This window comes from Leptospira adleri (genome assembly GCF_002811985.1).
GTDB classification, from domain to species: domain Bacteria; phylum Spirochaetota; class Leptospiria; order Leptospirales; family Leptospiraceae; genus Leptospira; species Leptospira adleri.
Window position 1 is genome coordinate 1 of record NZ_NPDU01000007.1, and the last position, 100,588, is coordinate 100,588.

Annotated in this window: 88 protein-coding genes, 1 tRNA gene and 2 pseudogenes; 53 read left to right on the top strand and 38 right to left on the bottom strand. The window is 43.6% G+C overall.

What is annotated here, in order from left to right:
- From CH376_RS03835 to CH376_RS03855, 4 genes are all read left to right on the top strand, one after another.
- Positions 1–479: TetR/AcrR family transcriptional regulator (locus CH376_RS03835; RefSeq protein ID WP_100787927.1), on the top strand; the 479-nt coding region annotated here is incomplete at its 5' end.
- An 85-nt stretch (positions 480–564) separates the two neighbouring features.
- Positions 565–1,533, top strand: a complete 969-nt coding sequence (locus CH376_RS03840) for an NAD-dependent epimerase/dehydratase family protein (RefSeq protein WP_100786824.1) — start codon at positions 565–567, stop codon at positions 1,531–1,533.
- Between the two features lie 331 nt (positions 1,534–1,864).
- Positions 1,865–2,389, top strand: coding sequence for an RNA polymerase sigma factor (locus tag CH376_RS03850; protein ID WP_420843522.1), 525 nt, complete (start codon positions 1,865–1,867; stop codon positions 2,387–2,389).
- A gap of 27 nt (positions 2,390–2,416) precedes the next feature.
- On the top strand, positions 2,417–2,707 hold the full coding sequence (locus CH376_RS03855) for a hypothetical protein (RefSeq protein ID WP_100786850.1): 291 nt from the start codon (positions 2,417–2,419) through the stop codon (positions 2,705–2,707).
- A 129-nt stretch (positions 2,708–2,836) separates the two neighbouring features.
- Here the strand turns inward: CH376_RS03855 and CH376_RS03860 are convergent, their stop codons facing one another.
- A complete protein-coding gene (locus CH376_RS03860) occupies positions 2,837–3,817 on the bottom strand; it encodes an aldo/keto reductase (RefSeq protein ID WP_100786821.1) in 981 nt (326 codons plus the stop codon).
- A 236-nt stretch (positions 3,818–4,053) separates the two neighbouring features.
- Between CH376_RS03860 and CH376_RS03865 the strand changes: the two genes are divergently transcribed.
- From CH376_RS03865 to CH376_RS03890, 6 genes are all read left to right on the top strand, one after another.
- A complete protein-coding gene (locus tag CH376_RS03865; RefSeq protein ID WP_338063569.1) occupies positions 4,054–4,704 on the top strand; it encodes a hypothetical protein in 651 nt (216 codons plus the stop codon).
- A 15-nt stretch (positions 4,705–4,719) separates the two neighbouring features.
- Positions 4,720–5,265: a YceI family protein gene (locus tag CH376_RS03870; protein ID WP_100786819.1), complete on the top strand. Its 546-nt coding sequence runs from the start codon at positions 4,720–4,722 to the stop codon at positions 5,263–5,265.
- A 247-nt stretch (positions 5,266–5,512) separates the two neighbouring features.
- Positions 5,513–6,100 (top strand): hypothetical protein, encoded by a 588-nt coding sequence (locus CH376_RS03875; protein ID WP_100786818.1) that lies wholly within the window; start codon positions 5,513–5,515, stop codon positions 6,098–6,100.
- A gap of 80 nt (positions 6,101–6,180) precedes the next feature.
- Positions 6,181–9,963, top strand: a complete 3,783-nt coding sequence (locus tag CH376_RS03880; RefSeq protein ID WP_100786817.1) for a DUF2339 domain-containing protein — start codon at positions 6,181–6,183, stop codon at positions 9,961–9,963.
- Entirely contained in the window at positions 9,964–10,866 is a 903-nt protein-coding gene (locus tag CH376_RS03885; RefSeq protein WP_100786816.1) for a M48 family metallopeptidase, read from the top strand. It abuts the gene before it with no gap.
- Positions 10,867–11,024: 158 nt separating this feature from the next.
- Positions 11,025–12,257 carry an MFS transporter gene (locus CH376_RS03890; RefSeq protein WP_100786815.1) on the top strand — a complete coding sequence of 411 codons (1,233 nt, stop codon included), beginning with the start codon at positions 11,025–11,027 and terminating at the stop codon, positions 12,255–12,257.
- Between the two features lie 20 nt (positions 12,258–12,277).
- On the opposite strand, the gene gpmI is transcribed toward CH376_RS03890, so the two are convergent.
- Positions 12,278–13,918 (bottom strand): 2,3-bisphosphoglycerate-independent phosphoglycerate mutase, encoded by a 1,641-nt coding sequence (gene gpmI, locus CH376_RS03895; RefSeq protein ID WP_100786814.1) that lies wholly within the window; start codon positions 13,916–13,918, stop codon positions 12,278–12,280.
- Positions 13,919–14,089: 171 nt separating this feature from the next.
- Here gpmI and CH376_RS03900 point away from each other — a divergent pair, with 171 nt between their 5' ends.
- From CH376_RS03900 to CH376_RS03910, 3 genes are all read left to right on the top strand, one after another.
- The gene (locus CH376_RS03900) at positions 14,090–16,111 is read left to right on the top strand and encodes a hypothetical protein (protein ID WP_100786813.1); all 2,022 of its coding nucleotides are present in this window, start codon (positions 14,090–14,092) and stop codon (positions 16,109–16,111) included.
- A 231-nt stretch (positions 16,112–16,342) separates the two neighbouring features.
- Positions 16,343–16,603, top strand: coding sequence for a hypothetical protein (locus tag CH376_RS03905; protein ID WP_125231958.1), 261 nt, complete (start codon positions 16,343–16,345; stop codon positions 16,601–16,603).
- 295 nt (positions 16,604–16,898) lie between these two features.
- Positions 16,899–17,891 carry a DUF1554 domain-containing protein gene (locus tag CH376_RS03910; protein ID WP_100786811.1) on the top strand — a complete coding sequence of 331 codons (993 nt, stop codon included), beginning with the start codon at positions 16,899–16,901 and terminating at the stop codon, positions 17,889–17,891.
- A gap of 8 nt (positions 17,892–17,899) precedes the next feature.
- Here the strand turns inward: CH376_RS03910 and CH376_RS03915 are convergent, their stop codons facing one another.
- Positions 17,900–18,736, bottom strand: a complete 837-nt coding sequence (locus tag CH376_RS03915; protein ID WP_100786810.1) for an LA_0442/LA_0875 N-terminal domain-containing protein — start codon at positions 18,734–18,736, stop codon at positions 17,900–17,902.
- 109 nt (positions 18,737–18,845) lie between these two features.
- Between CH376_RS03915 and CH376_RS03920 the strand changes: the two genes are divergently transcribed.
- Together CH376_RS03920 and CH376_RS03925 are read left to right on the top strand one after the other, a co-directional pair.
- Positions 18,846–19,394, top strand: coding sequence for an RNA polymerase sigma factor (locus CH376_RS03920; protein WP_100786809.1), 549 nt, complete (start codon positions 18,846–18,848; stop codon positions 19,392–19,394).
- A 163-nt stretch (positions 19,395–19,557) separates the two neighbouring features.
- Positions 19,558–20,613: a FecR family protein gene (locus CH376_RS03925; RefSeq protein WP_100786849.1), complete on the top strand. Its 1,056-nt coding sequence runs from the start codon at positions 19,558–19,560 to the stop codon at positions 20,611–20,613.
- 159 nt (positions 20,614–20,772) lie between these two features.
- Here CH376_RS03925 and CH376_RS03930 read toward each other — a convergent pair whose 3' ends face one another.
- Positions 20,773–21,219, bottom strand: coding sequence for a DoxX family protein (locus tag CH376_RS03930; RefSeq protein ID WP_100786848.1), 447 nt, complete (start codon positions 21,217–21,219; stop codon positions 20,773–20,775).
- 527 nt (positions 21,220–21,746) lie between these two features.
- Between CH376_RS03930 and CH376_RS03935 the strand changes: the two genes are divergently transcribed.
- From CH376_RS03935 to CH376_RS03945, 3 genes are all read left to right on the top strand, one after another.
- A complete protein-coding gene (locus CH376_RS03935; protein ID WP_100786847.1) occupies positions 21,747–21,917 on the top strand; it encodes a hypothetical protein in 171 nt (56 codons plus the stop codon).
- An 82-nt stretch (positions 21,918–21,999) separates the two neighbouring features.
- Positions 22,000–23,937 (top strand): ABC-F family ATP-binding cassette domain-containing protein, encoded by a 1,938-nt coding sequence (locus tag CH376_RS03940; protein WP_100786808.1) that lies wholly within the window; start codon positions 22,000–22,002, stop codon positions 23,935–23,937.
- Positions 23,938–24,031: 94 nt separating this feature from the next.
- Positions 24,032–24,367 carry a rhodanese-like domain-containing protein gene (locus CH376_RS03945; RefSeq protein ID WP_100786807.1) on the top strand — a complete coding sequence of 112 codons (336 nt, stop codon included), beginning with the start codon at positions 24,032–24,034 and terminating at the stop codon, positions 24,365–24,367.
- Positions 24,368–24,907: 540 nt separating this feature from the next.
- On the opposite strand, the gene CH376_RS03955 is transcribed toward CH376_RS03945, so the two are convergent.
- Both CH376_RS03955 and CH376_RS03960 read right to left on the bottom strand, forming a co-directional pair.
- Positions 24,908–25,522: a TetR/AcrR family transcriptional regulator gene (locus CH376_RS03955; protein ID WP_100786846.1), complete on the bottom strand. Its 615-nt coding sequence runs from the start codon at positions 25,520–25,522 to the stop codon at positions 24,908–24,910.
- Between the two features lie 17 nt (positions 25,523–25,539).
- Positions 25,540–26,325: an acyl-CoA desaturase gene (locus tag CH376_RS03960; RefSeq protein WP_100786806.1), complete on the bottom strand. Its 786-nt coding sequence runs from the start codon at positions 26,323–26,325 to the stop codon at positions 25,540–25,542.
- Between the two features lie 423 nt (positions 26,326–26,748).
- Between CH376_RS03960 and CH376_RS03970 the strand changes: the two genes are divergently transcribed.
- From CH376_RS03970 to CH376_RS04015, 8 genes are all read left to right on the top strand, one after another.
- Positions 26,749–27,525, top strand: a complete 777-nt coding sequence (locus tag CH376_RS03970; RefSeq protein WP_125231961.1) for an acetoacetate decarboxylase family protein — start codon at positions 26,749–26,751, stop codon at positions 27,523–27,525.
- 154 nt (positions 27,526–27,679) lie between these two features.
- Entirely contained in the window at positions 27,680–28,861 is a 1,182-nt protein-coding gene (locus tag CH376_RS03975; RefSeq protein WP_100786844.1) for an acetyl-CoA C-acetyltransferase, read from the top strand.
- Between the two features lie 212 nt (positions 28,862–29,073).
- On the top strand, positions 29,074–29,793 hold the full coding sequence (locus CH376_RS03985) for a TMEM175 family protein (protein ID WP_100786804.1): 720 nt from the start codon (positions 29,074–29,076) through the stop codon (positions 29,791–29,793).
- A 489-nt stretch (positions 29,794–30,282) separates the two neighbouring features.
- Complete coding sequence (locus CH376_RS03995; RefSeq protein ID WP_100786802.1) at positions 30,283–31,446, top strand: acyl-CoA dehydrogenase family protein; 1,164 nt, start codon at positions 30,283–30,285, stop codon at positions 31,444–31,446.
- 86 nt (positions 31,447–31,532) lie between these two features.
- Positions 31,533–32,954 (top strand): anthranilate synthase component I, encoded by a 1,422-nt coding sequence (gene trpE, locus CH376_RS04000; RefSeq protein WP_100786801.1) that lies wholly within the window; start codon positions 31,533–31,535, stop codon positions 32,952–32,954.
- Complete coding sequence (locus CH376_RS04005; RefSeq protein WP_100786800.1) at positions 32,954–33,532, top strand: anthranilate synthase component II; 579 nt, start codon at positions 32,954–32,956, stop codon at positions 33,530–33,532. The genes trpE and CH376_RS04005 overlap by 1 nt, the downstream gene beginning before the upstream one ends.
- Positions 33,529–35,427, top strand: a complete 1,899-nt coding sequence (locus CH376_RS04010) for an ABC transporter ATP-binding protein (RefSeq protein ID WP_100786799.1) — start codon at positions 33,529–33,531, stop codon at positions 35,425–35,427. Before CH376_RS04005 ends, CH376_RS04010 begins: the two co-directional genes overlap by 4 nt.
- Positions 35,424–35,837: a response regulator gene (locus tag CH376_RS04015; RefSeq protein WP_100786798.1), complete on the top strand. Its 414-nt coding sequence runs from the start codon at positions 35,424–35,426 to the stop codon at positions 35,835–35,837. The genes CH376_RS04010 and CH376_RS04015 overlap by 4 nt, the downstream gene beginning before the upstream one ends.
- Here the strand turns inward: CH376_RS04015 and CH376_RS04020 are convergent.
- A complete protein-coding gene (locus CH376_RS04020; protein WP_100786797.1) occupies positions 35,826–37,238 on the bottom strand; it encodes a HEAT repeat domain-containing protein in 1,413 nt (470 codons plus the stop codon). The genes CH376_RS04015 and CH376_RS04020 overlap by 12 nt on opposite strands.
- 83 nt (positions 37,239–37,321) lie before the next feature.
- Here CH376_RS04020 and hflX point away from each other — a divergent pair.
- Positions 37,322–39,163, top strand: a pseudogene (gene hflX / locus CH376_RS04025) (GTPase HflX).
- Here the strand turns inward: hflX and CH376_RS04030 are convergent.
- From CH376_RS04030 to CH376_RS04040, 3 genes are read right to left on the bottom strand one after another with little or no spacing between them, the layout of a single operon-like run.
- Positions 39,124–39,495, bottom strand: coding sequence for an STAS domain-containing protein (locus CH376_RS04030; protein ID WP_069608659.1), 372 nt, complete (start codon positions 39,493–39,495; stop codon positions 39,124–39,126). The pseudogene hflX and the gene CH376_RS04030 sit on opposite strands and share 40 nt — an antisense overlap.
- Positions 39,496–39,508: 13 nt before the next feature.
- Entirely contained in the window at positions 39,509–39,832 is a 324-nt protein-coding gene (locus tag CH376_RS04035) for a hypothetical protein (RefSeq protein WP_100786795.1), read from the bottom strand.
- 11 nt (positions 39,833–39,843) lie between these two features.
- Complete coding sequence (locus CH376_RS04040) at positions 39,844–41,133, bottom strand: homoserine dehydrogenase (RefSeq protein WP_100786794.1); 1,290 nt, start codon at positions 41,131–41,133, stop codon at positions 39,844–39,846.
- Between the two features lie 152 nt (positions 41,134–41,285).
- Between CH376_RS04040 and CH376_RS04045 the strand changes: the two genes are divergently transcribed.
- Together CH376_RS04045 and CH376_RS04050 are read left to right on the top strand one after the other, a co-directional pair.
- The gene (locus CH376_RS04045) at positions 41,286–41,912 is read left to right on the top strand and encodes an LIC_10572 family protein (RefSeq protein ID WP_100786793.1); all 627 of its coding nucleotides are present in this window, start codon (positions 41,286–41,288) and stop codon (positions 41,910–41,912) included.
- Positions 41,913–42,056: 144 nt separating this feature from the next.
- Entirely contained in the window at positions 42,057–43,319 is a 1,263-nt protein-coding gene (locus CH376_RS04050; protein WP_100786792.1) for an amidohydrolase family protein, read from the top strand.
- A gap of 241 nt (positions 43,320–43,560) precedes the next feature.
- On the opposite strand, the gene CH376_RS04055 is transcribed toward CH376_RS04050, so the two are convergent.
- The 3 genes from CH376_RS04055 to cutA are packed head-to-tail and all read right to left on the bottom strand — an operon-like array spanning position 43,561 to position 45,482.
- A complete protein-coding gene (locus tag CH376_RS04055; protein ID WP_100786791.1) occupies positions 43,561–44,301 on the bottom strand; it encodes a GNAT family N-acetyltransferase in 741 nt (246 codons plus the stop codon).
- Positions 44,302–44,303: 2 nt separating this feature from the next.
- A complete protein-coding gene (locus CH376_RS04060; protein ID WP_100786843.1) occupies positions 44,304–45,137 on the bottom strand; it encodes a patatin-like phospholipase family protein in 834 nt (277 codons plus the stop codon).
- Between the two features lie 24 nt (positions 45,138–45,161).
- Complete coding sequence (cutA, locus tag CH376_RS04065; RefSeq protein ID WP_100786790.1) at positions 45,162–45,482, bottom strand: divalent-cation tolerance protein CutA; 321 nt, start codon at positions 45,480–45,482, stop codon at positions 45,162–45,164.
- Positions 45,483–45,600: 118 nt separating this feature from the next.
- On the opposite strand from cutA, the gene CH376_RS04070 reads away from it, so the two are divergent.
- Complete coding sequence (locus tag CH376_RS04070; protein WP_420843520.1) at positions 45,601–46,965, top strand: OmpA family protein; 1,365 nt, start codon at positions 45,601–45,603, stop codon at positions 46,963–46,965.
- A gap of 224 nt (positions 46,966–47,189) precedes the next feature.
- Entirely contained in the window at positions 47,190–49,799 is a 2,610-nt protein-coding gene (locus CH376_RS04075; RefSeq protein ID WP_243394780.1) for a SpoIIE family protein phosphatase, read from the top strand.
- Here CH376_RS04075 and CH376_RS04080 read toward each other — a convergent pair.
- The 4 genes from CH376_RS04080 to CH376_RS04095 form a co-directional block, all read right to left on the bottom strand.
- Positions 49,796–50,671 (bottom strand): ribose-phosphate pyrophosphokinase, encoded by an 876-nt coding sequence (locus CH376_RS04080; protein ID WP_100786789.1) that lies wholly within the window; start codon positions 50,669–50,671, stop codon positions 49,796–49,798. The genes CH376_RS04075 and CH376_RS04080 overlap by 4 nt on opposite strands.
- Positions 50,672–50,679: 8 nt before the next feature.
- Positions 50,680–52,182, bottom strand: a complete 1,503-nt coding sequence (locus CH376_RS04085; protein ID WP_100786788.1) for a thymidine phosphorylase family protein — start codon at positions 52,180–52,182, stop codon at positions 50,680–50,682.
- Between the two features lies 1 nt (position 52,183).
- Complete coding sequence (locus CH376_RS04090) at positions 52,184–53,554, bottom strand: MBL fold metallo-hydrolase RNA specificity domain-containing protein (protein WP_100786787.1); 1,371 nt, start codon at positions 53,552–53,554, stop codon at positions 52,184–52,186.
- A 66-nt stretch (positions 53,555–53,620) separates the two neighbouring features.
- A complete protein-coding gene (locus tag CH376_RS04095; RefSeq protein WP_100786786.1) occupies positions 53,621–55,366 on the bottom strand; it encodes an N-acyl-D-amino-acid deacylase family protein in 1,746 nt (581 codons plus the stop codon).
- 405 nt (positions 55,367–55,771) lie between these two features.
- Between CH376_RS04095 and CH376_RS04100 the strand changes: the two genes are divergently transcribed.
- Entirely contained in the window at positions 55,772–56,695 is a 924-nt protein-coding gene (locus CH376_RS04100; protein ID WP_100786785.1) for an esterase/lipase family protein, read from the top strand.
- 144 nt (positions 56,696–56,839) lie between these two features.
- Entirely contained in the window at positions 56,840–57,895 is a 1,056-nt protein-coding gene (locus CH376_RS04105; protein ID WP_100786784.1) for a 2-dehydropantoate 2-reductase, read from the top strand.
- Here CH376_RS04105 and CH376_RS04110 read toward each other — a convergent pair.
- The 3 genes from CH376_RS04110 to rssA form a co-directional block, all read right to left on the bottom strand.
- Positions 57,892–58,506 carry a DUF2062 domain-containing protein gene (locus tag CH376_RS04110; RefSeq protein WP_100786840.1) on the bottom strand — a complete coding sequence of 205 codons (615 nt, stop codon included), beginning with the start codon at positions 58,504–58,506 and terminating at the stop codon, positions 57,892–57,894. The genes CH376_RS04105 and CH376_RS04110 overlap by 4 nt on opposite strands.
- A gap of 8 nt (positions 58,507–58,514) precedes the next feature.
- Positions 58,515–59,306, bottom strand: coding sequence for a tetratricopeptide repeat protein (locus tag CH376_RS04115; protein WP_100786839.1), 792 nt, complete (start codon positions 59,304–59,306; stop codon positions 58,515–58,517).
- Between the two features lie 441 nt (positions 59,307–59,747).
- Positions 59,748–60,635 carry a patatin-like phospholipase RssA gene (rssA, locus tag CH376_RS04125; protein WP_100786783.1) on the bottom strand — a complete coding sequence of 296 codons (888 nt, stop codon included), beginning with the start codon at positions 60,633–60,635 and terminating at the stop codon, positions 59,748–59,750.
- Positions 60,636–60,792: 157 nt separating this feature from the next.
- Between rssA and CH376_RS04130 the strand changes: the two genes are divergently transcribed.
- Positions 60,793–62,892 carry a SpoIIE family protein phosphatase gene (locus CH376_RS04130; RefSeq protein ID WP_100786782.1) on the top strand — a complete coding sequence of 700 codons (2,100 nt, stop codon included), beginning with the start codon at positions 60,793–60,795 and terminating at the stop codon, positions 62,890–62,892.
- Here CH376_RS04130 and CH376_RS04135 read toward each other — a convergent pair.
- From CH376_RS04135 to CH376_RS04145, 3 genes are all read right to left on the bottom strand, one after another.
- On the bottom strand, positions 62,889–63,305 hold the full coding sequence (locus CH376_RS04135) for a MaoC family dehydratase (protein ID WP_100786781.1): 417 nt from the start codon (positions 63,303–63,305) through the stop codon (positions 62,889–62,891). The two genes, CH376_RS04130 and CH376_RS04135, sit on opposite strands and share 4 nt — an antisense overlap.
- 1 nt (position 63,306) lies before the next feature.
- A complete protein-coding gene (locus CH376_RS04140) occupies positions 63,307–63,759 on the bottom strand; it encodes an FAS1-like dehydratase domain-containing protein (protein ID WP_100786780.1) in 453 nt (150 codons plus the stop codon).
- A 116-nt stretch (positions 63,760–63,875) separates the two neighbouring features.
- Positions 63,876–64,751 (bottom strand): alpha/beta hydrolase, encoded by an 876-nt coding sequence (locus tag CH376_RS04145; RefSeq protein WP_243394784.1) that lies wholly within the window; start codon positions 64,749–64,751, stop codon positions 63,876–63,878.
- Between the two features lie 126 nt (positions 64,752–64,877).
- On the opposite strand from CH376_RS04145, the gene CH376_RS04150 reads away from it, so the two are divergent.
- The 4 genes from CH376_RS04150 (at position 64,878) to CH376_RS04165 (ending at position 69,078) form a co-directional block, all read left to right on the top strand.
- Entirely contained in the window at positions 64,878–67,217 is a 2,340-nt protein-coding gene (locus CH376_RS04150) for a sulfatase (protein WP_100786778.1), read from the top strand.
- A gap of 420 nt (positions 67,218–67,637) precedes the next feature.
- The gene (locus CH376_RS04155; protein ID WP_100786777.1) at positions 67,638–68,114 is read left to right on the top strand and encodes a MarR family winged helix-turn-helix transcriptional regulator; all 477 of its coding nucleotides are present in this window, start codon (positions 67,638–67,640) and stop codon (positions 68,112–68,114) included.
- A 56-nt stretch (positions 68,115–68,170) separates the two neighbouring features.
- Positions 68,171–68,677 carry an LIC10604 family protein gene (locus CH376_RS04160; RefSeq protein WP_100786776.1) on the top strand — a complete coding sequence of 169 codons (507 nt, stop codon included), beginning with the start codon at positions 68,171–68,173 and terminating at the stop codon, positions 68,675–68,677.
- Between the two features lie 2 nt (positions 68,678–68,679).
- Positions 68,680–69,078 carry a DUF3052 family protein gene (locus CH376_RS04165; protein WP_100786775.1) on the top strand — a complete coding sequence of 133 codons (399 nt, stop codon included), beginning with the start codon at positions 68,680–68,682 and terminating at the stop codon, positions 69,076–69,078.
- 370 nt (positions 69,079–69,448) lie between these two features.
- On the opposite strand, the gene CH376_RS04170 is transcribed toward CH376_RS04165, so the two are convergent.
- From CH376_RS04170 to CH376_RS24785, 3 genes and pseudogenes are all read right to left on the bottom strand, one after another.
- Complete coding sequence (locus CH376_RS04170) at positions 69,449–70,249, bottom strand: enoyl-CoA hydratase/isomerase family protein (RefSeq protein WP_100786774.1); 801 nt, start codon at positions 70,247–70,249, stop codon at positions 69,449–69,451.
- Positions 70,250–70,376: 127 nt separating this feature from the next.
- Positions 70,377–71,540 carry a sensor histidine kinase gene (locus CH376_RS24780; protein WP_338063568.1) on the bottom strand — a complete coding sequence of 388 codons (1,164 nt, stop codon included), beginning with the start codon at positions 71,538–71,540 and terminating at the stop codon, positions 70,377–70,379.
- Between the two features lie 42 nt (positions 71,541–71,582).
- Positions 71,583–72,815 (bottom strand): annotated as a pseudogene (locus CH376_RS24785) (PAS domain-containing protein); the annotation flags it as partial.
- A 534-nt stretch (positions 72,816–73,349) separates the two neighbouring features.
- Here CH376_RS24785 and CH376_RS04180 point away from each other — a divergent pair.
- Entirely contained in the window at positions 73,350–74,243 is an 894-nt protein-coding gene (locus tag CH376_RS04180) for an LA_0442/LA_0875 N-terminal domain-containing protein (protein ID WP_100786772.1), read from the top strand.
- Positions 74,244–74,271: 28 nt separating this feature from the next.
- Here the strand turns inward: CH376_RS04180 and CH376_RS04185 are convergent, their stop codons facing one another.
- The 4 genes from CH376_RS04185 to CH376_RS04210 form a co-directional block, all read right to left on the bottom strand.
- A complete protein-coding gene (locus CH376_RS04185; RefSeq protein WP_100786771.1) occupies positions 74,272–77,589 on the bottom strand; it encodes an efflux RND transporter permease subunit in 3,318 nt (1,105 codons plus the stop codon).
- A gap of 252 nt (positions 77,590–77,841) precedes the next feature.
- Entirely contained in the window at positions 77,842–78,945 is a 1,104-nt protein-coding gene (locus tag CH376_RS04190; RefSeq protein WP_165781792.1) for a DegT/DnrJ/EryC1/StrS family aminotransferase, read from the bottom strand.
- A gap of 652 nt (positions 78,946–79,597) precedes the next feature.
- The gene (locus CH376_RS24725; RefSeq protein WP_276328263.1) at positions 79,598–79,729 is read right to left on the bottom strand and encodes a hypothetical protein; all 132 of its coding nucleotides are present in this window, start codon (positions 79,727–79,729) and stop codon (positions 79,598–79,600) included.
- 409 nt (positions 79,730–80,138) lie between these two features.
- The gene (locus CH376_RS04210; RefSeq protein ID WP_100786766.1) at positions 80,139–80,354 is read right to left on the bottom strand and encodes a hypothetical protein; all 216 of its coding nucleotides are present in this window, start codon (positions 80,352–80,354) and stop codon (positions 80,139–80,141) included.
- A 108-nt stretch (positions 80,355–80,462) separates the two neighbouring features.
- On the opposite strand from CH376_RS04210, the gene CH376_RS04215 reads away from it, so the two are divergent.
- The gene (locus CH376_RS04215) at positions 80,463–81,512 is read left to right on the top strand and encodes a helix-turn-helix transcriptional regulator (RefSeq protein ID WP_100786765.1); all 1,050 of its coding nucleotides are present in this window, start codon (positions 80,463–80,465) and stop codon (positions 81,510–81,512) included.
- A 24-nt stretch (positions 81,513–81,536) separates the two neighbouring features.
- Here CH376_RS04215 and CH376_RS04220 read toward each other — a convergent pair whose 3' ends face one another.
- The 4 genes from CH376_RS04220 to CH376_RS04240 form a co-directional block, all read right to left on the bottom strand.
- Complete coding sequence (locus CH376_RS04220) at positions 81,537–82,718, bottom strand: thiolase family protein (protein ID WP_100786764.1); 1,182 nt, start codon at positions 82,716–82,718, stop codon at positions 81,537–81,539.
- 67 nt (positions 82,719–82,785) lie between these two features.
- Positions 82,786–83,289: a MarR family winged helix-turn-helix transcriptional regulator gene (locus CH376_RS04225; RefSeq protein WP_420843521.1), complete on the bottom strand. Its 504-nt coding sequence runs from the start codon at positions 83,287–83,289 to the stop codon at positions 82,786–82,788.
- A gap of 110 nt (positions 83,290–83,399) precedes the next feature.
- Positions 83,400–83,849: an acyl-CoA thioesterase gene (locus CH376_RS04230; protein WP_100786763.1), complete on the bottom strand. Its 450-nt coding sequence runs from the start codon at positions 83,847–83,849 to the stop codon at positions 83,400–83,402.
- A gap of 302 nt (positions 83,850–84,151) precedes the next feature.
- Entirely contained in the window at positions 84,152–84,574 is a 423-nt protein-coding gene (locus tag CH376_RS04240; RefSeq protein ID WP_100786837.1) for a VOC family protein, read from the bottom strand.
- Positions 84,575–85,568: 994 nt separating this feature from the next.
- Between CH376_RS04240 and CH376_RS04245 the strand changes: the two genes are divergently transcribed.
- Positions 85,569–85,904, top strand: a complete 336-nt coding sequence (locus tag CH376_RS04245; protein ID WP_100786836.1) for an LIC10421/LIC12816 family protein — start codon at positions 85,569–85,571, stop codon at positions 85,902–85,904.
- A 171-nt stretch (positions 85,905–86,075) separates the two neighbouring features.
- Here the strand turns inward: CH376_RS04245 and CH376_RS04250 are convergent, their stop codons facing one another.
- Both CH376_RS04250 and CH376_RS04255 read right to left on the bottom strand, forming a co-directional pair.
- Positions 86,076–86,354, bottom strand: coding sequence for a hypothetical protein (locus tag CH376_RS04250; RefSeq protein WP_100786761.1), 279 nt, complete (start codon positions 86,352–86,354; stop codon positions 86,076–86,078).
- A 43-nt stretch (positions 86,355–86,397) separates the two neighbouring features.
- Positions 86,398–87,831, bottom strand: a complete 1,434-nt coding sequence (locus CH376_RS04255) for a hypothetical protein (RefSeq protein WP_100786760.1) — start codon at positions 87,829–87,831, stop codon at positions 86,398–86,400.
- A gap of 208 nt (positions 87,832–88,039) precedes the next feature.
- Here CH376_RS04255 and CH376_RS04260 point away from each other — a divergent pair, with 208 nt between their 5' ends.
- The 11 genes from CH376_RS04260 to CH376_RS04315 all read left to right on the top strand — a co-directional run bounded on the left by CH376_RS04260 (position 88,040) and on the right by CH376_RS04315 (position 98,524).
- Positions 88,040–88,585, top strand: coding sequence for a DUF1564 domain-containing protein (locus CH376_RS04260; RefSeq protein WP_100786759.1), 546 nt, complete (start codon positions 88,040–88,042; stop codon positions 88,583–88,585).
- Positions 88,586–88,889: 304 nt separating this feature from the next.
- Positions 88,890–89,834 (top strand): helix-turn-helix transcriptional regulator, encoded by a 945-nt coding sequence (locus tag CH376_RS04270; RefSeq protein WP_100786757.1) that lies wholly within the window; start codon positions 88,890–88,892, stop codon positions 89,832–89,834.
- 11 nt (positions 89,835–89,845) lie between these two features.
- The gene (locus tag CH376_RS04275; RefSeq protein ID WP_100786756.1) at positions 89,846–90,739 is read left to right on the top strand and encodes a 4-(cytidine 5'-diphospho)-2-C-methyl-D-erythritol kinase; all 894 of its coding nucleotides are present in this window, start codon (positions 89,846–89,848) and stop codon (positions 90,737–90,739) included.
- A 4-nt stretch (positions 90,740–90,743) separates the two neighbouring features.
- Positions 90,744–90,819 (top strand) — tRNA-Gln (locus CH376_RS04280).
- 26 nt (positions 90,820–90,845) lie between these two features.
- The gene (locus tag CH376_RS04285) at positions 90,846–91,604 is read left to right on the top strand and encodes a sugar phosphate nucleotidyltransferase (RefSeq protein ID WP_100786755.1); all 759 of its coding nucleotides are present in this window, start codon (positions 90,846–90,848) and stop codon (positions 91,602–91,604) included.
- Complete coding sequence (locus CH376_RS04290; protein WP_100786754.1) at positions 91,601–92,539, top strand: ribose-phosphate diphosphokinase; 939 nt, start codon at positions 91,601–91,603, stop codon at positions 92,537–92,539. Before CH376_RS04285 ends, CH376_RS04290 begins: the two co-directional genes overlap by 4 nt.
- 15 nt (positions 92,540–92,554) lie before the next feature.
- A complete protein-coding gene (locus CH376_RS04295) occupies positions 92,555–93,190 on the top strand; it encodes a 50S ribosomal protein L25/general stress protein Ctc (protein ID WP_100786753.1) in 636 nt (211 codons plus the stop codon).
- 46 nt (positions 93,191–93,236) lie between these two features.
- Positions 93,237–93,800, top strand: coding sequence for an aminoacyl-tRNA hydrolase (gene pth / locus CH376_RS04300; RefSeq protein ID WP_100786752.1), 564 nt, complete (start codon positions 93,237–93,239; stop codon positions 93,798–93,800).
- 232 nt (positions 93,801–94,032) lie between these two features.
- Positions 94,033–96,000, top strand: a complete 1,968-nt coding sequence (gene ftsH / locus CH376_RS04305) for an ATP-dependent zinc metalloprotease FtsH (RefSeq protein WP_100786751.1) — start codon at positions 94,033–94,035, stop codon at positions 95,998–96,000.
- Positions 95,997–96,467, top strand: a complete 471-nt coding sequence (locus tag CH376_RS04310; protein ID WP_100786750.1) for an EVE domain-containing protein — start codon at positions 95,997–95,999, stop codon at positions 96,465–96,467. Before ftsH ends, CH376_RS04310 begins: the two co-directional genes overlap by 4 nt.
- Positions 96,464–98,524 carry a 7TM diverse intracellular signaling domain-containing protein gene (locus CH376_RS04315; protein WP_243394779.1) on the top strand — a complete coding sequence of 687 codons (2,061 nt, stop codon included), beginning with the start codon at positions 96,464–96,466 and terminating at the stop codon, positions 98,522–98,524. Before CH376_RS04310 ends, CH376_RS04315 begins: the two co-directional genes overlap by 4 nt.
- 73 nt (positions 98,525–98,597) lie before the next feature.
- Here the strand turns inward: CH376_RS04315 and CH376_RS04320 are convergent, their stop codons facing one another.
- On the bottom strand, positions 98,598–98,987 hold the full coding sequence (locus CH376_RS04320) for a hypothetical protein (protein ID WP_100786749.1): 390 nt from the start codon (positions 98,985–98,987) through the stop codon (positions 98,598–98,600).
- A 384-nt stretch (positions 98,988–99,371) separates the two neighbouring features.
- Here CH376_RS04320 and CH376_RS04330 point away from each other — a divergent pair, with 384 nt between their 5' ends.
- Positions 99,372–99,812, top strand: a complete 441-nt coding sequence (locus tag CH376_RS04330; RefSeq protein WP_100786747.1) for a GNAT family N-acetyltransferase — start codon at positions 99,372–99,374, stop codon at positions 99,810–99,812.
- A gap of 231 nt (positions 99,813–100,043) precedes the next feature.
- Here CH376_RS04330 and CH376_RS04335 read toward each other — a convergent pair.
- The coding region (locus CH376_RS04335) for a spermine/spermidine synthase domain-containing protein (RefSeq protein ID WP_476737516.1) at positions 100,044–100,588 on the bottom strand (545 nt) is incomplete at its 5' end.

The window sequence follows — 100,588 nt, forward strand, 5'->3', positions numbered from 1 at the left end:
TAAGCGATACTCCGAGCGGTTCCTTGTATCATCATTTTCCCAATGGAAAGGAAGAATTGACCGCCGCCGCGATTTCAAGCGCGGGCGAACGGCTGGAAAAACAAATCGCGGCGGCGGTCACTCATCACACCGATCTTTTCGGAGTTCTTCAAGAATTTACCGATCATCTCGGGCAGGAATTGGAAGAATCCGGATTTCAAAAAGGATGCCCAATTGCGACGGTCGTCCTCGAGGTCGCCGCTGAAAACGACCGAATTCAAAAGGTATGTTCCGAGACATATTTCCGGTGGCAGAATCTTCTCCAAGCGCTTCTCCTCAAGTCCGGAATGCAAGAATCTCGAGTGGAATCCATTGCGATCCTGGTATTAGCTACCGTAGAAGGCGCTTTGGTGCTTTGCAGAGCCCACCGAAGCATCGAGCCCTTAAAGACTGTTAGAAAGCAACTGGAAGGCGTTTTAAATACATTGATTCCTATTTGATAAATTTCCTTGACCGATTCTATCATTCCAATTGATTTAGTAGAACGATCTATCTAGTCATTTCCAAAGGAGAAAAGGAGAAAAAATGAATCTATTTATCACCGGCGCTTCCGGTTTTGTAGGTGGGGCAGCCACTCGCATTCTATCTAAAAATCATTCCGTAAAGGCGATGTCTCGTTCTGAAAAAACGGACGTCGTGATCCGAAAAGCCGGCGGAGAACCGGTCCGCTCGGAGTTGAACTCAGTCAATCCGGATTCGTTAAGGGGTATTGATGTCGTAGTCCATAGCGCAGCTTATGTGGAACAATGGGGACCTTTTGAGGATTTTTGGAAAATCAATGTGGAAGGAACGGCCCAGCTTTTGGACGCCGCGCGTAAAGCCGGAGTGAAAAGATTTATCTTTATCGGAACGGAAGCCGCTCTTTTTTATGGTCAAGCGATGGTCGATATCGATGAATCTTATCCGTACCCGAAGAAAAATTCTCCCTTTCCTTATTCTCGCACCAAGGCTGAAGCGGAAAAACTGGTTCTGAAAGCGAATTCCTCCGAAATGCAAACTCTTTCCCTCCGTCCTCGTCTGATCTGGGGTCCGGGAGATAAGACGGTTCTTCCCGTTCTTTTGAAGATGATCGCTGACGGAAGTTTTTCTTGGATCGATCAGGGAAACGCTCTCACCAATACGACTCATATCTACAATTTGGTCCATGCGATCGAACTTTCTCTTTCAAAAGGCCAAGGCGGAAAGGCGTATTTTGTCACCGACGATGAAACATTCAAATTTCGTAATTTTCTTAGTTCCCTCCTTTTGACTCAGAAGGTGACGGCGCCGAACCGTTCGATCCCTGGTTGGCTGGCTCGTTTTCTCGCAAGAATCATAGAAGGAGTTTGGAAATTTTTTAGAATTCAAAACGAACCTCCTATTACGCGGTTTAGCGCGAGCATTATGTCGAGAGATTGTACGATCAAAATCGACAACGCAAAAAAAGACCTCGATTACAAACCGATTCTTACCGTTCGTCAAGGTTTGGCGGAAATGCCTCTTCTCGAAGTTTGAATTTTTACTCTGCCGGAAAAAAGTTCTTTTCCAAATCTTTTTTCGACAAAGGGTTTTTCTGAATTATTTCTTGCCGAGGACTTGAAGTCCTCCTTTGGATATCATAGGGGACTTTTTTGAATTCGGAGTTCCGTCCAAAAAACTCGCAGAGAAAAATTCCTGAAAGGATCGCGAACTCCGATCTCATTTGAGCGCACCTCGATTCCTAAAGAGCCGATTCGATTACTCTTGAGAATTTCTCAAAAAACGATTTCGGCTCTAAAAAAAAATCCAGGGATTTCCCGTTTCAAACGACTTCGATTTCGAGGAATCAAGAAAAACTTTGGCTTCATTGGAACAATTCTACCGCAGGGAAAGAAGAAAGATTCTCGCTTGGATCCGGTATCGCGTTGCGGATCCGGAAGAGGCCGAGGATTTGCTTCAAGAATCTTTCGTGTCCGCTCTCGGTGAAATGAACGCCGCCGGCGAGATCGAAAACATGATCGCTTACACTTACGCGGTCTTGCGAAACAAGGTCAAGGATTGGTATCGAAAACGAAAATCCGGACAATATCGTATATCTGCGTTAGGTGAAGAATTCTCCTTGGATTCTTTTCTTCCGGACACGGCCCCCAATCCTGAAAAAGAATTTTATCGGACTCTTCTTCTGGAAGAACTTTCGATCGCGATCGACGAGCTTCCCGCGGATCAGAAATTCGCATTCGTTAAAAATTCTTTCGAGGGGAAAACGTTTCAAGAACTCTCTTTAGAAACCGGAATTCCGGAAGGAACTCTTTCGGCTCGAAAGACGTATGCAAAAGAATTCTTAAATCGAAGACTCAAAGATTTAAAATCCTTATTCCTCGAAAACTTTTAAAGGATGGAATTTAACATGGAATCGGAAATGAAACATCATCGATGCAGAAGGGGATTCTTTTTAGGAAGACTTCTTTTTATACCGATCATCGTTTTCGGAATCGGAGCTCTTGTTTGGCAACTCTGGAATTGGTTGATGCCGGCTATTTTCGGTCTGACCACGATCGACTACTGGCAGGCTTGCGGACTTCTCGTGTTGTCTCACCTTCTGATCAAACCCGGATTCGGATGGCATAGGGGAGGTCACGGAAGAGGAAGACGCTGGAAACAAAGAGTTCGTCGCCGTATGGAAGAAAGAGGATCGAAAGAAGGAAGATAAGATGCTTAAGTTGCAATACTTGGATCATATCGGTATCTCTTCGGAAAACCCGGAAAAGAGCGTCGCTTTTTACAGGACGCTTTTCGGAACTTTCCGACGACTTACAAGGATCTCTATGAAACGAAAAAGTCAGCTAACCGTATTCTTTTTCCATTCCGGATAACGTGCTCCTTTTGCGATTCCTTTCGGAGCGATCGAGTCGATTTCTTTTAGATCGTTTTCGGTCAGATTTATCTTCAAGGCTCCGAAGTTTTCCTCCAGATAAGGAATTCTTTTTGTTCCGGGAATCGGAACAATATTCTCCCCTTGCGCCAAAACCCAGGCCAAAGCCAACTGAGAAGGTTTGCATTCTTTTTGTTTTGCGAGACTTTCGATTTTTTGAACGAGCTCCAGATTTTTCGCAAAGTTCTCGCCTTGAAAACGAGGAGACATTCTGCGGTAATCGTTCGGATCGAAGTCCTCGAACTTTTTGATTTGTCCGGTTAAAAACCCTCTTCCCAAAGGACTGTAAGCCACAAAACCGACTCCGAGTTTTTTACACGCTTCCAGAATATCGTCTTCCGGTTCTCTGCTCCAAAGGGAATATTCGTTTTGAACTGCGGAGATCGGATGAACTGCATTCGCTCTTTTTAATATATCCGAATTGATTTCGGAAAGGCCGACGTATCGAATCTTACCTTGTTCCACCAAGCGGCTCATTGCGCCTACGGTTTCTTCGATCGGAGTGTTCGGATCGAGACGGTGCATATAATAGAGATCGATCGTTTCGATCTTCAGTCTTTTCAAACTCGCTTCGCAGGAAGACTGCACATACTTCGGAGTTCCGTTGTATCCGCGCACGGAAGGATCGGCCGGATCTCTTACGATTCCGAACTTCGTCGCAACCGTAATCTCCGAACGAATACCGTTGAGAGCGAGACTCAGTAATTCTTCGTTGATATAAGGGCCGTACATATCTGCCGTATCCCAAAAAGTAATTCCTAGTTCATACGCTCTTCTCAGAGTTTTTAAAGATTCGGAATCGTCTCTTGCTCCGTAGAATTCGCTCATGCCCATACAACCTAAGCCGAGCCTGGATGTTTTCAAACCTTGTGTTCCTAATAACGTCATCTTTGTTAGACATTCCTTGCGTAAATTTTCATGTTGAGAAATCTAAATTGTAACTTTTATATTTTTAAGGTAAGAATAGAATCTTGTTGTAAAACTGAATTCGGTTCTTATACTGATTTGAAATTCCAAAACCGTCAAGGAATAGTTTCATGAATCGAAAATGGATTTGTATGTTTCTCTTATTGTCGCTGTTAGGCGTATCCGCATTGAACGCGCAGGTTGCCGCTCCGCAGGAAATGAAAACTTCCAAAACGGAAACACCCACAAAACAAGATCTTATAAAAAGAAGAAATATGCTGGAATGGCATCAGATTTCGGGCTTTATTACTTTAGGTCTGTGGTTGGCGACAAACCTGGAAGGAGAAAAGGCAAAGGATAGTCTCTATCGAAAATCGGACGAGTTCGCGCAGGTTTTGCTTCTCACGCATCCGGAATACGCGGCGAACGATCCTCTTTACGCGGTGGCTGCGTTTCAAGGTTTGAATCAAAACAGCATCGCCGCCGATTATTTTTTACTCAAGGATCCCGCCAACAATCTTCCGCTTTACTTGGCTCTCAAATCTCAGGAAGAATGGGAAGCGAAGAATTCGGGTTCCTTTCATAAACAATTAGCGTATGCAACATTTGGAATGTACACTCTCACCGCCGGCCTTGCCTACTTCGCTCCCAAAAGAATCGTAGATTCCGAGGACTCGGACGTGAACATCTATAGTCCGATCTTCGCGCACAAGGCATTGATTCCGATTCACTTGGCCGCAATGTTGCTCCTGCCGTCCTTAGGTCAAAGAATAGAAAAACACGGACCGGAAGCCGCGAGAGATATGCAACAGGTAGGATGGGCCGGCTTCGGAGCTCTTTCTTTGTCATTGCTCGTGATCACATTTTAAGGAAATTCAATCAAAATGAAACATCTCACTCGTATCGCCTTTGCGACTCTGATCTTGTTTTCGCTTCCGAGTTTTGCATCCGATGTCTTAAAAAAGGAAATCACTTTTTTTGCGATTCATCCCATGAAAGAAGTGCACGGAGTTTGTAAGGAAGTTCAAATCGATTCTCCGAAAATTTTAGCCGCGGGAAGCGGATACAAACTCGGTTCGCCTTTTCAAATCAAAGTTCCCGTGTTAAAACTTCATACCGGCGATGAAAGTCGGGATTCGCATATTTTGGAAATTCTGGGTTATCCGGATACTCCCGAAATTCTTGTGCTTATCGAATCCGTTACTCAATCGGGAGAATCTTATTCGATCAAAGGGAAGCTAACGATCCACGGAGTTACTCAATCTTTCGATTCTCCCGCAAAAGTGGAACCGAAAGACGCGGGACAAATCCGAGTTTCGGGAAAGCTCGATATCAAGTTTTCCGATTTTAAATTGGAAAGACCTTCTTTACTTTTCGTAAAGGCCAAGGAAGAGATCGAAATCGGATACGATTTTTTGATCAAGATTTAACGATACGAAACGCCGTTTTGATTTCGGGAAAAACGGCGGAGTCCGCTTCTGTTCGGCTTCTAAAAATTCCGAAGAAAAGAATTAGGAATTATTTCTTGACACCCGGATCTTTTAGGAGCCAATTCAGTTCGCCTCTTTTATTTTCAAAACGGAGTTAATCAATCATGTCCTCACTGATCGTTACGCTCGTATTATTTTATTTTCTCGGAATGTATTTGATCAACTACGTGGTTACGAAAAAAGAAATATGATTTTAGGCCACTACGCTTCCGCGCTTATCCCTTATAGCAGATTAAAAAAATATCCTTTCTGGATTCTTCTGCTTTGTGCGAATATACCCGAGTTTCTTTGGTTGTTTTTGGCGTTTGTAGGAATCGAACCCGCGATTCCATCTTCATTGCTGGACGCGACGTTTCAAAACCTGCAAGTGCAGATGACGTATAGCCACAATTTAATTCCGGCTTTTTTTCAGGGAGGAATCGTTTCCGCAGTCGTCTATGCGATCTATAAGAACGGAACATTCTCTTTTTGGTGCGGATTTTTAACCGTCTTTCACGTGTTATGCGATTTGATCGTGGGATTCGAACACCAGCTTTTGTCTCCGGACTCGATGGTAGTTTCCTTAAATTCGTATTTGAATTTTCCACACATCGCCATTTTGATCGAATTTGTTTTCAGTCTGATTTGTATCTTCTGGTATGTCCGAACCGAAAAGAAAAGCGGATCTCCCGTTTCTGGAAAAAAACTGATTTGGCTGATCTTGATCTTCGGTGTGGGAATCCTGATGTGGCTGCCCAACGCTACGATTCCGTTGAGAGCTTTGTTGCCGTTCTGATTCGTTGATAAATTATTTTTTATTTTAGTTTGGTTTGACTAAAAAGGATCAACCGGGAGGATTCCTCCCGGAGCATTCGTTTGGAACCATTCTTCCTATTCGTATTATTATTATTCGGACTTTATACGTTCTTTCAATCGAAAGGTTTAAAAAGACAGGTTGAAGAATTAGAATCCAGAATCCGCATTTTAGAATTAACTCTTAAAAAAGAAAAACAACCCGAAACAAAGGCGGCTTTTTCGGAAGAACAAACTCCGAAAACAAAAGCCGTCGTCGAGCCCAAGAGGATTCCGCCCGCGGAAGTTCCTCCGGAAAAAATCGAAATCAAGACCGAAGCGAAAGTTCCTACGCCCGCTAAGACGGTTCCTGCCGAGACAAAGTCCACGTCTTCGATTTCAAAACCGGAACCGATTGCGCCAACGACCCCGCGGGAGCCGGGCTTTCTCGTTCAGTTCTGGAAAAAAATAGAAAAGCCGCTTTCGGAAAATTGGACCGGAATTTTGGGAGCGGTGATTCTAGTCGCGGGAATCAGCTTTTTAGGAATCTACGCGTTATTCATCCTTTCCGCGTTCTTTCGTTGTCTTCTTGTTCTCGGTTTTGCAGCGCTCCTTTTCGGTTTATCATTTTGGCTCGGGAAAAAATCGGAGTTTGCAACGATCTCGCTCGCTCTCAGAAGCAGTGCGGCTGCGGTTTTTCTATTCGTTTCCTTAGGAAGCGGATACATAGAAACTTTGAAATGGCTGGAGAATTCTTATTTCGCTTTGTCCGTTTTGACTTTAGGAATTCTCGTCAATCTTTTTACGGGATATCGATCTAAGAATGAAACATTCGCTTCTTTGCATACGATTCTCGGGTTGGTTTCGGTTTCGATTCCTCAGGCATCCGGATTTACGTTAGGCGTTACAGCTTTGATTTGTCTGCCCGGCGTTATCTGGAACTATTCCGGACGAAGACAATTACATCTGCTCGTAGTGAGCACCGGATTTTTCGCGGCTCATTTGTTTTGGAATCATCAAATCTATTCCGCCTCAAAGCCCGTAGGACTGGAAGTAGTCTTCCCGATTTTTTGTATTCTTCCCGTTTTCTGCGGCGCGTTACTCGTTCATTACAGGGAAACTCTCTACGGAAAAAAGGAATTCGAATTGTTTCCTTTGGTCAGTCATCTTCTCAACTGGTCTTATTTGGGAATCAGCTTGATTCGCTATTCTCAGAACTCGAAATACAGTACGATCCTATTGTTTTTGGCCGCAGGCTTAGTTTGGTTTCTTTCCGCCAATGCGAAACGAAAATCGATCTCTTGGCTGTTCTTAACCGATCGGTTGGTTTCTCAGTCCTTGATCGTTCTCGCAATATTTTCGTTTCATCTCTGGAACATGGGAAATCTTTCCATCGTCGCGATCTTGGCCCTGGAAATTCTTATCTTTTCTTGGATTTGTTTTAAGGAAGACAATCGATTTTTGGAGAGAGTATCTCTTTCGCTTACGACTCTCGTTTTTGGAATTTTGATTTTCTTTTCCTACAAAGAATTTTTCCAATCACCGGATCCCGGACTGATCGTTCAGGAAGCTCATGCGACTCGGATCGGCTACGGTTTATTGATCCTCGCTCTGATCGGCTTTATAGGAATTTTGGAAAAAAAGTTTCCGATCGTTCGTGAAGAATTGTCTCTGACTTCCTTATTGACGACCGCCATGGCGTTGTTAGCCGGGGGCGGATTATTTTCCCTTTATCTTTTTTTCTACAAGGAAACATACGGAATTTGGATTCCTTCGATTTTGTTAAGCGTCATTCTCGTTTTAAGAGAAAGACTTTCTTCCGGAAGACTTTTGTTCACGATTTGGATTCTTATCCCTCTCGTCACGTTGACTCTTTGGAAAACGATCGTTTCCTCGACGGATGAAAACGCGGAGAAAATTCTGATCGTATCTCTTCCATGGCTTCTTCCGTTTCTCGTCTATCTAAAGAATTGCAGAATAGGAGAGGGAAAAACTTCCGTTTTTTGGCCTGGGCTTTTCGGCTTTACGGGACATCTCGTATTTACTTTTTATTTTTATCTCGATCAGAAAAGTTCGCTTCTATTCGGACCGTTTGCGATTCTTCTTTCACTTCTTTATCTCGAGTTTGGAAAATGGTCTCATAAGAATGAAAAAGAAAAACCCGTCGAACAGCAGAGACTATTCCATTCCTTTTATATTCTCGCGTTCGTATTAGCAGGATTATTTTTATTCCGACATTTTGCCGTGGAGTTTCAAACGTCTTCGATTCTTTTCGGAATTCCGGCCCGTTTTTGGATCGAGATTCTGGCTGCTTCCCTATTTCTCTATTGGGTTTTGTTTCCGGAAGAAGAATTTTCGACACTGTCGTGGCTCGGATCAGCGCAACCGCTTTTCTGGGAACTATTGATTGCGATGGTTATGATCGGAATTTATACGGAAACACCGGGACGAATTCTTTCTTTTGCGATGGCGCTCGCCACTTTGATTTTATTCTTTCTGTCGAGGATCAAATCGCTTAAGACCGAAAGATTCGCGCTGTATGTTTATTTTTTCTTTATATGGACCAACGTGGAAATCTTTCTCGGAGGAGAATCCACCGTCTTCGCCACTCGAAACGAATTCCCATGGCAGCAGCGCGGATTTCAGATCGTTTCCGTCTTTGTTCAGCTCGGCACGATCTTTTTTATTTTTCCGAAATTGAGTCTGGAAGGATTGGAATCCCGCTTTATAGGATGGACTCGGATTTGGATAACGCCGCTCCGCTTCTTTCAAAAATTCTATAATTTATTGCCGGGTTATTTGGGAATTTTCGGAGTTGTGTTCAGCGTTTATATCTACGCAAAAGATATTCTTTCGCCGATTTCCAACCTCGTCGTAGGGCCGGCCTGGGCGCTTTTATCGGTTTCCTTTTTGGAATTGGGTCGGTTCTTCACGAGAAAAACCGATTCGTTATCCGTCGGAATTCTCTCGGACTTTCTCAAACGAGCCTCTTGGTTCGGTTTGATAGCGTTCACGGGTCATTATATTTATGTGGATTTACAATCTTCGTATCTGTTTATCGGTTTTCTTTCCGCCGCGCACTGGGTGGGTTTGCTCGGATTTATCGTCTGGATCTATTGGGCGACTTCGAATATTAAGGAAACGGAATCCGTTTCTTTTTGGAAAATCGTAGTTCCACTGTTAGCCGAAGGCTGCCTCTTCTTCGTTGGATTGATTTCTTATTCGACGATAAACGAATCTTGGGTGAGCGTGGCGTTTGCGATCGCGGCTCTTTTTGTTTTAGAGATAGGAATAAGAAAATCGGAATCACTTTCGCGATTTCGCTGGTACGGAATTCTGTTTCATCTAGTAGCGTGTTTTTATCTTACCTTCATCGTTTCCACCGAGGACAATCCGGTGGCGCAATGGTTTCAGGCGAAGTGGATCCCAGGGTTGTTGACGATTCTTCTTTTGTTCCTGTTCGTTTACAGAGCCTATCGAGGTTATGGAAAGGAAGAAATTTCGTTTCCGCAGGGACTCGGTTTTTTAAAGGGAATTTCGGAAAAGACGGGATCTTATTTAAACGGAATCGTATATTATCCTTTCTTTATAGGAATTTTTCTTTTCTTGTATTGGTCTTTTTCGAGCGCCGTTCTCACTCTTCTTTGGTCGACGCTCGCCTTTCTGATCTTTCTCTTAGGATTGTTTTTAAAAGAATCCTGGTTTCGATATCTCTCCCTCGGCCTGCTTTTGTTTTGTGTAGGAAGATTGGTGTTCCACGATTTGTCCTCCGCGGGCACGATCCTCAAGGCGGTTGTCTTTTTGGGAGTTGGAAGTATATTGCTTTTAATGAATACGATTTATAATAAATACCGGGATCGGTTTTGAATGAAACGATTGATTTTTTTTATAGGAATTTTGGTTTTCGGCGGAGTTCTTATGGTTTTGTTGTATAGGGAACAGATCCGAACGGAAAGAACTTCCACGTTAGCTCCTTTTTATCAGATTCTCGGGAAACCGATTCGAACCATGAATCGGGCCTTGACCAAGGTGTTGTCGATTGATTCTTTAGATGAAAAAGAATACGGAGATGCGATTCGAGAGCGCTTTTCCGAACTCAGGAACGAAGGTGATAAAGATTACGATTATCTAAATCAGTTGATAACGTCTCTTACGACGTACAAACAAAAGCCTTTTGATTATACGGTTTATATCATGGAAGAAGAATCTCCGAACGCATTCGCTCTTCCAGGCGGAGTTATTTTTGTTACGAGAGGACTGCTGACGACTCTCAAGTCGGAGCACGAACTGATTTCCGTCCTTTCGCATGAAATCGGACATATTGAAAAATCACATTGTATGGACGGCATTCGATTCGAGTTATTGTCGAAAAAAATCGGAACCGATACGTTAGGCAAACTTGCTGACTTCGCGTTTCAAGTGATGACGAGACACGCTTATAATAAAACGCAAGAGGACGAAGCGGACGAGTACGCTTATGATTTGATTCTCAACACCACTTACGACCCGAACGGAGTCGGCCTCGCATTTTTGAGATTGGAAAAATACGATCCGGAAACCGGATCCAAAAAAGCGAAATTGTTCAGCGAATACTTTCAATCTCATCCGCACATGGATTTGAGAAGGGAAAAATTTTCCGAAAAGGCGAACCTCTGGTGGGAGAATCATCCGGAAGAACGCCGTTACAAGGGAGTTCGGAATTTAAAATCCAGAATTACGTTTGAAAAAAAAGATTACGAAGAAGAATGGGTTGAAGGCAGAAAATCCTGATAACGGTTCTCGGTTTTTCATTCGTTCTCCTTTTTGATTCTTAATCTTTTTATTGTATTGAACTCGGCGCCGCTTTGATCGGTTGCGTTCGAGCGTCGATCCTTATGCGAATCAAAATCCGTAAAAACGAAAAGCCGAAACGGCTTAGGAAAAAATAAATGACCGAAAAGCAATCTTCATCTTTGAATCCCGGACTCTCTCCCAAAAAGAGTCTCATCCATTTTTATATCAATACCGCGATCACTCTTCTTGCAGGGAATATGTTTAACTATACGCTGATCATATATTCGCTTGATTTGACCCGGTCTCAAACTTTCGCAGGTTCCATTTTTTTTGCGAACGTATCTCCTACGATTTTGTTTAGTTTTTTTGTAGGCGCGATTTTGGATCGATATTCTCGATTGAAAATACTATATCTTTTTCAGACGAATTTTATTATTTCAGGAATCGTATTGGGAATTCTCATCCTATCCGGAAAAATGAATTATGAGTTAAGATATGTTTTGATTCTTCTTTCGGCTTATAACGGTTTGGCGCTTACGTTTATTATTCCCGGCAGACTGACTTTGCTCGGGAATTTGGTCGATGCAAAAGACACCGCAAAGGCGACGATGATGCTAAATATTCTTATCATTATCGGCTTTGGATTGGCGCCCATGTTTGTGGGATTGATCAAACAAAAATACGAATGGTTTCTGCTGTTCTTTTTTATTTCGGGGTTATATTTTATTGGATATCTCTTTCTCCTTTTCGTAAAGATAAAAGAGACGATTCACGTTGAAAAAGAAACGATCTGGTTCGGATTAAAACGGGGATTCGTTTTCTTACGATCCGAATCTTTGTCGATCGAGCTTTTGATTCTTACCGTATTCGCAATTTTTATGGTAGGACCGATGCAGGTGGTATTGCCGCAATTTGCGAAAAACATACTATTGTTAAGCGAACGAGGCAGGGGATTATACATGGGAATGCTCGGTCTAGGATTACTGATCGGAGGAATCGGCGCTAGGCTCTTACACGATCGTTTTCATCGGGGACATACGATGTTGGTCGCTACCTTTCTTTCCGGACTTACCGTCTTTGCGGTCGCAAACTTTCCGGTTACGATCGTTTCCTCTTTTCTTTTACTTTTTGTCGGAGTTCTCGGGGGATTGTTGAGCGCTCTTATTCCGTCGACTCTGCAGATCATAACGCCGGATAACGTTAGAGGAAGAGTTATGAGTTTTTACAGTCTTGTTTTTCAGGCGACGCCGGCGATATCCGGACTGATTACGGGGAAACTCGCCGACATCTATGATCAACCCTGGTCCATCGGATTTTCGGGAGGATTTATCGTAGTCTGCTCGATATTCTGTGCGTTTTCATTCGCGAAACTTCGCGCCTTTCGTTAGGCAAAAAGCGCAACTTCGCATTAATTTTCGATCAAGGAAGAATGGTATCCTTCCGGAGTTTCGTATCCCATGATATCAAGGATCGTAGCAGCTACGTTAGCCAAACCGGGATCTTTGATTTTCGAATTCAAGTTGAGTTTGTTTTCGGGGTCTAAGACCGAAAAAGGAACCGAATTTAAGGTATGACTCGTTTTAGGAACCGGATGACCGCTTGCGTCCCTTTCCACGTGTCCTTTTTTATCGAGCTGATACATTTCGTCCGCGTTTCCGTGATCGGCCGTGATCATCAAAACGATATTCTGTTTTTCGCATGTTTTCCAAAGCCTTTCCACACAACCGTCCAAAAATTCCATCGCCTTTACGGTGGCAGGATAGTTTCCGGTATGTCCTACCATGTCTCCGTTGGCGTAATTGACCCTGTAAAAATCCTGCTTATTTTCTGTGAGGGCTTTTTCCAAAGCCTCGGTGATCAAAAGCGCTTTCATTTCCGGACTCTGGTCAAAAGGAATCACGTCGGATTGGATTTCCTTATATTCTTCGGACTTCTGATCGAAATAACCGCTTTTGTTTCCGTTCCAGAAATAAGTCACGTGTCCGTATTTCTGTGTTTCGGATAACGCGTATTGTGCGACTCCGGAGTTGGCCATATATTCTCCGAGGGTTCGATCGATCGCCGGAGGAGCGACTAAAAATTTTTCCGGAAGTTTTAAGTCTCCGTCGTATTGCATAATTCCCGCGTAGACGATATCAGGCAGATGACCCCGGTTAAACTTAGTGAATTCTTTTTGAGTGAACGCGAGCGAGATTTCGATAGCCCTGTCTCCTCTGAAATTGGTGAATACGACCGAGTCCCCGTTCGAAATTTGTCCGACCGGATTTCCGTTTTCCGCGATCACAAAAGAAGGAAGATATTGATCGATCACTTTCGGATCTTCCGTACGAAAAGTTTCGATCGCCTCTTTTGCGGAGGAGAACTTTCTGCCGTCACCTTTCACGTGAACCGCCCAGCCTCTTTCTACCATCGACCAATCCGCTTCGTAACGATCCATGGTAATCGTCATACGACCTCCGCCGGACGCGATTTTGACGTCGGTTCCGTTTTTTCTAAAAGAGTTCAACCATTCCTCAAAAGGATTCAAATAATCTAATGCGGATTTTTCGGGAACGTCTCTTCCATCCAAAAGGATATGAAGACGAATTTTGGAAACCTTTTCCGCGACCGCTTGTTTAATCAAAGCCTTTGTATGATCGATGTGCGAATGTACGTTTCCGTCGGAAAAAAGACCTAATAAGTGTAAGGTGGAATTATTTTTGTTCACGTTCCCTATGACTTCTTTCCAAGCATGACCTTGAAAGATGGAACCGGTTGCGATCGAGTTGGAAACGAGCTTTGCACCTTGATCGAAAATTCTTCCGGAGCCGAGAACGTTGTGTCCTACCTCGGAATTTCCCATGTCTTCGTCGGACGGCATCCCCACGGCCTTTCCGTGCGCTTGAATGTGAATCGTGGGGAATTGATTCCAGACACGATTTAGAAAAGGAAGATGAGCGCCTGCGATCGCGTTTCCGAATTCGGCGCCTCGTGGGGAATAACCGACCCCGTCTAAAATAACGAGTAGCGCCTTTCTAGACCGAAAGGTATATTTCTTGGTGAGCTTCATGTTAGATTCATGGAACCAGCCGCCTATCAATGAAGTCAAGAGAATCAAATACGAAAAAAACTTGGAAATTTGCTTCCCTTTCCCCGATCGAAAGAAAAAATGAAGTTGAACAATCGAAAAGCCTTCCGAAAATTCTCAAACTCATTTCAATAGTCTAACACTGGAGAGGCGATGTCGAAACCGGTTTTAAATCAAGCGTTGGCTGGCCCAAACTCGACGCAGTTAACTTTTTTAAAAGTTAAAAAAATCAACGAAGTGGTCAGTTATTATCTCAATGACCGATTGACTCATTCCGTCTACAAAGCTGTTGTTTCTCAGACTAGTTATAAGAACGCAAGAACTCAAAACCTCTTTCAAGTAGATTCAAAAGTTCCGGAAGCCTCCGAGCTCACCTCCGCGGAGGTAGTATTTCATATCAAAAGATTATTGGAAGACGGAGTGGCGCTTCAGTTTGCGTATTTTTGCATCGATCCCGCGACTTCCGAATTAAGATTAAAACCTTGTTACGTTGCTTATCCCGATGCTGAGCTCGGGGATCTAACTCGTCTTTATCTTTCTCTCATCGATCTTTCCATCAACTCGATTCTGACGTATTTGGAAACAAAGCCTCCGTTGAGTAAGGAGATTCTTTGGGAAGATTTGGAAGCCGATTCGAAAGGCGAGAATGTTCAAAAACTAAAACTCTTTTTTAATCCGGAGATTTATTTCAAACCGCCGTATTTAAACATTCCTCTCAATCCGGAATATGCAAAGGATATGATTTCCGAAATCACCGATGGATTGATCAAAAAGGGAAGAATCCGTGAAATTCCCGATTACGGATATTTGATCGTAAAGGTCAAAGAACTTCAAAGTTTATTCGAGCTTGTGGACGAATATCATCAGAAGAAGATTTTTCCGAAATACAAATGGGCGATCGCCGACGAGTTTACTACGATCGCACACGAAGAAAGAGTTCATAAAAACGATCCGTCTTTAGCTCCTACTTCTTCTTTTGGAAAGAGAAGGGCGGAAGTGATCGAAAGGGCTTTGAGATCCGATTCCGAAAAACAAAAACAAAACTTTATGGGCGTGGCTTTGATCCAAGGTTTGAACGAAGAAATCGAATCTTCTTTGAATCATTCTTATCACGATCAGATTCGAACTCGTTTTCACGAGATGAGCGATCATCTTTCCAAACACGGAGGAAGATGGGATAAGCTCGTTCTATTCATCACCGACGAAGAATTTCGATCCTTCCCCGGTGAACTCAAAAGGCTACTGACGGAGGACATTCACATCGCTTATTCTTCTTGGGAAACGAAGGGAATTACGATGCATTCCTTTTTAAGAAGAGAACCGGAGACGGTCAAAGCGATTATCAAAAGTCTGGCGCTCGTTCCTTCGGTCGAGGCTTGGAAGATTCTTAGCATTCGAAATCTTATCGAACAGAACGAAGATTCGATCCGGATCATATTCAAAGACGAAGAATTCGTCAAGAGTTACGGAAAGGTTCTTCGAAAAGGATACGTTGAATACTTTCCCTGGTATTTTCCGATTTTAGATCTCTTCGGAATCGCAAAGTTGTTTCAGGATTTGTTTTTTCAAACTGCGAAAGATAAGATTCGTTCCGAGCAATCTTTACTCCGTACAAAAAATCGGGAAACGGCGATGAAGGCGGAACAGGCGAAGATTCAGGAAAAATTAAAAGAGGAAGAAAGAATCAGATTATTGGAACAGAGATCGAAACTTTCGGAGGCGCTCAATCGATTCTACTTTGAAAAACACGTTCCTCCCGTTTTAAAAGACGTCTTGTATGAAATTCAAGGATATACGCCTGAAATGATCCAGCAAATCGTCGATCGGGAGAAATTCGTTCTGATTCCGGATCCGGCCGGAGACAAAACGGATTCTATTCTTATCTATCCCGCGGACGAATCCTTCCGTTCACGCGCGAGAGAAATACATAAGATTCTTGCCGAAAGAAAAAAACTTTTAGAACATAAAGTGAGAAGCAAGGAAGAAGAATTGCTTCATGAAAAAATTTCGAAAGTCGTTAAATATGTGGATTCCTGGTTTGCGTCCAAACCGGATCAGCCGAGTTCCTCCACGAAAAGTTTAAAAGTGGCGGCTTCGGACGAAACCGACGATCCGTATGAAACCTTTCGTAAAGAAATAACAAAAGCGAAAGGGAAAGAAAAAATCTCCGCGTAAAAAATTATTTTTATAAGATTGGTTTATTCTTTATAAAACGGATTCCAGAATTCTAATGTTTTGAAGTCTTTGTAAAAAATTTTTTTCTAATCCGGATTCTCTCCGTTTCAAAGGTCTGTATATAAATTTCTTCCGAAGTCGAGATGGTGAATTATGCGTAGTTCGCTCGGATTTTGTTTTATTGGAATTTTCTTATTTTTGTTTTCTTGTAACAACGCGGAAAGGATAGAGATGGATATGTTCAAGGGTGGAATCGGAATGTTTGCGAATATTCTTCCTGTGATATTTCCCGTTTCCGAAAATCCATTCGACCTTACGGTTTTACCTCAAAGTCTGAACGCAGGTCAATCGACTTCGATCACTCTTACTTTAAAAACCCGTAAAGAAAACAACGAGACGTATCAATTTGCTTGGGCCGATAAGGCTGGAAGCCAGACGGTCTCGCCTACGAGTTTACTTACTCCGACGGGAATTCGACCAACCTCATCGTAAATCCGATCGGAGCTTCTTACAATTGTTCCTCCTATGCGGATGGAAGCGGCGGTTACGGATATTACGGTTTAAGAGCTACTACGACTTCCGTTTCCGGTTATTACTTTTCTTGTGCCAGCCAGGCTCGTTTGATCTGTGAGAGAAAATAACGAAAAAAATCTTTTTCGGCCTTTGCAATGGAGAAGAAAAAGAATCTTCTATCGATTTCTCGATTTATAAATCTTTTCAATTTGATCTTTTTATGATAAAGTGATCCGAATCTTTCTCTAACAAAGAGAAGACGGGAGATTTATAAATGAGGTCTTGGCTTTCCATTCTATTCTTGCACGTTCTTTTATTCGATTGTAATCAAGCGGAAAGAATCAGCTTTGACGCAAGTAAGGGAAGCGGATTGGCGATCAACATTCTGCCCGCCATTTTGAACACGAACGCAACTCCGTTTAATTCTACTTTGATTCCGACTTCTTTGAATGAGGGAGTTCCTACTTCCGTTTCTTTCACTTTGACAAATCCTTCCAATGATTCGACGAGTTATCAATTCGTTTGGGAGGATACGACCGGAGCCGGTCCGACTGCGACCCCTTCTTCCTTTACATTTTCAGGTTCGAATTCGGCGGTTTCGATCGCTTTGCTTCCGATCGATAATAACTGTTTAGAGGATAACATGGTTTTGAAGGTGATTCGCGGGAACGATAACCAAGTCTTTCGATTTACATTTTCTGTGATCGAAGCGGACAAATGCACGTTTGTGACTAGCGCTGCTTATACGGGCGATTTTAACGGATTTCAGAATGCGGACGCACACTGCGCGGCCGAAAAACCCGCAAGTCTTCCTGGAACCGGAACCGACTACAAGGCCATGATCTCCGGAAGTACGACCGTTTCCTCTGTCGTTTATCAAAGACAAGCGACTCTCGTTTCCAACTGTAACATGTCGACCACGCCGGGATGCACGAGCACTACGAATTGGGTTTTGAAGTCGAAGACGAGATACTATCGAGCGGACACGACAACTTTGATTTTTACAACGCACGCGAGCGCGCCGGCGTTTAACTTTATTTCTCAGTCCTTGACCAATTCGATCGGAGGAACGACGGGCAAAATTTGGACCGGACTTTCTTCGGATTGGACTTCTTCGGGAACCTCTTGTTTGGCGACGTTCGGTTCTTGGACTTATTTTTCGGGGAATTCGTCTTACGGCGATTTGGCGTCCACTACCGGGACTGCGATTTCGGGTGGAAGTTTACCTTGTTCCACCCCTTCCGCATTTTTCTGCATAAGGCAATGAGTAGAATTTTAGAATTTAACCGTATATGCGGCTGTAGGCGTGATTTCGGTCACTCCCGTGACCGGACTTTTTACGAAAGAAGCGCTAAACTTCCATCCTTCCGGATTCGGATCGGAGAACAAAGCCTGCATCTTTTCAAAGTCTTTTGCGAATAAGTATGTATGAATCAATTGCAACCCATAGACCGCTCCTAAGAGCCATTGAGCTTGATTGTATTGGTTGGTCGCTTGATTATAGGTGCTGAAGTAAGGATTGGTGGCCGTGGCGGTAACCAATACTCTTGTTATGAGCGCAGTGGTTCGAACGGCTTCATCCGAGGTGACAGGATTTAGAGTCGGATCTAAAAATGCCGCAGCAGTAATCGCAACAGAATTCGATTTATAATTTGCTTCTTCCGCTGCGGCGTGTTGTCTGCAATTATTTGCGTAGATAGCCGCGCCGGCGAACAATGCAAAGCTGATCACGGCCCATTTTTTTTGTCCGGTTCTCCATAGTCCCCATCCTGGAAGTATCGCCGACCTTGCAGTAATCGTCCATTTATTGTCTTTCCATGTGGACGGAGTTTGAATTTCTTCCGTTTTAGTCTCCGGAGATTTCGTCGTTGTAACTTTTTTTATATCTTCTTTCTTAGGATCTTTCAGATTGATTTCAGAAATTTCAGCCTTAGAAATCGTTTGTATTTTTCCGTTTACTTCTATTTGAACTTCAGTTCGAGTTTGATTTACTATTTTCCCCTGAATCGTTTTTCCATTCTTGAGTATGACTGTACTTGCTGAAATTGGTAAAGAAATTGTAAATATGATAAATACAGCAAAGATTAGTATCTTTTTGAATGTTCGAGACATATAGTTATAATTCCGGTTCTTATCCATCAATTTTTAGTCATCATCTTTTCTACAAGAAATTATCTTTTTGCTTGAAAAAACAAGTAGTTATCGGGGATCTTATATAACTGTGGCACATACATCCGAGTTAGAAAAACTCTACAACCACAACAAAGATGATTTATTTCATTATATAAAAAAATCGTTTTACGACGAAAATTCTGCGCAAGATATTTTGCACGATTCGTTCCTAAACTTTTTCCGATACTATGAAAATAAAGACATTCCCGATCCAACGTCCTGCCGGATGATCTTATTCCGTATCGCAAGGAACTTGATCATCAATCACGCAAAGTCTTACTATCAAAGAAATGTATCCTTAGTAGGCGAAGATACGGGCAACAATTTCGCTTCAAAATCTCCAAGTCCGGAATTTTCAGTAATGGAGAAAATCGATCAATCGGATGTCAAAAATACGATGGATTCTCTCCTCGAAGCCATTTCTCCGGAATACAAAGAGGCATTGCTTCTCAGATATCAGCAAGATTTAAAATTGGATGAGATCTCGAAAATCCTCGGAATGAGTATTTCCGGAGTTTCTAGGCTTATTGAAAGAGCGGAAAAAGCCCTCGCCCAAGAAGGGAAAAAAAGGGGTTTTCAAGCTGGAAACTATATATAGTATATAGAAATCCTACCGTCTTATAGTTTGAAATAATTAGAATTCTTTTCAGCGGTGTAAAAAAAATTCGGAAATGAAAAAAATAGCTCAAATAGCCCGTCTTAGTTTGTTTAACAAACAGGAAGCGGGACAGAATTGAATCGTAGACCTGGGCAGAATGAATATGGAAAATAAGACTAATACTCCCGAATTTGAAGGATACGCGCGACTCCTTAGAGAAAAGGACTCCGTATCATCTCAACTCCCAGCTTTTGATCCCAATTGGATTGGAAAGAGTCCTCGCTTTATCGTGGAGGACAAAATAATGAGTGTTTCGACTGAAACGAAAATTCTTCAATTTCCAAAAACAGCCTGGCTCGCCGCTGCAGCAGTATTATTATTAACTGTCGGAGGCGCTTGGTTTAGCTTGCGAACTCCAAAAATTGAAACCGAAGTAATCGTACAAGGAACTCCTTTGAAAGCCGCTGTGGTTTTCGTAAAAGGAGATGCATCCGTAATCAGAGATGTGGAAATCAAATTACACCAAGGCGATCTATTAAACGAATCCGATATTATTCTTACAAAAACCGGTGGGGCTGTGGATATCGGTTTAACCGATTCCAGCGTGATCCGCGTAAAAGAAAAGAGCAAGTTGATTCTTAAAGAATTGAGAGACAACAACGGATCACAGATTCGTATGAATTTGGCGTCCGGTAGATTGTTAAACGTAGTCGAGAAAGAGAAAAAAGGAAGTAACTATTACGTAGAAACTCCGTCCGCCGTTGCCGCGGTGAGAGGAACTTCTTTCGAAGTGAACGCTTCCGAAAATGAATCTATGGTTTTTGTTGCGGAAGGTTCTGTAGAAGTGACTTCTCTGAACGCTTCTAAAAAAGTTTACATCTTGGATGCGAGTAAACTCGTGACCGTAAATAAGGACGGAGAGGTGGAATCGATTGATCTTTCCAAATTGAATTCTACTCGTCCCGAATACAAAGACATGAAGAAGAATCTCGGAACCCTCGATAGAGAACTTCTTTCCGACGTTCAAAATCTGAAAACCGCTAAGACGGAAGAAGAATTGAGCAAAATGTATGATCTGAGTATCGAACATATCATTATGAAAGACGGAAGAGAGTTGAGAGGAGTTGTGGTTTCTCAAAAAAGAGGAAAGCTGGTCGTCCAGACTTTGAAAGGTTCTTACATCTTGGATGAAGAAGCGGTAGATAAGATTAAATACTAATCGAATTCTTAAAAGAGATTCTTTCTAAGAACCGGTCGAAGGGTTTCCTTCTTCCGGTTTTTTATTTTGGGCAGGCTAAAATTGAAAAGTGAAAGAGTATGATCGGAGATTGTTTTTGCGGAAGTTATTTTAGAATATTGAGATATTCTAAAATTCTTATTAAAATTCGAGATGGTCGGAGAGCCAAGAGTCGATAGACCATGAACCTCCTCCGAAAATAACCAAGGCGATTCCCATACAAACCGCAAGGATATGGTATTCGAAACCTTCTCCTCCTTGATTTCCGAACCAGTTCATAAAGAATCCGATTTCTCGATGAGTCCAACCCGCCACGGCCAAAGTGCAGGTAATTCCAAAGGCAGCCAGGCGAGTAAAAAGCCCGAGGACCAAGGCGATCGAGCCGAAAAATTCCGAGACGATCGCCAAGATAGCGATGAACGCAGGGAACTCGGCGGTGTTCACAAAAAAATCCATCGACGCTTCGAAGCCGACCCCGCCAAACCATCCGAGGAGTTTTTGCGCTCCGTGCGGGAAGATGCAAATCGCGAGTCCCATCCGGAGAAACAAAGGCGAGAAAGATTCTCGAGTTGAAAGAAATGGAAGCATCGTATTGGTCTCCGAATTCCGTCCTTTTTGAATCTTGGAACATAGAAAAGAAATCAAAAATTGAAGATCAAGACTAGTAGTCCGGAGTTCCGACCTGGGTTTGATTTTGGTCGATGGAAAATCCGCGTTTAGGATGGGATTTCCTACATTTTTTCTTAAAGGAAAACCAGATTCTTTTCAAAAGATCAGATTTTACAAAATGAAATCTTTTATGTCGATCTTTGGCTTTTCTCTTCCGGTCCGATTCTTTTTTGATTGGAATGCTGAGTAGAATTGCGAAAAACTATGTCTCCTATATTCATAAAGACTTTTCTGAATGTAGGAGTTCCTACATTCCTTTGGAACGGTGGATTTCTCTTCCTCCGGTTCCAAGTTTTAGAATCAAGTTTGGCTTCATTCAAAGAATATCGCTTCCGGAGTTCCGACATCCGGCTCTTTCAGTGAAATCCTTGAATTCTAATCTAAAATCGGTTGTCGAAACAGCCTATTGCGAAAAATCTGGCATAAGATTATTTGGCGGGAAACCTATGTCTGAAGAAACACAAGAAAAGAAAAACAAAAAGATCAATAAGATGACTGTAGCCGAGATCAACTCTGCAATCCAAACTTCCAAAGAGAAGATGAACGGAAATTCCAGCAAATACATCCTGCACTTGAATGCAAGACTGGAAGAACTCGCAGCAAAAGGTAAGAAATAATTTTATTCCTTTTTCCGGTCCGTCGAGGTTCGACGGATTCCGGCTCTGCTCTTTTTTTCTACCTTTCTAAATCTCTCGATCCTTGCTCCAATTCATCGACATAAAACACCAATACGCTTCCTCGGTTCTTTTCGAGGGATTCTCTTGGCATATCAAGCCGGGAGCGCGCGTATGTCTTGTCGGTCCGAACGGTTCCGGTAAATCCACGCTCTTTCGAATCGCAGAAGGGAAATTCGTTCCCGACGATGGGACCGTTTCCAAATCTAAGAATACAGAAATTTCGGTATTCCAGCAGCTTCCCGATTTCGATCCGGAAGCATCCGTGATCGATACTGCATTAGGAAAACATAAACACTATCGGGAATATTCCGAACGTCTCAAAGAGATCAATCATAAGTTCGAGATCATTTCTCATGATTCTCCCGAGTTTGCTTCTCTCTTGGACGAGCAGAGTTCTCTGGAGGAATACGCATTTACATACGGAGTTCACGAGTTGGAATCGAAAGCGCGCAAGGTTTTGGGCGGACTCGGTTTCTCGAACGAACAGATGGCGATGAAGGTGAAAGAATTTTCTCCAGGATATCAACACCGTCTGGGCCTTTCGATTACTCTTCTCAATCCGGGCAACTTACTCCTGTTAGACGAACCTACCAACCACTTGGACAACGAATCGAAAGAATGGCTCGCGGATTATCTCAATTCGACCGGACAATCTTTTGTCTTGGTGACTCACGATCCTGAATTCTTAAATTCCACTTGCGATACGATTGCGGAACTTTCTCCTTCCGGAGTCATCGAGTTCAGGGGAACATTAGAAGAATATTTCGAACACAAGAACGAGCTTCAGGAAAAACTTCAAACTCAGTTTGAAAAAGAGGAAGCCTATCTCAAAAAAAGAATGGAATGGATCGATCGTTTCCGAGCACAGGCTACAAAAGCGAGACAGGTTCAATCCGCGCTTAAAAAACTCGAAAAACGGGATCGTGTCGAAGCCCCTCAGGAATCTTTTTGGAATTCCAAATCCGACTACAAATTCAATTTTATTTCCTCCGGAAGAATCACCGCAAGAATCGAAGACGGAGCGTTTTCGTATTCCGGAAAACCTCCTTATATTTTCAGCGGAGCCAATCTTGAAATATCCGCGGGGGATAAGATTGCGGTCGTCGGACCGAACGGAGCGGGAAAGTCAACGTTCTTGCGATGTCTATTAGAAATTCATAAATTAACTTCCGGTAAAATCTATTACGGACCGAAAACGAAGATCGGATATTTCTCTCAAAATCATCACGAAGAATTGGATTCTTCCAAAAATCTTCTTCAAACCGTAATGGGAACTTATCCTGATCTTTCCGAACAACAAGCCCGCAGTTTACTCGGATACTTTTCTTTTTCGGAAGACAGCGTTTATAAACAAACAGGTCTTCTTTCCGGAGGAGAACAGAGTCGACTTCGTCTGGCGCTTCTCGTGCGACATCCCGCGAACTCGATCTTCTTGGACGAGCCGACCAATCACTTGGATTTGGTGGTCCGGGACAATCTCAGAAGAGCGCTTATGGCTTACGAGGGATCGCTTCTGATAATCTCTCACGATCCCGAATTCTTAAAGGATCTCTGCAATCGAACCATCTCCGTGGATAAGGGTCAGGTTCGCGATTTCAATTGCACTTTCTCGGATTATCTGAAATACAATCTGAAGGAAACCGCCGCCTCCAATTCTCAGAACGGAAATTCTTCCCTCAAAAAAGAAGAGCCTTCCCAAACTCGTTCTAAGAAGAATGCGGATAAGAATCGTGTCAAAAAAATTCAAAAAGATCTGGAACAGATCGAAGCAAAAATAGAACTTTTAGAAAAATCCAAAAAAAATTTGGAAGAAGTTTTGGCGGATCCCGGCTTTTTTAAGAATCGAAGTTATCAGTTGGAATTGGATAACTTGAACGAAACAAAAAATGAGATCTCACGCTTGACCCAAGACTGGGAATCTCTTCAATTAGAGTTGGAAGAACTTTCCGGATCGGTCTAATGAAAAACTTACAATTCATTTAGTAAGAAAGGATTTTGGAAAATCATTCATTATCGATTCTATTCTATTTTTATACGTTAAGGAACCATTTCAAATGACACCGAAAGAATTAAAATCAAGATTGGATCTCAGAAAAGAAGGGAAAGATTCTTTTTATCTTCTCGACGTAAGAAATCCGAACGAGGTGGAAATCAGCACGATTGAAGGAACCGATCTTTTGATTCCGGTGGGAGAACTTGCCGGCCGTCTTTCCGAAATCAAACCTTGGAAAGAATCGGATAAAGAAGTGATCGTATATTGTCGTTCCGGCGGACGCTCCGCGATGGCCTGCGGAATTCTAAAACAATCCGGGTTTGCAAAGGTGCATAACGTGGAAGGCGGAATTCTTCTTTATTCGGACGAGGTCGATTCCTCCCTCGCGAAATATTAAAGACCGGTTTTATTTTGAACGAGCCGTTGGAACTGCGATTCGGCTCTTTTTCGTATTCTGGAACTACTCGAAAAAAGTTTAGGGAAATGTTTTTTCAACTTTTAAAAAGGATTCGGATCCTTTTTTCCCGAAGATTCGGAATGGACGTTTCGGATAAAGTCAGGCGCAGATCTTTTTTCGCGGCGTTCTTTTTCTTTAATCCATGCTTTCGTTTTGAATATTTTCATTCGCTCCAAAAACATTTTGATCCGTAACTTTAGATTGAGAACTGATGAAGTCCGTCGGAGATTCGAAGTTTTCTAAAAAAATTCACTTTCATTGCAACGCGGAAGCGATTGACGCGGAGTCAATAAATTGGACTCCGGATGGATTTCTTTTCGAAGTGGAATTTACAATTTATTGACTGGAGCGGAAAGCGCGGTCCTGCATTTCCGCACCAGTCCTTTAAAAGCGAAACGTCTCCAGGATACGCCCAAACGATTTTTCCGATACGACGTTATTTGTATTTGAAACGGAACCGCTTGCGGAAAAGAATTTCGATCATTCTCCGAGAAGAATTTTTCGGAAGTAGAGAAAACCTTCCGCCAAAGGATCGTCTTTTCCGCCGCGTCTTCTCTTGAGCATATTCGTAAGATCTAATACCATCAGGCCGTACATCCAAGCCCACATCATTCTTGCAAGAGCCGGATATTCTTCCTTGGAAAGTTTAAATTCGTGACTGACACAACCGTTTCGAATCGTTTCCAAGAATACTCGATAACTGGTCGGCAAACTCGGAAACGCTTTCCTGTGCATGTGCCCGTGAACCGTGTTGAACATCACTTTGTGAAGTTCCTTGTTGTTTAAAGAAAAATCCCAATAGGCCCTCGCGATTCCGGCGAGTTTTTCGAACGAATTCTTTCCGTTTCTTTGAGCGTTTCTTAGAAGCTGAGTCAGCTCGGTCTCGCCTTTGGCGATCAGAACTTGGATGATTTCTTCCTGGCTTTTAAAATGTGAATAAGGGCTCGCAACGCTGCAGTCCAATTTTTCGGCGATCTTTCTCATCGAAAGACCGTCGATTCCTTCCTCCAAAAGAATTTCCATCGCCACTTGGACGATGTTTTCTCGGTTGAGGCTGTTTCTAGATCTTCTCTTGTGTCGAACTGCAGTTGTCATTTTGGTTCTTAACTCTATCAAGCCGCTTTGGAAACCGGAACCCTTCCCTGAGTCGTCCAAACGTCCCGTTTAATATTTATGATCCCAACTTTATGCAACCCCTTCATGATCTGAAAGCAAAAATCGACTTCCCACCATTTATATGCGAAGTTTGGAGAGGTTGGATGCCCGTGGTGGTTGTTCTGATACAATTCCCCCATCGTAAGAATGTCGATCGGAAGCATATTCTTAGACTCGTCTTGGGTTTTAAAATGATTCTTATATCCGTATTTATGTCCTCCCCAGTTTACGATCGCGCCGTGAATCGGACCCATGAGCCAATGGATCGGAAGAAGAAGATACCAACCCCATTGTCCTTCCGGAACAAAGGCCATATAGTAGAATGCGTAGAGAGAACCGAATCCGATCCGAAACCACCAGTTCTGACCGAGCATATCGATCGATTTCCAACGGGGAATAGAATCCCGAGTGAATTCCGGTTTAGGAGAGACTCGATCATAAGCAAAATCGTCGTAGATATGTTTTGTTTTGATCATCATCTCGAACGGATTTTTAGAATGATGAGGAGAATGCGGATCTTCTTCCGTATCGCTGTAAGAATGGTGCATTCGATGCAGAACGGCGTATCCGTATGGATTTAGATAAGAAGGACCTTGGAGAATCATGGTCAATAGATGAAAAACCTTTTCCCAAAAAGAATTCATCGTAAACATCGCGTGGGCCGCGTATCGATGCAGGAAGAAGGTTTGGACAAAAACCGAGCCGAACCAATGTGCAAAAAATAAAATTAAAATGGGGACCATGATGGGCCTCCTTGTTTTTTCTCTTCAATGAACGGTGTTCATTATTGTCAAAATAAGCGAACATTGTTAATTATGTAAAGAGAAAAATGAAAAGAATTCCTACTTTCCAAAAATGGGTTTTTTTGAGGAGTTGGATGAAAAAGATTAAATGGGTAAAATTCACCTGATTTCGGGGGCTTTTTCTATTTTTTAGGTGGCGGCGTCGTGGTAGCAAAGAAAGCAACTCAAAAGAAATCAGTAGGAACTCCTTCCTCTAAATCCGGAAAAAAAGGTGTTTCTGCTTCAAAGTCAGGAAAGACTTCTTCTCGTTCTAAACTCAATGATACGGTCCCTGAACTCAGCGGCTCGCTCTCTACGGATCGCTCGCCCGGTCGCGTAGGAAAACTCAATGAAACGCTCCCTGAACTCAGCGGCTCGCTCTCTATGGATCGCTCGCCCGGTCGCGTTTCAGGTCGGAACTCCGGATCTGTTTCTAAATCCAGGGGAACTTCCGGGTCGAATGGAAAGAAGAATTCTCCAATAGGGACCCGGAACACCGATTCTACGGTTTTTCCAAAGGGAAAACACTTTCCTGCGCCTTGGAATCTGAAAGGGGAAGGTTTCCTTTTTCCTCTTTGGGCAAAGAAAGACTACAACCGCGAAATGGGATTTTTCTCAGGAGAAGATTCCAAACAATATACGGGCGGATTGGGTTCCTTGATGCTTGTAAACTATGAAACGAGCGATGTAGGACCTTATTACGAACTTCTTTATATTCCGGGTAATTTCACTTACAAGGATGAATCTTATAAAAGGATCACGAGAATTTTTGTTTCGAGTCAAAAGTCGGTGGAAGAGGGAATTCTTAACTGGGCGATCCCCAAAGAAAAAGCTGATTTTACTTGGATCAGAGAAGAGAATCTCACGAAAATTTCCGCGTTCCGAAACGGAAAGGAATTTTTTCGTGTGACGATCGCAACCAAAGGATTCTCCTTTCCGGTTTCCACGAAAATTCTTCCTTATACACTTTTACAAAAAGCGACGGAAGGTTATCTGAGCACTCAGTTTGTCGGGAAAGGCAAAGGAAGAATCGCTACGATCCGTGAAATCTGGAGCGACGAGGCCGTTTTCCCCGACGCGCTCAAAGGTGGGATCTTTAAAACCGGAATTCATTCCGATCCTTTCGAATTGATCTTTCCGGTTGCGGATGTGATCGACTAAAAAACGATTGTGAGAATTGAGGAATGCGGCGGTTCGATTCCGTTACGGCGACCGAAGATTCCGGTTTGGAAGCGGATTTACGGCGGTATCGGTTTTATTAAAACAAAATTTAAAACATTCAATCTTTAGAATATTAGAGTTATTAGGAGTAATCATGGAAGAAGCAGTCATCCTGGACGGAATCAGAACCCCGTTCGGTAATTTTGGAGGAACTCTCAAGGACCTCAGTGCGGTGGATTTGGGCGTTTTGGCTTCGAAGGCAATTCTTGAAAAAACGGGAGTTTCTCCGGACGCGATCGGAGAATCCATTTTCGGAAACGTAATTCCGACCGGCAAAGAAGCGATTTATCTCGCGCGTCATATCGGTTTGAAAACGGGGCTCCCTTTAGGAGTTCCGGCTTTGACTTTGAATCGTCTCTGCGGTTCCGGTATGGAAGCGATTATCCAAGCAGCTAAGAAGATTTATCTCGGCGAAGCGGACGCGGTTCTTGCTGGCGGTGTGGAATCGATGAGCAACGCTCCATACGTTGTGCGAAACGCTCGTTGGGGAGTTCGTTACGGTTCCGCCGAATTCGAAGATACTCTCGAACAAGGTCTTACCGATCAGTACGTCGGTTTGATCATGGGGCAAACCGCGGAGAATCTTGCGGACCAATATAAGATTTCCAGACAAGAACAGGACGAGTGGGCTGCTATCTCTCAAACTCGCGCCGAGAAAGCGACCGCGGAAGGAAGATTGAAGGACGAAATTCTTCCGGTAACGGTTGGAGGTAAAAAACCGATCACATTAGAAAAAGATGAATTCATCAAAGGTGCGGCGGGCGCCGAGAAACTCGGAAGTTTAAAGGCGGTTTTCCGCGAAGGCGGAACCGTTACCGCCGGGAACGCCTCCGGCTTAAACGACGGCGGCGCGGCTACGATCGTAACTTCCGCTTCTTATGCGCAAAAGATCGGCAAAAAACCGCTCGCGATCATCCGAGGATACGGCCACGCCGGTTGCGATCCTGCGAAGATGGGAATCGGTCCCGCACTCGCGATTCCTGCCGCTCTGAAAAGAGCCGGTCTCAAACTTTCCGATATGAGTCTTGTAGAAGTGAACGAAGCCTTTGCCGCACAGTATCTCGCGGTTCAAAAAGAACTCGGCCTCGATCCTTCCATTACGAACGTAAACGGAGGAGCCGTTGCAATCGGACATCCGCTCGGAGCATCGGGTGCAAGAGTTACGATCACACTTGCTTACGAACTCAGAAGAAGAAAGGCGAAATACGGAGTCGCTTCTCTTTGTATCGGAGGCGGTCAGGGAATTGCTCTCGTTCTGGAAAATCCGGAAGCGTAATCAAACGCAAAACGTAACGTCAACGGAGAATTCTTTTTTCCTTTGTAAGTGAAAAAGCCCGGTGTCCCCGGGCTTTTTCTTTTTATCGATTCTTCGCCGATTAGAGGAAGATATATTAGAATACTTTGATTTTTGAAATCGGATTTTTTAAAAAGAAGTAGTCCCAAAGCAATTCCTTGGGTTCTTTGGGCGAAAGATGTGTAGGTGAGTTTATGGCAAAAGCAAAGAAGAGTATCGTAAAGAAAAAGGCGCAAGTGATCGAAGATTCTTCCCCTAAAGCAGAGGAAGGCACGATCTATGACGCGGAAAGAATGGTCGTTTATAGCGACGCGGTTTTTGCGATTGCTTTGACGTTGATGGCCTTGGAAATTAAAATTCCTCATCTTCATGATCTCGGATCCGGAAGTCTGCTTCAGGCGTTGCTCGCAAAATGGCCGGATTATCTGAGTTTTGTGATCAGCTTTTTGATCATCTCCGTAGTTTGGACCAATCACCATACGATCTTTAAATACGTTAAAAAGACGGATCACACTTTGATCATGCTTAACAGTCTTTTGATGCTCAATATTTCCTTCATTCCTTTTTGTTCCGCTCTTTTGGGGGAATACTCGGCGCAAGGCGGGGAGAACGCGACCCTTGCTTCTTTTATCTACGGGGCTTGGATCACTCTCGGGGGAATTCCCTTCAATTTAGTTTGGAGATACGGAGTCGGAAATCCAAGCCTTCGAGATCCAAATGCGGATCTCGAAGAGATCAAAGCCATCAGCGGTCATTACATCAAAGGTCCGATTTTTTATTCGATCGTAACCGCTTTAACTTTTATTAACGTTTGGTTGAGTTTGGCAGGTTTTCTATTCTTGATTCTTTTCTTTTTTATTCCCGCGACTTGGGTTCTTAAACTCAAGGGAAAGAAGATCGTTTCCAAAGATTGAGGAAGTCCTCCGGTGCTTTCCGGGGATTCTGTGATAGTTTAGTTTAGCCTCGTTGAAGGAGTTCCTACATTCTTAGATTTTTAAGGACTTCTGCGGGTTGAATGCCAGACTGAAATCAACTTTGTGGTAGTTCCTACTTTTTTGATCCAATGAAGTTAAGTCTCATTGAATCCGGTAAGAGTTCCTACATTTACCGTCAAAGACTTCTCGGTGAAAACCGGGTCGCGTAGGAGTTCCTACATTCTTTTTCCAAAAGGGAAACCGAAGTTGGAACCGAAGGAAGTCCTTGGTTCCGGCCTCCGGTAGGTTTTCCTCCTTCGTACCTTCTTGACGGTAAAGGATTCTCTTCGAATCCTGCATTACAGAGCTCCTAATTCCAGGTTCCAATACCGATTTCGAGGCCGTACCGGTTTTCCGGCTATCGGCGATTCAGGCGGGATGCCAGGAACCATCGGACGAGTTCAAATTCGACCAAGGTGTGCTATTAAAATGGAATTTGCCCTTTCCAGCGAACAGAAAGAATTACGCGATCTCGCGAGAAAATTCGCGAAAGAAGAAATGCGTCCTCGCGCGGAGCATCACGATCATACGGGAGAATATCCCATGGAAGTTCTCAAAAAAGCCTGGGAAATCGGCTTGATGAACATCCACATTGAACCGCAGTTCAACGGTTCCGGAATGGCGGAATTAGACGACGTTATCATTGGAGAAGAATTATTCTGGGGATGTTCCGCAATGGCCACCGCCATTCTCGCGAACAACCTCGCACTCGCCCCCGTTCTCCTCGGTGCGAGCGACAAAATCAAAAAAGAATTCGTTCAGCCTATGACGGAAGAATTCAAACTCGCAGCCTACGCGGTGACGGAACCCGGCGCGGGCTCGGACGTCGCGGCGATTCGCACTTCCGCAAAAAAGGTCGGAGACGAATACATCATCAACGGTTCTAAGATGTGGATCACAAATGCTGGTTACGCGGACTGGTTTTTTGTTCTTACCAAAACGGATCCGTCTGCGGGACACAAAGGAATCACCGGCTTTATCGTAGATGCAAAAACTCCCGGAATCATCATGGGAAAGAAAGAAATCAACATGGGTCAGAAATGTTCCGATACCCGTGGAATCACTTTCGAAGACGTAAAGGTTCCCGCTTGGCAGATGGTCGGCCGCGAAGGCGAAGGTTTTAAAATCGCGATGGGAGCGTTCGATCACACTCGCCCCGGAGTTGCGATCGGAGCCGTCGGTGTCGCACGCGCTGCTATGGAACACGCGATTCAATACGCAAACACCCGAAACACTTTCGGACGTCCTATCATGGACAACCAAGGAATTTCCTTTATGATCGCCGAAATGGCTCGTGATATCGAAGCGGGCCGTCTTCTTTGTTACCAAGCGGCTTGGATGATCGACAACAAATTTAGAAATACGTATCAGGCTTCGATCGCGAAGATGTTTTGCGCGGATATGTGTATGAGAGTTTGTACCGACGCGGTTCAGGTTCTCGGAGGGTACGGTTTTAATACGGAATATCCCGTCGAAAAACTTATGCGCGACGCAAAGATCTTTCAAATCTACGAAGGAACTTCTCAAATCCAAAGAATGATCGTTTCCCGTTTTCTCGCGGATGGAAAGGGAATCGAGGGACCGAACTTCTGAAAGAATTCTCTCTAACATTCGAGGAGTTTTCCAAACTCGCGGAACGGGGAAATCTGATCCCGGTCTTCAAACAGATCTTTCTGGATATGGAGACCCCGGTTTCCTTGTTTGCAAAATGGGGTTGTGAATCTTCCAAAAATTCCTTCCTCCTCGAATCGGTGGAGGGTGGAGAAAAGCTCGGGAGAAATTCCTTTTTAGGAAAATCTCCTTCCCGCCTTTTACAAGGGAAGAATGGACTCTTTTACGTTTCCATCGGCAACGAACCGGAAACCGAAATCATCACATACGATCCTCTGGTTCTTCTGGAGAATTTACTCGGAGACGACGTCTACGTCCAGGACTATCGTCTTCCTCCTTTTGCGGGCGGCGCCGTCGGATTCTTATCCTTTGCCGCGGTTCGTTATTACGAATCGATTCCGGATACGAAACCGGACGACGAGAACGCTCCCGATTGTTATTTTGCGATCTACGACGAACTTCTCGTAGTCGATCATATCGATCACGTTTTAAGAATCGTGGTCAATGCAAGAATCGGAGAACATCCCAATCTCAAAGAGTGTTACGAAGCCGTTCTGAAAAAAATCGACTCGATCGAGTACGAAATCAGAAACGGAATCGTTCCCGACGAAATCAAAAATCCGAAAACCGTCTCGGGAGCTCTTCAATTAAAACCGAATATTCCGGATGAAGAATATAAGAAAAATGTGGAACGCGCCAAGGAATACATCAAGGCCGGTGATATCTTTCAAGTCGTCCCTTCTAGAAAAGTCCAGTTCAAACCGGAAGTTTCCCCGTTTCAAATCTATCGCGGCCTAAGAACCGTAAACCCAAGTCCTTATATGTATTATCTCCGACTCGGAGAAATTACCATCGTGGGAAGTTCTCCCGAAATTATGGTTCGTTATGCAGGGAATCAGACCTTCCTCCGCCCAATCGCGGGAACTCGTCCAAGAGGCAAAAACGCGAGCGAAGATAAATTCTTGGAAGACAACCTTCTTTCCGATCCGAAAGAAATCGCGGAGCATATCATGCTCGTCGATTTAGGACGAAACGATCTGGGCCGCGTTTGTAAACCCGGCAGCGTTCGCGTCAGCGATTTTAAAGTGATAGAAAAGTATTCCCACGTTATGCACATTGTAAGTCAGTGTTCCGGCGAACTCGACGAGGAAAAAACCGTCTACGATCTGATCCGGGCGACGCTTCCGGCTGGAACCGTTTCCGGAGCTCCTAAGATCCGCGCTATGGAAATCATCGACGAACTGGAAACCACAAGACGCGCGATCTATTCGGGTGCGTTGGGTTATATTTCCTTTTCGGGTGAAAGCGATCTCGCGATCATCATTCGTACGATCGTGTTTTACGGGGACACCGCATTCTTACAAGCCGGCGGCGGTGTGGTTTACGATTCGGTCGCAGAATTGGAATTGGAAGAGACCAAAAATAAAATGGCCGCTCTTTTAAAAGCGGTCGAGTTTGCAAGAAACGGACTCAAAGGAGAATGGAAATAATGCTTCTCCTCATCGATAATTACGATTCTTTCACATACAATCTCTATCAGTATTTTTGTCAGATCGGAAACAACGTGGAAGTGTTTCGAAACGATAGAATTTCGTTAAACGAAATCAACGAACTCGCACCGAAGGGAATCATTCTTTCTCCCGGTCCCGGCCGTCCCGAAGATTCGAAAGTTTGTCTGGATGTCATCCGTGAACTCGGAGGAAAGGTTCCCATCTTCGGAGTTTGTCTCGGACATCAGGCGATCGGTCTTGTTCACGGAGGAAAGATCGTCTCCGCTCCTTCGATCATGCACGGAAAGGTTTCACTCATAGAACACGACGGAAGGGATATCTATAAGGGAATTCCTTCGCCGTTTGTCGCCACTCGTTATCATTCTCTCGTGATTCAACCGGAAAGTATGCCGGCCGAATTGGAAGTGGCTTCGAAAACTCCGGATGGAGTGATCATGGGAGTCCGCCACAAAACAAAAAAACATCTTTACGGAGTTCAATTTCATCCGGAATCCATTATGACCAGCGCGGGATTGGATCTGGTCAGAAATTTTTCCTCAATCGTTCAGGAGTTATGAAGCTTTTTTTCAGGCTTTTGTCTTACTCCGTACGCTACAAGTACAGATTCTCCTTGGGGATCGTATTTGCGCTTTTGACGGCGATCTTGAACGCGGTTTCTCTCACGGCATTCATTCCTCTTTTTGATTCCCTGGGCAACGACAAACAAACCAGATTCCAATTGCAGCTAACGTTGCCGGAACAAAGAATCCTTCTCAAAGAAAAGGTTTTCGGCGACGAATCTCTGGACGGACTTGAAAGAACCAAACTTCTTTTGATTGACATAAAGGAATGGATCAACGGAAGAACCAAAGGTCTCGAACCTAAGGAAGTCGTATGGGCGATTTGTATCATCGTGATGCCGCTTTATCTTCTAAAATTGATCACGTATCTTCTATCCGTGTTCTGCATCGCGACCGCCGGTTACAAAGCCGTGCGGGACATTCGTCAGGAATTGTTTGAAAAAAATCAACTCCTTCCTCTTACATACTTCTTCAAAGAAAAAACCGGAATGATGATGAGTAGAATCATCAACGACGTTGAAGTTGTCGCCGCGGTGATTTCGAGCAACTTCAGGGACGCTACGATCAACTTCTTTTACGTGATCACTCACTTGATGGTCTTATTGTATTTGAATACGGAGCTGCTCATAGTCGCTTGCCTCACCGTGCCCGTTATCATTCTTCCGGTGACCTTGTTTACAAGAAAGATCACGAAGTCCACTGTGCGTTCCCAGGAAAAGATGGCGGATCTCAACGCGAATATCCAAGAGATGATTTCCGGAATCAAGGTGATCCGCGTTTTTAACACGGAGAAGTTCGAGCAGGGAAAATTCGGAAAGATCAACCACAACGTCTATCGCCGAAATTTCAAAGGTCAGTTTTATCTTCAGATTGCGCCTTCTCTCGTGGAGTTGACTTCTTCGATCGTTGTTCTCGGTTTTTTTGCGGCGGGAGCGAGCCTCATCTACAACGGTCGGTTTACTCAGGGAGAATTTATGGCGTTTCTCCTAACGTTACTTTTTCTTCTAAGACCTTTGACCCAACTTTCCCAGATGGTCGGAAAGATCACGCAAGCGATCGCTTCCGGAAAGAGAATTTTCGAAATCATCGATCTGGAAACGGAAGATCACAGCGAAGAAAGTAAAATTTCCGCGCCGCCTCTTGAAAAAGGCATCGAATTCAAAAATCTATTCTTCTCTTATCCCGGAACGAACACTGCGGTTCTAAAGGATATCAATCTCAAGGTCAAAAAAGGAGAAACGATCGCGTTGATCGGAGCGAGCGGCTGCGGGAAATCGACCCTCATGGACTTACTTCCGAGATTTTTCGATCCAACTTCGGGGTCGATCGAATTTGACGGAACGAATATCTGCGATATCAGCCTTGGGGATCTTCGAAAAAAAATCGGGATCGTAACACAGGATATCTTTTTGTTTCACGGTTCCGTCGCGGACAATATCGCCTACGGAAAACCAGGAGCGACCCGCAAGGACGTAATCCGGGCCGCAAGGCTTGCGCACGCGCACGACTTTATCAAAAAGATGGACAACGGATACGATAGTATTCTCGGGGTTCGGGGCTTGAATCTTTCCGGCGGTCAAAGACAAAGACTCGTGATCGCGCGCGCGCTTTTGCGCGATCCGGAGATTATGATCTTGGACGAGGCGACTTCCGCGTTGGACGTGGAATCCGAACGTCTTGTAAGCGACGCGCTTCGACGTTTGTATGCGAATCGTACCACCTTCGTGATCGCTCATCGACTTTCCACGATCAAAGACATTCCGAGAATCATCGTAATGGACAACGGAAAGATCGTGGAAGAGGGAGATCACAATTCCCTATATGAGCAAAATGGAATCTATCGAAAACTTTCCGACAATCAATTTGCCGGCAATAACGGAGTATTACCATGAAAAGGATCGTTTTGATCGTAGACGATAACGACCGCTATGCGAACAACTTAAAAGTTTGGTTTGAGAAAAACGGATTTGAAACGGTGCGCGCGGTCGATGCGGCCCAAGGCTGGGAGATCTATTCCCGAGATAAGAATCGATTTCATACGATCGTGACCGACATCACGATGGAAACTCAGACTTCCGGTCTTTGGATGATTCGCAGGATTCACAAGGACGGATATCGCGGAAATAAAATCATCGCGACTACGGGTTTCGATTTTCCGGGAGTTATGTTTCTTTCCGGTTCCATTCTTCCGAGTTTTGCGGGAATCGGGTGGATGATCCCCAAAGTTCCTCTGAAGGAAGGAAAAGTGGTTTTCCTTCCAACGTCCTTAAAAAAGAAAATTCCTTACGAATCAGTTCTCTAAAGGAGGACCGTTTTCCGGCGACTGATCCGTGTTAGACGGATTCACCGGGTCGGTTTCTTCCATATCCGAAGCGGGAGTGAACGAAGCGGGTTTTCTTTTGTATCTCTTCCCTTTTTTCTCTTTTGGAGGAGCGAGAATGGTTCTGATTTTTAGATACGGACCGAACACCCAGGACTGAACCGTTTCGTAGTAACTTTCCGGATTTTTCGATTCCAAAAGAAGAAGGTAATAATGATCTTCCACGAACTTATCGCCGGTTTTTTGAATAAATCTTCGATCGCTTTTTTTCAGGATTTTTCCGACTTCGCCTAACGTAAGAGAACGAAGTTTGCGAGAAGTCGGATACGGATTTTCCTGAGCGTAACCGCCTTCCACTTGAACCGTTCCGAATTGATAGAACGCCTTACGAAGATAGAGTTGGGCCAAAATTCTTTGATTCAATTCTTCCGAAGTGGAACTTTCCAAAATTCGAATAAAGGAAAACGTTCCATAGAGGCTTGTGTTTTGTCCGATCGCCTCCACTATATTTTTTACCAATTCGGGTTTTGTTTCCAATGTTTGTTCCAAAATTCTCAAAGAAGCTCTGGTCTTATGAATTCCCAAGGCTTCGATCGCGGTTTTTTGCAACTCCGGATCTTCCGAGTCCAAATACGTTTTGAATAATTTCAGATCGTCGTTTACTTGAAAAGCGGCAAGACCCAAAAGAGAAGCCTTCACGATTTCGGTTCTTGTGGAACGGATTCCTTGGCGGATGAGTGCGTCTCTCGCGGAGGGATCCTTGGTTTTTCCCATTCCCCTCCAGGAAGAGAATTGGATATCCGGATCGTTGGATTTGATCCCTCTAAAAAAATAATCCAGAGAAGAAGGGGAGCCGATATCGGCTAACGCCTTGTAGGCGGCCTGTCGAACCGCTTCACCGTCCCTTTCGATTACGTGGTGCAAGGTTTTTACGCCGCCTCGTCCCATTCTTCCTAACGCTAAAACCGCAGCCGCCCGTACTCTCGGGATCGGGTGCGTGAGAGCCATACGATCCAAAGTCTTATAACGTTTTTCGGTTTCCGCGCGAAATATGATAAGAATCCCTTTTTTCAAAGAAAGGTCGTAGTCGATTTCCTGTCTTTCCTTCGGAGTCAGGTCCTTCCTTTTTCTCCGTTCGTAAGAAGAAACACCGTCGGATTCTTCCGTAAGATTTCTCGGATCGTCTACGTTGATTCCGTTGGGATTATTTCCTTCGGAAGCATCGCCGGGCTGAGTCGCCGAATCGTCGGGCGCGTCGACCGTTTGAGGAAGTTTAAATTCTTCCCGAATACGACCTCCGGATTCCGCGTTCGCTACGGAACTCAAAACGCCGAACACTAAAAGACTGAAAAAATACTTTTGAAGTTTAGAATATAAGGACATCGGGTACCTTTGAATGGTAAAATTTTTGCTAAGATGCTATTTATAAGTTCGTCCGATTTTTCAGCTTTTTTCTATTTTTTTCCATGACAAGCATGATTTCCGAGGACCGGAATGCTTGACGGAAGACGAGGAACCTGTTAAGTTTTAGCTATTGGGAGAATTTCTTTATTAGCAAGCTCAGCGGTAACCTCAACGGCCTCAAATCCAACCAAATCCAAAGACTGAAAAAAATTTCCGAGAAAAGAATCCGGGAAGACGTAATCGTTAGTCAAGAAATTTCACGCACTCTCTGCGAATTATCCTTAGAAATCGGCAAACAAATCGGAATTCTCATCGATCGCTCCGGTTACGTTACACACGTGTTAGTCGGATCCGATACATCCATCGAAATTCCTTTCTTGGATCGGCTTCGGACGTCCGAAGCGAGGTTGCGCGGTCTTCGTTTGGTTCACACACATTTGAAGGGAGAATCGCTCAACCAAGAGGATTTGACCGACTTGGCGCTTTTGCGTTTGGATTATATTACTGCGGTAACGATGGATTCTTCCGGAAATCCGAACGGATATTTCTCCGCCCATTTTAATCCGGAATCGGAGGACGAACTCTGGACCGTTCTTCCGAAACAATATCCCGGACAACTCAAGGAAGGAATTCACGAAGAAATTTTAGAAATAGAATCCCAACTTTCCCGTTTTAGAAAAAATCTCAAAGACGCACAAAAGGAAAACCGCGCCTTTTTGGTCGGCGTTTATCCCGAAAGAAATATAGGAAGACATCCTTCTCTTTCAATGGAAGAATTGAAGGAACTCTGTCGAACCGCGGAAGTGCACGTGGTCGATACCTTTGTTCAGAAAAAAAATCGTCTGGATCCTTCCACGGTTTTAGGAAAAGGAAAGCTGGAAGAGATCATTCTAAAGGCGATTCAGAAACACGTGGAACTTCTCGTCTTCGATCTCGAACTCACTCCTTCTCAGGCGAAAAAAATTTCCGATATCGCCGATATCAAGGTGATCGATCGAACCCAACTCATTCTTGATATCTTCGCGAGAAACGCGAAGAGCAGAGACGGTAAATTACAAGTAGAACTCGCTCAGTTGAAATATCTGAAGGGAAGACTTACGGAACTAGACGACAACATGTCGAGGCTGACCGGTGGAATCGGAGGAAGAGGACCGGGGGAAACCAAACTTGAAATCGGAAAACGAAGAGTCGAAGAAAGAATCACAAGACTCGAAGTCGAACTCAAATCCCTCAAAAAAAGAAGGGAGATCAATCGACGTCAGAGAAAGAAAAACGAACTTCCGGTGGTCGGTATCGTAGGTTATACGAACGCCGGAAAATCCACGTTGCTCAACGCGCTTACCAACAGCGAGGTTCTTTCCGAGAACAAGTTGTTCGCGACTCTCGATCCGACTACGAGAAGAATCCGGTTTCCGGAAGAAAGAGAAATCATCATTTCGGATACGGTGGGATTTATCCACGATCTTCCGCCCGAGTTATCCAACGCCTTCAAAGCGACTCTGGAAGAATTGGGCGATTCCGATCTTCTCGTGCACGTAGTCGACATCTCCAATCCGGATTACAAACTCCAGATGGAAGCGGTTGAAAAGATTTTGGAAGAATTAGAACTTTCTCATATACCGATGATTCAGGTTTTTAACAAGATCGATCAGTTGGAAAAGTTTAAAACTCTCGCGTTGAAGGAAGGTTACGGCAGCGAATTCAAAAAAACGGCTAAGAATTCCCTGAATCATGGACCCGGCTTGGAAGCGATCGCGGACTTAAAGGAAGATTTAGGAATCGATTCTCACGCGGACACGGTTCTAGTATCCGCGTATCAGGGTTGGGGTTTAAAAACCCTTTTGGATCTTTTGGAAGAAAGAATCTACGAAAAGGCTTTTTTGGCTTCTTCTACGGAGTTGTAAATTTCTACTTTTTTCGGAAGTTCCATCAATCGGATTACGTTTTCGAGGAAATGATTGAGTCCACCGATTACGATCTTTCCGGAATGTTGGTCCACCGTTTTGATTAAAGTAAGAATCGTCGCGACTCCCACGCTGTTGATGTATTCCAGACCGGAAAGGTCTAGAATGATATTATAGACTTCCTCTTCGAAGATAAAGTGTATCTTACGGGAAATCTCAAAAGAATTGGAGTTCGTCACCTTACCGTTGAATACAACGAGAAGGACTTCCTTATTCGGAAGACTGGATTTGGTCGTCTCAATATACAATGAATCGAATTCTACTCTCGCCATGAAAATTCCTATTTTATCGCTCCGGATAAAGTTTCCCTTCTCTATATTTCAGTCGGACTTTCTCGCTTGTTTGAAGCTCATCGACTCGATACTTCCCTCTTAACACAATTTCGATTCTTCCTCTTTGGGGAATCGAACCTTCGTATTTCAGATACGCCCTTCTATGAGAACGTTTTTTTTCAAATTCTACAACGTGACCCTTTAGAAAATCATCCAAATTCTCCTGGGAAGAACCGTACGTCAAAAGTTCTTGTTCTTCGCCCGAATCCAGGAATAAGTCCAGATGTTCCCCATTCTCCTCAAAATGCAAAGACAAAGTAAAGTCTTTCCAATTCATCCGGAGAATTTTTAGAGTTTATCCTCTAATCGAATCGCGACCGAAGCGTGGCGGATCAAAGAAAGCCCGTCTATGATCTTCAATGATTTCTTTATATTCTCTTCGGTAGCCGGATGCGTAATCACGACAACTTCGACCGGTTCCTTTTCCGTTTCGTTCTGTCTTACTGAAGAGATGGAAACTCCGTGATCTCCCAAAACCTTAGAGATTTCGGAAAGAACTCCCGGAAGATCTACGGTCGTAAACCGGAGATAGTATCGCACCAAGGAACCGTTCGCTTCGGAGACGCTTGCCGGAGGAAATAAGTTTTTCTCCGGAGCCAAACCTTTGTTTTTTCTCGCTCCGTAATAGAGAATATCCGAAACAACCGAGGAAGCGGTCGGTAAAGAACCGGCGCCCTTTCCTACGAACATTCCAGGACCTGCATATGCGGTTTGATAGTAGATCGCGTTCATCTCGTTCATGATATTAGCGAACGGATGTTTCACCGGAATCATCACGGGTTGAACTCTTGCTTCCAATTGATCCGAAATTTTTCGAACCAAGCCGAGAAGTTTGATTCTATAACCGAGCTCGCCTGCAAATTGAATGTCCAACCTGCTAATCTTTGTTATACCTTCGATTTGGACGCTCTGTAAAGGAATTTTTTGCGAGAACGCTAAACTTCCTAATATACTAATTTTATGAGCCGTATCGATTCCTTCGACATCGAAGGTCGGATCTTTTTCAGCAAAACCTAATTCCTGCGCGATTCGAAGCGCTTCCGAATAATCGAGGTGTTCCAATTCCATTTTGGAAAGAATAAAATTCGTTGTGCCGTTTAAGATTCCGTAAAGGGAAAGAAAAGAATCCGAGCCGAGTCCGGTTTTGATGGAACGGATCACCGGGATCGCTCCTGCGACGGAGGCTTCCATTCCGATTTCCAAACCCTTTTCCCGTGCAAGGGAGAAAAGTTCTTCTCCTCTTTGAGATAGGAGCGCCTTGTTTGCTGTGATAACGGTTTTTCCGTTTTTCAAAGATTCGCTTACGATCGTATAAGCGACGTCGGTTCCGCCAACGAGTTCCAAAACCATATCGATCTCAGGATCGGAAATGATTTTATGAAAGTCGGATTCTAATTTGCAATTTGGGAAGTTGAGTAATTCTTTTTTGATTTTATCGGGAGTTCTGGTGGAGACCGAGGAAAGAATCAGATCCAGACCGTATTTCTCGCGATACGCGGCGCTTTCTTTTTTGAGAATTTCGAGAACCCCGGACCCGACGGTTCCGGCACCAATCAATCCGATTCGAATGCGTTCCATGGATTACCATCTTCGAAATTTGCGGGGAAGATTCACTCAATTTTCATTCGAAAAGGGATCGTTCCGGGAAGGATTGAAATTTTAATTTACAACATTTCATTTCTCTGGTACGAATCAAAGATAAGTTTTTAAATCCAAAAACACAGGTCCAAATGGCAAACAAAAGAAGGCCTCCCAGAAAGAAACATAATTCAAATCAAAAAGGTTCGGGAGGGAATGAGAAGAATCGGGAAAACGCAGATTCCAACCGAGGCGGCAATGAGTCCAGAGAAGGGAATCGAAGACATTCTCATCAACAACGCCAGCAACAAGGGAAGAATTTTCAGAGAAATCAAGAGTTCCATCGTAAAAGCCAGGAATTGGCGATGGAAAAAAATCCTCCGAAAGTAAGAACTCCGAAAGAAGGAGGACGATACTTAGCGGGTGCGATTCTAAGCGGAAGTATTGTACTTTTAGGAATCTTCAGTTATTTCATTTGCGAAAACTATCACACAAAAACTCCCGTTTATGGAAAACGAGGCTGGGACGATACGTTTCAGAAATCGGTCACTTGGGCGGAAGCGAAAGAAATCTGCGATGAAAGATCCAAACGTCTTCCTGGAAAGGATCAGCTCAAGAATTTCAGCAAGAGGGCGGATGCTAAATTGAGAAACGCAGGAGTCTTCTGGTCGTCCAGTCCGGAAGGGGATTCCGGTTATTACTATTCCGTAAATTTCAAAGATGGAACGGAAACGAGTAGCCTAGGAACAATGAAGTATAACGTGATCTGCGTAAAATAAGCTCCTCGGTCGAAATCCGAAAGGGGCAGATCATCTCTTTCGGAAAACTTTTTTCCGTATTCCATGCCACTTTTCAAACTTCGATAAAATTCTTCCTCTTCAAAGAAACAATTTAAAAAGAATCCAGAACGATAGGACTTCCTCATGATAAAAAAAATTTCCGGTAGAATCGTAACACACGAACAAGATTTTCATGGGACGGTCGAATGGGATTCTTCCAGCGGATTGATCCGTTCCGTTCTTGTGGGATTGGACGTAGACAAAGAGGAAACAAAGGAAGAAGTTTGGTATGATCCGAACGAAACCGTGATTTTTCCCGGTTTCGGCGATATTCATATTCACGCAAGGGAAGACGAGAGCGGAAAACATACTTATAAAGAGGATTTTCTTTCCGCGAGCGCGGCCGCCATCAACGGAGGAGTGATTCATGTCGCCGATATGCCGAACAATCCGGTTCCTCCGGTCGACGAGGAAAGTTATTTAAAAAAAAGAAAACTCGCGGACAAATCTCCGATTCACATAACGTTGTACGCCGGAATCGGGCCGAACACGAAGCCGTTAAAACGGTCCGTTCCTTATAAGGTTTTTATGGGTCCGAGCATCGGAGAACTTTTCTTTCATAACAACCAAGCCTTGGAAGAAACGATCCGCAATTATGAAGGCGAGAATATCAGCTTTCATTGTGAGGATCCTGAAATTTTGGAAAAACATCAGGACGAAATTTTACACGAAGATCGTCGTCCGGCGGAAGCCGAAACCATGGCGACCGACTTTGCCTTGTATCTGATCGAAAAATACAAACTCAGAGGAAAACTCTGTCATTATTCGACTGGAGACGGTTTGGAAAAAATCAAAGCCGCAAAGAAGAAGGGATTGAAGCTCACGTGCGAAGTGACCCCGACTCATTTATTCTTCGACAAATCGATGTTAACCGAAGAGAATCGGAATTGGTTCCAGATGAATCCTCCTCTTAGAGGAAAAGAAGATCGTGAGAGAATGTTGGAAGGCGTTAAAGAAGGTTGGATCGACTATTTGGCGACCGATCACGCGCCCCACAGTATCGAGGAAAAACAAAAGGGAACGAGCGGGATTTCCCAATTGGATACATATTCACTTTTTGTAACATGGTTGATTCTAAAAGCGGGAGTCGATTTAAAAACGATCGCCAAGATCTGCGCCAAGAATCCGGGAGATTTTGTAAACGAATATCTCCCGGAAAAATACGGAAAAGGATTCGGAAAAATCGAAACCGGTTATGCCGCCAATTTTACCGTTCTGAATTTGAAAAAGCCGAAGACCTTTGAGAAAAAAGAAATCAAAAGTAAATCGGGATGGTCTCCGTTTGAAAACTTTACGTTTCCCGGTTCGATTGAAGCGGTTTATTTTATGGGAAGTTCCATTCGATAAATCAAAAATTGTTTTTCCGTCGGAATTCCGACAAAATGCGAGAAGAAGAATTTTTCTTGGCAGAATGCAATTTCTGTGATAGAGACAAATCTCTCAATTCGTTCCCGCGGACCCGCCTCCACCACCCTAACTCGGGCGGGGCGCGCGACTTTTACGGAGGACTGTCGTAGTTACGACGGGTTTTGTCCAGTTCTCTTTTTTAAAGTTTCCTTTCCTTTTTTTCTTAAAAACTTCCGCTGAATCAGCTCCAATGACGAAGAAGCATCGCTTTTTGAAAGCCGAGTTTTTCGTAGATCCCTTTTCCCATTTCCGTTGCATGTAAAATTATAATTCCGGAAAATTCTTTTCTAAGTTCTTCCAAGATACTTTGAACCAAAATGGACGCGTAACCGAATCCTCTCTGCGCCGATTCTGTCGTGATCGAATAAAGTCCGAAGGATTTTCCGTTGAAGAACGTCATTCCCGTTGTAACCATCGTTTGATCTATAAAACCTCCGAAGATACGAAAGGAATCCCGATTCAGCAATTTTAGATATAAATTTTCGCGATCGTCCGATCCAAAGGAAACGTTTACGATTTTAAGCCAGGTTCTTAATTCTTCATCGCTTTCTATTTTTCTAATATTATAATTATCAACTATAGAATTTTTGGAGGAAAAAAACGGATCTCCCGATAAATACATCCCCCATTGTTTGTTGCAGTCCTCGTATCCGAGTTCCTCAAGAACGGTTTCATGATCGCGGGAATCCAAGAAATCGAGCACAGCCGATCGATAACCTTCTTCTCTCAGCGTTTGAATTTCCTCTTTTAAAGAAGCGGAAGAAAGAGTCTCTTTTAAAACGATTCTTGTAAACCAATCCGAATCCGCGTTGGAATAAAAAACAAAATTTTTACGATCCAAAATCGGGGACCCGATCAGATCGGAAAGAACACGGTGTAAATCCGTATAATTTTTCGTAATTTCGAAAAGGTCCGAATTCATAATTACGCGGGTGATAGAATTTTTTTCTTCCAGTGATGAGCGTTCTTTCTTCCTTCTTCCAGCGCTTCCTTTCCGTGTTTGAGTTGGTTCGCGTCGATGTAAGGAGTTACGGTTTCGATTCTAAGAATCTGTTTTTTATACTGCTTGGCCAGCATTTCCTTTAGTTCTCTGGTTTCGTTCTCAATGATTTGAACTGAAGAATGAAACGCGCGGATCATCGCTCTTTCCGAATGTCCTTTTTTTGTGCGAACGCTATGTACGACGATTTTACGGATCGATTTATCTAGGATCAATTCTTTGATCGGTTCCTGATCGGCGACTCCTCCGTCTATGAATTCTTCTTCGCCTAACTTTTGTATTTCGAACAAAAAAGGAAACGTCATCGAAGCGAGAATTTGATCGATCAGATCTCCTTTGGTTTTGAGTTCCCGAATCTGCTTCGTGATGTTTGAAACCGAAACTCCCATCGGAATCGGAAGGTCTTCGATCTTCTTGTGACCTAAATGCGGTTTTAATAATTCTTTGATTTTTTTTCCGGAAAGAATTCCAGAATAATTTTTAAGACCTTTTCGAATGGGCTTTACAAAATTTGTGATCAGATTCCCTTCCCAGAAATCTTTTTTCTTTAAGTTTAGAATCAAGTTCGTCATTTCCTCGGAGGGAACGCCCGCGGCGACTAACGAACCGATCAAGGCCCCAGAGCTGCAACCGGTGATCTTTGAAGGATGAAATCCTATTTCGGACAAACCCTTTGCAAAACCTGCGTGGGCGTAAAAACCGAAAAAAGCGGAGTTAAAGGTGAGGGCGGTAAATTTTTGTTTAACGTGTATCTGAATCATATTATTTTTATTTAATGTATTTTATTCCGGAATGATTTCTCCGAACATCCAGTTGAAATAATCCTTATTTCCTTCCAATAAGGGAAGGCTAACCACGCAGGGGACCGAGTAACTGTGAAGAGATTTGACTCTCAGAGTCAGTTCGGTCATCAGTTCGCTTTTGGTCTTTACGATTAGGACTGCTTCGTTGTCTACGACCAACTTTTTTTCCCAGTGATAAATTGACTTCATCTTTGGAAGAATGTTCGCACAGGCAGCCAGTCTTTCTTCCACAAGAGTTTTCCCTATCTTCAGGGCTTCTTTTTCATTCTTCGCGGTAATATATACGAGCCTTGGTTCCATAGAATTCTAATTTTATTTTTCGTCAGAATCGCCGTTTTTTTCCGAGAGTTTTTTGGTCTTTTCTCATGTTTTAGAGAATTCTTACGAAACTAAAAGTATGAAGGAAATTTTTAAAACTATGAATACTGAAATCTTCGGCAAAAATTTCCTTCGTAAACCGCAATACTTCATTCTTCTTTTTATGTTCTTTGTGCTCGGGCCTCTTACGTCCGAAGAGCCTGAGAAAGTTCTCTTTCGTTGGAAGTTGACTCCGGGCGAAACCGTGGAGTTAAACGAATATCACAGGGTTCAGTTGGTAAGTCAGGGAAGAAAAATCAAAAGAGAGGATAAGAATCGAATTCTATTGGAAACCTTATCCTGCGAAAAACAATCCTGTCTTCTGGACGGATTCTTCGATACTTACAGTCGTTTTCCCGAAGTCGATCCTGCTTTTCGAAAAGACAAAACTTATAAGAGCCAATTTCAAATCACGGAGATAGGTCAATATAAGGTTCCTCAAGAATACAGTATGCCTAATCTTCGTTCGCTGCCGAGCTTTTCAGAAAGACCGGTTGCGATCGGAGAAGAATGGACGCAACCCGCAACGGAAAGTTTTCAATTTCCCGGCGGAAGAGTTATGATCACGGTCTTAGCAAAGTATAAGTATCACGGACAAGATCAATGGCAGTTTCAAAAACTCTCCGGTGTTGCCGACCGTATAGAATACAATTATACTCTTTACTATGATTCTCAAATGGGTCAAGAAGGAGTTCCTCTTAAAATTTACGGATTCGCAAGAGGAATGGTTTACTTTGATCGAAACTTGGGACTTCCACAGTATAAAAGAGTGCAACTGGCTTACACCTTCGTTTATCAAAACGGAATAGCGCAAGAGATGTCTTTCGATATCCACGGAGTTTATCGCAAAGACGTGAAGTTGACGGATAACGATAAGGATAAGTTTGCGGAAGAGATCAGAAAAATTCTCGGAGGAGAACTTCCAACCGGAATCGAACACGGAAAAGATTCGGTTAAGAATTCGAAACGACCGCCCGGTCGTGAAAGTCTGAATTGGCCCGAAGAGGAAGACAATCATACGCGTCCGCAGAATGAAAAACCGTCCGGACCTCCCGTAGAAATTCGAAGGACGGAAGAAGGAATCGCTATTTCTTTGAACTCGGTTCTTTTTGATTACAACAGTTCCGAACTCAAAGACGAAGCGAAACAAGAATTGGAAAAGATCGCTTCCGTTCTAAAAAAATACGGCGATCGAGAAATTAGAATCAGCGGCCATACCGATAACTCAGGCGGAGAAGAATACAACCGCAAACTTTCCAGAGAAAGGGCGCTTTCCGTCTTAAAAGAACTTCGGGACAAACAAGGTCTGGAAGAAAAGAGGTTGTCTTACGAAGGTTATGGAAAGAGTAAGCCTATCGCCGATAATACGACGATCCAGGGAAGACAAAAGAATCGTCGCGTGGACATTACTATCGTCATGGAATGAAGTTCGTAATTTAGATTCGAATTGAAAGACGCCGAAGAACAAAGGTTCAAAAGTGATGATCTACGTTCTTCTCGGCTAACAAAATCAATGCGACCTCCGATTTTTGTAAATTATTTATCGATTTGATTCGAATTTGAACGGTTTGAATTTCTTATACTCCGGGTCTATTAATTCTTGCAAATTCTGAATTCAAAATTATCTAAGACGCTTCGGTGGAAGCAAAGGTGAATAACGGTATTACAAAAAAGACTACTTCCTTTCGGTATCGACTTCTCTTATCAATTTTGTTATTCGTATCCGTCGAGCTTTTTGCCTTTCCTACGGTTCTTACTAAGGATTGGAAACTTTCAGTCGGTAAAAACGTAAGTCTTTTCGAGGACGATCCGAGTTGGAAAAAAATTGACTCGCTTCCGATTTCCAAAGAGTTGCTTCGAAGTTTTTCTTTCCCGGAGGATTCTCCGCATACCGTAACGCTCCTGAAAAAAATAGAAATTTCCAAATCCGAAATCGAAGAATTGAACGCAGACGGTCTTTCCGTACACTTTCCGTTATTCACAAACGTTTACGAAGTTTTCTTTAACGGTCATAAGGTGGGCGAGGGGGGACTGGTTTCCGGGGGAAGGATTTTAAAAAACGGATTTAGAAGACACATAATTATTAGTATTCCCGAAGATAAGGTTCGAATCGGTAAAAATGAAATCAGAGCGGTGCTTTCTGCGGATCCCGGCGAGGAACTGGATGCTTACGCGAGTTTTGATTCCACTCCTCCGCTTTTAGATCTTCAATCTCGAAACGCATCTATTCTTTCGGAACGTTCTACGTTGATGCTTTTGTTTTTATATCTTTTCGTCGGCTTTTATCATTCTCTTTTTTACTTTAAACGTCCTCAAGAGAAGTATAATCTTTTCTTCGGACTCTTCTCTATTCTTCTTTCTGCATATATTTATCTGCGAAGCAATTCCGTGTACGAGTTAAATCTGGATCCTTTTCTCCAGATGAAAATAGAATACATGGTAGTTTTCAACATACCGACTTTCTTTTTGTTGTTCTTGGATACGTTTTTCGAATCGAAGATCAGCTCTATTTCCCGCTTTTATCAGTTTTTCGCCGTCGCTCTCGCCTCGTTGATTCCGTTTTCAAGTAGAATTATTTGTACAACTCTTCTCCAGATATGGCAGTTTTCGATTTTTGTGTTCGTACTATATTCTTTATTCATTATGTTTCGCGCGCTTATCAGAAGGAATCAGGATTCTGTTCGTCTTTTTGCGGGGTTTATCATTTTGATCGCATCCGCGGTAGCCGATTTGATCGGTTCCATGCAGTTATTTCCGTGGTTCGAAAATTATGGACTTCTAAAATACGGATTTTTTACGTTCGAGCTCGGGATCGTATTTATTCTCGCGAATCGTTTTCTGAGAGTTCACAACGAAGTGGAAGAATTGAATCTGGATCTTGATCAAAAAGTAAAAGAAAGAACGGGTCAATTGCAGGACACTCTCAGCCAGATTCAAGAATTAAAGATTCAACAGGACGGAGATTATTTTTTGACGTCACTTCTGCTGGATCCGTTAATCCGACATCATCTTCAAAACGATTTTATCACTTTGGAAGGTTTCAGCCGTCAGAAAAAACATTTCGAATTCAAGCAGTGGAAAAAGGAAATCGGCGGAGATATCATCATCGCGGACGAATTGACTTTAAAAAATCGAAGGTATCTCGTTTTTGTAAACGGCGACGCTATGGGGAAATCCATTCAGGGCGCCGGAGGGGCCTTGGTCTTAGGGGTTGTATTCCGTTCCTTCCTCTCTAGGACGAAAACGGTTTCCTCTTATAAATCAAAACCTCCCGAGGTCTGGCTCAAAGACTGTTTTTCCGAACTCCAAAATATATTCGAGTCTTTCGACGGTTCCATGTTGATTTCAGTCGTGCTCGGTTTGGTCGATTTAGAATCCGGAATCCTCTACTTCTTAAACGCGGAACATCCGTGGACGGTTCTCTACAGGGACGGAGTCGCTTCGTTTATCGAAGATAAATTAGAACTTCGTAAAATAGGAATCACCGGTTTGGAAAGTAAGATGAAGGTGAAAACTTTCTTTTTGGAAAAAGGCGATTCCATATTTATCGGATCGGACGGAAGGGACGACCTTTTATTGGGAATCGATTCGGACGGAATCAGATTGATAAACGAAGACGAATCTCAATTCTTAAAACGGATCGAAGAATCCAGAGGGGATTTGGGACTTGTAGTTCAGTCGCTCCGGAATTTCGGAGAACTCACGGACGATTTGAGTATCGTCAAACTTTCTTATCTAAAAGAGCCGGTTCGTTTTCATCCTTTCGAAAAACTAAATTCGGAAACGTTTCCTGATACGTCTTATCTCAAATATTTGGAATCCGAGAATTGGGAAGGGGCCGCTTCCTATCTGGAGGATTTGCAAATAAAAAACAAAAACGTTCTCATTCCAGCGGCGTTTAAAAAGGAGCTCGCTAGAGTATATTATAAAATTGAAAAGTATGAAGAGGCCCTATCGATTTTCGAGAAACTCATTTCCGATTTTCCGGAAGACGTGGAGAATATGTTCATAGCTTCTCTGATTTACAAAAAATTCAATCGTTATCGTCAGGCCGTGGAATTGGGTGAACGTGTGATGCTGCGCGAACCTGAATTCTTAAATAACGTTGCTCACCTCGCCGAATCCTATCTTTTTATTCACAAACGGGAAACGACGATACAACTTCTCGAAAAAGTGGATCAACTCGATCCGACGAACTCTCACGCAAAAAGAATAAGAATTCGGCTTAATCAACCCGTTCCCGATCACAGGAACGGTTAAAATAGATTGTCGCTTAACAATTTGCTTACGTCGATACGATTGCTGATGTGCTCGATCGTATTCGAGGTTGCGACGAGTTCGACGCCCGAATTGATCAGTTCTTGATACGCGTCTTCCGCAAAAATTCCGTGAACACAAATACAGATCGCGGGCTTCATCCCTATTGCATGCAGATGTCTGATCGTTTCGATCAGCGTTTTTCCCGTCGATACGATGTCGTCGATTAAAACCGGCGTAGAGTCTTTGTATTTTTCCAAGTGCGGAATGCTGACTTCAACGTCTCGATCTCCTCTTCTTATCTTTTCTAAAACCGTAAAGGGAGATTCGGAAAGTTCGGCGACTTCCTTTACCCATTGATCGCTTTCCGCATCCGGTCCTATTAAAACCGGGTTTTGAATTTCCTTCCGAACGTATTCGGCGATAAGCGAAGTTGCGTGAACCGATTTTGCCGGAATCTTATAGATTTCGTTTAAGTTCTTGATTCTGTGAAGATGAGGATCGATCGTTAATAAGGAATCCACGTGGTTTGATAAAAAAGTCGCGAAATACTTCGCCGTTATTCCTTCCCCCTTTTGGAATACTTTGTCCTGCCTCATGTAACAAAGATAAGGCGATATGAGATGGACTTTGGAAGCCCCCAAGGATTTGGCGGTTTCGCAGAAAAAAATCAAAGGAAGAATTTTAGAATCGGGTTGATTTAAAGAACACAGAAGATAGACTTCGGATCCCTTTACGTCTTCGAGAATTTTACAGTGGGATTCTCCATCGGGATAATGTCCGAAGTCCGCTTCTCCTATGACGATTCCGGAAAGAAGAGAAACGGATTTTGCCAAAGAATCGTTTTCGGGAAAAGAGAATAATATTTTTTTCATATAGTTATTTAAAGAATCGTTACGATGTCTTTTTGAGTTCTTAAATAGTCGGAGGCGTATTCCAATTCTCCGATGGATTCGGCATGAACCGTGTAAAGTATTTCATCCTTTTCCACCATCTTCCCAACGGGAGATAAGAATAAAACTCCCGCAGAGGGTGAACTAGGAGCGCCAGCGAGTCGCGCTATTTTCGCGATCCTTCGATTGTCGATTTCGCTTACCGTCCCCGACTTTTCCGAAAGAACGTTGAGATGAAATCCCGCGACCGTGGGTTGTTTCATCCCGCCCTGAGCGGTACAAATCGCTTGGAATTTATTCCAAGCCTTTCCGGATTCTAAAATCTCTTTCGCTAGTTGGATTCCATTCTGTCGTTTAAATAAATCAGAAAATTCTAATATACTTCCCGCCATAAAAAGGGCTCTTTCCCTTAGGTCTTGGGGAGCGTCGGGTTCGTTTTTTAAAACTGAAATACAATCTTGAATTTCTAAAGAAGGGCCGATTCCGCGTCCGATTGGCTGGGATCCGTCCGATATGATCACTTTTACCTTCAGACCGACCGATTTTCCCACCACCGTGAAATAGTATTTTAGCTTTTCTGCATCTTCTTCGGTTCTTATTTTCGCCGTCTTTCCGACGGGAATATCTATGACGACGTGAGTCGAACCTGCGGCGGCCTTTTTTGAAAGAACTGACGCTATCATTTGACCCAGGCTATCGACTTCCAATGCGCGTTCGACTCGAATCAGAATATCATCCGCCGGGCTTAGGCCGATCGATCCTCCCCAAGCGATACAACCGCCTTCCTGTTCCACGACCGATTTCATTTTGTTTAGATTAAGATTCACTGTGGTTACCGTTTCCATCGTGTCCGCGGTGCCGGCGGGCGAAGTGATCGCCCTCGAAGAAGTTTTAGGAATCGTAAGTCCGGCAGCCGCGACGATCGAAACTACGATAGGCGTCGTTCTGTTTCCGGGAAGACCGCCTACGCAGTGTTTGTCGACTACTACTTTGCTGTTCCACTTTAGGACGGATCCTGCGTTGATCATCGCTTTGGTGAGGGATTTGATTTCTTCCAGATTGAGATGATCCCCCGAACATGCGGTGATAAACGAAGCGATTTCTATATTAGAATATTTTTCATCCTTAATATCCTGAATGATCCGATGAAACGCAGCTTCGTTTAGTCGATTCTCGTACATTTTGGAACGAACGTCGTGCATCGATTGAACCGGCTGCAAGTGCGCGAGTTGAACTAAGTCGCCTTCTTTCGCTTTGACGGCGTTCCAGGCGCTTTCAGAAAGCCCGGCTTCGCCTCTCTGGAGAATTTTATTTTCGATGATATTCAAAGAGGCGATGATCGTTTTATTTCCGACGGTCACTTCGATTCGATTGAGCGCGACAAAACCTTCCGATTTACAAACGGGGCAATCCCTTCTTAAAAAGACGACGTATTCCTGATTGGTGTCGATTCCTAAATTTTTGAGATAAAGAGTTTCGGTCCTTTGTTGCATTCTATAATTCCAATTCTATGATATCGAATAAGTTCGGTACGGTGCATTTCCAGTTGAAACGATCGGAGAGTTTGACGCGAAGTGCGTCCGAGGCTCCTTTTTCACCGTGAACGATAAAAGTTTCGGTCGGTTTGTTTTCCAATTCTTTCAGCCAGTCGATGATTTCGTCCTGATCCGCGTGAGAGGAAAGGCCTTCGATCAACCGAACCTGCGCCTTAACTTTATAAAATTTGCCGTAGATTTTGATTTCGTGATTTCCTTCCTGCAGTTGTCTTCCTCTCGTTCCCGCCGCTTGAAACCCGCATAAAAGAACGGTGGAATTCGGATCTTCCAAATAATTTTGAAGATATGTGAGAACTCTTCCTCCGGTCGCCATTCCGCTTCCGGCGACTACGATCTTAGGGGAATGGTTTTCTGCGAATTGAAGAGTCTCCTTCATCGATTCCGTCTTTTGAAACGAATCCCAAATTTGAGAACACTCGATCGGCGAAAGTTTATGCCACTTCGTGTGAGTCTGAAAAACTTCGAAAACGTTTCGGCCCATCGGACTATCCATTATCATCGGGACATCGGGAATCTTCGATTCCGACTTTAGTTTCCAGAGGAGATACATCAGACTTTGCGCCCTTTCCACCGCGAAACTCGGAAGGATAACGGTTCCTTTTCTTTCCAGGGTTTCGTTTAATATTTTTGTCAATTGCTCTTCCGGATTCTTAGGATGAATTCTATTGCCGTAAGTACTTTCGATAAAAAGATAATCGGCCTTTTTGGGTTTGTGAGGAGAATAAAGAAGAAAGTCCTCGGGTCTTCCGATATCGCCCGAAAAGACGAATAACTTACCGAAAATTTCCATCTCGATGAACGTGGCGCCGAGAATATGTCCGTTGTATTGAAATCTTGCTCGAACTCCCTCACCCAAATCTTTCCAATGATCCAATTCGGAGGAATAGAGATACGTAAGGGAAGCCGTCGCTTCTTTGAGATCGTAAAGAGGAACTGCGGGTTTGTGTTTCGAATATCCGCCTCTATTGGCCCGGTCGGCTTCTTCTTCCTGAATTTTACCGGAATCTTTTAATATGATCTCGGCGATTTCAAGAGTGGGAGCGCTTCCTAAAATTCTACCGCGAAATCCTTGTTTGACGAGTCTCGGAATGTAACCCGTATGATCCAAGTGGCCGTGGGTAAGCAATACCCAATCGATTTCGGAAGCGTTGACCGGAAGAGTGCTCCAGTTCAAAAGTCTGAGTTCTTTGAGACCTTGAAAAAGTCCGCAGTCAACGAGTATCTTTGTTTTGCCTGTATCGATTAAATATTTGGAACCCGTGACGGTTCCGGAAGCGCCTAAGAAATGAATTTGAACGGTTGAACTCATTTCTTAAGGGACGCTTTTGAAATGGGAAAAAACAATCAGAATATTTTCACACGAACTTGATATAAATCATCGAGCGGTTAAGAATTTTCCCAATCCCTTTTTCTTCCCGACGTCCTTCAATACGTTTCCGTTTTGTACGCAGAGACTTCCGTTCACAAAGACCGCGTCCACGGCTTTATCGTTTCTTCTGACCAGACGAACGATTCCGCCCAATTCTTCCAGAGGAGCTTCGTGAATCTCTTCTACGGAGTTGTCCAAACCTTCCGGATTTAAGATCACGATATCGGCGCGGGAACCGTTTTGAAGACGTCCCGCGTCGATTCCAAACCAATCCGCGATTTCACCCGTCAATCTCCAGATCGCTTTTTCCAAAGTTAAGAATGGTTTACCTTCTCGGATTCCGTCGTTGACAAGCCTTAGCATTCGAAGAGGAAAATTGTAATGAGCCATTCCTCGAAGATGCGCCCCGGCGTCGGAAAATCCGATCAGGACATCCGGATGACTGATGATGAATTTCAAAGGCCCCGGTCGATCGTTCGCTATCACCGTGTACCAGCGGATATCGTTTCCGTATTCCGCACAAAGATCGAGAAACGTATCTACGACGTTTTCCTTTCTTTGTTTCGAGATTTGATAAAACGTCTTACCGATCAAAGAAGAATCCGGACATTCCACAACGGTGGCTTGATTGAAGTCGCGGTGAAAAACCCTCGGAAGAAAAAAGTTGGTCCATTGTTTTCTAAACCACTTTCGATAACCTTTATCCAGAAGAAGTTTTTTTCTTTCCACAAGATCCGCGAGGTGGATCGCCGCGGTGCCGGCGCCGAATTCCTCGAATACTACTACGTCGACTCCGTCCGCATAAAGATCGAAAATTTCGGGTAACGCTTGAAAGCGGAAATCCGCTCCGAAGAATCGATTGATAAGACGCGCGATACTTGCGACAAGTAGATAAAGAGTTCGATTGGATCTCGGGTCCATCAAAGAGATGATCGTCGTTTTTAATTTTTTGCGGAACACTCCTATACTTTCCCAGAAAAATAACAGGACGTTCACTTTGGTGGAAACGTTAGGCACTCCTTGAAAGATTTTCCCATTCTTCCTTAGAATCCTGTTGAAACTTCTATACTCGGACCACGAAGCGAACGTAGACGGAAGCGGTTTGCTTCGAAATCGGGTTCCGTCCATTTTATCCCAGCGGAGCGTATTGATGGAAAGTCCGAGGTAACCCGCGTCGATTCCTTCTTGAAGGAGCGCTTCCATACGAGTCATTTCTTCCTGAGTCGGTTTTACGTCCTTGTTCAAAGACCTTTCTAATCCCATAACGTAAGCCCGGATGGAAGAATGGCCGACGAAGGAAGTCACGTTGGGTCCGAGGGGCAATTGATTCAAGTGATCCGTATATTCTTTGAGAGTGTTCCAGGTCTTTTTCTTTTGTAAGAGCGGAAGCACTTGGTCCCTGGGAATCGCTTCCACTCTGGAAAACATGTCCGCCAAATCCTCGGGAGAGCCCAGCGCCAGACTCAAAGAACAGCTTCCGAGCGTGACGGTCGTAACTCCGTGACGGAGGGATTCGGAAAGAGAAGGCGCTGCTTCGATCTCGGCGTCGTAGTGTGTGTGGAAATCGATAAAACCCGGTGTGATCCAACGTCCTTGAGCGTCCCAAACTTTTTCCGCGGAATTTTCGTTCAAGGGAGAATCGCTGATTTCTATCAATTTTCCTGCGCTGATTCCCAGGTGACGGATCGAAGGAGGCGCCCCGGTTCCGTCAAAAAATAGTCCGTTTTTAATAATCCAATCATAGGTCTTCATTCTTGAAAATAAACTCCCGAAAGTGTACGTTACACGTGCTTTTCCAGTGGATCGGAAGCGTTCCTGAATTTTAGTCAAACATTTTAATTTTGTGAAATTCTATAGTTAAGTATAAAACACAAATAATATATCGTTTGTTATGTATAAAATGGTCTAAATCGGCGATTCTGGATAATTTAGGCCATCACCTAAAGGGTGTGAAAATTATAAAACGACCTAAATGTCTAAAAAATAATGAACTAATGTTCATTATTTAAAAAACATCTTTTTTATACGAATCCTCTTGACAGAGATTTACATAGGTTTATTCTCCTACTTCGGTGTATCAAACACTACAAGCGAAGAAGACCAAAGCGAAAACCAATCAAAAGAAAAACAATAGTGAAGAGAATTGAGGTAATTGAAATGCGCAAATTAAGCTTATTGATCCTGATGAGTTTCCTTTTAACGGGTTCTTTAATGGCATCCGGCGGCGGGTCTTCTTCTAAACCGCTAACCGGTTCGTATCCAATCGTACTTTCTCACGGATTATTCGGTTGGGGAACTGATTCCAGCGGAGTCATCAATATCGTAAATTATTGGGGTGGAATGGACACTTACTTGAGAAATCAAGGCGCGAGTGTTTACGCTCCAACAAAAACAGCGGCTCAGTCCAACGAGACAAGAGGCGCGGAATTAAGAGACAAGATCAACGTTTATATGGCCGCTAACGGCTTTACAAAGGTTCACGTCCTCGGTCACTCTCAAGGTGGTTTGGATAGCCGTTATATGATTTCCAATTTGGGAATGTCCGGCAAAATTTCCACCCTGACTACGCTTAACTCTCCGCACAGAGGAAGCCCGATCGCTGATATCGTGAGCGCTGTAATCCCAAGCTGGGCAAAACCTTTCGTTTCTGCGGTTCTTGGAGTCGTGGTTCAACTGGTTTACGGCGGCGGACAACAGGACGCGATCAAGGCACTGAACTCCTTGACTACCAGCGGAATGGCTACTTTCAACGGTTATACTCCTGATAAATCAGGCGTTAAATACTATTCTTACGGTTCTACCATTACCATTCCGGATCTGATCCAACATCCGCTGATGGGAATTCTTTATCCTGCTTGTTGGGCGGGAGGAGTTTTCAACGGACAAGGCGGCGATAACGACGGTCTGGTTCCTGCGACTTCTCAAAAATGGGGAACTTGGAAGGGTGGTCCTTCTTACGGAATCCTCACTACCGGGATCGATCATCTCGAAGCATCCAACACTCTGCTTTCCGGTCAAACCTGGTATGACGTAGAAGGATATTATCTCGCAATGGCCTCTAACGCCAAAGCGAATCAATAGTTTCCTAAAATTCCAGTAACAGTGCAAGATAGGATTCCGCGTTTCGGCGCGGGGTCCTTTTTTTTATTTTTTCTATGATTTTTACCGACTAACTGTCAATAGTTGTAGAATAAAAATCCTGGTTTCGATTCAATACCATTCCCTATGAAACCTTCGTTCGCAATTTTAGGTTCCGGAAGCATCGGAACTTATCTCGGTTGTAAATTGCTAGCCGCGGGCAATTCAGTCACTCTCTATGGCCGAGAAAGAATTCAGAATGAATTGAAAACTTTCGGCGCAAAGATCACCGATTTTACCGGCAATGAAATCGTGCTTTCTCCCGGTTCGATTCCTTATACAACTTCTCTTCAGGGCGTCGTAGGCGCGGATGTTTTCCTCGTCACGGTAAAGTCGAAGGACACGAAGGAACTTGCGCAAGAGCTCGGTGGAATTCTTGAAAAAAGACAAAAGATGCATTCCGTTTCCGGCGCTCTGCCGATCGTAATCAGCTTTCAGAATGGAGTTAGAAACGCCGAAGTTTTGAGAGAAGGTCTGAAAAATCTTCCGGTCGAAGTCTTGGCGGGAATGGTTCCCTTTAACGTCGTCTCCAAAGGAAACGGTCATTTTCACAAAGGAACGAGCGGAAATCTCGTCGTGGAAGATTCTCGTTCGGGAAGATCCGTTGTTTCCATTCTAAATCGCGCCGGTCTTCCGGCGAACACCCACAAAAATATCGGAGGGGTCCTTTGGGGAAAGCTGATCTTTAACTTGAATAATTCTTTGAATGCCCTTTCCGGGCTGACTCTAAAAAATGAAATTTCGAAACCGGGTTATCGCAAGATTCTTTCCAAACTCATGAGGGAATCTCTGGAAATTTTAAGGCTGGCTGAAATTCAACCGGTTCGTTCTGGAAAGATGATTCCGGGTTTGGCGCCGTTTATCTTGAATCTTCCCGATTTTCTTTTTTTTAGAATCGCATCTGGAATGGTTAAGATCGATCCACAGGCGCGTTCGTCCATGTGGGAGGATTTGATGCAAAAGAGACCCACCGAAATCGATTCTCTGAACGGAGAAGTGATCAAACTTGCCGACGTGATGGGACATTCCGCGCCCCTCAATCGCGAGGTCGTTCGTCTGATCAAAGAGGCAGAAACCAATCCGACCGTTTTGAATTTAAGCGCCGAAGAGCTTGCAAAAAAAATGAAGATAAAAATAGATTAGTCTTTTAGAATATTCCAAATCGATTTAGCTTTATCTGCGTCTTTACGGATGTATTTTTCTTCCCATTCCTTCAAGGTCAGGCCTTCTTTTTCTGCTTGTTTTTCACGGAATCCGTTCAAGAGAGATTTTGTGATCGGATAACCCGCGAACGCGGAGGGAATTCCTATCAAAAATCCCCCCAGAAACATAGGAGCGCCCATGTCGTTTATCAAAAACGAACTCCAGTATTTCAGGCCTTCGTACAATTCCAATGAACTGGAATGATTGATCACTTCCAAAATGCGATCGAAGCTCATCAAAGCCATATTCCATCCTAGAATGTTGTAAGCGAACGCTCCGGTGACGTAGAAGATATAATAGAAAAAGGGGAGCGTTACCGGATTTGTAATCCAGATCATCGCGATTGCGATCGGCATATAAAAACGGATTCCAATGATTCGAAGAAGGACCCAAGTGATCAAACCGAGATACATTTGAATTCCGATCAAAGGGGTGAGGGACCAAAAAAGTCCGATCGAAGTTCCTAAGCAGACCTCTTTTACCGGAGCGTGCGATTGTTGAAAGGGAAGGATGATTTGCTGATGAATAAGTCTATAAACCGCTTTTATCATGATTGGAATCAAAGATTGGATTTGATTCTTTCCTTTGTATAAGTTTGTAAAGCATTCAGATATTCTTTGTGAAGTGGGAAGATTTCGATCGCCTTTTTGACTTCTTCCTCCGCTTTGACCGGATCTTTTCTCTTTTCAAAATAAAATTTAGATAACAAAAAATGGGATTCAGATTTTAGAGCTTTGCCTCGGAACACTTTGGTGACTCCTTTTTCCAAAGAAGAGATTGCGCCTTCCGAATTCCCTTCCATGATTAGGCAAAGGCTGAATCCGTAATAAGCGTCCCCTTTATCGGAAAGGGAAATCGAGTTTTGAAATTCGCTCAGACTTTGTTTTCTCAAATTTTGACGTAAATAAAGGCTTCCTAAATTCTCATGAAGAATGGCTTCCGAATCGGGGCCTTTTTCCTTAGCAATCAAAAGCGCTTCCTGAAAGATTTTTTCTGCTTCCTTGTAATTTTTATCGGATTCGTAGACGAGTCCCAAACCGCGTTTGCAATCCAGAGATTTCGGATCCAAGGAGAGACATTTCGTAAAATCTTTTTCCGCGGCGTTCTGGTTTTTTTGGAGATAACGAATCCAACCGCGAACATACAAAAGCTCCGGAGTGTCGCCTTTTTGTTTTAAGGTTTCTTCCGCTTTTTGAAGTGCTTCAACCAAATTGTCTTTTTCGGTAAGGTCTCGAATTTCTAAAATAGAAATGGAGTCCTTTTTGTTGCAGTTTCCAAGGATGAAGAATAATGAAATTGTAATAAACGAAAGAGCGATTAGAATTCTAAAATTCGGATTTGTTTTTTTCATACGTTTGTCTGAATCCTCTTTGAGAGAGTCTGAAATCCTTACCCGAAAATCCGAGTTCATTCTTAAAAAAAAACGTCGTAACAACGACAAGTCTTACCGTGAAAGGCGCGCCCCACCCTGATCTTGGGTGGAGGGGTGGGAGGTGGAAAACATGGAGCGACTTTTCCCTATCAGAAAATCAGAATTTTGCAAGTAAAATGTCTCCTTGTCGGAACTCCCACAAATCAACCGACTGCGAATGTGTAGATTCCAAATCGCGTTCAACTTGAGAGAAAAGTCCTGCAATTGGATCCGCATCCTTTTCTAAACTTCTCAAAAAAATCGATCTTTCTTTCGTTACACAGAAAGATTCCAAGATCGTTCGATAAACGCAATCCGGAAAGAGAAACAACATATCTTTTTTCAAGGAATCTTCGTAACATTCTTAGATGAAAAAAGAATTCAGAGCTGGTTTTCCAAAAAACTTGCGACCAGTTCGGCGGACTTTCTTCCTTCTTCGATACATTCCTTTGCTCTGTGGAATTCCATGAGACCTATGTTTCTGAGCCTTGGTGCGATGATTAGATCCGGCGGATCACCGGCCATTCTGCTTCGTGTGATTCTAATCTGCATAACGTTGATGCTCTTGGACATTACTTCGATCATTCCCGGTTTTTCATCCTTTTCTTTTTGAAGATTCTCATCCAAATCCTTTCCCCAAAAACGCGACATGAAGGATTTCCGGTTGTTATCCTTCTCATTTACTTCTTCAGAAGAATCCTTTCGATCCAGAAGATCTTGATTTAGATCGACTGCGATTACGAACTCGGCGCCCATCGCCTTACAGAGAGAAACGGGAACCGGATTGACGAGCCCGCCGTCTACGAGCCAACGTTGTTCCCGATTTACGGGAGAAAAAATTCCGGGAAGCGATATGGACGCGCGGACGGCTTCCGGAACGGAACCTTCTCTCAACCAAACTTCGGCGCCGTTGTCTATATCCGTCGCGATGGCTCCGAATTTTTTTTCGAGATGTTCGAAGTTGAGATCTTTAAATTCTTTTTCGAAAAAATCGAATAGTTTCTTCCCGCTGATCAAACCTCCGCCGAAAGAAATATCCATAAATCCCAAAATATCTTTCCATTCCAAGGTTTGGACCCATTCTTCCAAACGATCGAGCTTGCCGGCGGCGTAAAAAGCTCCTACGATCGATCCTATGGAGGTTCCACAGATGATATCGGGTTTCCAACCGTAGGATTCCAAGACTCGTATAACGCCGATATGCGACCATCCCCGGGCCGAACCGCTCCCCAAAGCCAAGCCTACGATTCTTTTTTTGTCCTTTTTCAACGGGTTTCCCTCTTTTTTTATATAAGATTCTTTGAAAAAATGAAAAAGATCCAGTCAGATGGAAATTTTTTACCTTTAATAATCCGTCAGTTGTTATATGCAATTGACGACCATCAATTGAATTTCAACTTTAATTCGGAACGGATCAAAATTCGAGATGCAATTTTCAAAAATATTTTTTTTCCTAATTGGTCCGTTCGCTTTAATTATCCTGGTAATGATCTCCTCGCCTTGGCAAGCCGGCGACGGGCTCAGAGCTTACCAAGGCAAGATCGATCTGAGAGGAATCCAGGATCCCAATTTCGGAATGACCAAACTCAACGGAGAATGGGAATTCAATTGGCTTCAGGAACCGGACGATAAGATCGAAAATCGTTCCATCGGGTATATCAGCGTTCCCGGGTCCTGGACAAACGAAACGAAAAGTCACCAGGCCTTCCCTAAATTCGGTTATGCGACCTATCGGCTCAAGGTGTTTCTTCCCGAAATCTGGAAGAATAAAATTCTTTCGGTTTCTTTGGGCAGCGTATCTTCCGCATATCGCGTTAAGATAAACGGCGAACTCATCGGAGAAGGGGGAACTCCCGGATTGACCGCCGAAACAACCGTTCCTAGAATCGAACCGAGGGATTTTTTATTTGCCGCGGACGAAGGCGAAGCCCAGATCGAAATTTTTATCTCCAATTTTACTTCGACAATTCCGGGCATTTTGCTTCCGGTTTCGATCGGACCCGCGGACTCCGCGAGCGTTTCAAGGGCGCTCACGCTTTTTTTCGATATCTTCTCTTTCAGCAGTCTTTTGATCATGGGGATCTATCATATCTTTCAATATCTTTATTTAAGAAGCAGCGTTTCCCCTTTGTATTTCGGAATGTACAGCTTGGTCATCTGTCTTCGAACTTCTTTGATCAATTCAAAAATTATAATGCTTTTTTTTCCCGAGGTTCCCTGGTCCTGGATCAATAAGATCAATCACTTGACGTTATCCGTAAGCGTTCCGTTTTTTCTTCTTTTTTTCAGCTCCGTCTTTGCGCCGTATGTAAATCGAAAGTTTATCAATGCGGGCGTGATTTTTTCGATCCTGTTTTCGATCGTAACTTTGTTCGGAGATATGCAATTCAATAATCAGAATATTTCCATTTATCACTACTTTATTCTAATCGTCATATCATATCTTTTTTATACGATTTTGAAGATCGATTTTGAAAAGGAAAGAAATTACACCTATATTCTTTACGGTTCCGGAATTCTGTTTATCGCGGTTTTAGTGGATTTGTTTTACGCGCGGGTTTTGAAAACGGGAAGTATTCAGACTTCGCACTATGCGCTCGTGTTTTTCGTCTTTCTTCAATCGCTTTTGCTGGCCTCGGAAAGATCCCGCAAGTTCGCGGAAACAAGAGAATTGGCTCTCAATCTAAGAACTTCCAACTTGGAATTGTTCGAGATGAAGGAACAACTCGTCCAAAAGATCGAAGACCGAACGAGAGTTCTCAACGATAACATCATTCAGATCAATCGGGAATTGGAAATCGCGCAGAACGTCCAGAGAAAGATACTGACCCCGTTGGATCGGTCTATCTCGGGCATTCGGTTCTTTTACGAATATATGCCTTTGGAAAAAGTGGGCGGCGATTTTTTGGACGTGTCCGAAATTCTTCCAGGAAAGATTCGAGTGATGATCGCGGATGCGGTGGGTCACGGCGTACAAGCGTCTTTGATGACGATGGCCTTAAAGACCGAATACGAAGAACTCAAGAACTTGGAGAATCCGGCCCAGATTCTGAAGGAATTGAATTTTCGATTTTTGAAAAAGTTCGATTCTTTGGAGAGTATCTTTCCGTGTTTGATCGGAGACATTGATATCGAAAAAGAAGAATTCACCTATGCTTCCGCCGGTCATCCGGATCAAATTCTGCACATGCCGAACGAATTTCCTTCTTTGATCCATAAGACCGGGCCGATTTTGGGTTTATTCGAATCTCTTGAAATCGCTTCAAAAACGATTCCGTTTCCGACCGGATCCAGACTCTTGTTGTTCTCCGACGGACTCATCGAAAATCGTATGAAGGATTCCTTAAATACGAAACAATACAATATGGAATTGATTACGAAATGTCTTCACGAAGGAAGAGAGAATAGTCTGAATACTTTGATTCAAGAGATCATCAAGATCGAAGAGTTGACGAGGGGAGACAATCCACGCTACGACGACATCACCGTCATAGCCGTGGAATCGTATTCTACAAAAAAAGGTTAAGCGACAACTACCATTTCACCGGAGCATTTGACTTCTCCGGAATCGTCTGCTGCTTCTATGGAAACCGTGATCAGTTTTTCGCCGTTTTCTTCCTTCTTCCGTTTTACCTTTCCCGTGCAAGTGAGTTTTTGTCCGGGTTTGGTCATATTCTTAAAAGTAACTCCGAATTCGCGGATTTGTTTTTGATCGGCCCAAGAAGTGCAGAGTCTTCCGAGTTGAGCCATCACATACATTCCGTGCGCGATCGTTCCGTCCAGTCCCGTCTTTCTTGCGAAATCCGGATCGTTGTGGATCGGATTAAAATCCCCGGAAGCTCCCGCATAACGTACGAGATTCGCGTGTGTGATCGCGCCCGTTTTGAGAGGTGGAAGTTCATATCCGACTTCAATTTTATCAAAATCAATCTTACTCATATCAAGCCTCCGGTTTTCTGATGAAAATAGACATTTCCGCTTCTACGAGCGATTCGCCTTTTGCGTTTCGAATCGTAGTTTTGAAAGTCATCGTATCCATCTTTCCGACGGTAACGTTCGTGCATTCGCCTTGAGACGAAACTCGTCCTGGAAGAATGGGTTTGAGATAGGTATATTTTTCTTTGAGGTGAAGAATCCGGGACGTGTCCACTCCCATGTTCTCCATGTCCTGCCAAATTTTGGGATAACCCCAAAATTGGATTACGGTTGCAAACGTGGGCGGCGCGGGGATGTCTTCGTATCCGGCCTTCTTAGCGGCTTCTAAATCAAAATGGATCGGGTTGGTTTCCCCGATTGCCTGACAGAACTCGCGGATCTTTCCTTTTTCTACGTCGAATTCGTAGCGATCCAGTTTGGTTCCGATCAGGTCTTTGGATATTCCTTTTACTGACATATAAAGTTCCTGAGAATTGTTTTTAAAAAGGGCTTTCGACCGGATTCAATGTTACCAGAGAAGAAGAATCCGGTCGATGATTTTTTTAGGAAAAAACAGAACAAACGTTCTGTCTGTCAATTATTGTGAGACTCGAACCAATTTTTGAGATCGGAAAGAACCTTGGTTCTATCTTCTAAACGCTCGTTCATAGTTTCGTGATAAAGACCGTCGTAGATTTTCAAAGTCTTATCGGAAGAACCTACCACTTCGAAGAAGGCTTCGCTTCCGGTATAAATGGCGATCGCATCCTCTTTGCCGTGAAAGATATAAATCGGTACTTTGATTTTTCCCGCGTTTCCCAGAATCGGAGCTTCCGAATTGAGAAGCATATTCCCGAGATAGCTCGAGGCCATGCCGTGAACCAAAGGGTCTTTCTTATAGGCTTCCACAACGGCTCGGTCGCGGCTGAGCGCGTTCACGTCTAAGCCGGTAGGCAAAGTAAGGTTCGGCAGAATTTCGGAAATGAAAGGCGCGATTCCCTTTTTGATTTTTAAGCTGATATCCATTTTTGCACGAATCGGAAGCGCGGAAACGATCAGTGCGTTGAGATTTCCTTGGTTGGTTCCTTCCTCCGCGTAAAGAGTTACGATCGCGGCTCCCATGGAATGTCCCAAAAGAGTGACCTTGGAAACCTTTTCTTTTTCCTTAGCGATCGCGATGAGCTTGTCTAAGTCGGAAAGAAAATCCGAAAAAGAATCGATCGCGCCTCTCTTTCCGTCGGATCGTCCGTGTCCGCGGGAATCGAGCAGATAAAGAACGGTGCCCGTTCCGGCGAGCGCTTCGACTAAGAATTCGTAACGACCGCTGTGTTCTCCGATTCCGTGTTGAACCACGAGAACCCGATTCCCCTTTCTCCCTTCCTTGGGCTGATAGGTACGGTAAAAAATTTTCGATCCCCCGCTTCCCGCGAAAGTATCGTCCTGTAGATTGTAAGAATTACTCCATGACATAGCGAAACGTGTTATAAAGGGAAACGGTCCTTTGGAAAGAGAAAAAAATTTCATTTGTTAAAAATTCACGATTCCAACCGGGTTCTTTTCAGTTGTCGATAGGAAGGAAACGATTTTCCTGGATTCATGTTCTCATACCGAACGTTCTTCGATAGCAAAGCGGGCTGGAATCGTTCGATTCTTCTGCTCGCGTTTCTATTGAATTGTAATCCGATTCAAGAAACCGAAAAGAACGTAGTCAAAGAAGATCTTACTAGACTTTTAAAAAGCGCCGACATCGATTGTTCAGGGGATACGAATCGCGAAATAGAAAAATTCCGTTTCCATTGGAAGAAGAATCCAGGAAGATATTCCGGTCTAAAACCGAAAGATCGCTGGAAGAACGTTCAGCTGACCCTTTACGTAGACGAAGCTCTTTTTATCAACGAATCCCAGGATTCTTTGTTTATCCCTTCCGGAGAAGAATGTTCTCTGACGAACAAAGGTTTCTCCGATTCGAGCGAACCTCTGTTTCAATTCTACGCAACGATCTTATCGAAAGCGCCGGGAGAAGCCGGTTCGGGAGAATTGCGGATCACCTCGGAAGAGAACGAAATTTATTCTCATGATTTTAAGAATCAAGGAGAAGAATGGAAAAAGTTTTCCATTCCCTTGGGATCGAAAAATTTAAACCGACATTCTAATTTTAGAATCAAGTGGGATTCTAAAAACGGTTCGGCTTTGTTTTTGGGCTCTCCCGTCGTTTTGGAAAAGAAGAGAACCGAGAAAAAAAACGTGATCTTGATCGTGATAGACGCGCTGCGTCAGGATGCTTTGTCATCCGGCGGGTCTCCGTTTCCGACGACCCCCGTTTTGGATTCTTTATCAAAGGATTCCATCGTGTTTAAAAATACGATCTCCAACGGGAATTGGACAAAACCCTCGATGCTTTCCTTTTTTACTTCCGAAGTGGCGTCTAACTTAGGTTTGGGGAACGCCTGGTTTTATACTTCGAGTCAACAGAGAAAAATTTTCTATTCCAAAAAACCGATCACCCTTCCGAACGCGTTTCGGGAAAAGGGGTACTTCACCGAAAGTATAATGAATAACGTTTTTCTAATGGACTACACTTCTGTCGGAGTCGACTTAGGATTTCATAAAATACAACAAGTCGGAAAAGATACTTTGGATACGGAGGAGTTGGTTTCCAGGACGGAGACTTTTTTTCGGGATCATAAAAACGATCTTTTCTTTTTACATTTGAATCTGAACACTCCGCACTGGGGATACCGGCCTCCTGCGCGCTTCTTTCAAGAATTAAAGGGTCAATCCGATCCCGTCTTATGGAAAGGACTCGACGAATATCAGCAAAAGTATTTGGGAGAAGTCCGTTATACGGACGCGCTCCTCGGAAGAATTTTTAACGAATTAAAAAAACAGGGATTGTTTGAAAATTCCTGGATCGTCGTCACGAGCGATCACGGCGAAATGCTGGAGAAATCGCATTATTATCATCACCATTTTATCACCGAAACGGTTTACGCTCACGGAGAAACCCATTACGAAAAGGAGATTCGAGTTCCTTGGATCATTCATCCACCTAAGGATTTTCGGAATCAAATTCGAAAGAAAGAATTTTCCAAGCAAGTTTCTCTTCTATCCTTGATGCCAACCTTACTCGGGCTGAACGGAATCGAGTACGAAAAAGAAAGACTCAAAGGGAACGACTACTCGAATTCGATTTTCGGAAAAGACGGGCCGGAGTCGGAACCGGTCATTTATACGGAAGGACGGTATTCGGAATCGATTCAGACTCCGAACTTCAAATATCTTCGAAGATATCCCGGTTACGATACGGTTCGAAGAACCAGAGAGGGGATCCCGCATAAAATGCCGGAGGAACTGTACGATATAAAATCGGATCCGAAAGAACTCAGCAACATCGCGGAGACGAATCTTCCTTTGTTAAACGAAGCGCGTAGAATTTTAAAGGAGAATCAACTCGACAAAAACGTTTTCAGTCTTCGGCTTCCCAAATGCGAAAAAGATTGTGAACGTGAAATCCGTTTTTTTTCAAAGGGCGGAATTTACCGGTTCGATTTCACCGGAGCTTTCAAAACGATAAACGAAGATTCTAAAAATTTGAATCTTTTACTTCCGAAAGAATCCAATCGTTTTGAACAGACCCTTTCGATTCGAACCGTAGACGTTTCTCCGATCTTTCGGCTTCAGATCGTGAAGGACGGGAAGGTCGAACAATATCGAGTCGGAAAATGGGGGATTCGATCCGACGTCGCGGATGCGATTCTTGTCGCGGATCCGGACAACGTCTCTTTGGGAAAAGTTCCCTATCGTTATTCTTCTTCCACGATACCTTTTTTATATTATCATACCGGGTTTTCCGGTGGAAGAGAATCAGCGGAAGAAGCGGCGATGGGGCAAGAAGTCCGTAAAATTTTGGAAAGCTGGGGTTATATCCATCAGTGATAGCGGAGAAGTGCTTCTGAAAATTTTCCGTTCTGATAAGAACAATGTGACGGATGGAATATTAGAATATAGTTATGTTTTTATCTCGACGTTTTCGAATCAGGATTAAGTGCGCTCATCTCTTATAAATCCGTTTTCGTTCGTTTTTGATTTCAGGTTTTTCGGCGGATTTGTCTAAATCCATTCCAAAGATTTTTAAAATGTAGGAACTCCCATAGGAATCGAACAGCGGCAAGTCCGATTGAAAGTCTGCAAATTCTTATAAGACATAGCTTGTGGGAACTCCTGCGTTTTTATTACGAAGGCCTTCAATGTTTTTTTGGGGTTCTTTTAAGATTCGAGGCGTGATTTATACAAAACACAGGACTGTTTTAATAATTTGATTTGACTAATCAAATTAAATGCATCTTTTTGGGTTTTATGCCGTCGGATTTGGTAAGTCAGATTCTGGAATTCTATCCTCGGATTTTTTTCGCCTGTCATACGAGGCACGTCGAGGACCCGAAGACAAAGCAGATTCTAACCGCTAATCAGGCGAGTATTTTGGATCATCTGGACGGAGACGAGCCGGTTAGTTTATTCGACCTGGCCCTCCACATGGGCGTAACTCCTTCCACGATGTCGATCACGGTTTCCCGTCTGGAGATTATGGGTTATATCGTAAAAGAGAAAAATCCGAAAGACGGAAGAGGGACGCTCATTCGTTTAACAAAATCCGGAGAGAAGATCAAAAGCAAAAAGTCCGTATTGGATCCTGGTCTGGTCAAAAATCTGCTCAAAAGACTGAGCAAGGAAGAGCAGGAGGCGGCCGTAAAAGGATTGGGACTGCTCGCTTTTGCCGCCGAATTGGAAATGAAAAACAAAAGTCTTTCTCGATCTTGGTCCAAAAGAAAGTGAAAGATTAAAATAAAAATAGAATATATCGTTATTTGAATGTTTGGGAGAATAAAATTATGATTTATACGATTCTTATATACTTTTTAGGTTTTTTGGTTCTTTTGATCGTAGGCGTCTACGGAATCGGGGCGAGTTTACCGGTTGAACATTCATCTTCTCTGGAGCGGGTGTTCGCGACCTCTCCGGATCGTATCTATTCGCTCATCCGCAATTATAAGGACTATCCTTCTTGGAGACCGAATCTGAAAAAAATCGAGGAGATTGCTTCGTCATCCTGGAAAGAAACGGATTCTCACAACGACGTGATGACGTACTCTTTTATCCAGGATCGAAGGAACGAACTCGTCGAATCTAAAATCATGGACGAAGACAAACCTTTCGGCGGTTCCTGGACTTTCGAATTAAGTTCCGTTTCAAACGGAACCAAACTTAAAATCACCGAAAACGGAAAGGTCTTTTCTCCGGTCTTTCGATTCTTTTCGAAATACGTTTTCGGCCACACCGCGACCATTCAATCCTATCTGGAATTTATGGAGAAGGAAATTCAGAGGAAGAGTAAATAATCATGGCAGGATATTCGGGGAAGCAGTTAGGAGATAAGCTGGGTTTAAAACCGGGTATGAAGGTTTATTTCAAGGACCTTCCCGAGGACGTAAGATCGGATCTTGATAGTTACTTATCCGAAGTGGACATTTCAAATTCACTCAAAGGTTTTTTAGATTATCTGCACGTATTTACGAAAGAGTCCAAGGAGCTTCAAAAGCACTTCCCAAAACTCGTGGATCATCTCGCCGACAAGGGAATGATTTGGATTTCGTGGCCGAAAGGCTCTTCGAAAGTTCCTACGGATTTAAATGAAAACGTAGTTCGAGAATTGGGTTTAAAATTAGGAATCGTCGACGTCAAAGTCTGCGCCGTTTCCGACATCTGGTCCGGCCTTAAATTCTATAAAAGGAAAGTTTAATATTTTTTAAAGAGCGTTCGTCTGTGGTCCTCTGCTATTCAGAATTTCGTTCCCTACGGGTCACTCAATTGGTCGGAGCGGTCACTCACGAAGTTCGTTGAACTAAAGCACCACTCCTCCCTGAACTCAGAATTTCGTTCCCTACGGGTCACTCAATTGGTCGGAGCGGTCACTCACGAAGTTCGTTGAACTCAGCACCACTCCTCCCTATGGGTCGGAGCGGTAGGGATGTGGAGGACGCGAGCGTCCCGCGTTTTCGGGAGTTTTGATTTTGAGGGTAATATTTCGCGGGATGAGTCGCTTGCGACGAATCCGGAACGAGCCCGGTCCCGCGCGTCAGCGCGGGAACCGCCAGAAAAAATGTTCTCGTCTATTGATAGTTTGTTTCGTGAGTCAGAACGGGCCTTCTTCTCTCTTTGTTGGCTTTCATCGCTTCCATGAGATTTTTTACCATGCTAGGTTGTTCTTTGAAAAGATTCGCGAGTTGTTTCGGAGCGGCCTTCGCTGCTTCGTATGCCTCCCGGTTGAGAGACTTTTTGGTTTCTTGAGTCGCCGAGGCAGGAACTCGATTGAGAACGTTTATTTTGCTCAGGGATTTTTTTCTCAGTTCTTCCAAGGAAGCACCAATGTCGGTTAACAATCCGTTCTGCACGGCTTCCGCCGGTTTGTAGAGGGCTCCTTCCAAAGCCGCCTCTGCCGCCGCGGAAGGCAACATAGTTTGTCTCATTCGGATCACCAGAGAGGAGGAAAGCGGAAGTCCGACCAGCGGTTCTGCGAATCCGATTCTTCCTTTTCCGTCCACCATATAACGATAGTCGCATGTATAAGCGATGATCGCGCCGCCTCCTACCGCGTTTCCTCCGACTTCGGAAATCAACGGTTTTGGAAAGCTGATCAAGGAAGCGAACATCTCGAACACTCCCGCCATTATCTTTCCGATCTCATCCGGATTGGAGTTTAGAATTGCGTCCGGATCCAGGCCCACGCAAAAATCGCCGTCCGGTCCGGCGATAATTCCGGCCCTGATATCCTGATCCAATGTGAATTCTCTTAAGATCGAATCCAACTCCTGCATGAGAGCAAGGGTGAGAGTCATCGGACCATCGGGGACTAATTTCAAAACTCCAATCTTAGAATCTTTCGCAGTAATGATTTCCTTCGCTAATTTCATAAGAGACCTCTTTGGTTCATTCTAAACTTTTTTATAATTCTATCTCATTCCAAAATTCGGTTTTGATAGTTTTGGATCAAACTTTATTTTCGAGAATGGTGAATTAATTGATTTGGAATCAGAACCATTAACTTCGAGGCGGCTTCTTTGTCGATCGGATCTTTTCGCTCTTCGGATTGAGAGGGAGTTCTATGACGAATTTTGTTCCGACTCCTTCCTTACTCTCCATTCCGATCTTTCCCTTATGCAGTTCCACGATCACCTTTGCGATCGACATTCCCAAGCCGGTGGTTTCTTCCCCTTTGAGTCCTTGCCTTTTGGCTCTCGTAAACTGTTCAAAGATCATCGGTTGTAAACCTTCCGGAATTCCGATTCCCGAATCTTCCACTTCGATGATCGCTTTTTTTCTTTTTGCAGAGGAACGTATCGTAATCTCTCCGCCTTCCTCCGTGAACTTTAAGGAATTTGAAATTAGATTCTCCAATACTCTTTGAAATTTAAGAGATTCTACCTGAACGTGAATAGGATTTGTCCCGAGGTTTGCATACAATTTGATTTTGTTTTTTTCGGCTTCGGTCGTGTTTTGTCTGATCAGAGTTTCTATGAGATGATTGAGATTTATAGTTTCTAATTTCAGCCGGTAGTTTTCGCTTTCCATTTCCGCTATCTGCAGAAGCTCTTGTATGATATTCAGAGATTTGCTTCCTGCGCGAAGCATCATATTCAATAATTCGATATTGTTCTGATCGGTAGCCTGATCTTTCATCATTTCGGTTAGGTTCAGAATTCCACTGATAGGATTTTTTAGGTCGTGAGCCGCCGCAGCTAACAGTCGGTCTTTACTTTTGATACGATTGATCGTTTTTTGTTCATGGATTTTTCTTTCGGTGATGTCTCTTATATAAACAGTGGCTCCGAAAACCGTTTCTTTCTCGAACGGAAGTTCTTCGTTTAAAAACTCCGCCGTTCGCGGGGTTTCGTTCTTTGAAATTCTGCGATTTGAAAAAGCCGCGTTGCTTAGAATTGGATACGTTAGAATTTCATAATGGTTGGAAACTCCGTTCGGCCAGTTTACTTCCAGTTCTTTGAGTACGGAATTGCCCGAAAATGTTTCATCATAGATTTGTTTCCAATAGTCGTGCACTTCGACGCCGAATTGTTCTATGATATTCTCTCCCGCTTTTAGATCGAGATCGTATCTATTTTTTATAGAATCATAGAATGTCTGATTCATCACTAGAATTCTGTAATTTCTATCTACGGAAAGGATGGAATCTTTCGTATTCTCGATCAAAATTCTTAGATTGGCTTCCGATCGCGAAAGCATTTCCGCCATCGCCATTCTTTCCGTTATGTCTTTGCAGAATACGGCGACTCCTGTGATTTCGTCCTCCTTAACGATCGGGTTGAAGGATAATTCCAAAATTCTTCCTTCGATATCCTGATCGTGGACGAAACGTTCGTTCTTGAACGCCCTTTCGAATAATTTTGTGAATAGTTTTTTGAGTTCCGGGTTGGGCGCGATTTCTTCCAGACTCATTCCCGTTTGAATTTCGAGTCCCGAAAGTTTTTCATAACGTCTTCGCATCGCATCGTTAAAATAAGTGAGTCGATAGTTTTTATCCAAAGACCAGATCGGATCGTTCGTATTTTCGATGATCGAATGGATCGTGGAGCGGATTTTGTCCATTTCAGCTTGCAGCTCTTTTTCGCGGGTGATGTCCCTCGTGATCCCCTCGAATCGTTCCGGTTTTCCTTCTTCGTCGGAAACGACCCAAGAACGATCGCAGATATGTATGATTTCTCCGTCCTTTTTGATTACTCGATATTCCACTTCCACGAACGGATTTCCGGAGTTTAACTCCTGAAGTTTGCGCTGGATTATATGTTGATCTTCCGGATGAGCCATTTTTGCCCAGAGCTCGTGATCTTTTGAAAATTCTTGCGGATCAACTCCGTAGATTTTTCGAGCGGCTTCACTTACGAAAAGAGGAACGTTTTTTTGGGCGTCCGCGGACCAAATCAAATCATCGATGGTTCCTAATACTTTTTTTAAAAGATCCTCTTTTTCCCTTATGCTCGATTCGGCGCTTACTTCTTTCGTCTTATCGGTTCCAACTCCGAGAAATCCCTGAAATTGATTATGAATATCGATGACCGGATAAATCTTCCATTCGACGTTTAAGAAGATTCCGTCCGCATTTTTTATTTTATAAGAATGAGATTCGGGTTCTAAGGTGTTTTTTACGTTTTTTAGAATTTCATAAATTTTATTTCTGATCGGTTCCGGAAGAAAGTGAATCCATTGCACCGCATAGAGTTGTTGTTTCGTTTTTCCAAAAACGTCACAACAGGTTTGATTGATATAAGTCAGAGTCGTATCGGGAAGAAACTTACAGATCAATAACGGAAGATGATCTAATATCTCCGATGATTCGGGAGAATATGCGTTCCCTACGATACCTGGATGTTTCGGACTCAATTTTTTAAATCCCTTACCTTTCGAAAGTGCTCTTTCATTGGACGAAGAAGTTTTGCTCTGTCTAATGGATTTATATTCTAACACGAAAATGTGATTTCTAAAAATAACATATATATCGACGTCTTTGTCATACTTGACATCTTGTTTTTGAGATCGTGATCCTTATGTTCTAGATCGGATCGTTGCATCGTATCTTTCATTTTGAAGTTCGAAATTCTTTCCTTGGATTTTATAAGGTTTTAAATTTGATCCGTAAATCCTTTCGTGCGATCGACGTATTCCGATCGCGGGAAGAAGTTATATCTTTCAGTTTATATTCTCGGACATCGTGTAGTTTCACCGGATAAATCGGTGAAGACATTTCAGACGGTTGTTTTGATTTTAACGCGTGCGGATTCGATCCAGACTCAAATTCTCTAGGAAGTTGCTTAAAAAATACGCGTAAAAGATCAAAGGAACACGATTCCTCGTCGATTTTGCCTCTTAAATCACGGGAATTCTTTAAAATCCAATTGACCGAATTCTTTTTCTAAATCGATTTTGTATGCAATCGATTCGAACTTGAGGACGTTTTCGGCTCCATTCGATTGAATTTTTTATAAAGCGTATTGAACCGTTATGTGGAAAAATAAAATTTATTGGATTCTCATTATATTCTTATTTTTGAATATTTCCCTGTTTGCGGATATTATCTATTTCAAAGACGGCCGAGTCATTTTTGTGAAAGTGCTCAATCAGGATATGGATAAGGTCACTGTTTCAAACGAGAAAGAAACTTGGGAAATAGAAAAGAAAAAGGTTTCTCGAATTTCGTTTAACGAAGACGAGGAAATTTATGTTCGGAATCAACTGAGAGAAAAAGACAGAATGATCGGCGAGATCGATTTTCTGAAAAAATCCCTTTCTGAAAAAGAAACTCAGGAATCCTTAAAAAAAGAAGAATCTCAAAAAAATCACGAACTCGCAAAATCTTCTCTTTGGAGAAGCGCGGTTCTTCCGGGCTGGGGACAATTTCATAGACAGGATTTGGAAAGGGGATATTTTTTCTCGATCTCCGCGGGACTTACTTTTCTCTATTGGTTTCAAGCGGACTCGAAGTATAAAAAGGAAACGAAGGAATTGAACGACGCGAACCAACTTTCCGCGTTATCCGGTATCAGCGGAGATTCCGGATTGATCGCGGGGGCTTTTTTAAACGCGAACGAGATTCGAAACCGAAGGTTTCAAGCGGGGATGCAGGCTTCTTCCGCTTTCGTGCTTTTTTTGACGATCTACACGTTCAATCTAATCGACGCTTGGTTGTTTGGAAGACCTTGGAATTTTTTTGCAAAGGTTCCGGAAGAAAAAAAAGAATCGATCGAAATCAACGTGACGCCGGATTCTTCTCAATCTCCTACGACCCCGGCCGCTCCGGACGTTCCGGAAAGAAACAACGTTCCCATGCTGCCGCAGTCGGCCATTCCCGGTAACGGTTTGAGCCGCTGGGAACTGAGATGGAGAATCCGTTTTTGAGCGGATTCTCCATTCTATTTTTTGAATGTTATTTTTTCGGTTTTTTAGAAACGGCCTTCTTTGCAAAAGATTCTTCCTGCGCGAGGAGTAATTCTTTTTCATAAGCCATCTGACCGTTGGAAGGATGCGACGCCGGATGAACCAAGGACGCGTTCATGTCGTAGTCGGGACGGAATTTGGATTCGATCCATTCTCTGAAACGATCGATAAATCCGAAAATCGAAGGCACGACTACGAGAGTTACCACCGTCGAAAGAATCAATCCTCCGATGATCGCGATTCCCATAGCGGTTCTCGATTTTGCCGCTTCTCCAAAACCCAACGCGATCGGAACGGTTCCCATAATCATCGCGAGAGAAGTCATCAAGATCGGCCTGAGTCGGACAAGTCCGGCTTGGTAAATCGCTTCGTTTCTGGACAATCCTTCGTCTCTCATCGCCTGCATCGCATAGTCCACGAGAAGGATCGAGTTTTTCGCAACAAGACCCATGAGGAGAATCAATCCGATCATCGAGAAAAGGTTGAGCATTTCGTTCGTAAGAGCAAGCGCGAAGAACGCTCCCGAAATCGCCGGCGGAATCGCGAAAAGAATCGTCACCGGTGTGATGAAAGATTCGTACAAGGACGCAAGTACGAGATAAATAAATACCAGCGCCAATCCGAAGGCCAAAACGATATTCGCCAATAACTCCTTAAAGTCTTCGGACTGTCCTTGGAAGTTGTATCGAATTCCGGGAGGCGGAGGTAGTTCTTTTTTAAGAATTTCATCCGCCATCCGAGTTGCATCCTGCACGGCTCCTCCCGGAGCGAGGTTTGCGTTGACTACGATCGTTCTTGCGCGGTCGATACGATTGATACGAGACGGACCTGCGGTTTCCTTTCCGGAACTGATCGCCGCGAGAGGAATCAACTTGTTGGCAATGTTCGGAACTTTCGTTTGTCCGTAGGCCATTCTCAAGTTTCTCTGATTCGGCTGTAGCCTCATCTTGACTTCGTATTCGATCCCTTTGTCGTAGTATTTGCTGACTTCGTCTCCTGCGATTTGATAACGAAGTTCGGATCCGGCGACGCCCGGAAGAACCCCGACCAACTGCATTCTCATGTTATCCAAATGAATCTGATATTCCGGTTTACCGGCTCTATAATCGGTATCCAAGTCGGCAAGATCGGAAATCGATTTCAATCTCGCGACGACCTTTTTGGAATAAACCTCCATCTCCGCCAGGTTCTCGCCCTTGATCACAAGCTGGAACGGATATTGAATTCCGCCTCCGACCGCGCTGTAATCGGAAACGGCCGGTCTCGCGTAAGTAAAGGTTTTGAGAATTTCCCGAATATCGTCTTTGACTTGAGTCGTGGTGCGTTTTCGTTTTTTAGAATTTACCAATGCAACCGCGAGAGTCGCCGCGTTCGGTTCTCCTCCGTCCGGTTTTCCGATCGTAACCGCGATCATATCCATTTCGGGAATTTTTTTGAGCACGTCGAGAACCTGATCCGCGACTTGTTTGGTTCCTTGAAGACTGGTTCCGGGCGGGAGATCCAAGGTAACTAAGAATTCGCCCTGATCGTTCGCAGGTAAGAACGTACTCTTAACGAACTTCAAAGAGAAAATGGAAAGAATGAAAATTCCGAGTGCGCCCAAAAGAACAAGGCCCGGTCTTTTCAGGGCGACTCGCATGATTCTTCCGTATTGTTTTTCCAACCAGGTTTGAAACTTGTCGAAGGCTTCTACGGCTTTGTTTTTCTTTGCGTCGTGATCGATCTTTCCAGCGAAATATGCGGAAAGCATCGGAGCCACGGCGAGACCGTCAAACAGAGAGATCAACATCGCGAATACGACGGTCAATCCGAACTGTTTGAAAAATTGTCCTACGATTCCGGAAAGAAACCCGACGGGTAAGAATACGGCGATCACGGTGAGAGAAGTTCCGATTACGGCTAACGTAACTTCGGTGGTTCCCGTTTCAGCCGCTTCTAAAACTCCCTTTCCTTCTTCCAGCTTTCGGAAGATGTTTTCACGAACTACGATCGCATCGTCGACGAGCAATCCCACCGCCAGGGATAAGGCCAAGAGTGTCATAACGTTGATCGTAAAACCCATGACCCACATAAGAACAAAAGCGCCGAGCATCGAGTTCGGAAGTGCGAGCCCCGTGATCACAGTGGAGCGGAAGTTTCCTAAGAAAAAGTAAACCGTAATCACGGCGAGAAGCATACCGATAACGATCGCTTCGGTCACGTCTTCCACGTTGTAACGAATCCACTTGGAACCGTCGCGGATCAGCCGAATCTTCGGCTTTCCTTCCATGTCCTTGATTCCGTCGTTGAGTTTCCCGATTCTTTTGAGAACTTCGTCGGCGACCGCAACCGTGTTACCGCCGGATTGTTTGTAGACGTCGATGAAAAGCGCCGGTTTCGTCTCTTTCGGAATTTCAGCGACTTCTTTTTTTCCTTTGAATAAGTTGCCGATCTTCGCGAAGAAGGAAACTTTTTCTCCGCTTTCATCCTCTTTGGAAGCCCAGAGATAACCGATGGTTTCTTCGTCTTCGGTTCCGTCGCGAACGGTTCCCAATTGTTTGATCAGGACTGCGTTACCGACTTCCCCGCCGAAGGAAACGATCGTATTTTCGATTTGAGAAAGAGATTCGTATCTTCCTAAAGTTCGGTAGGAAGTTTCTTTGGAACCGGTTTCAAACTTTCCGACGGGAACGTTCAATCCGGCGCTTTTGAGGCGGTTTGCGATGACCACCATCGGCATCTGATAAGAACTGAGTTTGTTCCGATCGAGTTCGATCTGAATTTCTCTTCTGGTCCCGCCAACGATCTTTACGGAACCAACGCCTTGTACTTGTTCCAATCTGGCTTTGATGGTTTCTTTTGCTAAGTCGTAGAGTTTCGCCTGATCCAGTTCCGCAAAAACCGCAAGACGAATGATCGGTTGATCCGCTGGATCGAAACGAACCACTTTGGGTTCTTTGATTCCAGTAGGAAGTTTCGGTTTTACGAGGCCGACTTTATCGCGGAATTGTTGTTCGGCGTATTTGATATCCGTATCAAGAGTGAATTCTCCGAAAACGACGGAGACGCCTTCTTGATTTCGTGAGGAGATTTTTTTAAGACCGGAAATGGAGGAGAGTTCTTCTTCCATCGGTTTAGAAACGAGCTCTTCGATTTCTTCCGGGCCGGCTCCCGGATAAATGGTAGTCACGGAGACTACGGGAATGTTTACATCGGGAAAGAGATCGACCCCCATTCTTCCCAAAGCCACCCAGCCCGTGAGGAGCATAAGAAGAACGATACTCGAAATAAAAATAGGTCGTTTGATCGAAAGCTGGGCGATATTCATGGATTACCTCAGTGTATCTGCCAGAGAGCGACTTGCTTCCAAAAAAGGAAATCACTATCAAATATCCGTGAAGAAATTTTAGAATCTAAGTCGAAAATAGGTCTTAATAGTTTGAAAAGAAAAACAATTCATAAAGAATGTTTTCAGAAGATTCTACAACAAAAAGGGAATTTGGAACAATCAAAAATAGGAGTTCCTACTTTTTTCAAAGGAAGGATCTCCTTTTTTTGGTTTTTTGGGAACCTATAAGGATTAGTAGATTCTGCGAATCGCTTGGGAAATTCTTTGAATATTATCCTTCGTGAGGTTTGGATAAACCGGAATACAATGTCCTCTTTGAAAAAGTCTTTCTCCGTTCGGGAAATCCGAGTTGGAAAGTTCGAGGATATGGTGGATCGGTTCTTCGGAGGCTCTTTGGGTTCCGATTTGAAGAGAACGAAAGTAACGTTCCACTTGTTCGTAGGCGCCGGGTGCGATGATGATAAAACGGTTGAACGTATCCAGGTTCGGATCTCCGTACCAGGTGTTGACGGAAGTTCCGGAAATCGATTGGAGATAAACCTGAGCGATCTTTCTCTTTCTTTCTAAGATGATTCCGATTTTGGAAAGTTGTTCGATTCCCAAAGCCGCTTGGTAATCGATTAAGTTATAATCTAATTTCGGTTGTCCTTCTTTTCTTTGATAAGGCTCTTTTCCTGCTTTCATCGCGCGCATTTTCTTTGCGAGAGATTCTTGATCGGTGATGATCATCGCTCCGTTTCCGGTGGTAATCATTTGATCGACGGAAAGTCCGCAGACGGCGAGGCTTCCTTGTTTTCCAGGAGTGAAGGTTTCACTCTGTGCGCCTAAAACTTCCGAGATATCTTCGATTACAGGAACTTCTTTGAAGTCATAACGTTTTGCGTCTACAACGGCGCCGAAAGCGTGGTCCAAGATGACCGCTTTGACCGAAGAATTTTCGAGCGCCGATTTCAAACCGTCCGCGCTTATATGAAAAGAATTCTTATCCAAATCCACTACGAGAGGAACCGCTTTGAGGAGAAAGATCGCATCGAGTGCGGAGACGGGTGCTAAAGTGGAAAGGACGACTTTGTCTCCCGCTTGAACATCCAGCGCCAGAAGAGCCAGGTGATATGCTGAAGTAAGATTGCTGCTGGAGACGACTTGTTTGAAACGAAAGGTGGAAGCGAAGACCTTTTCAAATCTTGTCGTAACGTTCCCCGTGGTGAGATGGTCTTCGACGAGGCATTCCAGGACCGTTTTCAGATCCTCTCTTGAAAGAGTGGGTTTGTGAAATTCAATCTCCGTTTTTTTCTTTGGATTCTTCTCGAGAATTTCAGTTTCGGTGCTACTCATATCCAACTCAAGCTCATATAATTATATTATGTCGCATTCTGCTGCAAAGAAGAATCTCGTAAATTCCTTTTTAGCGGTCCGCAAACGGAGAATCGTAGATACGCGAAAAAGTACAAGAAAAATCTTGCCTTTTCTGGGTTTTTTGTAGGAACTCCTATCATTCGAAGCGAATTGTCGGTTTTCGCCGTAAAAACCTCTTGGGGAATTCTTCTTTAAACTCGTTTCCCCTCTCAAAAAAAAGTAGGAACTCCTATAAAACCGACTGCAAATGGATCTTCCTTTTAAAGAATCAAAAAGGCCCTAAGAAATCTTTCGATTCACAAGGGCCTGAAATGAAGACCGGTCTTGGAAAAGAGTTCTCTTATCGATTACAAACAATCCACGGTCGTAAGATTTACCGGAGCAAGCGCTGGTCCGTTTGCTTGCTGATAAAACGACCGGCGAGGAAGAACAAGCGTTCGATGCACCGAAAGAAGCCTTCACCGAATAAGTTCCCACATCGGGAAGAAGAAATGTTTTCGAAGAAGTTACGTTGTTTTCGGAAAAAAGCGCAGTTCCTGAACATGTGCTTCCCGTATAAACGTTCAGGTTTGAGACCCCTTGGCTATTTAAGGAATTCGCATTTACCTGAACTGAGACTCGTAAGCTTGGATCAAGAGCTACAAGCAGTAACGATTATTAGCATTTGCTCATTTAAGTTGTCCACGTCATTTTGCGAAACGCAACCCGAAGTGGAAAGCGCCGCGAGAGTAATTCCCAAGAAAAAGATCTTCAGTGTTTTCATACGTAAGTTATCTCCTATCCTTCAAAGAGGCTTGCAGCCTGAAAGCGGTCAATGGATTCTAAAGGAGAGGGTAACGCGTATTATAGATCAATAAAAACGATTTCTTCGATTAAGGTGGAGTATCTTGAAATAGTTTTTTAATCCAAAATTGATAAAGAATTGTTTGGTAATTAATCTTATTTGATTTTCGATAAGTCTTCTGAAAAGAATATTCAAAATCGTTTATATTGTTGAAAGAAGTTGGATCAATGCGACCGTTTTCGACTTGCGACTAACCTGAACGAGATTGGTAAGATCGAAACGAAGAGTTTTCTCTTTGGATAAAAAAGGGGGTTGGGGGATCGCATTTCGAAAAATGCAAAAATCCGAATCAAAAAAAACCGGAATTTCTTCCGGCTTCTTCAACGTTTCAGTCTTTCTTAAAAAGATTTCTCGTTCCGATCCAGATTTCCGGAAGATAGGCGCCGATGAGAATCAAGATTAAACCGCCGACGGTCCACTTCGAAATCAGAACGTTTTCGGTAAAACGAGTCAAGCCGACGTTTAAAATACTTACGTACCATCCGATCGCGATGAGAATGATTCCGACAGTGTGAGGAATGACGTAATGGAGAATCGTATTCATTTTGGTTCCTTTTCAAAAACTAAGAATGAGGAGATTTTGCAAAGAAAGCGGTGGGATTCAAGTGGTTTTCGGGTTGCTTAGAATCCGGATTCTCGGAAAGTCTCAGCTATGTCTCAAAATGAAAATTGGAACGACGAGGAAGAGGATTTTCCGATTCCAGTCAAAGAAGCCGGAAGGACGGAATCCAGGCTTTCTGCGCTTTTATTCAATCTTCTCAATCATCATTCTCCCCTGAGTTTTACGAAAATCCGTTCCTTACTTCCGGATCATTATCAAAATTTGGAGAATCCGGATTCCGATCGGAAAAAACTTTCCAGAGACGTGGAAGAATTGGGAGAACTCGGTTTTTTCGTTCGTTCCACGCAGGACGGTTACGTCCTGGACCGAAACGTTTCCAATCGGGAATTAAAACTCGAAAAGGAAGAATTGCAGGTTTTGGCGGAAACGATTCTTAGATTTTATCAGAAATCTCCTTCGTTAGAACTCTATTCCCTTTCTCAAAAACTTTTCGAAGGAAAGTTGGACGTTTATCCGGAATTGGAGATGGATTTAAAAACCCAAAAAAATCTGAGCCAAAACGAAAGCAGCGCTTCGGAAGAGATCTTAAAAAAACTTCTCGAGTCCTTAAAAACAAAATCGCCGATTCAATTCTTATATTACAAAACGTTTCCGGAAGAAACGTATCGGGTGGAAGCGGATCCGATTCGGCTGATTCGAAAGAACTCGGAAGACTATTATCTTTTGGCGTATGATCGCAAGAAAAAGGAAAGAAGAAGATTTATCATTCCTAAAATTTCGAAATTGGAATCGATCGCGGAAAATTCTCTCTATCAACCGCAAGGACTCAAAAAAGAAGTTTCCCAGGATTGGGTGCTTCATCCCGCGCTCTTTCAGGTTCACGATCCGATCGAAGTGGAATTGATCTGCGATCCCGAATTCTCCTATAAAGTAAGAAATGCTATATCAGAAATTCCTTATGAAGAATTCAAACGGGATTCTTTTCGTTTGAAGATAACCAATCAGGAAGGATTGTTTCCCTTTTTGATCGAAGCGAGGGATACGATTCAAAAAATTCTTCCGGAAACCTTGGCGCAGGCGTTCCGGAAGAACGTCGAACAAATGTCGTTCAATTATCAATCGTTTTCGGAGAACGTTTGAATCGAAATGATCGAAATCGGAGTTTTAATTTCTGAATTCCGAATTTTCTAAAACGATTGCGATTCCTTGTCCTCCGCCGATACAAAGCGAAGCGACTCCGATTCTTTTGTTTCTTCTTTTGAGTTCGTAAGCGAGAGCCAGAGTAACTCGGGTTCCGCTCGCTCCGAGAGGATGTCCGATCGCGATGGCTCCTCCGTTGACGTTTGTTTTTTCCGGATTCAGTTTGAGTTCTCGGATAACGGCTAACGTTTGAGAAGCGTAAGCCTCGTTGATTTCGAAAAGATCCACGTCTTCTATTTTGATTCCCGCGTTCGAAAGCGCCTTCGGAACCGCGAAAACCGGACCGAGACCCATCATCTTCGGATCACATCCGACGTTCGCATAACCTAGAATATGCGCCAAAGGTTTCAACTTCGCATTCTTAGCCCAAACCTCGGAGGAAAGAAGAACGGACGCGGCGCCGTCGTTGATGCCCGAGGCGTTTCCCGCGGTAACACTTCCGTCTTTTAAGAACGCGGTGGGAAGGTTTTTCAATTGATCCACACATTCGGCTCCTCGAATCTGTTCGTCCTTTTGAAGAAGAATCGACTTCTTTCCTTTGGTTTGAACGGGAATCATTTCATCGGAGAACGTTCCTTGGATCGTCGCCCTTTCGGCGCGGACTTGGGACATGCCCGCCCATTCGTCTTGTTCCGCTCTGGAAATTTGAAAATGTTTCGAGATATTTTCCGCGGTCATTCCCATCGTAAGATCCACAAAACAATCTGTGAGGCTTTGAGCTAACCGATCTTCGGCGATCGAGTTTCCGTATTTATTTCCCCACCTTGCGTTTTTTAATACGAAAGGCGCGTTGCTCATCGATTCCGTTCCTCCGGCGAGAATCAATTGATTCTCTTTGGAGAGAATTTTTCTCGCACCGATGATGATGCTTTCCAGTCCCGATCCGCAAAGACGATTGAGAGTCAAAGCGCTCGAACTTTCCGCCAAACCGGAACGAAGTCCGATATGTCTCGCGAGATACGCGGAATCTTGATCGTCTTGTATTACATTTCCGTAAATCGTTTCCTCGATCTCCAAGGGATCGATTCCGGTTTTGCGAATCGTTTCTGTTGCGGTGATCACTCCGAGTTCTGAAGAACTGAAGTCCTTGAGTCCGCCCCCGAATTTTCCGAAAGGCGTTCTTGTTCCGTCGATAATAACCGTCATTATTGTCTACTCCTTTTGTAGTGTATATACACTATTATGATTCTATCGATTAGACGCTGCGTCTAAACTATTTCTCCGATTCCGTTTTTAAGACGGGAAGTTTTCTTATTTCCGAAAGAATTTTGAGAGTGTCTTTGAACTTGGTCTTTCCGAGATCTTCGATAAGAGAATGCTGGGCTTGTTCCCAGAGTCCGATTCCTTCGGAGAGTTTGGATTCTCCTTTTTTTGTGAGATAAATGGAACGTACGTTTCCGGTTTCTTTTTTTTCAATTCGGATCAATCCGTCTCGATTCAGAATTTCTAAACTTCTCTGAAGAGTGGTTCTATCTATATCGGTGATTTTTGCGAGGTCCGTGATGCTCGGTTCTTTCTCGTAGGCAATGCTTGCAAGAACCGTGAATTGGGTGATTCTCATTCCGGAAGGTCTTAGGATGGAATCGTAAAACGAAGTTATCAATCGAGTGGTTCTTCTCAGATTGAGATTCAGACAAGAAAGGCCGACAACTTTTAAATCTTCTCTGGAAAACTTCACGGTCAAATACCTCTTTGAAACCAAAGTAAAACGTTCCAATCAAAAGACAATCCGATCCCGAACGGGATGGTGTCGAAATTCTATAAAAGAATTTTTTCGGTTCAATTTTTACGTTTTAAGTTCCTTTCTCTTCGAAAAAGAATCCTTGTTTAAACTAACGCCGTTTCCCGATTTTCCGAATTGAATTTAAACTCTCCCATTTTTTCCAAAACTTCCGTGGGTAAGAATGCGGGTTTTTTCGTTTCAAAGTTGATCCACATTCCGTACGATCGGACCTTGCTAACGATCTTTCCGTCGGATTCCCTTTCCAACTGCTGATGAAAAATCGCGCGCGTTCTTTTGATAAATTCAACCCTGGTTTTCACAATGACCGTATCGGGATATTTTAGGTCGGAAAGATATTCATATTCGGCCTTGTAGACGATCGGGCCGATCCCGCTTTGTTTGGTTTTTTCCATATCGATTCCGGAGCTGATAAAAGCCTTCATCTTGGCTTCGTCGCAGTAGGAATTGTAATTCTGATTGTTTACGTGTCCGTTTACGTCCGTATCGCTGAAACGAACGGGAATCTTGGATTCAAAACGAAATGTCTCTTCCATCTTGGTTTTTTCTCCTCTCTAAGAATTTATAGTGTATATACACTATAAAAGTCAAATCAAATTTGAAAGAATTCTTGGCCCCGGATTTTCTTTGGTAATTTCTCGGCTTCTATATTTTCAAAAAAGAAGAAGGGGCTGGGTCGTTTCAGAGAATTTATTTTTCGTCGAACGCTTTTTATTTTGTGATCGGTTTTGGAGAAAGAAAATCGAGGTCGGGATTGAATTGAAGTGCGCGATGGAAAGAAGGAGATGATATTGGTTCATCATTTCCTTCTTTTTTTATTCGCCGAAAAATTGAATTCTTACCATTCTCCCGTGTTCGGCATAGAAAGCCATGGTTCTTCCGGAGGAAGAGAATGTCCTTTCTGAAGGAGTTCTACCGAAATGAGATCCGGAGAACGAATGAATGCCATTCTTCCGTCGCGAGGAGGGCGGTTGATCGTGATTCCTCTTGCCGAAATCCTGGCACACGTTTCATAGATGTTATCTACTTCGAAGGCGAGATGTCCGAAGTTTCTCCCGCTCGTGTAAGGATCTTTTTGGCCCCAGTTGTAGGTCAGTTCGATTTCCGGCGCGTCCGGTTCTCCCGTGGATAAAAAGACGAGAGTGTATTTTCCTTCCGGATGTTCTTTTTTGCGAGAGACGACAAGTCCGAGAGTCATACAAAAAAAATCGAGAGCCTTTTCTAAATCCTGAACTCGAATCATTGTGTGAAGGTATTTCATAGTTTCTCCAGTTGCCAGAGTCGGATGTTGGGTAGATTCTACAATTCGTAAAAAAAGGAAATTTCTTTCCAAGGTTGATTCGGGTTTGGTTTTGAATTTTGCCTTTTCGGTCCGTGTCGGTCGTCGACTGACGGCCGACACGGAAATTTCGGTCTTCGATTTACTACTTTAGAAGAGGGTTGCCTGTAAATTTGGGGGAATTTCCGGTTTTTTTTAAAAAAAAGAATGCCTCCTTTTTGAGCTTAGAAAGTAGGAACTCCTATGTTTTTTTAGGGAATCGGGCGTTGTTTGAAGAAGGCTGGAGTTTTCTTATAGTAATTATGTCTCATATATTGAATTGAAATTTGAATCGGGCGGAATGCTCAGGTTGGATTTCTTTGGGCTTTAGATATTTGATGAGTACAAGTGACATAATTTTAGATTTTTTCGAGTGAAATTTGCTGATTTCTGAATCCGTTCGCTTGTTTTTACAAAGAGAATCCTACTTTTTGATCTTTCTTGTTGATTTAAAAGGCAAAAATAGTAAAAAATAAATGCTCAATGTGTGAGCAAAGTAGTTCGGTCGGGCAATTATTTGGATTTCTCTTAAAAAAAAACCTCTTATTATGATTCTGAATACAATTTCTTCAAGAGAGGCTACTCTTTGATGAAGAATTGTTTATAAAATCAATGTGAGTGCGCTCAAACACAACAATCGCATCTCCATTAAGCATCGTTGTATCCTCTGCGTTTATAACAATCAAACCTATCATGAAAACTGCAAATACTAAGCTCTTCGATTCGCATTTGTTTTCTTTGCGGCCAGTGTCTCGAATCAATGCTTAAATAAAATAGAATATTCGTAAAATTGAATATTGTCGCAGTGGTGTTTAACGATTTTTACCGCAAAAGAAGCTTAAAAATATTTTTTTGATTTATTTCTCAAAGAGACTTTGTCTAATTGGTAATGAAGATTCGTTCTTCAAAAAATAAAAACTCATTTGAGGTTTCAATCATGACAACAAACAAACTGATTTCTGTGGTTTCCCTTCTTGGCCTTTTGGCATCTACTTCCGCCTTTGCAGTTTCCGATGAAGTTGAAGATCAACTCCTGGAAAAAGCGATCGTAGAAAGCGCAGTGACTAAAGAACAGAAAACTGCGGTAGGAAACTATCTGAAAGCCGTTGCGCAACAAAAAGCGACAAGAGCTGAAGAACTTCGTGAACTCGCAAGAAGATCTACCGGCGGAAAATTTCTCGCAAGCAACGCTCAGTCTCAAAAGTATTTAAAACAAGCGCAAGCATTGGAAAGAGAAGCTCAAAGATATCAATCCGTTCTTGGAAGTCTTTAATCTTTAAAGCCTGTTTTCTTAGGCTGAATAAAAAAGGCGCCGCGGATGCGGCGCCTTTTTTATTGTACTTCGAAGGTTCTGCTTTTTATTGGAAATTTTATCGGTCCCAAATAATGAAAAAGACAAAGAGAATTTTAATTTCTAATGAGTCGGGTTCAATCGAAGTTCTTTTTAATTGGTTTTAGGTTTTATCGTCGCAGATTCCCTGTTGGGATTGGCAAAGCAGCTCAAAGAAAGTCCTTCGACAAGATAACAGATCGCTTCCGGTGAAATACATTTGTGCCCGTCGTCATACGTTTGTCCGTTAATGATCAGTTCTATCTTTTGACAGACCATTTTTTCTTTTACAGTTTGACTTGTTTCTTGGGCCCAAATTCCGGCCGAAGGAATGGAAAGGAGCAAAAGGGAAATGAATTTCTTGAATAGATTTTTGTGTGGATTCCGTTTCATAGCAGTTCTTCTTTTGTTGGGGTTGCAATTGGAATAGTCGTTCTCATTTGTTCTCTCTGTCAATCAAAGGTTTGAGACCATTCTTACCATATTTTTTGTTCCGAATTTGAAAGACGGTAAAAGTAAGAATGGGCGAAAGAAAGATCACGATCCAGAGTAGATTGATCGGATTCTTCCAAGAATTTTCGAGATCCGTCCAAGAAGGAAGGTAAATTAGGATCGATTCAGGAAAGAATCCAGCTCTTTTTTCCGGGGTCGGTTGCATTACGTGATACAAGGATGCAGTGTGATCGAACCAGTATTTTCCAATCCAGATCTGATACGAGACCGCAAGAATCAAAACAATCTGAGAGATGGTTTTCGAAAGACTCTTCAGGAGGATCCATCCTCCTAAGAAAGGAAAAAACCAGAGCGCTGCCGATCCCCATTGGAATCGTCCTGGCAGTGCGAGACATCCGTAAGAACACGGATGTCCGGCGTTCAGCGCCCACTGAATTCCTAAAGTAATTAAAAGCAGCATTGTGAACTTTCTTAGATTCGAATTTTGGAATAGATAAAACCAACCTATACAACCTGGAATCCAGATCAGAGGATTTTGGAAGAAAAGTCCTTGGTTGCGGTCCATAAAAAGTCCGAAACCCACCGTTATCCAATGTTCGATTCTGGAATCGAGCCTTGGCGGAGCATTCTTTGCTGCGAAAAAAGAACCTCGAATCGAGTCATACCAGAGTTCGTTCCAATAAAAAAGATTTAGAATCAGCAGGGTTCCGATTCCTAATGAGAGAAGTTTGGATTTGAGTTCCCATTCTTTTTTGAAAAGGAACCAGAGCCAAAGTGGAATCATCGCAGGCATATTCTTTACGTGGAGCCAAGCGAGAATTCCAAACCCGATTCCACATGCAAAAAGTAGAATATTTTGAAATTCCGTTTTTCTCTGATTCGTTTCCAAGTGCAGGAGAATTGTGAAAATGAAAACGAAGATGATCCCGGATGGGAGATCCGGAAATATTTGTCCGGCGGCCATCGGAAAGGGAAGGCTGATCGAATAGAGAAGGCTCAGCCAGGCGGATTCGCCTCGAGCTAAATGGAACATTCTTCCGATTCTATAGAATGCGAAGGGAAGTAGACCGGTCAATAATGCCAGAAGAATTCTCGCTCCGCCGATTCCCGACAAAGAATATCCGAACAAAACGAGCCAAGACGTTCCTATGGGGTGAACGCTGTATAAGTTTCCATTTTTTGGAATCGTATGATTCTCTACGTCGGTCGGCCCAAGAATCTTTTTCGTGATCGAGTCTTCTTCATAATTATTTTTGAGATTCACGTCTCTGTCTCGAAGAATACTCTCCGCGATGATGAGATAATGGGGTTCGTCCCCCGTGATCGGAAGTTTTTTCTTTTTTTCCCAGCTCAGTAAAGTTCCTACATAATAGAGTCCGGGAAGAACTAAGAGAAGAATCCAAACATACTTTCGCATCCTTTTAAGAATTTATGAAAATGTGGATTTGTCAATCAGGATGTTGAGGCAGGCCGTTTTCGAGTCAGGAAGAGGCCCGTTGTTTCGAGCGGGAGGAAATTTTTGATTCTGTAAAAAATTCGGGTGAAGGGTTTTGATTTTTTTTTTCGGATCGTTTTTTTGGGGTCATTTCGATCCGTTGAAAAACTTTTAGGAACTGTTTAGAGTAATGGAATCTATATTTTTAAGCTCTGACGAAAAGATCGAATCTCCGCTCGCTGAAAGGAAGGAAAAAGTCGTTACTCTTCTCATTCCTGAAAATTACTTCCATAGTCTTACTTTGGATGAACAAAGAAAACTTTCGAAAAAACTTCCGTATCTTTTGAGAAGATACGCCAAGTTGCTGACTTCGAGAAGTCGTTTGAATTCGAAGGCGGATTCTACTCTTTATCAGAATCCTGGGAAAATGAAAAAAATGAATTTTAGGGCAAATACCGGTCATTGGTCTTTGCTGGGCGCTTTGGCACAAGCGCACGGTGTTTCTCGGTGTTTTCTTTTTAATTTTCTTTTGTCCTTGGAAGAAGCCGAGGTTGGAGATTCTATTGTTGATATTTTAAATGCGGGAGTTCCTACCTTTCATGACGTTTACAGATATGTCTGGCAACTAGATCTTATCGAAAACACGATCACAAGATCCCTAGACTTCTTTCCCAATCCAATCAGCCCCTTTTTCGACATGAGTTTTCCATGGGCCGCCTCGCTGATTATCCGATAAAGTTTTCAAATTAAAATCTGAAATATAAAAAGCCCCTGATTTCTTTCGGGGAAGGGACTTTCACATCCGCACAACCCAACGCAAAGAAAACGAACTTTCCCGAGCATCGAACCGAAACAAGAATCAACGAAAATTTTGAGTTCCGATCTCGCGTTTTCTATTGACATTATCAAATAAGAATTCCGATTCAAATCGGATCCAGTTCTTAAGAATTTCAAATCTCTCCGTTCTCCTTCGACGGATAAGAATTTTCTCATTTCCTGTTTACAAGAAAGCGCGTCATTTTTAGTCTTGAGGACATTCTATGAATCCAAGTACGGTCCGTCTTAACTTTAAGCTGAATCTCATTCGTCATCTCCGAGACGGAAAGCGTATGACCCTGGAAGAATTATCGAGCGTGACCGGGGTCACCAATCAGAAAGATCTCAAAGAACAACTCGGCGAATTGTTTTTTTTAGGAGCAACTCCGCATGTCGCAGACTTAATTCAAGTCGATTACGATTCAGAAACCGATACGTTCGGATTGATTCTTCCTTTTCGTTTTGATTCCAGCTTAAGGTTAAGTATTCGCGAATGGCTTGCTCTTCGAAAAATCTTAGAGGAAACTTCCGAATCGAATATCGATTCTAATACGAGCTCAGTCGCCAAAAAAATTCTGCAAAAAATCATATCTATCCTCCCGATCACCGGACAAGACGCTCTGACTTCTTATAAGAATACGATTCAAGAAGCGATTCGAAACGGAAAAGCCCTGATCTTAGAATATCAATCCCGAAGCGATGAAAAGCCCATTCGAAGAAAGGTTGACCCCTGGTTTCTCTTCCATTCTCTCGAAGACTATCTCTTGGGATATTGCCATGAACGAAAAGCGCCTCGCAATTTTCGTTTGGATCATATTCTTTCCCTAACAATCGGCGGGGATCCGATTTCTCAACCCGCAGGACAAACCAAGTCGAAATATATCCAAGAATTTGAAGAGTTCCGAAAGAATCAGGAAAACGCTTCCGGAATCGCCGAAATCTGGCATACGAAGGAAGTATTTTACAACTTAAACCGAAAGCTCGGCCTTGAAAGAACCGCTCAAACGAAAACCATCAACGATGTCGTTTATCATTTATCCAAAGCAAAGATTCGGGAAGAGTCCTGGTTTTTAGAAACCATCCTTCCCTTCGGAAAAAGTGTGATCCTCAAAAGCCCTTCTTTCCTCGTAAAAAGAGCGATCGGCGAGATCGAGTCGATGCTGCGTTAGGAAGAATCGGTTTGCTTTCTCCTGCTAAGATCAATCTCGGTTTGGAAATTCCTTACAAACGTCCTGACGGATTTCACGAAATTCGGAGCGTCTTTTTAAGAATCTCCTGGGGCGACGATATCGAAATCGAACCGGCAAACAACGGCGTTTTCGAACTTATATCGAAAAATGAAATCATATTAGAAAAACGTAAACTTTATGATCAAGTCTCCGAACTGGGAGATTATAAAAAAAATATCCTCTACAAAACCTTTCAAAAAGCGAGGTCTCTTTTTCCGGAACTTCCCGGAGTGAAAATTCGCATCACAAAAAGAATTTCACCGGCGGGAGGACTCGGCGGAGGAAGCACGAACGCCGCTTCTCTTCTTACATTCTTCTTTTCTTGGCGTTCTTTTTTTACGACCGACGAAATGAGAACACTTGCCGCCGAAATCGGATCCGACGTGCCTTTCTTTTTAGAAGAAGGACACGCTTATGTTACGGGAAGAGGTGAGAATTCTCAACAAATTGAAGTAGCGCCCGGTCAAGGAATTCTTGCCTTAACTCCACAGGTGATGAATACGGCGGAAATGTACTCCTTATTGAAAAAACCTTTACAAGAGGGGCCCTCCCAGAAAAATGGGAATACGCTGTCGGAAAATCTAATTTCTGTTCTAAAAAACGGAGATTGGAGCGCTCTGCAGGGTAGGCTCTTGAATGATTTTGAGCCGGTTGCCTTCCAACTTCATCCGGAATTGGGAGTTCTTAAGGACAGATTCCTGGAATTTGGATCCAGTTATTGTTCTCTGACCGGTTCGGGTTCGAGTATGTACGGGCTGGTCCAGGGCCTTGAGATCCAGGAAGAACTGTTGCACAGGCTGAGACAGGAATTCCCAAATCTCACATTCGTACGATTCAATTTTTAGAAACTGGGCTGTCGCCAAGTGGTAAGGCAGCGGTTTTTGGTATCGCCATTTCCTAGGTTCGAATCCTAGCAGCCCAGCCAAATTGTATTACTGACATTTATTAACGATGAAACCTACTCAGGATAAGGTCGCTGTGGTATTAGCCGCAGGGAAGGGCACCCGTATGAAGACGGATCAGCCCAAGGTAGCGGTAGAGCTGAATGGCAAGCCGCTACTTCTACATGTACTCGACCACCTAAGAGCCTCAGGCGTAGAACGAATCGTCGTTGTCGTAGGCTACAAAAAAGAATTAGTTCAAAATCTTTGCGCCGGAATTCCCGGCATCACTTTCGCGGAACAGACGGAACAACTCGGAACCGCGCACGCGCTTCTTTGCGCAGAGTCCGAGCTCAAAGGCTTTCAAGGTTCCGTAATCGTCGCCTGCGGCGACGTTCCGATGATCACTGCGGAAACGTTTGGAAACATAGTTAAAGAGCATAAAGAAAACGAATTCTCCGCAACGATTCTTTCCGCTGTCGTCGAAAAGCCGACGGGTTACGGAAGAATTATCCGCAATTCTTCCGGAGACGTTACGGCTATTGTGGAAGAAAAAGATTCCAACGCGGAAGAAAAACTCATCAACGAAATCAATACGGGAACTTACGTTTTTGACGGAGACGGTCTTTTTGATTCTCTCAGACAGATCGGAAATTCCAACGCTCAGGGAGAATACTATCTTCCCGATCTCGTGAAATTATATAGAAATTCAGGAAAGAAACTCGGTGCGATGAAGTTAAAGAATCATCTTGAAAGTCATGGGGTGAATTCTCCCGAAGACCTGCAGATGCTTTCCGCCATGATCAAAGGGGAGGCCGTCCATCCATGAATGGAGATATCGCCGTATTTGCGGGAAGTTCTAATAAACAAATCGCCGAAGAAATCTGCACGCATCTAAAGATTCAACCGGGGAAGATCAATCTCAAGAAATTCTCGGATGGAGAAATTTCCGTAAAGATCGAAGACAACGTACGAGGAAGAGAAGTTTTCGTAGTTCAATCCACGTCTGCACCGGCTAACGATCATTTGATGGAACTGATTCTTATCATGGACGCTCTTCGCAGGGCTTCCGTTTCCAGCATCAGCGTCGTGATTCCCTATTATGGATACGGCCGTCAGGATCGCAAAGTGGAACCTCGAGTTCCGATTTCAGCGAGGGTCGTCGCTGATCTTCTCGAAGTTGTCGGACCGAATCGGATTCTTACCATGGATCTTCACGCGGATCAGATTCAGGGATTTTTTAGAGTTCCCGTGGACAATCTTCATTTTGCTCCTGTTTTGGCGGAATACGTCAATACAAAGAAAATCGAAGATTTGGTCATCGTATCTCCGGACTCGGGCGGAGCGGAACGCGCTCGCGCTTTTGGTAAGAAGGTAAACGGTTCCCTCGCAATCATCGACAAGAGAAGACCGAAAGCAAACGAATCCGAAGTGATGAACGTAATCGGCGAAATCGAAGGCAAGAATTGTATTCTTCTGGACGACATGATCGACACCGCCGGAACGATCTGCAAGGCCGCGGAAGCCCTTCTCAAACACGGAGCGAAGTCGGTTTATTGCGCGGCAACTCACGGAGTTCTTTCCGGAGAAGCGGTCAATCGGATCAACGCAACGAATTTCACCGAAGTCGTTCTCGCGAATACGATCGCGATTCCCGAATCCAAAAAGATCAACAAATTGAAATCATTGTCCGTAGCTCCTTTGCTCGCAAACGCGATTCAAAGGATTCACACAAATCAGTCAGTCAGCACTTTATTCGATTAAGGTTAGGTAAGAAGAATGAGCCAGAACACTATTCACAAGATCGCAGTCAAAAAAAGAACGGAAACCGGTAAGAACGAAAACAATCGTCTTCGTGCGTCGGGACTTGTTCCCATCAATATTATCGGCGCTGGAACCGCGACTTCCGGCGCAGTAAACGAGAAAGAACTTGAAAAGATGGTTCACTCCGGAATCCGTCAGTCCACTCTGATCGAGTTGGACGTGGAAGGACAAGGAACTCACAAAGTATTCGTAAAAGAAATCCAAAGATTTCCCGAGATCGATAAAATTCGTCACGTCGACTTTTACAAAGTTGTTCCCGGTCAAAAGATCGTTACGAAAATCGGTATCGAAACTACCGGTGTCGCGAAAGGTTCCAAGACCGGCGGACAGTTCGAACATATCATCCATGAACTTCGCGTAAAAACGATTCCTGAAGATCTTTTGGAAAACCTCACCATCGACGTAACGGATCTCGATGTGGGCGATGCGATTAAGATCAGCCAACTCAAAGTTCCGGCAAGCTGGGAAATTTTGATCAACGGAGATCCGATCGTTACTTCCGTTAACAAAACCAAAGCTCTTCTTGCTGCGGAAAGAGCGGAAGCTCAAGGCGCGAAGGACGACGCTAAAGGCAAGAAAGGCAAAAAATAATACGGAACTGATTCGGGTCTAACCTGAAAGAGACAGATAGGTATTCATGAAGCTGATCGTCGGACTCGGGAATCCAGGAGACAGATACAACAATAACCGCTCAAACATCGGTTTCAAAATTTTGGATGTTATCGCGAATAACATCAATGTTGAAATCAAGACCAAAAAGAAGAAATCTCTGATTGGTCGCGGTGATTTTGAGGGGGAAGAAGTTGTACTCTTAAAGCCGCAGACTTTCAGCGATCTTTCGGGAGAATCCGTTCTCTACATCGCATCCTTTCTAAAAATACAAGTCGGAGAAATTCTTGTCATTCAAGAAGACTGGAGTCTCCCTCTTGGAAGAATCGTAGTCGATAAAGGAACTCAAGAAACGGATCACCCCGGAGTTAAGTCCATCATCCAATCTCTTCGTTCTCCTAATTTCATCCGAATTCGAATCGGAATTTGGAACGACGGATTCGATCTCAAAGTAAGAGATTCCTTTTTAAAGGAAGATTTCGAACCGATGGAAAACTTGAGTTTGATTCAGATCATCAACGACGCGGAAGCGGCGATTCGTTCGATTTCTCTCGGAGATATCGACGACGTGATCGAAAAATATCATCTTTGATCTCAGAATCTGTCCTCAGAACAGAATGTTGCCGTTTGATTTTTTCGGTAATGGAATTCGAATTTTTTAAGACGTTGTAAAAAATTTCCCGCGAATTTCATTCCCAGCGTTTTCCTTTTGGCGGTTTCTCTCAATTCTTCCTTGCCTTTTTGAAGAAACGTGAAATCCTAACGGAAGGAACCTCTTGCCTGTTTAATGTATCTCACAGGCGTCTAAGTTACAGGAGAACTCCATGAACAAGAACGTAAAAAATGTATTCTTTGTCCTAATCATTATGATGGTCGTTTTGATCATCGCTTATAATTATGAGAACAACGCCGGCGCCACCAAGGATATCTCCTATTCCGACTTTTTGAATATGTTGGAACCGGTGGAGGGGAAAAAACCCCTCGGCAAACTCTATAAGGGAACCGTTGATAAATACAATAAGATCCAAATCGAAAAAGACGTAATCGAAGGATTTTACATTCCCGCCGAATATTCCGAATCGAAGACCGCAAAGCCGGTGAAATTCAGAACGACAGTCGCTCCGCTCGACAAGGACTTGATCGCTTCTTTAAGAAGAGCGAATGTTTCTTTTGACGCTCGTTCTGCGGAAGAAGGAAAGTTCTGGAGCGTCATCGGAAGCAACATTCTTCTCATCGTTATACTGATCGGTCTTTTCTGGTTCATCATGATGAGACAGATTCAATCCACCGGAAACAAAGCGTTCTCCTTTGGAAAATCCAAAGCGAAGATGACCGTGGATCCGAAAGTAAAAATCACTTTTGAAGACGTCGCGGGCTGCGAAGAGGCAAAAGAAGAATTAGTAGAAATCATAGAATTCTTAAAAGATCCGAAAAAATTTCACGCGATCGGCGCGAGAATTCCCACCGGCGTTCTGTTAGTCGGTCCTCCGGGAACCGGTAAAACCTTGCTCGCAAGAGCGGTCGCCGGCGAAGCCGGAGTTCCATTCTTCTCCATCTCCGGATCGGACTTCGTGGAAATGTTCGTCGGGGTGGGAGCTTCCCGCGTTAGAGATTTGTTCGATCAGGGAAAGAAGAATTCTCCATGTATCATCTTCATCGACGAGATCGACGCGGTCGGTCGTCTGAGAGGAGCCGGTCTCGGCGGTGGTCACGATGAAAGAGAACAAACTCTCAATCAGATGCTCGTAGAAATGGACGGTTTTGAAAAGAACGAAGGAGTGATCGTAATGGCGGCCACAAACCGCGCCGACGTTCTCGATCCTGCTCTTCTTCGTCCGGGTCGTTTTGACCGTCAGGTGATGGTGGATCTTCCGGATATCAAAGGACGAGAAGAAATTCTCAAAGTGCATTCCCGCAAAGTTCCGATGACCAGCGATATTTCTCTGCATTCGATCGCGAGAGGAACCCCCGGTTTTACGGGAGCGGATCTTGCCAATTTAATCAACGAAGGCGCGTTACTCGCCGCTCGTAAGAATAAAAAGCGAGTCACTCAAGAAGAACTCGAAGAAGCCCGCGACAAAGTGATGATGGGCCCGGAAAGAAAATCATTCTTCATTTCCGAAAAGGAAAAAGAAGTAATCGCTTATCACGAAGCGGGTCACGCGATTTTGGGAACTCTTCTTCCTTATACGGAACCGGTTCACAAGGTTACGATCATTCCAAGAGGACGCGCGCTCGGACTTACACAATCGCTTCCGAAGGAAGACAAACACATTCTTCCTAAAACTTATTGGCTCGATCAAATCGTAGTGGCGATGGGCGGATTTATCGCGGAAGAATTTAAGTTCGGAGTTACTTCCACCGGTTCCAGCAACGACATTCAACAAGCGTCGAATATCGCCCGCAAAATGGTCTGCGAATGGGGAATGTCCGAAAAACTCGGAACCGTAAATTACAGCGGCGATCAAGCGAACGTTTTTATCGGAAGAGACATGGGTCACAGTAGCAAATATTATTCAGAAGAATTTGCGGCTATGATCGATAAGGAAGTTCGTGAAATCATTCAAACCTGCCTCAACAAAGGACGAGATCTGGTTCGTAAAAACGCTTCCAAGTTCGAAGGACTGGCGAAAGCCCTTCTTGCAAAAGAAACGATTTCTCACGAGGAACTGATGGTGATCGTTCATCCTGCGAGCGAAGAAGGCACAAAAAAAAAGCCGGAAAAAACGGTTAAATCGAAAAAACAAAACGGAATCAAGACAAACCCTGCGTACAACGCCGGAATGGAATGAATCACTGGTTATTTAAAACAGAACCCGACGTTTTTTCGATCGATGACCTGTACAATTCTCCTTCCCATATCGCTCCTTGGGAAGGGGTAAGAAATTATCAGGCGCGCAATTTCTTGCGTGACAGTATTAAAAAAGGGGATCTCATTCTCTTTTACCATAGCCGGGCCAACCCCCTTTCCATTGTTGGGATTGCCGAAGTTGTAAAACAAGGTTATCCGGATCATTTCGCTTTTGATCCTTCTCACAAATATTTCGATCCGAAAAGTAAAGCTGAGAATCCGACATGGTACATGGTAGATGTAAAATTTAAAAAAAGATTCCCTGAACCTGTCACGATGGAAGAAATGAAAAAGCACAAACAACTTAAAAACATGGTGCTTCTACAGAAAGGCTCCCGCCTTTCTATTCAGCCCGTTTCTCCCGCGGAGTTTCAGTTCATTCTGGGACTTGCGGGTGTGAAACTTTGAAACTGAAAGTTCAAGCGCTCCTCTTCCTATTTTTATTCGAATCCGCACCGTTATCCGCGGATCCGATTTTAATAGCGCAAAATCAGAATTCATCGCAACAATCCGCATTCTCCCTTTCCGAAAATATGAAAGGAGAATTTTTAGGAAAGACGCTTCAAGTATTAGAAGATCCTAATGGAAAAATTAGAATTGAAGACTTTTCCAATCCTAATTTTCATCCGGATTGGAAGGAGTTCGGAAAAGACAGTCTATCAAAAGGATATACTCAGTCCACGTTCTGGATCCGCTCCAAAATTCATTTCGAAAAAATCGGTCACGGGTTTCAACCTTGGTTTTTGGAATTGGCGAACCCGGCCTCCGAAGAATTCGTTCTTTATAAAAAACTTTCACAGTTTCCGATCCGTTATCGCGAGATCAAACAGGATCAGAGCATAGAATACTTTCATCCGGTGTTTCGTTTGGTCACTCAATACGGAAACACGGAAGAATATTTGATCAAGGTTTCCACGAGAAGATCTTTGATCCTCAATTTAAAGGCTTGGACCGCGAACGAGTTTATCACGAACGTTCAAATTCAGAATATTCTATTCGGATTATTTTTCGGAGCATTGCTCGTGATGCTCGTCTACAACGGCTTTGTTCTTTCCACGGTAAAAGAGGCAGGTTATCTTTTTTACGTCCTTTATCTTTTGTTTTTCGGTTTGTGGCAATTGTCCGTGACTGGAGTCGGCAATCGTTATCTCTACGTGTCCGCCTTAAAAACCTGGAACGATCTTCTGGTTCCTTTCGCATATCTTGCGATCGTCTTTTCGATCCAGTTTACGAGATCCTTTCTTCATACCGGAAGAACGATGAAGATTACGGATATCATCTTGATCTTATTTATGATTCCGGGGATTGCGGGAATTCTTCTTTCCTTTTTCCCCATGTTTTACTTTTGGAATATGCAGGCTCTGACCTTGTTTCCGATTTTCACTTCCGTCATCGTGATCTATGCGGGAATCGACCGTTATCGTCAAGGATATCGACCCGCCAGATTTTTCCTTCTTGCCTGGTCGGTTTTGGTGGTTTTCATTTTGATCACGGTCCTTCGAAACTTATCCGTATTACCGAGTAATTTATTCACCAACTGGGGTTCTTTGATCGGCTCGCTTTTGGAGATGACTCTTCTTTCATTCGCTCTCGCGGACCGTTTCAAATCCCTCCAAGCCGAAAGTCTTCAAACGAGCATCGATGCGTATGAGAATCAGATTAAACTTTCCGAAATCGAACAAGAACTGAAAATCGCGAGAGAACTTCAGGAATCGATTCTTCCGGATAAACTTCCAAAGGTGGAAGGAATCGAACTTGCAGTTAGAATGGAATGTGCGAGTTCCGTCGGCGGAGACTTTTACGATTTTCACGACTACGGCGACGGTCGACTCGGCGTTTTTATCAGCGACGTTTCCGGTCATGGAATTCCCGCTGCAATCATCGCTTCCATGGTGAAACTCGCCTTTTCGATCGAGGTCAGGAAAGCCGCTGAACCGGCTGAACTTTTAAAGAACGTTAACCGCGCTTTGATGGGCAAATACGGAAAACATTTTATTACGGCCGCTTATCTGATCATCGATATTCACAAAGGAATCGTAACGTATTCGAACGCGGGACATCCTCCGATCGCGATCCTCAATCATTCCAAGGGTGAGTTTAGGGAGATTTTTCTTCCGGGTTGGATTATGGGAATCGACGGAAATTTGAAAAACGGTCAACTCATCATTCCGATCAAAAAAGAGGACCGTATCATTATGTTTACCGACGGAGTTACGGAAGCGCGCAATCAATACGGACAAATGTTCGGTTATCAGAAATTCTACGATTTCCTAAAAACGAATTCCGGTATGCAAGGGAAGAATCTGAATCAATTGGTGTTCGATACGGTGAAGTCCTGGTCCGGGCGAGGAGATCAGTTCGAAGATGATATCACTCTGATGATTTTGGATTTGAACGGAAAGTTCGAAAAGGAAGAAGACGCGGCCGCTCCCCTCTATCGGGAGATTTCCAGAACAGGCTCCTGATCCGTTAACGGAATTTCCGGCGCCGAATTTATATAAGAATTCGTTCCGGAAATTTTTTCGAAAGTAGGATCGATTACTTTTTGAGTTCTTTCAGATAGTTGATCAGCTCGGGAGATACTTGAATCGGTCTTTTACGATAGGTTTTCTTGTATTCCTTCTTAAATTCTTTGTGACAAGATTTGCAGGACTGTTCGTAGTCTTTTGTCTTGAGCGCTTCCTGAGAAATTTCCGTCCACTTTGCTTTTTGTTCCTCCAAAGCGAAGTTCGGGATTTCGGTTAAAATTTTCTCGATATATTCCGGTTTTCCTTTTTTAGCGGCTTTTACCGCGAGTTTCGGATAGTCCTCCATAAAATCGTGAACCGTGGTTTCGATTTTGCGTTCCGGTTGCGCGTTCAGAGAAAATGTAATAAGCGCGACTAACGCAAGTGCGGGCAGGGAAAAAAGCGCGATTTTTTGTTTCATTATAGAATCCTTAAGTATTGTCCTACGTCGCGGATCTTTTCGTTTAAGACACCGTGCAGAGGTAGGACAGATTTTTGAGTTTCAGGTTCCCCCTTTTTCGAAATTCTGTCAATCCTAGTAGCGAAAGGCGGACTCGATTCTTTTTTGCATCGTTTGGCGGACATTCCAGAACGAGATTCATTGAAAAAGCGGCCGTCCTTTGATTCCATTTGTTGTTGTCTGAAATCATTGCTTCGGGGGAATCTTATCTGAAGTTGAGAAATTTCGGACGCGCTTTTCTCCGCATTTTCCGAAATTTCTTCGAACCGAAAAAAGCTCAGGAGCCGCCTATGTTCACTTCATTCCTTTGGAGTAAGAAAAAATGAAAGAATAAGGAATATATCAATGAAATTTATCCCCATAAAATCCGATTCGAGCGAACTGCTCACATTCGAAAAGAATCCCATCGTTCAAGACGTCGTGACTAACGTATTACAAATGTACAATGTAACCAATCATTTGCCTATTGAGCCTTGGATCGGTTATCTTTATGTACGAGGAAACGAAGCGCTCGGTACCTGCGCCTTCAAATCACCTCCGCAAAACGGTCAAGTGGAGATAGCCTATTTTGTCTTTCCGGAATACGAAGGAAAAGGGTTAGGAACTTTTTTTGCGGCCTTTTTGGTTGCACAAGCGCGCTTAACGTCTCCCCGAGTTATCGTTACGGCCCAAACTCTGCCGGAAAACAACGCCTCTACGCGAATACTGGAACGTTTGAATTTCGAAAATATCGGCGAGATTATTCACCCTGAAGACGGCAAGGTCTGGCAGTGGCAACGGAGATGATCCGTTTCCGATTCTGACTTCGGTTTCTCGCTTCGATCTCGACTCACGGTCCCTGCGGCAGAGATCGAAGCGGGGTCAAGAAATTGATACATTCGTAAAATATGATATTTAAAAGATGGATTCAATTTCTTGACCGGAGCCGAGAGCTCGGTCCTGCAATTCGTCCAGCGCGCCTTTGGCTCTTCCGTCGCGCTTTGCAGGAGCCGCCCGAAAATCGTTAGGCTCGAGTCTTTAGTCTAAGATTCGATTCCATTCCCTATCGTAATATCTTACGAGGGCTTGGTTGTCCAGTCGATTGATTTCGACGGGGACCTTTGACATATCCGACGGAAAGATCTGAATCGATTTGAGTTCTTCCGAGTTTAAGAACCGAAGAGGTTCCGGAAATTCTTCCCGCAATCGGATCGGCCTTTGTCCCGCGAGAACGAAACCCCATTCTCCAAAAGAAGGAACATAGACGTGGAGGGGAAGCGTCCGAAATCCCAAGGACTCGATCGTTTTTTCGATACACCAATAAGAGGATCGCGCGAACAAAGGCGACGTCGATTGGATTTCCAATACGGACGTTGCGTTCATTCTCCTTTTGAGTACGTGAAAGAATGCGGTCGTATAAAGTTTTCCAAGAGAGAAATTGCTCGGATCCGGAAAGTCTATGATGACGACGTCGAAGGTTTGATCCGATTCCTCCAACCAGACGAACGCGTCCGTATTGATCACGGTTACTTTAGGATTTCTTAAACTTCCTTCGTTGAGTTCTTTTAATACGTTGTGATCCG

Bases quoted from the DNA above. Each gene is read 5' to 3' on its own strand.
- pth (WP_100786752.1), top strand. From the start codon at position 93,237: ATGAAGCTGATCGTCGGACTCGGGAATCCAGGAGACAGATACAACAAT.
- CH376_RS04190 (WP_165781792.1), bottom strand. From the start codon at position 78,945: ATGAGTAGCACCGAAACTGAAATTCTCGAGAAGAATCCAAAGAAAAAA.
- CH376_RS04150 (WP_100786778.1), top strand. From the start codon at position 64,878: ATGTTCTCATACCGAACGTTCTTCGATAGCAAAGCGGGCTGGAATCGT.
- CH376_RS03855 (WP_100786850.1), top strand. From the start codon at position 2,417: ATGAAACATCATCGATGCAGAAGGGGATTCTTTTTAGGAAGACTTCTT.
- ftsH (WP_100786751.1), top strand. From the start codon at position 94,033: ATGAACAAGAACGTAAAAAATGTATTCTTTGTCCTAATCATTATGATG.
- CH376_RS04260 (WP_100786759.1), top strand. From the start codon at position 88,040: ATGGAATCTATATTTTTAAGCTCTGACGAAAAGATCGAATCTCCGCTC.
- CH376_RS04135 (WP_100786781.1), bottom strand. From the start codon at position 63,305: ATGAGTAAGATTGATTTTGATAAAATTGAAGTCGGATATGAACTTCCA.
- CH376_RS04040 (WP_100786794.1), bottom strand. From the start codon at position 41,133: ATGGAACGCATTCGAATCGGATTGATTGGTGCCGGAACCGTCGGGTCC.
- CH376_RS03910 (WP_100786811.1), top strand. From the start codon at position 16,899: ATGAGGTCTTGGCTTTCCATTCTATTCTTGCACGTTCTTTTATTCGAT.
- CH376_RS03865 (WP_338063569.1), top strand. From the start codon at position 4,054: ATGAAAACTTCCAAAACGGAAACACCCACAAAACAAGATCTTATAAAA.
- CH376_RS04210 (WP_100786766.1), bottom strand. From the start codon at position 80,354: ATGAATACGATTCTCCATTACGTCATTCCTCACACTGTCGGAATCATT.
- CH376_RS04105 (WP_100786784.1), top strand. From the start codon at position 56,840: ATGAAACCTTCGTTCGCAATTTTAGGTTCCGGAAGCATCGGAACTTAT.
- CH376_RS03925 (WP_100786849.1), top strand. From the start codon at position 19,558: ATGGAAAATAAGACTAATACTCCCGAATTTGAAGGATACGCGCGACTC.
- CH376_RS03900 (WP_100786813.1), top strand. From the start codon at position 14,090: ATGTCGAAACCGGTTTTAAATCAAGCGTTGGCTGGCCCAAACTCGACG.
- CH376_RS03915 (WP_100786810.1), bottom strand. From the start codon at position 18,736: ATGTCTCGAACATTCAAAAAGATACTAATCTTTGCTGTATTTATCATA.
- CH376_RS03985 (WP_100786804.1), top strand. From the start codon at position 29,074: ATGGCAAAAGCAAAGAAGAGTATCGTAAAGAAAAAGGCGCAAGTGATC.
- CH376_RS04080 (WP_100786789.1), bottom strand. From the start codon at position 50,671: ATGAAAAAAATATTATTCTCTTTTCCCGAAAACGATTCTTTGGCAAAA.
- CH376_RS04220 (WP_100786764.1), bottom strand. From the start codon at position 82,718: ATGACGGTTATTATCGACGGAACAAGAACGCCTTTCGGAAAATTCGGG.
- CH376_RS04330 (WP_100786747.1), top strand. From the start codon at position 99,372: ATGAAATTTATCCCCATAAAATCCGATTCGAGCGAACTGCTCACATTC.
- CH376_RS04185 (WP_100786771.1), bottom strand. From the start codon at position 77,589: ATGAATATCGCCCAGCTTTCGATCAAACGACCTATTTTTATTTCGAGT.
- CH376_RS03960 (WP_100786806.1), bottom strand. From the start codon at position 26,325: ATGGTCCCCATTTTAATTTTATTTTTTGCACATTGGTTCGGCTCGGTT.
- CH376_RS04320 (WP_100786749.1), bottom strand. From the start codon at position 98,987: ATGAAACAAAAAATCGCGCTTTTTTCCCTGCCCGCACTTGCGTTAGTC.
- CH376_RS04010 (WP_100786799.1), top strand. From the start codon at position 33,529: ATGAAGCTTTTTTTCAGGCTTTTGTCTTACTCCGTACGCTACAAGTAC.
- CH376_RS04155 (WP_100786777.1), top strand. From the start codon at position 67,638: ATGCCGTCGGATTTGGTAAGTCAGATTCTGGAATTCTATCCTCGGATT.
- CH376_RS04015 (WP_100786798.1), top strand. From the start codon at position 35,424: ATGAAAAGGATCGTTTTGATCGTAGACGATAACGACCGCTATGCGAAC.
- CH376_RS04145 (WP_243394784.1), bottom strand. From the start codon at position 64,751: ATGTCATGGAGTAATTCTTACAATCTACAGGACGATACTTTCGCGGGA.
- CH376_RS04095 (WP_100786786.1), bottom strand. From the start codon at position 55,366: ATGAAGACCTATGATTGGATTATTAAAAACGGACTATTTTTTGACGGA.
- CH376_RS04245 (WP_100786836.1), top strand. From the start codon at position 85,569: ATGACAACAAACAAACTGATTTCTGTGGTTTCCCTTCTTGGCCTTTTG.
- CH376_RS04270 (WP_100786757.1), top strand. From the start codon at position 88,890: ATGAATCCAAGTACGGTCCGTCTTAACTTTAAGCTGAATCTCATTCGT.
- gpmI (WP_100786814.1), bottom strand. From the start codon at position 13,918: ATGAAGCTCACCAAGAAATATACCTTTCGGTCTAGAAAGGCGCTACTC.
- CH376_RS03860 (WP_100786821.1), bottom strand. From the start codon at position 3,817: ATGACGTTATTAGGAACACAAGGTTTGAAAACATCCAGGCTCGGCTTA.
- CH376_RS04090 (WP_100786787.1), bottom strand. From the start codon at position 53,554: ATGAGTTCAACCGTTCAAATTCATTTCTTAGGCGCTTCCGGAACCGTC.
- CH376_RS04215 (WP_100786765.1), top strand. From the start codon at position 80,463: ATGTCTCAAAATGAAAATTGGAACGACGAGGAAGAGGATTTTCCGATT.
- CH376_RS03875 (WP_100786818.1), top strand. From the start codon at position 5,513: ATGATTTTAGGCCACTACGCTTCCGCGCTTATCCCTTATAGCAGATTA.
- CH376_RS04255 (WP_100786760.1), bottom strand. From the start codon at position 87,831: ATGCGAAAGTATGTTTGGATTCTTCTCTTAGTTCTTCCCGGACTCTAT.
- CH376_RS04285 (WP_100786755.1), top strand. From the start codon at position 90,846: ATGAAACCTACTCAGGATAAGGTCGCTGTGGTATTAGCCGCAGGGAAG.
- CH376_RS24725 (WP_276328263.1), bottom strand. From the start codon at position 79,729: ATGAAAACACTGAAGATCTTTTTCTTGGGAATTACTCTCGCGGCGCTT.
- CH376_RS03975 (WP_100786844.1), top strand. From the start codon at position 27,680: ATGGAAGAAGCAGTCATCCTGGACGGAATCAGAACCCCGTTCGGTAAT.
- CH376_RS04055 (WP_100786791.1), bottom strand. From the start codon at position 44,301: ATGAATTCGGACCTTTTCGAAATTACGAAAAATTATACGGATTTACAC.
- CH376_RS04240 (WP_100786837.1), bottom strand. From the start codon at position 84,574: ATGAAATACCTTCACACAATGATTCGAGTTCAGGATTTAGAAAAGGCT.
- CH376_RS04115 (WP_100786839.1), bottom strand. From the start codon at position 59,306: ATGAAAAAAACAAATCCGAATTTTAGAATTCTAATCGCTCTTTCGTTT.
- CH376_RS04310 (WP_100786750.1), top strand. From the start codon at position 95,997: ATGAATCACTGGTTATTTAAAACAGAACCCGACGTTTTTTCGATCGAT.
- trpE (WP_100786801.1), top strand. From the start codon at position 31,533: ATGGAGACCCCGGTTTCCTTGTTTGCAAAATGGGGTTGTGAATCTTCC.
- CH376_RS04180 (WP_100786772.1), top strand. From the start codon at position 73,350: ATGTGGAAAAATAAAATTTATTGGATTCTCATTATATTCTTATTTTTG.
- CH376_RS04070 (WP_420843520.1), top strand. From the start codon at position 45,601: ATGAATACTGAAATCTTCGGCAAAAATTTCCTTCGTAAACCGCAATAC.
- CH376_RS04130 (WP_100786782.1), top strand. From the start codon at position 60,793: ATGCAATTTTCAAAAATATTTTTTTTCCTAATTGGTCCGTTCGCTTTA.
- CH376_RS03885 (WP_100786816.1), top strand. From the start codon at position 9,964: ATGAAACGATTGATTTTTTTTATAGGAATTTTGGTTTTCGGCGGAGTT.
- cutA (WP_100786790.1), bottom strand. From the start codon at position 45,482: ATGGAACCAAGGCTCGTATATATTACCGCGAAGAATGAAAAAGAAGCC.
- CH376_RS03930 (WP_100786848.1), bottom strand. From the start codon at position 21,219: ATGCTTCCATTTCTTTCAACTCGAGAATCTTTCTCGCCTTTGTTTCTC.
- CH376_RS03995 (WP_100786802.1), top strand. From the start codon at position 30,283: ATGGAATTTGCCCTTTCCAGCGAACAGAAAGAATTACGCGATCTCGCG.
- CH376_RS04170 (WP_100786774.1), bottom strand. From the start codon at position 70,249: ATGAAATTAGCGAAGGAAATCATTACTGCGAAAGATTCTAAGATTGGA.
- CH376_RS04290 (WP_100786754.1), top strand. From the start codon at position 91,601: ATGAATGGAGATATCGCCGTATTTGCGGGAAGTTCTAATAAACAAATC.
- CH376_RS04045 (WP_100786793.1), top strand. From the start codon at position 41,286: ATGGCAAACAAAAGAAGGCCTCCCAGAAAGAAACATAATTCAAATCAA.
- CH376_RS03870 (WP_100786819.1), top strand. From the start codon at position 4,720: ATGAAACATCTCACTCGTATCGCCTTTGCGACTCTGATCTTGTTTTCG.
- CH376_RS03905 (WP_125231958.1), top strand. From the start codon at position 16,343: ATGGATATGTTCAAGGGTGGAATCGGAATGTTTGCGAATATTCTTCCT.
- CH376_RS03945 (WP_100786807.1), top strand. From the start codon at position 24,032: ATGACACCGAAAGAATTAAAATCAAGATTGGATCTCAGAAAAGAAGGG.
- CH376_RS04110 (WP_100786840.1), bottom strand. From the start codon at position 58,506: ATGATAAAAGCGGTTTATAGACTTATTCATCAGCAAATCATCCTTCCC.
- CH376_RS03890 (WP_100786815.1), top strand. From the start codon at position 11,025: ATGACCGAAAAGCAATCTTCATCTTTGAATCCCGGACTCTCTCCCAAA.
- CH376_RS03955 (WP_100786846.1), bottom strand. From the start codon at position 25,522: ATGACAACTGCAGTTCGACACAAGAGAAGATCTAGAAACAGCCTCAAC.
- CH376_RS04230 (WP_100786763.1), bottom strand. From the start codon at position 83,849: ATGGAAGAGACATTTCGTTTTGAATCCAAGATTCCCGTTCGTTTCAGC.
- CH376_RS04085 (WP_100786788.1), bottom strand. From the start codon at position 52,182: ATGCAACAAAGGACCGAAACTCTTTATCTCAAAAATTTAGGAATCGAC.
- CH376_RS04035 (WP_100786795.1), bottom strand. From the start codon at position 39,832: ATGAATTGGAAAGACTTTACTTTGTCTTTGCATTTTGAGGAGAATGGG.
- CH376_RS04100 (WP_100786785.1), top strand. From the start codon at position 55,772: ATGCGCAAATTAAGCTTATTGATCCTGATGAGTTTCCTTTTAACGGGT.
- CH376_RS04160 (WP_100786776.1), top strand. From the start codon at position 68,171: ATGATTTATACGATTCTTATATACTTTTTAGGTTTTTTGGTTCTTTTG.
- CH376_RS04250 (WP_100786761.1), bottom strand. From the start codon at position 86,354: ATGAAACGGAATCCACACAAAAATCTATTCAAGAAATTCATTTCCCTT.
- CH376_RS04140 (WP_100786780.1), bottom strand. From the start codon at position 63,759: ATGTCAGTAAAAGGAATATCCAAAGACCTGATCGGAACCAAACTGGAT.
- CH376_RS04020 (WP_100786797.1), bottom strand. From the start codon at position 37,238: ATGTCCTTATATTCTAAACTTCAAAAGTATTTTTTCAGTCTTTTAGTG.
- CH376_RS03970 (WP_125231961.1), top strand. From the start codon at position 26,749: ATGGATCGCTCGCCCGGTCGCGTTTCAGGTCGGAACTCCGGATCTGTT.
- CH376_RS03935 (WP_100786847.1), top strand. From the start codon at position 21,747: ATGTCTGAAGAAACACAAGAAAAGAAAAACAAAAAGATCAATAAGATG.
- CH376_RS04030 (WP_069608659.1), bottom strand. From the start codon at position 39,495: ATGGCGAGAGTAGAATTCGATTCATTGTATATTGAGACGACCAAATCC.
- CH376_RS04295 (WP_100786753.1), top strand. From the start codon at position 92,555: ATGAGCCAGAACACTATTCACAAGATCGCAGTCAAAAAAAGAACGGAA.
- CH376_RS04050 (WP_100786792.1), top strand. From the start codon at position 42,057: ATGATAAAAAAAATTTCCGGTAGAATCGTAACACACGAACAAGATTTT.
- CH376_RS04165 (WP_100786775.1), top strand. From the start codon at position 68,680: ATGGCAGGATATTCGGGGAAGCAGTTAGGAGATAAGCTGGGTTTAAAA.
- CH376_RS04005 (WP_100786800.1), top strand. From the start codon at position 32,954: ATGCTTCTCCTCATCGATAATTACGATTCTTTCACATACAATCTCTAT.
- CH376_RS03840 (WP_100786824.1), top strand. From the start codon at position 565: ATGAATCTATTTATCACCGGCGCTTCCGGTTTTGTAGGTGGGGCAGCC.